Here is a 113798-nt window from a genome sequence, read left to right on the forward strand (position 1 = left end):
GGCATTTTAAGGATCAGGCGCCGATGGCCGTGGCGCCATAAAAAGAGGGGGCGGCAAAGCCAGCCCCGTTCCAGGTTGCAGATCGGGAGGTCGGGCGCGGGTCGATCAGTTGCAGCCGCAGCCGTGGCCGAGACCGCCGAGCAGTCCACCGACGATACCGTTCTTGCTGACGATCGCCTTCACCGGGGCGGCGATGCCGACCTTGTTGCCGCTGAGGACGCTGACATTGTTGAGCGCATTGATCTTGACGCCCGACACCGCCGTCGTCACCGGAACGACGATACCGCCGAGAAGAGAACCGCCCCGCCCGCCGGCCATGGCCGGGGAAACGGCGAAAGCTGCAACCGTAGCGAGAACAATCGCGTATTTCATCTTGCTTCTCCCTGTCTTCGCCTCCGGTGTGGAAGCGATAAAGCACGTATAAGTTGCAACAACCGGCGCGAACAACCTTATCCCGACATTAACCATACCCGGTAAACTTAATCGGCTCCTAGAAGTATATTTCCGTCGTAAATACGAATTCAGTATCATCACAGTGAAGATAAATTCTAATCCACATTCAACAACCCTTGTAAAATTTGTAAATCATTAACCAATATATTCCATGATCCCGGAAGCATTGGTGAGATCATGGCGATATCGGCGCGCATTATCATCCTGTCGACCCTGACCCTTCACGCCTCACTCGCCTTCGCGACAGAGAAAGCCGCCGAAGAGAACGAAAATTCGATCGCCATCATCGGGCTTCGCGGCGGCTTCGACAGCAACCCGGCGGGCATCCAGGGGGCGAATGGCACGCCCGTCGTCACAACCTATGCAACCTGGGATTATCTTCACGGCACGCTGCAGGACGGCTACGGGCTCAACTTGTCATTGGTCGAGACGCATTACGATCCGCGCGCGCTCGCCTCGGCCCGCGCCCATTCGCTGGCGCTCAAGCACGCCGTCAGCCTCGGCGATTCAACCGTGCTGCAATCCTCGGTAACAGTGAGCGGCGAGCAGAGCTGGTCGCGCCGGAAGAGCAACCTGGCCTGGCGCGAGCGCCTCGACCATGGCATCGGACCGTTCCGCCTCTTTGCCAGCGGCGAAGCGCGCATCACCGCACTGAACGAGCGCAATGTCTTCAATCTCGGCGATTTCCTGCCGCGCGACGAGAATTTCGGCACGCTGGGGCTGACGACAGGCGCGGCCTGGCGCTCGGGCGAGACCGAAATCGGCCTCTCCTTCAGCGCCTCGCGCGTCCATTACATCGAAGGCGTCGACTATCTCGGCTTCCGGCGCGACCATAACCGGCTGCAGCCGAACCTGTTCTTCTCGACGGTGCTGGGCGGCGCCACAATCGAGGGCTCGCTCTCGCCGTTCCGCGCCTATTTCCCGGAGAAGGAATTCGATGCGGTCGAGAGCCTGCTCTATACCGCGAAGCTGCGCCTGCCCTATCAGCGCTTCACGCTCGATCTCGGCTCGACCCGCACGGTGGAAGACACCACCCTGCCCTTCTCCGTCATCAACCTGACGACGGCGCATGAGGCGAAGCTGACGGCGCGGATCGACGACGACAACGCCGTCAGCCTCATCGCCCGGCGCAAGACCGACGATTATGTCGGCCTCGACGCCCGCTCGGACCAGAAGGGCATCGGCATCGACTACCAGCGCAGCTTAAGCAAGGGCTTCACGGCGACCGCCTCCGGCGCCTGGCGCAAGACCAAGGAGACCGGGCTCACGCCCGTGACCTCGTTCAGCGTCATGCTAGGCCTGCAGAAGCAGATCGATCTGAGCCGTATCGGCAAGCCGGACAAGAGCGGCGGGTAGCGGGACGATTTCTCTTCCGTTCAAGAGCATCGCTGGATCCGACAGCCAGTTCCGGCGTTGATTTCGAGCGCTTGCCAGCAACCTCAGCATCCGTTCATCGGAGGCCCGCTAGGAGAGCGACACGCCTCGCCCGGCCCGCTCGTCGGCGAGGAAACGGAAAGGAAGAACCATGCTGCGTCGCCAGCTCACGGTTTCGGCCCTCGCCTGCGCCGTCCTGCTCAGCGCAATACCGGCCCAGGCCCAGTACTATGGCGGCCCTTATCGCGGTGGGCCGTCCTATGACGACGACGATGACGACGATCGCCCGCCGCCGCGGCGCTATTACCGCCGCGACTACGGCTATGAGCGCCCCTCTTACCGGCCGCGCTACGGCAATATCTGCGTGACCGGCCGGGGCGATTGCCCGACGCCGCCTCTGCCCTATGGTTCGAGCTGCGGCTGCGACATCCCCGGCTTCGGCAGCAAGCGCGGCATCGTGCAGTAGCCGCCTTCAGTACCGGCGGGCGCCCTCCGTTCCCAGATAGCAGATGCCCTCGCCGGGATTGGCCTTGGGATTGGGGAAGATGATGAAGCCGTCGCGCGGCATCGTCACCACCGCGCCGTCGGCGCGGCGGGCGATCGGCGTGCCTTTGGCGACGCGGTCGCCGGTCTTCCAGCTCCCCTCGACGCGGTCGCCTTCGGCCTCGCAGATGACAAGGTCGTCCATGTGGACGACGACGCGCTTCTCCGGCGCCGGCGGGGCCTCGTCGGTCAGCCCGAGATGGGCGAGCACGTTGCGGATCGCCTTGTAGCCGACATCGACGGAAGCCGGGTCCTCGTGGCGGCCGCATTCCAGCGTCACGCCATAGCCGCCGGCGAAGCGCATGAACTCCGTCGTACCGAAGCCTTCGGTCACGGCAAGCCGCGGCAGGTTCAGCCGCTCGCGCGCCGCGATCAGCCGGACATAGATGTCGAGCCAGCCATGGATCATCAGGTCGACGCCGAGGCAGGCGGCGAAGGCGGCCTCGGCCGCCCCGTGACGGAAGGGTTCGAGCGTGCCGCGATTGTCGTCCGGCCCGAAGAAGACGAAGGGCACGCCCTCCCCGGTGAAGGAATGCACGTCGAGCAGCATGTCGTGCTGGCGCAGGATGGCCGAGAGGCGGTTGCCGAGCCGATCCTCGTTGTCGACGGGCTGCGGCCGTTCGCGCAGGTCGCGGTTGAGGTTGCGGTCGCCCTCGCGGGTGTTCTGCCTGTAGGCCTTGGGATTGGCGACGGGCAGGAAGGTGACCTCGCCGCGCTGGATCGAGACACGGCCGGCCCGGCAATCCTCGATCACGCGGGCGATGGCGTTCGGCCCACAGGTCTCGTTGCCGTGGACGGCGCCGAAGACGAGGAGCTTCGGCCCCGCCTTCAGCCCGTGGAAGCGGATGGTCTCGAGCGGCGGATCGATCAGGTCTGGCGTGGTCATAGTCTCTGCTGTCAGGCTTTGCGTAGCTGCGAATGCGGGTCGAGGATGTCGCGCAGACCGTCACCCAGCAGGTTGAGGCCGAGCACGGTCATGAAGATGGCGAGACCCGGGAAGATCGAGATCCAAGGTGCCGTGGTGATCTGGTCGCGCGCATCGGAGAGCATGCTGCCCCAGCTCGGGAAGGGCGGACGGATGCCGAGCCCCAGGAAGGAGAGCGCCGCCTCCGCCAGCACGGCGCCGCCCATGCCGAGCGTGCCGATGACAATGATCGGGCCGGCGATGTTCGGCAGGATCTGCAGCAGCATGATGCGCAGGTTGCTAGAACCGAAGGAGCGCGCCGCCTCGACATAGCCCTGCTGCTTGATCGAAAGCGTCGCGGCCCGCGACAGCCGGCATGTATAGGACCAGTTGGTCAAGCCAAGCGCGATCAGCAGGCTGGTCAGGCCCGGCTGAAGGATCGCCATGATGGCGAGTGCGAAGACAAGCGAGGGGATCGACAGCATGAGATTGGTCAGGCCGTTGACGAAATCGTCCCACCAGCCGCCGAAATACCCCGCCGACATGCCCAACGCTACACCGATCACGGTATTGATCAATTGCGAGACGATACCGACCGTCAGCGAGATGCGCGCGCCGTAGAGCACGCGACTGTAGATATCGCGGCCCTGCGCATCCGTACCGAACCAGAACTCGGCGCCGGGCGGGACCTCGGCATTCATCAGGTTGGCGTCCATGACGGGGTCGGTATGCGCCAGCCAGGGCGCCAGCGTCCCGCCGACGACGACGGCGGCGAAGAGCACGCCGCCGATCCATAGGTTAGCTCGGAATTTCATGCCCCGCCCCTAGGTATATTTGATGCGCGGATCGATCAGAGCGCAGAGCACGTCCACGATGATGTTCACGACAAGAAAGAAGAGCACGAGCAGCAGGATGCAGGCCTGGACGACGGGGATGTCGCGCAGCGACACACTGTCGACCAGGAGCGAGCCGATGCCCGGCCAGGCGAAAAGCTTCTCGATCACGACGGCGCCGCCCATGATCGAGCCGAACTGCAGGCCCAGCGTCGTCAGCACGATCACCATGGCGTTGCGCGCCACATGCCAGCGCATCACCCGAACTTCGCTGTTGCCCTTGGCGCGGGCGGTGCGGACGAAGTCGGCATTCATGACCTCAAGCACGGCGGCGCGCGTCGTGCGGGCCAGCAGCGCGAGCGGCGCCACGCCAAGTGCGACCGCCGGCAGCACGATGTAGCGCGGATTGCCGTCGCCATAACCGAAACTCGGGAACCAGCCGAGCACCAGCGCGAAAGCGTACATCAGCATCAGCCCGAGCCAGAACTGCGGCAAGGACAGACCGGACACGGCGATAAACATCGACTGCATGTCGAGCCAGCCGCCTGGCTTCAACGCCGCCAGGAAGCCGAGCGGAATGCCGAAGGCGATGGCGAAAGCCATCGCGGCAATGGCCAGCTGGAGACTGGGCCAGATGCGCTCCAGCAGTGAATTGATCACTGGCTGGCGGGTGCGGAACGAGGTGCCGAGATCAAACGTCGCAAGCTTCATCGCATAGTTCGCGAAGCGCACATGCACGGGATCATCGAGGCCGAACTGCTTGTTCATGCGCGCGACCTGCTCGGCATCGATGACCGAACGACCATCGGACATCTGGGTCGAGGCGAAATCGCCGGGAATGACGCTGAACATCACGAAGATGAGCCCAGCTACCGCAAGCAGAATCGGAATGGACTGCAGCAGGCGGCGGACGACATAGGGCAGCATGATAAACTCCTGATCGCCGCAGCAGGGCGGACTCAGGTCAAGGCTCGAAAGTCCCCGTCACCCCGGACAGACGGCATGGCCGCACCGATCCAGGATGACGGAGGTCGTCGAGCTGGCGAAAACCTCAGCGGAGGCGCTTACTTCGCTGCGGGCGAAGACGCGTCGACCCAGAGATCCTCGTAGCGCTGGAGCGCGAGCTCCGTCGCATTCGGCTGCAGGCCGTGCAGCCAGGGCTGATAGGCCAGAACCGCCTTGTTGTAGTTGAAGAACCAGACCGGAGCCTCGTCCTGCAGCATGGCATTGGCCTTCTTCAGCAGTTCAAGCTTCTTGCCGGCGTCCTTTTCGGCCGCAGCCTCGTCGAGCAGCTTGTCATAGGCCGCGTTCTTGAAGGTGGTGTAGTTGCAGGAGGAGCGCGGCGTCGAGGAGTGGAAGCACTTCAACGCGGTCAGCGCGTCGGGGCCGGAGGTATTCGACCAGATATAGGCCTGGAAGTCGCCCTTCGCGACGACGCCACCGAGCGCCGAGGTCTCGACCGGCTTGACCTTCACCTTGATGCCGACCTTGGCGAGCATCGGGATCGTCGCCTCGACGATCGGGATGCCCCAGCTCTCATTCGGCGTCGCGGTCCATTCGAACTCGAAACCGTCGGGATAGCCGGCTTCTACGAGGAGCTTCTTGGCCTTCTCGGGATCGAAGGCGTAGGGCTTGGCGCCCTTATCGAAGGCCGGGACCGAGCTCGGCAGCCAGCTTACAGCGCGATAGGCCTTGTCGCGGACGAGGCGCTTGATGATGAGTTCGCTGTCGATCGCATAGTTGATCGCCTGGCGCACCCGCTTGTCGGAGAAGGGCTTGAACTCCGGATTCATGCCCATGTTGCGGGTGAAGACCTCGGCGACCTCGAGGATGCCCTTGGAGAGGTTCGGGTCGGCCTTGTAGGCGACATACTGGGTCGAACCGAGGATCGAGACGTCGATCTCCTTGTTGCGGAAGGCGACGTCGCGCGCGGCCGCCTCGCCCATCGGCGAGATCACCAGCTTGTCGGCATAGGGCTTGCCGGCCTTGTAGTACTTTTCCCAGCGATCGAAGACCATGCGCGAGCCGGGAACGTGCTCGACGAACTTGAACGGCCCCAGCCCGATCGGCTTGTTGAAGAAGTCCGGCTCCTGAGCCTCCTTGGCCGGCAGGATCGCCGTGGGCGCACTGAAGAACAGGAAGCCGGGATCGACGGATTCGGTCATCGTCATCTCGATGGTGAAATCATCGATCTTCTTGAGGCCGGAGATCTCCTTGGCCTCGCCCTTGCGGACCTCGGCACCGCCCTTGATGCGCGAGACGTGGCGCGCGCCGGGATAGTTCTTGGAGCCGTCGACAAGGCGATGGAACGACCAGATCACATCGTCAGCCGTCATCTTGCGGCCATTGTGGAAGAAGGCGTCGTCGCGCAGTTTCAGCGTATGCGTCAGCCCATCTGCAGAGGTGGTGAAGCTCTTGACGAGCTCGGGTTCCGGCTTGCCGGCGTTCGAATCCCAGCGGAACAGCATGCCGTGCAGCGCGTAGCCGTAGATCTCGTCCTGGATCTGGTTCGAGACGTGGCTGTCATTGCTGACGAAGGACGCACCATAGGGCGCCGTGAAGCGGATCGTTCCGCCGCGGCGTGGCTCCTGCGCCTGTGCCGAGATGGTAAAGGCCGCCAGCGTCAGCGCGGTGGCAAAGGCAAATTTCTTCAACAACACGATCAATCCTCCCGTTTTTCCATCTGTTCCGGTTGATCCGGACTTGTTTGCTTTCAAGTCGAACCATAACGGCTTTGCCGAGCTTGTCTTCCCCTGCACGCTCAAATTCCCCGAACAGCACCGCGATTCACGATGTCGCGGAGCTGTTCGGAATTCCTGTTCGCATTTTCTTCACGCGAACCGGCCTTTTTCGCCCGAAGATGCTCTAGCTCAAGCGCCACGCTCGAAGACCACCTCGCCGCCGAGAATGGTGAGATCGCAGCGCGTATCCTTGAGGATATCGGCCGGAGCAGCGCTCAAGAGGTCGCGCGAGAACACCGCGACATCCGCCAGCAAGCCCGGCGCGAGCCGCCCCTTCACCTTCTCCTGCTTCTGCGAGAAGGCGCCGAACTCGGTATAGGCCTGCAGGGCCTCCTCGATCGAGACGCGCTGGGCTGCATCCATCACCGTGCCCTTCCAGGTCTCACGCGTCAGCATGGTGTGGAAATTCGGGAAGGGGTTGGGGTCGCAGACCGGCGCGTCGCTACCCGTCGCCGGCTTCAGGCCGAGGTCGAACCAAGTGCGGAACGGATAGCTCGGCATCGCCCGCTCGGGGCCGAGCACCTTCACATAGGCATCGCCGAAATCATGGATGAAGACCTGCTGCGGGCAGGGATAGATGCCGGCCTTGACCATGCGCTCGTGCTGGGCCGGGGTCGAGAAGCCGCAATGCTCGATGCGGTGGCGCCGGTCCGGATCGGGGAAGGCTGCGAGCGCCTTCTCATAGGCCGTGATCAGCTGCTCGATCGCGGCGTCGCCGATGGCATGGCAGACAAGCTGGTAGCCCTTCTTGTGGGCATCGAGCACCATGCGCTCGAGCTCGGCATCCTCCCACATCCAGACGCCGGTGGTCTTGTCATCGCCGAGATAGGGCTCGGTCATCCAGGCGGTGCGGCCGCCGGCCGAACCGTCAAGGAAGAGCTTGACGCCGCCGATCATCAGCATGTTGTCGCCGGTGCCGGAGATCAGGCCCGCATCATAGCATTGCGGCACGATCGAGCGGCCATCGTCGCCCAGCAAGGTGAGCCAAGTGCGGACCGGCAGGCGACCGGCGCGCTTGGCGCGATGATAGGCCGCGATCTCGCGGAAGCCGCCCTTCTGGCCGACGGCGGCATCCATACAGCTGGTGATGCCGAGCGAGAGCAGATACTGCCCGCCGCGCTCGATGCCGGCGATGATATCCTCTTCCGTCGCAGCGGGAATCGCGGCCTGGACCGGGGCGCGCGCGTTCTCGGCGAGCAGGCCGGTGAGGCGGCCGTTCTGCTGCTCGATCAGGCCGCCTTGCGGCGTCGGCGACTTTTCGTCGATGCCGCCGAGGCGCAACGCCTCCGAGTTGCAGATCGCGATATGGCCGCAGGCGCGCACCAGCATCACCGGATTGTTCGGCGCCGCGCGGTCGAGTTCCTCGCGATAGGGATGGCGGCCGGTATCGAGCTTGGTCTGGTCGTAGCCGCGCGAAAGAATCCATTCGCCGGGCTTCGACTGTGCGGCGCGGGCCGAAATAGCGCCCAGCAAGGCTTCCAGCGTCGGCGCGCTCTCCGGCTTGGAATCGACCCAGCCCATGGTCATGCCGAGCGAGACCAGATGCAGATGCGAGTCATTCAGGCCCGGCGTCGCCAGCCGGCCCTTCAGGTCGATGACACGGGTCTTCGGCCCGATCAGCGGCTTGATCTCGGCATCGCTGCCCGCAGCCAGCACCTTGTCGCGGAAGATTGCCAGCGCCTCGACGACGCCCTCCTCGCGCCCGCACCAGATCGGCCCGTTGCGCAATACGATATCGGCCTGAATCGCCATGGTGTTCTCCTCAAGTCCAGTCGTCGCGGCTCGTGAGAGCGGCGGTCAGATATCGTCGAGCGGGAAGATCGGGCGGCGGACCTTCTTGTAGGGCCGCTCCTTGAAGTTGCGGGTCGAGAGCGCGCCGGTATCGACCTCCAGCACCTCGCGCGCGATCGGCTCGAAGGCGGCGCGGAAATGCTGCATCGACTTGACGATCACCGTCGATTTCCGGGTCGGGTCGACGCCGAGCGAGGTGAACTGGGCGAGGTCGGTCGCCTGGCCGTTATGGGTGATGACGATGATCTCGACATCGTCGACGCGCAGCAGGGCCGAGAGGCCGTAATTGCGCCAGACGCCGCCGGCCATCGGGCCATGGCAGAGAAAATAGCCGTCGGTGATGGCGACGACATGGGCGTCGAGATCGAGCGGGCCGCCGCCCATGCTCGGATCGACCTTGCCGCCGAGCTTGATCCGGCCGCGCTTGCCGACGCCGATCGCCTGGGCGATCAGCACGGCCTCGGGGTCGTTGATCGCGTGGAAGCCGACATTCTTCAGCCCGGCATCGAGCACCGCGCGCAGCAGGTTGGTGGCATCGCCATAGGCGCCGGAGCCGGGATTGTCGGAATAGTCCGAGATCACCACCGGCTTGTAGTCGGGCTTTCCGGTATCGGCCTCGCCGGCCTTGGCACGGGCCATGGCCTCGGCCAGCGGCGTGAAATGGATCGAGGAGAAGCGGCGCTGCTCCCAGGCATAGTCCATCAGCTCCTCGGCGATGCCTTGAGCCTTGCCGCGATCATCGGCCGTGACCGCGATCGAAGGGCCAATATCGTGGACGTCGGCCGAGGAGAAGCCGGCCTGGACGCTGACGACGAGCGCGTCACCGGAGGCTTCGAGCTCATCGCCCCGGCGCAGCAATTCGAGGAACGGCGGCGAAGTCGTGCGGCCACCGTCGAGGGCGTAGAGGATCGGGCGGCGGGCGAGCGCGACCTTCGGCTTGATCTCGCCCTTGATCGCGCGCTGCAGCAGTTCGGCCGCCTGCCAGGTCCGCTCGTACTGATCGATATGCGGGTAGGTCCGGTAGGAGATCAGCGCGTTGGCATTGTCGGCCATGAGCTGCGTGACCGTTGCATGGAGGTCGAGCACGGCGACGACAGGCACGTCCGGGCCGATGCGCTTGCGCAGCCGGGCGAGCAATTCGCCTTCGCCGTCATCCGAGCTTTCGGTCGCCATCGCTCCATGGAGATGCAGCAGCACACCGTCGACACCCGGAGTAGCATCGACGATCTGGCCGGCGAAGAGATCGAAGGCGGCATCGGTGACCCGGCCGGACGGGTTGGCGCCGGTCACCAGCGGGTGCACGAGGCTCCAGCCGAACTTGTCGGCCGCTTCGAAGGCCGCGCCCATCGAGGTGCGCGTGCCACGGAAGGCGCCTGGGATCTCGTTGTCGCGGAAGGCGCCATGCGCCCTGAAGGTGGCCTCGTCCGTGAGCTGAACACTGAAGGTGTTCGTTTCATGCATGAACTCGGCGATCAAAACGCGCGGCACCATCATCTCCCCAAACATATCGTTCAATTTTTTTGACAGTCTTGGCGGGACACCTGCGTTCTGGCCACTGATTTTCGCGCATGCATCCCCAGAAACCTGCGCGCTTGTCGAATTGTGGTGAATATGCTCGACTGCGCGGAACCAATTGGACGATGACGCCGTTTTCGCAGCGGAACTCTGCGAGCGCCGCCCATGCCGGTTTCCCCGCACGCTAAACGCCCTGCCGCCGCAACACGACTGCGTCGCGTTTCGTCCGACGAACTCACGATCCGCCGCATCCGCCACGGCCGCTCCTTCGGCTATCGCGATGCGGAAGGCGCCAAGGTCACGGATGCTGACACGCTCGACCGCATCCGGGCTCTGGCCATCCCGCCGGCCTATGCGGATGTGCGCATCGCCGCCGATCCGCGCGCCCATCTGCAGGCAATCGGCCATGACGATGCCGGCCGCGTGCAGCATCGCTATCATCCGGATTGGGAGAAGGTGCGCGAGCGCCGCAAGCTCAAGCGGCTCGCGCGCCTGATCGAGGCCCTGCCGAAGCTGCGCGCCCGCATCGCCGCCGATTTGAAAGCGCGGACGCTGTCGCGCGACAAGGCGCTGGCCTGCGCCGCGACCATCATCGATCGCGGCCACCTGCGCGTCGGCAACGAAGCCTATGCGAAGGAGAATGGCAGCCACGGCACGTCGACATTGCTCAAGCGCCACGTCACGCTGACGAGCACGCGGGTCTCGCTGCGGTTCCGCGGCAAGAGCGGCAAGGAGATTTCCTGCGTGATAGACGATGCGCCGCTGGCTCGCGCGATCGGACGGATCATCACCCTCCCCGGCCGGCGCCTGCTGCAACACAAGAACGAAGACGGTTCCGTCGCACCGATCCACGCGGCCGAGATCAACGCCTATCTCAAGCGCGCCTGCGGCTTGCCCGTCAGCAGCAAGGACCTGCGCATGCTTGCCGCCAATACCGCTGCCGCGGAGTTGCTACTCGCCGGCGAGGCGGTGGCAAGCGAAGCCGGGCGCAAACGGCAGCTCGCCGACATCATGCGCTCGATCTCGGAGAAGCTGGTCAACACACCCGCCGTCGTCCGCAAGAGCTATGTCCACGCGATCGTCATCGAATCCTACGCCAGCGGGCGCTTGCAGAAGACCTATGCCAAGGCGCGCGCGAAGCCTGGCTGCTCGCGCATCGAGCGCGCGCTTGGGCTGCTGGCCGCCTGACAAAAAAGAGGGAGCGACCAGCGGAACCGGGAGGCCCAATTCGACGTTCCGTCGCCGCTGGATCGTCACGGCGGAGGCGGAGATGGACGAAGAGCGGATCACGCGGATCGCGCGGGCAATGTGTCGGGCGGCGCGGCTCGACCCCGACAAGCCGGCCGGCAATGCCGGCCCCTACACGATGTCGATGCGCGAGCCCGGTCCTGCAACGCCGCAGCCCGCCTGGATGCTCTTCCGCCGGGAGGCGGCGCTGTTCGCCTCGCGTCATCGCGATGCTGTCGTCCGGCTCTGAGACAATTTCGGAAGCGGCCATTCGCCTGCATGCGACGGTGGCCAAACGAGGCCCGGCACTCCCCAGGGAGGCCGGGCTTCTTATTGCGCTGCTCGACTACAGCGACTTGAAGCTTGGATAGTGGCTGCGATAGCTCTTTTCGAGGATCGCGACGCCGCCGCGCTCCTTCAAGACACGCGCGACGGACAAGCCGAGCTCGCGGGCCTGCTCCGGTGTCGCGCTTTCATCGGCGACGACGCGCTCCGTGCCCTCGATCGAGGTCACCTGCGCATGCAGCGTCAGGCGACCACCCTGCCAGGTCGCGCAGGCACCCACCGGCAGGCTGCAACCGGCCCCCAGCGCATGCATCATCTCGCGCTCGGCCTCAGTCTCGGCGCGGGCCTTCGGGCATTCGATCGCCTTCAGCACCTCGATCACCGCCGTATCCTCGGCACGAGCCTCGAGTCCCAACGCACCCTGCCCGACGGCATAGGGGAACAAGCTCGGCGCAAGCACTTCCGAAGAGGCGTCGTCCAAACCGAGCCGGCGCAGGCCGGCATGGGCAAGGATCACCGCGTCGAGCGCGTCCTCTCCGCCGATCTTGGCGAGGCGCGGGCCGACATTGCCGCGGATCGGGACGACGGTGACGTCCGGACGCAGGTTCAGGATCTGGGCGCGGCGGCGCAGCGAGCCCGTGCCGACGCGCGCCCCCTGGCGCAGCGAGGCCATGGTCGCGCCGCAGAGCGCATCGCGCGGGTCCTCGCGCGGAGGCACCGAGGCGAGGACGAGGCCTTCATGCAAGGTGGTCGGCAGGTCCTTCAGCGAATGAACGACGAAATCGACCTCGCGCTTCACCAGTTGCTGCTCATGCTCAATCGCGAAGACGCCGACCATGCCGAACTGATGGAACTCGGAGACGCGGTCGCGATCAGCGATGGTGGCGATCTGGCAGAGGGTGAACTCCGCCTGCGGGAACTTCTCCCGGATCAGGCCCATGACGTGGTTGGTCTGGGCCATCGCCAGCGGGCTGCGGCGCGTGCCGATCCTCAGATGCATGATATCAAAGCTTTCGGTCCTGTCCGGCCGGGCCGGTTGTTGCCGCGGTCTATATCAGGGGGGCGCCGGGCTGACGAGTGCGGTGCAAGCCCAAGCTGCGCTGGATCAATCGTGCGCGGATGCGCCGCCTTGCTGCCGCATCGTCGCCATCGCTTGCCTGAGCACCTCGAACACGCGCGGATCACGCGACTGGGCGACGTTGAAGCGCATGAAATGTCCGGCCGTCTGGGCGACGCTGAAGACATTGCCCGGCGCGAGAACCACCCCCTGCATCACGGCCAGGCGGGCCAGCTCGGCGGAATCGATGTCTTCGGGCAAACGGCACCAGAGATAGAAGCCGCCGCGCGGCATTAGCCAGGGGCGAATCCCAAGTGTTTCCAGCCGCGCCGCGACCTCGCGCCGCGCCTGGGCCAGGCGACGGTGCAATTCCTCCATATGCTTGCGATAGCTGCCGCCGGCGAGGACCCCCGCGAGCAGTTCCGTCGAAACCGGGCTGGGGCCGCCGAAATTGGTCGCGACCTGCAGGTCGACCAACCCCTCGATCCAATCGGCCCGCGCCGCGATATAGCCGCAGCGCACGGCCGCCGAGAGCGTCTTCGAGAAACTGCCGATGCGGATGACGCGCTCCAGCCCGTCGAGCGCCACCAGGCGCGCCGTGGGCTCGGGCTCGAAATCGGCGAAGATATCGTCCTCGACGATGATCATATCGTTGGCGGCAGCCGTGCTGAGCACGCGATAAGCGGCCTGCGGCGACAGGCCGGCGCCGGTCGGGTTGTGCAATCCGGAATTGGTCAGGTAGAGGCGCGGACGCTCGGCCGCGACCACAGCCTCGAACGCGGCGATGTCAGGTCCTGTCGACGTATAGGGCGCGCTCAGCACACGCACCTGATGCGCCCGCAGCAAAGCCTGGAAGTTGAAATAGCAGGGATCGTCGACGAGGACGGCATCGCCCGGCCGCAACAGGAAGCGGCAGATCAGGTCGAGCGCCTGCGTGCCCGAACCGGTCAGCATGAGCTGTTCGGGCGAGGCCGCGAGCCCGGCCTCGGTGAAGCGTCCAAGCAGGAGGCGGCGCAGGACGGAGGCGCCGCGCGTGCCGCCGTAATCGGTGAGGATCGCCCCCTCGGCGCGCGCCAGGGACCGGAAGCCACGACGCAAGGCCTCTTCCGGCATCCAGTCGGCCGGAAGCCAGCCGCAACCCGGCTTCAACGCGCCGGGTTCGGCATCGAGCGACTGGCGGGAGACCCAGAACGGATCGACGACCAGCTCCTGCGGCGAAGCCGCCTGCGTCAGCGCCAATGGCGGTAGGCCGCCGCCGGTGACATAGAAGCCGGAGCCTTGCCGCGCGCGGATCAGCCCCTCGGCAGCGAGTCGATCATAGGCCTCGACGACTGTGGAGGGCGAAACCTTCATCGTCGTCGCAAAGCCGCGGATCGAGGGCAAGCGGTCGCCCGGGGCGAGCGTCCGCGCCGCCAGACGGCCGCGAATCGCTGCCATCACCGCCTCCGTTCGCGTCGCTGCGGGCCCGGCCGTGGTGATTGTATGCTCATTCATAGCCATACAGTTTGCCATGAATGTATCGCTCTGTCGCTGGCTTCGTCGCGCCCTCACGCCTAGAGCACGGCTTCCCGCGAAAGGGCAGGACAGGTCACATGATGAAGGAATGGGGTGGCAAGGGCTGGGGCAGCGGGCTCATCGGCGTACTGATCTTCAGCGGCTCGCTGCCGGCGACGCGCGTCGCGGTGGCCGGCTTCTCGCCATTGTTCCTGACCGGCGCCCGGGCTGCCATCGCGGCCCTGCTCGGCGCGGCCTGCCTCATGCTGCTGCGCCAGCAATGGCCGCAGAAGGCGGATATCCGCCCGCTCGCGATCGTCGCGCTCGGTGTCGTGCTCGGCTTTCCGCTGCTGACGGCCCTCGCCCTGCAGCATATTCCCTCGGCACGCTCGATCGTCTTCATCGGCCTGTTGCCGCTCGCAACCGCACTGTTCGGCGTGCTGCGCGGTGGCGAGCGGCCGAAGCCGGTGTTCTGGCTGTTCTCAGGAATCGGCAGCGCCACCGTCGTCGGCTTCGCGCTGGCGAACAGCGACAGCGGCTCGTTGACGGGAGACCTGCTGATGGTCGCAGCCGTGCTGCTTTGCGGGCTCGGCTATGCCGAGGGCGCGAGCCTGTCGCGCCGGCTTGGCGGCTGGCAGGTGATTTCCTGGGCGCTCCTACTGTCGCTGCCGGCGATGGCCGCCGTCGCCCTGCTGTTCTGGCCCGCGACCTGGCAGGGCATCGGCACGCCAGCCTGGATCGGGCTTGCTTACGTCTCGATCTTCAGCATGCTCGTCGGCTTCGTGTTCTGGTACCGGGGGCTGGCGATCGGCGGCACGGCGACGGTCGGCCAGCTTCAGCTGCTCCAGCCCTTCTTCGGCCTGATGCTGGCAGGCTGGCTGCTCGGCGAGCCGATCGCCTGGACGATGATCGCGGCGACCGCCGTGGTCGTGCTCTGCGTCGCGGGAGCAAAGCGTTTCGCCTGAGCGGAAACTCTTGGATTCCGCGCGACCCAAGGCCATCTTATCGGCCAGGGAGGTTGCGTCATGGCGAGCGGATGGGCTCCGGACGGAGCGGTTCAGGACCAGATCGACGGCTCGATCACGGACGCGGTCCGGCTCGCGCGCTCGCGACTACCGAGCGGGCCGGGCGAGATCCATTGTCAGGAATGCGGCGAGGAGATCCCCGAAGCGCGGCGCCTCGCCATGCCAGGCGCCCGGCTCTGCGTCGCCTGCCAATCCGGGCAGGACCGTTCGGCGGCACAATCCGGCTACAACCGGCGCGGCAGCAAGGACAGCCAGCTGAAATGAGCCTTGCGCGCTGAAACGCGCTCGCACTGTGCCGACGGGTTTCGACGATCGGCAGCGATGGTCCTGACGCGCAGCGATGTCGGGGAAGGATCGTGGTGCCGCTTGAGGGATTCGAACCCCCGACCCCCTCATTACGAAAGTGCGGCTCTTATAATTCGGTAGCGGCTTTATCCTCTCTGGCGCACACCCATAAGATACCGAAATTTCTTGCCTTCTTAGGCTATCAACCCCATTATCGGCAACAATATATCCCGCCACAGCCCTGACCAACCGTGTCCTGAGCGTGTCCTGAAAATTGGAGCCGATGGTGGCCGACAAAATCCGTTTCACGCCCTCCCGCCTTGCGACCTTGCAGCCGCCGGCGGCCGGCGAACGCTCATGGACCGATACCGTCGTGCCACTCCTGTCCGTGCGCGCTCAGGCCGGCAGCCCGCCCAAGTTCTGCGTTCGCTATCGGTTCGGCGGCAGCGCCCCCCGGCGCATCGTTCTGGGCGACGTGCGTGCGCTCCGTTTGGATGACGCCCGCAAGCTGGCACAGGACATTGCGACCAAGCTCGCGGCCGGCATAGACCCTCGCGCCGAGGCCCAGACGAAGAGCGGGGAGAGTGGATCGTCGCTGACGCTGGCCGAGTTGATCGACCAGCACGAAGTCTTCCAGAAGGCCCGCAGCATCGTTTCCGCCGCAGAGGCAGCCCGGTCCCTGCGCCGGGAGCTGGCACCTCTCCTGCCCCGTGACCCCGCGACGCTGACGCGCCGGGATTTCGTGGCGCAAATGGCCCCGATGCTGGTCACGCGGCAGGGCTCATACAAGACGCTGCAAGCCCGTCTGCATGGCGTGCTCGGCTGGGCCTGCAATGAAGGCCATATCCCGGCGAACGTCATGGCCGGCTACCGCGCGCCGCGCCAGTCCAAGGCGCAGATCGTGGCCGAGGGCGGACGCCACGAAAAAGGGACCATGCTCGACATGGCCGAAATCGCGGCCGTCTGGAAAGCCTGCGACGACCGGGACGCGGTGACCGAGAATTTCGGCGCCTATGTGCGACTGCTGATCCTGACGGGCTGCCGGCGCAAGGAAATGGTCGAGGCCTGCTGGTCATGGCTGCGCCCGGCGCGCGAGGACATGCCGCCCCTGCTTATGATCCCCCCAGCGCAAACCAAGAATGGCCGGGAGCACGCCGTGGTGCTGCCGCCGCTGGCGCAGACTGTCATCGCCTCACTGCGCCGCCTGCCCGGAACGCCGCTGATGCTGCCGGGGCGTCATGTCATCGAACTGGGCCGGGGGAAGGGTGCGCCCTCCCCGGCCCCGCGCATGACCGGCTGGTCCAAGACATGGCCGCGCCTGCTCAAGGCGGCGAAGGCGCATGGCCTGACGCGCCATGTGACCCTGCACGATTTGCGCCGCACCTTCCGCTCGCATCTCGGCCGGCTCGGCGTCAGCACCGAAATCGCCGAACTGATGCTGAACCACACGCCCGCCAACGTGCTGGTCGCGACCTATGACAAGCACGCCTATCTCGACAAGCGGGCAGAGGCTGCCGCCCTCTGGTGTGATGCCGTGTCGGCAGCGCTCGACAAGCCGGCCCCAGCGGCGGGAGCCGGCGTGATCCAGCTCCGCCGGGGCGAAGGCAAGCGCCCCCGGCGGGCTCCGGCCAAGGCGGCGCAGGCATGAGCGAGGAACCAGCCCCGCGCCCCGACGACAGCGACCGGATGCGCTCCCTCTCTCTCACAGCGGACTCGCTCCCCGGTGACGCCGAAGCGGCATCCAGACGGATACCGAAGCAGCTTGCGGCAGTCCTCGCGCAGACGATTGCGGACGCGCTCGACGCCGCAGGCGCAGCCGCCATCCGCCAAGAGCCGAGCATTCCCGCCAATGCCAGCCTGAGCGACAGGCAGGTCGTCGACCAGCTATGGGCCGTCAACGACCCGGCCGAGCGCGCGCGTTGCGCCCGCTTGGCCACCATCGGCTATCTGCGCGCCCTCGCGCGTCTCGGCCTCATCTCTGGCCGGTTCTCGGACTATGCGGTGTTCGGGCTGGAAGCTCTGAATGCCGGCGGCGCTGAGGGTTTTGGCAAGCCCACGCCGCAGAGCAAGCGCACGCGCCGGGCTGCTCACAGGGATGACCAGCTCTCGCTCTATGTCGCCTCGGCTGTGGCCTATCTGCGCGCCCGGCATCGCGCCAGCATCAGCATGACAATCGGCTGGCTGCGAGGGGATGCTTCCTGCCCGCCAGGCACCGCATGGCAGCCGCGCACGACCGGCTTCCTCCCCGAAGCGCGGACGTGCTTCCGGCTGAACGACCGAGGCCGGCAGAACCCGACGCATCGCAACCGGATTGCAGAAGCAGCATGGGCGGGGAGAAGCGAACGGTTCGGCCGTGGCACAATGCCGGATGTCATCACGGGATTGCAGGCGCTGGCCGCATTTCTCGCGCAGTACCGTGTCAAATAGGGGCCTCTATTTGTCACGGACAGCAACGGCAAAACCCGCTCTGATCCTAGGCATCGCAAGGAGAGCGGAGCCGATCAATGCCTCAGGAAAGCACTACCGAGCATGTAACCGCACAGATTGCGGCCCTGCTTCAAGGCGCTGTGGCGGAGGCCGAGCGCAGCGGGCGCATGATGGCCGAACGCAAGGCCGAAGCCGAGCGCGAGGCGCAGGCCGCGAACACGGAAGCGCTGGCTGAGCTGACGCGTGGATGCACTCCCGCAGTGGTGAAGGCCGCTGGCGACAGCCTCCTGCTGTCCACGCACGATGCTGCCGCCTTCCTGCGCCAGGCCCCGCGCACGCTGACAAACTGGCGACAGCTCGGAATGGGGCCGCGCTATGTGAAGCAGGGGCCGCGCCGGGTCAGCTATCGGCTGGCCGACCTGAAAGCCTATGTGACCGAGCGCGTCACCGACCCCGCCGCGCAGCGGCTTCGTCGCCAATCCCCCGCCTGAAAAGAGAAGCCGCCGGCCCCTCGGAACGGGACCAGCGGCGTGACAGATATAGGCATGTGACTTGAGCCGCATTGTAGCGGCCCCGCCCCCGGCTGTCACGCTCTGCTCAGACCGCCCGAAGGCCTGCGGCATCCTTCAATCCAAAGGATGCCCGCCCATGAACGCAGATCACATCAAGGGTATTGCGACTCAGGTAGCCGCCCGTGCGGATTTGCTGATTCTGTTCAACGCTCCGCCTCCCGGATGCGTCACGATGCTCCTGTCGTGCGCGGCCACGGGGGACATACTCTGTTTCGGCAACTGGCGTGCCGAAAACCTCCGCAATGGCGCACGGGCGCTGGCGGCACGCCATCGTGCGCCGCTGCCGCCCGCACTGCCCCTGCCAAAGGCGATACGGCTGATGCAACGGGCAGCGGACCGCGCACGCGACACGGCGGGCAGGCTCGACGCGGCGGACCGGCTCGAAGCCCTGTTTCGCAAGGCGCTGGTAGCGAGCATGGCGAAAGACCCCAGCTTCATGCCGGAGCCCTCCACCGACGAAACCATGTGCGGGCTCCTCGCCTTCGCGCCATGGGATCGGTCGCCGATCTTCATGAGCAAGACGATGCGTCGGATGTCGCTGGCCGAAAGCGGCTGGCGCGTCTCGGATGAGACCGCCGCGCCCGCCACCCAGCACTAAGAGCCCCGGCCATGAACAAGACCGTCAAGCAGGCGCTGGTGCGCGCCTTGGGCAAGCGCGCGCTGGTCCAGACCACCAACATGCTGGCGCAGCTCGCCGCCAAGGGCTTCGGCGACGCGCTGACGCCGATCCAGCGGTTGAAGCGCAATCCCGGCTCCGACCCGGCGGCGTATGCCCTGCACGATGACCGGACTTGGCCTGGTGATCCGAAGAGCGGCAAGGGGCCGATCCTGCCGGGCTGGGCCACACATGTCGTCAACGCCGAGGACATCGCCCAATACGACCGGGACGGCAACGGCGCGGGCATCGTCTGCCGGGCGGACCCGGCGGACGGCAAGGCCGTCGTCGGGCTCGATTGCGACATACCGCATCGGGAAGGCAGCACATTGGTGCTGGGCGCCATGCGCGACGCGCTGCGGGCGCTGGGCCGTACGCACTATTTCCTCCGCCGTCGCGGCGGTGATCCGTGGCTATCCCCGGTGCTCATCAGCGACGGTGCGCCGGACTACGAACGGCGCTTCACCAAGGACGGCTATTCGCTAGAGCTGATCGGGGCCGGGCGTCAGTTCGTCGCGCTCGGACCGCATGCCTGCGGCGGCTGGCGCTATTGGTCGCGGTTCGACCTGATCGATGGAAAATGGGTTGAAACCCCGCTGGACGAAATGCCGGCACGCCATGAGCTACCGGACCTGACCAAGGCGCAGGCGGGACAGGTCTATATCGCCATGGCCCGCGCCTGCGGGGCCAAATACGCATCGACGGCTGCCGCGCGGAAGGACATCAAGATCGCGGGCTGGCACCGGGGTGCCCCTTCCCTCCATGCCGATGGCGGCGGAAGCGGCCAGATCGCCGCACACCCGTTGCCAGCCGCGCAACAGAAGACTCTCGCCGCACCCAGCCTGAATGCCGTGCGCCTGATCCTCGCGGCGCTGCCGAACCAAACGGACGCACGTGACCCGTGGATCGGAGAAATGATCGTCATCATCGGCGCGCTGCGCGGTGCTTCCGAGGCCGATGCCCGCGAACTCTCGCTCGACTGGTGCGGCAAGCTCTTCCGCAGCGACCCCGCCGAGGATGAACGGGTGTTCGAGGACCTCTGGTCGCAGCGCGAGCGCATCACGGTCGGATATCCCGACCTGCTGAACATGGTGAAGCCGGCGCTGGGCGGGCATCAGGGCTTACGCGCCCTCGGGCTGACGCAGGAGGAGACGCTGCTCCGCAACGTGTTCGGCACCGAGCCGGACAAACCTGTCGTGCGCTTCCGGGCCGGGACATTGAACGACACCATCGCCGAAATCTGCGACGCGCTGGTGGCGGTCGGAGCGCCGATCTACGCGCAAGGCGGGCGTTTGGTCAGCCCGCGTGCGGCGGGCAAGACCGGGGAAATCCAGCTTGTCGAGGTGACTGCGGACTGGATGCGCCTGCTGGTGGCCGAGCATGTCGTCATCGTCAAGAAGCGGGACAGGGAGGAAGAATGGCGGCCCGTGTCGCTGACGCTGGACACGGCTCGGCTCTTGCTAACGCCGGTCGCGCAGGATCGCTTCGCGCCGATCCGGGGCTTGCTGGAATGGCCGAGCCTGCGCCCTGACAGCTCGCTGCTGGGCAAGCCCGGCTATGACGCGCAGACGGGCTACTTCCTGACGCGCGCCGTGCCGGGTGTCACTGTGCCCGATGCACCCTCCCCGGCGGAGGCCTCGGCCGCGCTGGCGCTCGTGCGCGGGCTGCTGGCGGAGTTCCCGTTCACCAGCCCCGAGGGCGAGAGCGTCGCGCTTGCCGCGATGCTGCATCTCGCCGCGCGTCCGCTGATGAATGTCGTGCCGGCGACGGTACTGGTCTCGCCCTCGCCCCGCACGGGCAAGAGCTACCTGACGCGTCTCATCTGCGCCGTGGCGCTGGGCCGAGAAGTCGCCAGCATCGCCGCCCACAAAGACGCGGCCGAGAACGATAAGGCGCTGACGGGCCTGCTGCTGGCCGGAACGTCCATCGTCAATTTCGACAATGCCGATGGCCGGATGTCCTCGCCGCTCATGGCGCAGGCCATCGAAAATCCCGCTGTTTCCCTGCGGGCGCTGATGACCAGCAAGGTGGTGCACATCCAGAATACATGGACCGTCTTCATCAATGGCAACAATATAGCTGTGTCCGGCGACCTGCCGGCCCGCTGCCTGTATGTCGAGTTGGACGCGCAGCAAGAGCACCCGGAGCACCGCCTGTTCAAGGGCAACCCGCTTTCGGATGTTCTGGCCAATCAGGGCAAGTATCTGTCCGCGCTCCTAACCATAGTGCGCTGGGGGATGCACCCCGCCGCCGCCCGCCCGGCACTCACTCCGCTAGCGTCCTTCGGGCAGTGGTCGCGGCTAGCGCGCGAGCCGCTGGTCATGCTCGGCCTGCCCGATCCCTGCGCGACGCAGGCACACTTGCGCGCGAACAGCGATGATCTTGGCGGCGCGGATGCCGAGCTGTTCGCCATTTTTGCGGATGTGACGAAGGGCAAGGGGCACAGCTTCGCGGAGCTGAGGACCGTCTGCCTGATGGGAATGTCCATGGACCAGAGCGAAACGGTGCTCGCCAGCCTCGCGGACCCGAAGCGCCCCAGCGAGGTCGGCCGCAATGCGACAGCCTACTGGCTGCGCAAGAACAATGGCCGGATACGCGGCGGCATCCAACTCATCGGCAACACGCCTTCGAGCAAGAGCAAGCCCGCGCTATGGCGCTTCGCGCCGCCAGATGTCGTATAGATGCACCTCCCCCGGCGGTGGCGGAGGAGTCTTTCACCTCCCGCCGGAGGCGCGGAAGCCTCGAAAAGCTGTCGTACCTTGTAACATTGGGGCGATGCCAAAAAGCAATCGCCCCATGCGAAGACCCCGATGGCTACGGGGATTTCGCATTTTTGGGGAACTAGGGCGATGCAGAAACTTCCAGCTCTAGGCTTTTACACATGTGCATGTGCGTATTTGCGCCTCTCTCTTCAAAAAACTCCTTAGGGATAGAGAAGTATCGCCCCATTGCCCCAAGAATTGCCGAAGGCGCTGTAACTGTTGATGTTCGGCGTGGGGCGATACCTGGAAAACCATGCCCCTATCATGCCCCTATCACATCCTATCCCCCCAAGCCGCAGCAATGGATCGGGGGGTGCATCGATAGACAATGCTAGACCGAGCCCCCCCCGCTCTGGGCGCTCAGATTTTGCGCGCTTCGCGCGTTCGAAGCTGACTAACGAACTTGAGGAGACCTCGGCCCTATGGTGAGAAGCTTTTTGACGTTGCCTGTCCGAACAGCCGCCTTGGCCAATGGCTTCGGATCAGGGAACGACAAATCGAGGCGCAGCCGACGAAAATTAGCGAGCCCGCGCTTGGCGACGGCCGGCTAAGTCCACAACGCTTAGCTTTCCTTCGCATGCGCCGCATAGAAGCGGCTATTTCGCCCTCGAACGAAACAAGTGGGCTGAGCCAATCGAATTCAAACGCGTGCCAAGCTTGGCCGGCCTGGCCCGGATGACGATGAAAGTGGCCTTGCTTCAAACTCTGGCAAGGCCAGGTTGCAGACAGTTTGGCGCTGCGCAAGACAATCGTTTCGTGAAGAATTCACGGTCCTTCGCGCACCGAAGGAGCATCTCACGCGGCTGCAACCAGCTTTCGCGTTAAGGCCCTGGCGCCTTGCCCCTTCCCTGGGTGAGCCGCATGATCGCCCTTGAGACTCAGGTATTTACTCGGGACCGGCGTCGGCACAGGAGGCATTACCGGCGCGGAGTGGGCGCGGGGGATGGCCAGAGCGAGTGGTTCGCCAGCGGCCTGGCCCAGCAGTTGCTGGGCGATTTCGCGCGCCAGAACCTCAGCAAGCAACGAAGGCACGGCGTTGCCCAGCTGTCGCTGGGCGTCCGCTAAAGAGCCTGTGACATGGACGTTGTCGGGGAAGGTCTGCAGGCGCGCCATCTCGCGCATCGTCAGACGGCGGCTCTCCCAGTGGAACGGCCCAGTCGCGGGACCTGGCTGCGCCTGGATCGTCCAAGCTGGCTGATCGGGCGCGAGTTTGAGCAGGAACGACCAGTAGCGGCGACGCCAGCCAAACAGCGGCTCGCCACTGCCGCGATCGGTGTGCCACAGGTAATTCATGCCAGGCGGGATGGTCGGGAGCAGATCGGCCCATTTGCCCTTAGGGCGCGACTCGAGGCTGACAGTAGCGGGCAGGTCGTGCAGGGCGTCCCAGGCTGTACGATGAGCTGTCTCGCCCTGAGCCTTATCGTGGTGCGTTGGTGCAGGAAATTGAAAGTTGGCGCCATCACGCGCACCAATCACGAACACCCGGCGGCGTTGCTGCGGAACCCCATAGTCAGCGGCGTTCAGGACCCCGATCGCTGCGCGGTAGCGAACGCGGTGGGTCGTATTAAGCGCGCTGAGCCGCTCTTGGATCAGCTTCAGCCCTTCATCTTTACCTTTGAACCCGAGCCCTTCCACGTTCTCGAGCAGGAAAGCGCGGGGTTGAGCCTCGGCGAGCACTCTCATGTAACCTTCCAGCGTGCTGGCACGGGGGTCGCCAAGGCGCTTGGCATCACCTGTGGCCCAGAAACCGGACTTGGAAAATGGTTGGCAAGGTGGCCCGCCGATGAGGACGTCAGCCTGACCCGGCTTGAGACCGGCTACCTCGAGCAGTTCATCGGTCGGGACATCCGCCAAATCGCGCTCGATGATCGGCCAGTTGCGGTTGCTGCGCAGGGTCTCGCAGCAGCGCTTGTCGATCTCGAGCGCCACGGCAGTGCGAAAGCCTGCGGCCTCGAACCCATAGTCGAGGCCGCCGGCCCCGGTGAACAGGCTTATCGCTGTAAGCTTGCTCATATGGTCACGCCCCTCGCCGCATAGGCCCTACGGAAGATTTCTTGGGGCGCGCTTGCCCAGCCATCATCGACCCTAACATTGCTCGTGATTCGTCCCGTGCAAATCTTATGCGGCGGGAGGTCCGCGGGCAGCGAATAGCGGAAGTCCCAGCGCTCTGTCACGCCATGCAGGCAGGCAGCGACTATGTCGAAATCCCCTGACTGGTAGTAGCGCGAGCATGGGTCGCCTTTTGCTGCGCGTGTGCGCTGGAAGTCGATGCGGGCGTGCCCGGCCTTGTCCGGTGTGCGTCCGACATTCTTGCACTCGATGAGCAGCGGCGGCCCGCCGCGCCAGGAAACCCGAAGATCTGGCGCGCCCTCGATGTCCAGACGCTCAGCCTCGACGTCCGGAGTCGAAGCCAGCAGGCTGCGCAGATGTTCCTCGGCGACCCAGCCACGGACCGCCATCTTCAGACGTCGAGCTCCTGAGATTAGGTCAAGGATCTCATCAGGGGTGAGCTCAAACTGCTGGACGAGCGGGTGGGCTGCGGCTTCGCGAACGAGACCTACATCGGCGAGCTTTGGCGTAGCGGAAGTCGGAAGCGAAGCCATGTGGCGCGCCGCGATTTCATAGCGATCGCCCGGATTGGCACCACGCACGGCGCGCTCAAAGCGGACCAAGTCTAGAAAGTGTTCGCGCCGAGCCCCCACCAGGGTTTCGATCCGGTGGCTATGGCTCGTCGCGCGTCTCTTGGAGCGCTCCCAAGGATACCAGCCGCGCGCAAGGATGGCCTCGGCGTGCTCGTCCTTGAACTCCACCCTGATGAAGAACTTTGTGGGGCTGTGGAGAATCGTATCGGCAGCGACACAGAAGCCGTTCTCAGGGTCGATGCCGATCAGGAGGGTCGTGAACATCCCCATCGGATCCTGCCACAGTTCGTGCAGGTTATCGTGGAAGTAGCTGGCCTTGCTTCCGTACTTGATTTGGAACGTGCGCTCGTCCGGCGGTCGATTGGTCGTTAACGTCCGGGTCGCTAGAAAAGCGTAGGCGACGACGCCCATGCGCTCGCCGCTGGCAGTCTCGAAGGTGATCACGAACGGCATCTGATCGGGGGGCGAGCGGTGAAGCACTCGGCACCCTGCTTCGGCAAGCGCTCCCAGCATGAAATCCGCCAGCGGCTTTCGCTTGGTGGCACTCACGGAATAGGTACGAAGCCCAGGAATCATGCTGCGGATGCTCGCAATTTTGATTGGATTCGCCAACCCTTGCGGTGGATCCGACCGGGGCGGCTTCCGCTACGCTGACGAAGGCGCTTACCACTTCGTCGCGCCATCGCTGGTGTGAGTGCCAGGGACTGTTATTGTTGAGCTGCCCGCGGGGGGAGAATCAGCTGTCCAGATTGCGCTTCATTGACTTGTTTGCCGGCCTAGGCGGCTTTCATGTGGCATTGCAGCGCCTCGGGCATCGATGCGTGCTTGCCGCTGAGATCGACCCTGAACTCCGCGCTCTCTATAGCCGCAATTTCGCGGTGCCGACCGAAGGCGACGTGCGCGAACTCGATGCCGGGCAACTCCCGGAATTCGACGTACTGTGCGCCGGTTTTCCTTGCCAGCCATTCTCGAAGGCTGGGCCGCAGAAGGGACTGGCGTGCGAGAAGAATGGGGACCTTGCGCCTTTGATTGTGCGCTGGCTCCAGGCTCGTCGGCCAAGCTACTTCATCCTCGAAAATGTGCCGAACTTGCTCCGCCACGACGAGGGGCGCACATGGCGATGGCTGAACCGCGAACTGCGCCATGCAGGCTATGCGGTGGACGCCAAGGTGCTTTCCGCCCACGAACTTGGCGTACCGCAAGTGCGCGAGCGACTGTTCATTGTGGGCGCACGGGACGGACTGGGCCATTTCCGTTGGCCGGAGGGCAGCGGCAACGAGCCGGATTTGCGAGCGTTTCTTGACCGCGAGCCGGGAGAGGCTACGCGGATAAGCCCGAAGGTTTGCGAGGCCCTTGAAGTCTGGCAAGACTTCCTAAACGCTTATCCAAAGGACCGGCGCAAGCCTTGGTTCCCCGTTTGGACCGCTGAATTTGGCGCGACCTACCCGTTCACGATCACCGCGCCACTCGCCTTGCCGCTCAGTACGCTTCGAGATTACCGAGGCGCATTCGGCCAGAGCCTCGATCTAGACACTCTAGAAGGTGCGACCGAGCGATTGCCTACCTATGCCCGGTCAGCCAAGCCCTTCCCAGACTGGAAGATCCGGTTCCTGCAACTGAATCGCGATCTCTACGATCAGAACCGCAGTTGGATTGATCCTTGGCTGCCGCGGCTGCAGGCTTTTGACCACAGCTTTCAAAAATTCGAATGGAATTTCGATGGTCATCGCTCGGTGTGGGACACTGTTGTGCAATTGCGCGGGTCTGGAATTCGCGCCAAGTCGGCCGACAGCGCCCCAACCCTCGTGGCGGCGTCCTCCTCGCAGGTGCCGATCATCGCATGGGAGCGGCGCTATATGACCGTTCGTGAACGGGCGCGCCTGCAAGACCTAGGGGGTCTAAAGGAACTGCCACGCGGGAGCGGCGCCGCAACACGCGCCTTGGGCAATGCGGTAAACGCGCGGGTGGCGGAGCGGGTGGCGGAAAGCCTGCTTGGTTCAGCGCTTGTGACCCGAGCAATGGCGGGCGTTTCACGATGAATGTCATTAGCCGCGTGAACATTCGCCCGGGCGTAAGCATTCTTTCGGTCCTGCCGCACCTCAACTATAAGCCCTGGTACGCGCTCGCTGAATTTGTCGACAATGCGATTCAAAGCTACTTGGCCAATCGAAAAGCGCTTCGCACGCTGGAAGGCTCGAGGTTCCCGCTTTCGGTCGACATCGATATCGACACCGCAGCGCAGCGTATCACGATCCGGGATAACGCGGGCGGCATCGAGCCTCATGCATTCCCGCGGGCATTCCGGCCTGCTGAGGCACCGCCAGACGCCACGGGCCTCTCCGAATTCGGAATGGGCATGAAGAGCGCAGCTGCTTGGTTTGCGCCGAAGTGGATGGTGCGCACCTCTGCGCTTGGGGAGGCGGTTGAGCGTACCGTCCGCTTTGATATCGATCGCATCGTGCGCGACACGATCGAGGAGTTAGACGTCGAGGTTCGGGCGATGAATTCCGAACTGCACTACACCGAGATCGTTCTAGATCAGGTCCGCAAGATGCCGCAGACCAAGACGGTCACAAAGATCCGCGACCACCTTTCTAGCATTTACCGGTGCTTCACCCGCCGCGGCGACCTCGAATTGCGCCTGAACGGCGAACTGCTGCTTTATGAAGAGCCTGAGGTGCTCACAGCGCCCTATTGGAAGCACAAAGGCGACGCAGCCCGCGCTTGGCGCAAGGAGATCTGCATCGAACTGTCTGCTGGCCGACGGGCGGAGGGTTTCGTCGCCATTCGCGCCCGAGGTTCGACAGGCCGCGCCGGTCTGGCTCTGATGCGTCGCGACCGGCTGATTGAAGGCAGCGCCGACGAGACTTACCGACCTTCCGAGATATTCGGCGCAACCAATTCCTTTGCCTTTCAGCGCATCTTCGGTGAGATCAACCTGATCGGCTTCAAGGTGAGCCATACAAAGGATGGCATTCGCTGGGACGAAGCTGAGGACGAGTTCGTCGCCAAGCTTCGGGCGGAGCTCTCCGCGCCGGCCATGCCGATCCTCGACCAGGCTCACAATTGGCGCTCCACCGACAGCGCGCGCGCCAGCCGACCGGCGGCGGAGAAAGCGCTAGCACAGTTGCAAGTCGACGTTGCGCCAAAGGCGCTGAGTGCCGGAGTTGAGAAGGTGCAGGCTGCGGTTGCCGCCGCGCCGCAGACCGAGGCGCCGCAGAAAACGATGCGGGCGAAGGAAGCGGACGTCTCGCACCGTTTCTCGCTTGATGTCGGCGGGGCGCGCTGGGAAGTCGACCTTGCCCTGGACTACAAGGATCCGAGTTGCGACTGGATCCGTATCAGCGACCAGGCCACGCAGGCGGGCGGGGGCGTGCGTAAGCTCGGCGTGCGGCTCGCGATGCTGCATCCCTTTACCCAGCGCTACTTCAGCGGCTGTGACGAGGTCCAGATCCAGGGCCTCGCGCGCCTAGCCATCGCACTGGTGCTCTCCGAGACACTCGCCCGCGATGGCGGTGCAAGGATGGCAGGGTTGGTGCGCACATCCTTGAATGAGTTGCTCCGGCTGAGCCTCGCTGGGGAGGGGGTCTAAGCATGAACGACGCCGCGAAGATCACGATTGACCCCCCTGCGGCGCCAGGGCGCATCTGGCAGCCGGTGGTGGGCATTGAGGCCCGGTCGCTGATGGAGCGAAAGGGCTTTGAGGGTGAAGCGGCGGACAAAGTTCTGCATGAGAGCATCGAAATTATCGGCCGGTGCCTTTCTCCTTCAGCGCGGGGCGAGCATCGCACAGGGATTGTCATAGGCTATGTGCAGAGCGGGAAGACCCTCTCATTTACGGCCGTGACGGCGCTAGCGCGAGACAACGGATTCCGGCTGGTAATTGTCCTCGCCGGGACAAAGACGAACCTTCTCGATCAGAACGAGGACCGTCTCACGGGCGACCTCGGCATTCTTGAGGAGCGAGGAAAGTTCTGGCGCACGCTACTGAACCCGAAATCGCCGCGTGACGTCGAGAGCGTCCGCAGCGCGCTCAGTATGTGGGATCGCTATCCTGACCGAAAAGAGCGCTGCCGCACCCTGCTCGTTGTGGTCATGAAGAATGCCTCGCGGCTCGATGCCCTGCGCGAACTGCTAGTAGGCTGCGATCTCACCCGCACCTCAGCGATTATCATCGATGATGAGGGTGACCAGGCTGGGCTCAATACCAAGGCCCGCCAGAACGGCGAAAGCGCGACGTACGCGGCCATCCTGCGGCTGCGCCGGGCAATCCCCACCCACACCTATCTGCAATACACGGCAACACCGCAGGCGCCGCTCCTGATAAGCCGCATAGATATGCTGTCACCGGCGTTTCAGCGTCTCCTCGTCCCAGGCAATGGCTATGTAGGCGGCAGGGACCTCTTCGGTGAAGGCTCGCCGTACGTGTGCCTGATTCCGAGCGACGACATTCCGCCGGCGCACCAGCCGGAAGATGGCCCACCGAGCTCGCTGGAGCGGGCCATGCGACTCTTCTTCCTCGGCGTCGCCGCAGGCGTGTTGGATGGCCGTGAGGGAAACCGAACGATGATGGTGCATCCATCACATCTCACTAGCATGCACGACACCTATGCGGCCTGGGCCCGTAGCATCAAGCTAGGTTGGGAGCAGGTCCTCCGCGACGAGGGCTCACCAGACCAAGCGCAATTGCGCCGGGAGTTTGAGGGTGCGTATGCGGAGCTCTCGCGAACCGCCGAGTTGCCACCGTTCGACGAGTTGTGGGGCGAATTAGGCTACGCGCTCGAAGACACGATGGTGAAGGTTGTTAACGCCACCGGCGGAGCCATCCCGGTTTTCCCATGGACAGAGAGCTACGGCTTCATCCTCGTGGGCGGGGCCGGACTGGACCGTGGTTTCACGGTGGAGGGGCTAACCGTTACCTACATGCCCCGCGGCGCAGGCACAGGAACAGCGGACACGATCCAGCAGCGGGCGCGCTTCTTCGGATACAAGCGGGGCTACAAGGGCCTGCTCCGCATCTTCGTCGATAGCGCAGTCTCGGACGCCTTCACAGCCTATGTGGAGCACGAAGAGAGCGTACGCGGCGCGCTGCTTGCACATGGAGATCGACCACTGTCCGCGTGGCGGCGCCTATTCTTTCTGGATAGCAGCCTGCGCCCGACCCGCCGCTCAGTCATGGCCCTAGACACAATGCAGGGGCGCGCCAAGGAGTGGGTCTGGGCGCGCACTCCCGCGGACGATCCGGCCCACAATCGCAGTATCGTGGACAGCTATCTCCAGGAACTTGATAGTCTGATTGTCCCCGATCCGCGGGCGGACGTTGAAGGTTGGACGGGCGCGCAGCGCCACAAAGTGGCAGCCGGACTCATGCTCGAGGATGTCTACGCCGGCCTTCTGGTGCCGCTGTCGTTTGAGGAAGAGGACGACGTTTTCGACCATACCCTGATGCTGCTCCAAATCCGCGCGGCGCTAGATGCCGCCGATCCAAGGGATCCCCCCCTAGTTTGCGATCTCTATCTCATGAGCATGGGGGAGCGCCGGAGTCGTGCGGTGCTGGCCAGCGGCGCGATCGAGAACGTATTCCAGGGAGCCAACCCGCGAACTAACTATCCCGGTGATCGGGAGATTCAGGCCGGCGAGCGCTTCACGGTGCAAGTCCACCACGTGGACCTCCACAGCAAGGACGGCACTTCGGTCGCTAGCGATGCGCGCGTCGTGGCCGTGCGAGTGCCTGAAGACTTTCGCCGCGACGGCGTCTTCCAGCCAAATGTCTAGTGGAGGGCTCGCGGATCTGCTTGCTTTGCGGGCTCAACTCAACGGCGAACCGCCGGCGGATGACGCGTCGACGATCGTTGCGATCCGAGTACCGGGTCAGAACTGCTACCACCTTGGGCTAACGCACGCAGGGCAGCTTTGCGCGCTAGTTGAGACCAAGGGCCAGCGACCCGGCGTGGATGTGAGGTTGCGCAATCTCGAGGTCCGCCAGGGCGTTCGTTGCCGCATTCGCGTCCCCGGTGCGGCGGAGCACAACGTGACCGGCAGTTTAGTGACATGCTGTGCCGAGCAACCGGCCCTTCAGGATCTATTCGTTAGATTGTATGCTGAGGCCATCGACGAACTAGGTCCCGAACCTGCCACGAGCGACGTTGCCAATTGGCTGCAGCGGCTGGCGGATCTCCTAAGCCGCCTCGAGCAGGAAGGCCGTAAACGCCTTCAGGGGCTTTGGGCAGAGTTGCTGGTGATCCGAGAATTCGGTGCACCTGAACTACTTGTTCGCCGCTGGCGCGCCGACCCGCACGAGCGATTCGACTTCCTTGCCTCAGCCTTCGCCCTTGAGGTCAAGAGTTGCCAGGATTTCGAGCGCGTGCATGAATTTTCACTTGAGCAGTTGCGGCCGCCCGCGGGCCTTGAGAGTTGGGTCGTTTCTGCGGTCTTGAGACGCGATCCAATGGGCCTAAGTGTCCTTGATCTTCTCAAAGATATCGAAGGCAGATTGACCGACCCCGCCTTACGGCAGTTGCTTCGCGAACTCACGCTTACCACGGCGGGCTCAGCGCTTGATGAGGATGACCACCATCGCTTTGATGCCCAACTTGCCTGCGCAAACTTGCGGCTCTTGGATACGAGGGCGATTCCGTGCGTGTCTGGCGATCCACCAGCGGAGGTAATTCGCGTGAGCCTGCGCGTTCGTTGCGAAGCGGTTCCTCAGATCGGCTCCCCTCAAGCCGCACTCCTCCGGCTCGGCGCACCCTAGTCTCTAGGCGGGCGGTAGCAGTGCTTAGATCTGGTACTTGGTGATCATCGGATCACCGTAAACGTGCATTGCATGTCGCGAGTCGGCCTGCCCTCGTACCTTCTCGTTCGCTAACGCATTGGCATCTACGATCGACACGCCGCGGTTCCAGCAGTCGAGGAACGTCGGGAGCCAACGACCTGGCACATCTCCGCTCAGCGGCCAAGGCGAGCCGATCACCGCCGAGCAGCCGCGGTCCAGCAGCATTCTCGCTAGGCCAAGGCTGGCCTGCGCTCCGGGTTCCAGGTCGAGTCGGCCACCGCTGCAGACGAAGAGTATTGCCACCTTTGACCCGAGGAGACCTCGCGCGAGCCGGTCGCCGGAGATTGTTTTGCGGGCTTCGTCCGCAACGCCACGAAAGAAGCGGCCTTCGACGGCGGCCAGTCCGCCGTGCCCACCAACGATCGCGAGTTCTGCCCCCCGCAGTTGCGAGGGCATTTCGATGGCGTTGCTGGAAGCGATCTCTGCTTCCGCGAGGATTGGCTTCAGATCATCAGCCAGCCGCTGCAGAACGTCCTCCGGCCTCGCCGATTCGCTCGGCACCCAAGCGAAGGCTGGACCACAGGCCTGAGTCCGACGCTGTGCTGCCCCCCTCAGCCAATGCAAGGATGGAGCGACGGCTATCGCTCGGTCCTCCCCAGCGAACACTCCGTTCACAGGCAGGAGATTTGCAGGGACGTCGGCAAGTTGAGCGTCAGTCACGAGTACCACGCGTCGTGGCGGCAAGCTGGACACCCCCAAACCCCGGACAGAACTTTCGAACAGTTGCATCAGATGAAACGCGTCCGGCACCCGGCCATCCTGGTCTGGCCCCGAAAGAAAGGCATAATCGTAGGGGTAATCTCGGCGCCATTCATTGAGCCTTCGATGCGAGAACACATCGGTGGGTTCGAGAACCGGACCGCCGACAACGCCGTCGACCACCTCCACTCTTACCAAGCGACCTCCCTCATTAATTCCTAAGAGGCAGACGCTGAGGCCCGTTTTGGAAATGGCCTGGGCGGTAGCGAGCACTTCGCTCGGCGAGGCTGGCAGATCTGCCGGAAGCTCATCGCCTACGCTATCGCGGCCCAACAAGCCGTGGTCGGCCAACAACTCGATCGCAAAAGCAGCCCCGTTCACGGTGAGGGCTTTGCTCGCCAGATGGCGACGGGCAAGCTTAACCAACGGCGCCACGTCTTGCACGAAGTTCCTTCCGAAACGCGCGCCATGCAATTCCGCGGCTGACTGCTCGAGGTCGTAGATGGTGGGATCTCGGCTGAACCTGGACAGTCGCTGCGCGGCTCCGGTCGACATTTTCTTCAAGAGTTCTGCGGCGACGTCGTCTGCCTCGCATGAAACCGGCACGTCGAACGCGCGAGCGAAACGCAGCGCCTGCACCAAAATCGCTGCGATCGGCGACGGGTCGTCGCCGATACCGAGGACCGCGCGGCCAGCCGTCGTTACTCTTGCTATGAATGCTTCGAGCAAGGCTGGCTCTGCGGACGCGTCTGCAATCCTCGATGCCAATTCAATCTGCAAGCGCATAGTCTCGATCTGTGACGGGGCCTCCGGCAACAGATCAAAAACCGGCAACGCTACAGCCTTGTCGAGGAGTTGGTAGGCTAGCGCTGGGTCACGAAGGTCCCGAGCAAGCCGATGTGCAGCGAGAAGTTCATACCAGGCCTCCTCGGTGGTAATTGGAACCTCACAGCCAAGGGCCGCGCTTATCGCGATCGCAGCCTCATAGGGATCGCCGGTCATGCGGTGCACCTCCCCATACGCTATCCATGCAGCACGAGCTCTGCGAGAGTTGCCTTCCACCGTCTGCAGCACGGTCTCGATAAGGTCACGAGCCCTTTGGGCGTGGCCTGCTTTTGCAAGGGAGGTAGATGCGTGTTTGAGGGCTTCGATATCCATATTCTTGTCATCGCCCTCGAGATGCGGCGCGAACGCTGCAATTACGGCGACGTAGTTCAGCAGGGCCTCAATACCGCCCGGCTCGTTAAGATCGCGAGCTAATTCCTCAATCCCATCAATCAAATGCCGCAGAATCCCAGCGTGGAAGCAGGTCGGCACATCAGTTGCCGAGGCCCGAGAGCGGCCGATCACAAGTGCCTTCAGGCCTTTTAGCCATGCCTTTCCTGCGAGCGAGAAGGCCTTGAGATCTTCAGCGCTGACACCGGGCATATCAGGTCGAACAGCCGATGCGTCCGGGTCAGAGGCCGCGCGAAGAATGAAGATCTGACGTGCAGCAAAACGACCAAGAACCCCGCTTGCGTCGGTTGCAAGCAGATTCCCAAGCCTCGCACGCGTCGCAAAATCTTCCGGATATCGGCTCAGGCGAGCCAACGCTCTCTCCGTCACGGCGACGAGCGCTGCGATCAGATTGTTGACGTCTGCGGCACGATCGTTGAGCAGCGCTTCGCCCATCGCCGAGATCAGCCACGCAATCCGGCCTCCGGATTCCTCTGCCTTGTCCAGCTGCACGAGTAATAGTTCGACGGCAGGCAAGTGATGGTGGTGGCGCTGTGCATCAATAAAAACAGATCGCAGCACCGCCGCTGCGCGAACGGGCTCATTCGACAATTCATCGATGACAGCGTTGTAGCGCGGCCTGTGCGTTTCCAAGCACTTTGCAAGCCTAGCTTCGAAGACAGCTTCGTCCTCGCGGCCACCCGCCTCAAGGAGTTCAGTCGCCTGTCGATGGTCGCCCATCTTTCGGGCCTTTGCGACCTGATGTTCCAGAAGGACAGCCGAATGAGGCGCCGCGGTCGCGAGAAGCTCCACAGCAGTTGCAGCCGAGGATTCGAAGCCCAACCCGTCTGCTGCTACGAGGCAGGCTTCCAGCTCCTCAGGAGAACTTGCCGCGATGATGGCGTCGGCAACGAAGTCGGAAGAGACCTGGGAGCCTTGCGCCAATTCGGCAATGCGCGCGAACTGCAGAGACTGCTCCGAGGAGACTACGAGCTTTTGGTCGCGGATTTGCTTAAGCGTGGCTACTGCTTGCGGAAGGGTTACAGCAAGTAGGAACACCTTCGCCTTCAGCGCTAGCTTCGTGGCTTCACTGATCGGAAGGCCGTCTGCGTGAGCAAAGGCCTCCCCGTACCTACCTTCCTGCGCAAGCGCAGAGACCTCGTTCACTTGCGCTTGTAGCGCGTCCACAGACCACTCGATCAATTCAACAGCCGCCACGCCGCAATCCTCGACTGACATCAGTGTCTCGAGCGCGTGCGGCTCAGCCGGCTTGAACATGCCAGTGTCGACGACGATGTAGCCTTTGCTGACACGAGCGATCACACAAGCCCGTTCCGCGATTTGGACAACGGTTGCAACCCAATCCTTCTCGCCGGCGCAGACAAACCGGGCCGCGTCCGCCACAATAACCGCAGTATTTTCTTCCTCCGCGGCGGGCAGTTCGTTCGCGAGGTCGTCAACGCCCAGTGTCGGCAACCGCCGCACTTCGAGCCTCGCGCGTACCCAGCGCTCCACATCCTCCGGCTCCTCGTCCGGAAGTCGAGCAAGGATGTAGTTGGCGACGGCGGCTTGTAGGTCTGCTTCGTCCGTTCCATCTGGAGGAATCAGCGCCACGACCTTGCGATAGATCCTAGCCTCGCCATTAGAGGCGGAAAGCAAGAGGGCGCTGCAGGCCGCGAGGCGCTCCGTCTCTGTTGGCCCCATACACCAGATATCACCGCCTCCCGGAAAGGGTGGGTTCTCGGCGAATCGACTTTCGGGGGAGAACTCGGACGGCGCGCTCATTTGGCGAGCTTTATCAAAAAGCAACTGCTCCGATAGTCCGCACACGCCATATTGCCTCCCCTCGAGAAGGGCTGCATCAAAGCCAGCATCGACATGTGCAGGTGCGCACTAGGCAGCGGGCCGACGTATTCGCCTCGCCCCCTTCGGCGAGGGCAATAGCGCTGAGTAGGGAATCGATGCCGGCTTGCGGCCGAATCGGCTTATTGAGCCGAATTACTACAATTGCGCCACCCTAGGGCCGGTAACAGCATTGCCCTCACACGCTCCCGCTCGCCGGCATCGACGCTCAACGAACCTAGAAATTCCTGCACGAGCATCAAGCGCTCGACGTGGTGATGCGTCTTCGCCCAAGCTAGCACCAAGCGCGCCGACACGATGAGGCAATCGACCGGGCGATAGGGACGTATCGCCACGGCTGCCGAATGCACCGCGCGAGCTAGCGCTGTCGCTCCGTTCGCCGAAACCTCGCGCACCAGGTCTTCAGCCTCCGCCGCATAGGTTCGCTCATGCGGCGCGCTGTAGGCTCTTGGTCGGTTTTGGTCAGCCCTCGCCAATCTCTGCACCAACCATTCGAGACGGCCAGCGCGTGGCTTGCCTCGGCGCCGATGCGCGACGATGGCTGCCAGCTCTTCGCGATAGCGGCGAACGGCCACGACCGCGCCGCCATGCATCCGGCAGCAATTATGACCGCGCACCCGGATGGCTTTGCAGCGCTGCCCCGTGGCACGCGCAATCGCAACGCAGCGCAGTTCCGGAGGCATGTCCAAGAATGGGCTTTCCCGAAGAGCCCCGCCCTGCGGCAGATATCGCATTCTCCCCATGCGACTTTGTACCACGCCGCCAGGCCGTGGGTGCACCCTCCTCGCCCCACCCAGGACAAGCTCAGGACGCGAACGACGGGTGAGGCGCGGCGCAGGCAGCGCGGTGTCCGCCTCGGACCAACCGTAGTGCCGGCTGCCACGATGTCCAAAACTGGAAAAACGGCGCGTTTGATCCGCGCGCCTGCGCCCACGCGCCGACAGGCGACCGACCGTGTGCAGGGGGGTGGGCAGCGACTGAGAATCGAAGCTTCGTGATTCGCACTCAGCGCCACAGAGCCGGGCGCCGCCGGCTCTCGTGTCCTGAGTGTGTCCTGAACCTGATGGGGCAGAGGCTCAAAATTCAGCTAAGTTATGGTGCCGCTTGAGGGATTCGAACCCCCGACCCCCTCATTACGAATGAGGTGCTCTACCAGCTGAGCTAAAGCGGCAACGGGTGGCGCTGTACCAGCAGGCGCCGGGCTTGGCAAGCCGCAACCGCACCCGTTTCACAGGCTTCGCCGGTTTCAATCCTTGCGCAGCTTCTCCGTCTCCGGCTTCTCCTGGCCGAGCGCGACGATGCCGCGGCGGATGGCGCGGGTGCGGGTGAAGTGCTTGTGCAGGGTCTCGCCGTCGCCATAGCGAATGGCGCGGGTAAGCAGCGCCAGATCCTCGTTGAAGCGACCGAGCATCTCCAGCACCGCTTCCTTGTTGTGCAGGAAGACGTCGCGCCACATCGTCGGGTCCGACGCGGCGATGCGGGTGAAGTCGCGGAAGCCGCCGGCCGAGAACTTGATCACCTCGGACTGCGTCACCGCCTCAAGATCCTCGGCCGTGCCGACGATGTTGTAGGCGATCAAGTGCGGCAGGTGGCTGGTCACGGCGAGCACGAGATCATGGTGCTGCGCGCTCATCACCTCGACCAGCGCGCCCATCCCCTCCCAGAACTGGCGGGTTTTCGCGATCGCCGCCGCGTCCGTGCCCTCGGGCGGGGTCAGGATGCACCAGCGGTTGAGGAAGAGGCTCGGGAAGCCGGCATCGGGGCCGGAATTCTCCGTGCCCGCCACCGGATGAGCCGGAACGAAGGCGACGCCCTCCGGCAGATGCGGCGAGACGGCATCGACGACCGAGCCCTTGACCGAGCCGACATCGGAGACGATCGCGCCCTGCTTCAGCGAAGAAGCGATCTCAGCCGCGACCGGCCCGCAGGCGCCGACCGGCACGCAGAAGATAATGTGGTCGGCATCGCGGGCCGCTTCCGCTGCCGTATCGGTGACTGTATGGCCGAGGCCAAGCTCGCGCGCCCGCTGGCGGACGGCTTCGTCGCGGTCGGCCAGCACGATCGTGCCCGCGAGGTTCAATTCCTTCGCCGCCCGCGCGATCGAGGAGCCGATCAGCCCGATGCCGATGATGGCGAGGCGAGCGAAGACCGGTGTGGGCCGGCGCGGCGCGAAGCTTTCCGCCATTTCGGTCACGCCTTGAGGAAATCGGCGAGTGCGGCGACGACGAGGCGGTTCGCTTCCTCGCTGCCGATGGTCATGCGCAGGGCGTCCGGCAGGCCATAGCCGCCGACAGCGCGCAGGATGAGGCCGCGCTGGGTCAGGAAGGCATCGGCCTCCTTGGCGGTCTTGCCGGGTGTTTTAGTGAAATGCATCAGCACGAAATTGCCGACCGACGGGGTGACGGTCAGGCCGAGCTTCTCCAGCTCGGCCGTCGTCCAGGCGAGCCACTTCTCGTTATGTTCGAGCGCGGCGGCAACGTGCCCCTCGTCGGCGACGGCCGCGGCGCCGGCCTCGATCGCGGCACCATTGACGTTGAAGGGGCCGCGGATGCGTTCGAGCGCGTCGATGACATGGGCCGGCGCATAGATCCAGCCGATGCGCAGGTTGGCGAGGCCGTAGATCTTCGAGAAGGTCCGGGTCATCACGACATTCTCGCTCTCGGCGACGAGCTCGATGCCGGAGGCGTAGTCGTTGCGGCGGACGTACTCGGCATAGGCCGCGTCGAGCACGAGCAGGACATGCGGCGGCAGGCCGGCCTGCAGGCGCTTGACCTCGTCGAAGGGCAGATAGGTGCCGGTCGGATTGTTGGGATTGGCAAGGAAGACGATCTTGGTCTTCGGCGTCACCGCCGCCAGAATGCCGTCGACATCGGCCGTGTAGTTCTTCTCGGGCACGATGACCGGCTTGCCGCCCATGGCAAGGATGGCGATGCGGTAAACCAGGAAGCCGTACTGGCTGTAGATGCCCTCGTCGCCCGCGCCGAGATAGGCCTTGGTGACGAGTTCCAGCAGTTCATCCGAGCCGTTGCCGCAGATGATCCGCGCCGGGTCGAGGCCGTAGCGGCCGGCGATCGCCTGCTTGAGCTTGGTCGACGTGCCGTCCGGATAGAGTTCCAGCTTGGCGGCGAGGCCTTCGAAGGCGGCGATCGCCTTTGGGCTCGGGCCGAGCGGCGTTTCGTTCGAGGAGAGCTTGTGCAGCTTCACGCCGGCAGGCGCGGCGGATTTGCCGGGAACGTAAGCCTCGATATCGAGGACGCCGGGACGCGGGACGGGACGGGTCGCCATGACGATTGACCTTGCAGCAGGAAGCCAGCCCGTTCAGCGGGCGGATTTGACGGAGAAGCGGGCGGCGTGGCTGCCGATCTCGGCGAAGTCGCTGAGGCCGGCTGGCACGAGGGCCTGCCGGATCGCGGCCTGATCGACCTCGCCGGAGGCAGCGACGAGCAGCGACAGATGCGAACCGTCGGCAGCCGAGGCCGAGACCTCGGCCAGGTGCTCGGCGAGGCCATGGCGCAAGCTTTCCGACCAGCGCTCGACGCGGGCCGCATAGAGCACGATCTCGCGCACGGCGGCATCTGCCAGCGGCTTGGCGATGCAGTAGACCGGCGTTCCCGCGGGATGGTTCGGCCGCTCGACGAAAGGCAGCCGCGCGATGATCTTGGGCGCATCGGCCCCGATCAGGTCGCGCCACCAGATACCGGCGCTGGCGCCCTGGTCCATGCGGAAGATGCCGAGATCGCCGGCCGACTCGGCCACGGCGCGAATGACCGAGCGCGCATCCTCATGCGGGATGTAGGGAACGGTGAAGCCGAAATGGAAGCGTGCGGAATCGCGCATCGCCGCATCGCCACCGGAGATGTCGGCATGGACCGAGTAATTCGCCTGCACATAGGTGAAGGTCGCGATGATGATGCGCCAGACGCTCTCGACCGTGTCGAGCGGCAAGAGGCCCTTATGGCTGAGGGCAAGGCGCTTCATGATGTCGGCCTCGCGGCCGGGGCGGAAGGCGGAGCCGGAGGCCTGCGTCTTCTTGATCGAGATCAGCGTCTCGATGATCTGCGAGCGCTCCATCAGCAGCGCGTGCATCGCGCTGTCGATGCGGTCGATTTCACCGCGCAGATCGGCAAGGGAGGTCGGGGCGGCTTCGGTCATGGGCAACGCGCTTTCCGGCAAGGCCACGCTCCTTAGCGCTCCCGCAACGCCTTGGCAAAGCCGGCGGCGCAGTCCCGCGTTGACAGCGACGCGCCGACACGGCATCGCTAGAGTTCGATTTTCCGAACGCCTGGACCGGCAAGACAAATCCTACTGCCGAAGCGGACGACATGAGCGATCTCTCCCCTAGCCTGGCCGATCCGCAGAAGGAGGCGAACGAGCCCTCCAGCCCGGTCGCACGCTTCGGGCCCGATACGCCCTTGCTGATGGATTGCGGCGTCGTGCTCGACCACTGGCAGATCGCCTACCAGACCTACGGCACGCTGAACGCCGAGAAATCGAACGCGATCCTCGTATGCCATGCCTTGACCGGCGACCAATATGTCGCGAGCCGCAACCCGATCACCGGCAAGGGCGGCTGGTGGACGGCGATGATCGGGCCGGGCAAGCCTGTAGACACCGACCGCTTCTTCGTGATCTGCGCCAACGTGATCGGCGGCTGCACCGGCACGACCGGGCCTGCCTCGACCAACCCGGCGACCGGCAAGCCCTGGGGCTTGTCCTTCCCGGTCGTGACCATCCGCGACATGGTGCGAGCGCAGGCCGCACTCGTCGATTCACTGGGCATCGAGACGCTGTTCTGCGTCGCCGGCGGCTCGATGGGCGGCATGCAGGTTCTGCAATGGGCGGCGAGCTATCCGGCCCGCGTGTTCTCGGCGCTGCCGCTCGCGACCGGGGCCAAGCATTCGGCCCAGAACATCGCCTTCCACGAGGTCGGCCGGCAGGCGGTAATGGCCGATCCGGAATGGCGGCGGGGACGCTATCTCGAAGAGGGCACGCGACCGGCCAAGGGACTGTCCGTCGCGCGGATGGGCGCGCATATCACCTATCTCTCGGAGCAGGCGCTGCATCGCAAGTTCGGCCGCAAGCTACAGGATCGGGAGGCGCCGACCTTCTCCTTCGACGCGGATTTTCAGGTCGAGAGCTATCTGCGCCACCAGGGGCTGAGCTTCGTCGAGCGCTTCGACGCCAATTCCTATCTCTACGTGACGCGGGCGATGGATTATTTCGACCTCGCCGCCGACCATGACGGCGTGCTGGCGCGGGCCTTCGCAGGCACCAAGACGCGCTTCTGCGTGGCCTCCTTCACCTCGGACTGGCTGTTCCCAACGGCGGATTCGCGCGCGATCGTGCACGCGCTCAACGCGGCCGGCGCCTCGGTCTCCTTCGTCGAACTAGAGAGCGACAAGGGCCACGACGCCTTCCTGCTGGAAGAGCCCAATCTCTTCGCCACGACGCGCGGCTTCATCGGCGCGGCGGCCCGGGCACGCGGACTTTAAACGATGGCCTTCAGCGACAACCAGACCAATCGCATCGACCTGAGGCTCGTCGCCGAGATGGTTCAGCCCGGCACGCGCGTGCTCGATGTCGGCTGCGGCGACGGCGCCCTGCTCGCACTGCTGGCGGAAAGCCGGCAGGTCGATGCGCGCGGCATCGAACTGTCGCGCGAAGGCGTCGCCGGTTGCGTCGCGCGCGGGCTTTCGGTGATCCAGGGTGACGCCGATACCGATCTCGGCGACTATCCGGACGACTCGTTCGATTACGTCATCCTCTCCCAGACGATCCAGGCAACGCGCAATCCGCGGCTCGTGCTGGAGCAGATGCTGCGCATCGGCCGGCACGCCATCGTCTCCTTCCCGAATTTCGGGCATTGGCGGATGCGCTCGCAGGTATTCTTCCAGGGGCGGATGCCGGTGACGGATTCCCTGCCCTATGCCTGGTGGGATACGCCCAATATCCATTTCTGTACGATCCGGGATTTCGTCACGCTTTGCGACCAGATCGGCGCCCGCAAGGAGCGCGCGGTCGCGCTCGACGCAGCCGGCGGCCGGGTCGGTGTCAATGCGCCGTGGTGGTTCTGGAACCTGTTCGGCGCCCAGGCCGTGTTCCTGCTGAAGCGGGGGTGACGGGCGCAGCCCACGCCCGTCATGCTCGGGCTTGACCCGAGCATCTCTCGACGAGATCCCCGGGTCGCCGCTACGCGGCGCCCGAGGATGACGCGGCTTCGCCGCGTCAGTTCAGCGCGACGCCGGCCGGCCGCTTCTCCTTCACCGCAGGAACGGCGCCCAGCATCAGCGAACCCGGGCCGACGGTGATCGGCACGTCCTCGCCATCGACGATGTCGCCCGCGAGGATCGCCTCGGCCAGCGGGTCCTGCACCGACTTCTGGATCACGCGCTTGAGCGGGCGCGCGCCATAGGCCGGGTCGTAGCCCTTCTCCGCCAACCACTCCCGCGCCTCCTTCGAGAGCTCGAGCGTGATCTTGCGATCGGTCAAGAGCTTCGCGAGGCGAGCCATCTGGATGTCGACGATTGCGCCCATGTCCTGCCGCCGCAAGCGATGGAACAGGATGATGTCGTCGATCCGGTTCAGGAATTCCGGCCGGAAGGCGTGGCGAACCACGCCCATGACCTCATCGCGAACCGCATCGCTGTCCTGCCCCTCGGGCTGGTTCACCAGGAACTCCGAACCAAGGTTCGAGGTCATGATGATCAGCACGTTGCGGAAATCGACGGTGCGGCCCTGGCCATCGGTCAGGCGGCCGTCGTCGAGCACCTGCAACAGGACGTTGAACACGTCCGGATGCGCCTTCTCGACCTCGTCGAAGAGCACGACCTGATAGGGCCGGCGGCGCACGGCCTCCGTCAGCGCACCGCCCTCCTCATAGCCGACATAGCCGGGAGGCGCGCCGATCAACCGGGCGACCGAGTGCTTCTCCATGTACTCGGACATGTCGATGCGCACGAGCGCCGTGTCGTCGTCGAACAGGAACGAGGCCAGCGCCTTGGTCAGCTCGGTCTTGCCGACGCCGGTGGGGCCGAGGAACATGAAGGAGCCGATCGGGCGGTTCGGGTCTTGCAGGCCGGCGCGAGCGCGACGGACCGCGGTCGAAACCGCCTCCACCGCCTCCTTCTGCCCAACGACGCGAGCGCCGAGAACCTCCTCCATGCGGAGCAGCTTCTCCTTCTCGCCTTCGAGCATCCGGTCCACAGGCACGCCGGTCCAGCGCGAGACGACGGCAGCGACGTGATCAGGCGTCACCGCCTCCTCGACCATGCCGGCGCTCTCGCCCTTCTCCTCGATCTCGGCCAGCTTCTTCTCCAGCTGCGGGATCTCGCCATAGGCGAGCTCGCCGGCCCGCTGGTACTCGCCCTTGCGCTGCGCCTGGGCGAGCTCGTTGCGAGCGTTGTCGAGCTTGGTCTTGATCTCCGCGGCGTGGCCGAGCTTGTCCTTCTCGGCCTTCCACTTGGCCGTGATGGTGCCGGAGCGCGTCTCCAGATCGGCGAGTTCGGATTCTAGCCGCTTCAGCCGCTCCTTCGAGCCGGCATCGCTCTCCTTCTTGAGCGCCTCCTGCTCGATCTTGAGACGGACGATCTCGCGGTCGATCGAATCCAGCTCCTCGGGCTTGGAATCGACCTGCATGCGCAGCCGCGCCCCTGCCTCGTCGACGAGGTCGATCGCCTTGTCCGGCAGGAAGCGGTCGGTGATGTAGCGGTTCGACAGGGTCGCGGCCGAGACCAGCGCCGAATCCGTGATGCGGACGCGGTGGTGCTGCTCGTATTTCTCCTTCAGGCCGCGCAGGATCGAGATGGTATCCTCGACCGTCGGCTCCTCGACGAAGACCGGCTGGAAGCGCCGCGCCAAGGCCGCGTCTTTCTCGACATATTTGCGGTATTCGTCGAGCGTGGTCGCACCGACGCAGTGCAACTCGCCGCGCGCCAGGGCGGGCTTCAGCAGGTTGGACGCATCCATCGCGCCATCGGTCTTGCCGGCGCCAACCAGGGTATGCATCTCGTCGATGAACAGGATGACGCCGCCATCCGAGGACGAGACCTCGTTCAGCACGGCCTTCAGCCGCTCCTCGAACTCGCCGCGATATTTCGCGCCGGCGATGAGCGAGCCCATGTCGAGCGCGAGCAGCTCCTTGTCCTTCAGGCTCTCGGGCACATCGCCATTGACGATGCGCAGCGCGAGGCCCTCGGCGATCGCGGTCTTGCCGACGCCGGGCTCGCCGATCAGGACAGGATTGTTCTTGGTCCGGCGCGATAGCACCTGGATGGTACGACGGATCTCCTCGTCGCGGCCGATCACTGGGTCGAGCTTGCCCTCGCGCGCCGCGGCGGTGAGGTCGCGGGCATATTTCTTCAGCGCGTCATAGGCCTGCTCGGCCGAAGCGGAATCGGCAGTGCGACCCTTGCGTATCGCCTCGATCGCGGCATTCAGCGCCTGCGGCGTCACGCCGGCCTTCGACAGGGCCTTGCCGGCCTCGCTGTCCTTCTCGATCGCAAGCGCCAGCAGCAACCGCTCGACCGTGACGAACGAGTCGCCGGCCTTCTCCGCCGCCTTCTCGGCGGTGTCGAAGACGCGGGCGAGGCCCGGCGTCAGGTTGAGGCCGCCCGAGCCGCCCGAAACCTTCGGGAGCTTGGCCAAGGCCTGGTCGACAGACTGCAACGCGACGCGCGACTGGCCGCCAGCCCGGTCGATCAGACCGGCCGCCATGCCTTCATTGTCGTCGAGCAAAGCCTTCAGAAGATGCTCGGGGGTGAACTGCTGGTTCCCCTCCCGCAAGGCGATCGTCTGCGCCGCCTGGAGGAAACCCTTCGCCCGATCCGTATATTTCTCGATATTCATTCAGCTATCTCCGCCCGCAGGCCGCGCCCCGTAGCGACGCGAACCCGCTGCCTTTCATCAGGATGGGGCGCCGCAATGGGCCGCCCCTCGCCCTCCAAGATAGTGTGACTTTCGCGCAACGGAAGAGGTCCGGCCCAGAATTGACCTGACGCAAAGGGCAGGCGCAGATCGGGCATGGCCGGGACCAAGCGACAGCAGGCGATTCGACGGGCGTTAAGGGCGCTGGCGCCCGGCATTCCGCTCTCCGACGCCGAGGCCGTGGTCACGCTGGCGGAACGGCGCCACATGAAGGACCTGCCGCCCTCGACCGCGCTCTGGCTCGCGCTCGGCAGCCATGTCCGCCACGTCCATACCGATTACGAGCGGCTGCTGGGCGAAGGCTATGACCGCGACGCCGCCCGCTTCTTCGTCGCAGATAACACCGACGTTGTGTTGGCAGGCTGGGGCTGCCAGCGTTCGGTGAGTGACGGCGAAGATGAATGATGGGGCATTGGCTTTTCCGAAAACCGGTTCTCACTTTTCAGGCCGATGCCGAGGACTGATCGAAACAGATACAAGATTTGATCTGTCAGAGCCGGCGGACGAGGTTATGGTCCGCCCCATCTTGCCTTAGCCGGACCCGACCATGCGCATCGAGACACTCTACCGCTATCCCGTGAAGGGCCTCTCGCCGGAGAGGCTGAAGCGGGCGGCATTGCCGGCCGGCGGCTTCTTCCCCGGCGACCGGCTCTTCGCCATCGAGAACGGCCCCTCCGGCTTCGATGCGGCCGAGCCCGTGCACCAGCCCAAGATCAAGTACCTGATGCTGATGCGCAACGAGTCCCTGGCGCGCCTGAAGACCCGCTATGACGATGCCAGCGGCGATCTCGTGATCCATCAGGGCGGGCAGGAGGTGCTGCGCGCAGCGACGACAAACGACGAGGGCCATGCCGCGATTTCGCGATTCTTCTCCGGCTTCATGCCCGAGGAATTGCGCGGCGAGCCGAAGCTGCTGACAGCGCCCCCGACCTATCGCTTCATGGATTCGCGCTCCGGCTTCCTCTCGATCATCAACCTCGCCAGCGTCGCCGATCTCGAAGCGCGCCTGGGCCAGCCCGTCGATCCCTTGCGCTTCCGCGGCAACCTGATGGTCAGCGGTCTCGCGCCCTGGGCCGAGAACGACCTCGTCGACCGCGAGTTGACCGGGCCCGGCGGCCTGCGACTGCAGGTGATCAAGCGGATCGAACGCTGCGCCGCGACCAATGTCGACCCCGACACCGGTGCGCGCGACATGCAGATTCCCAAGGCGCTGATGAAGAACTACGGCCATGTCGATTGCGGCATCTATTGCCGCATCCTCGCGGACGGCGCCCTGGTCGAAGGCGACAGCCTGAGCGTAGCGGACGCGCCGGTCGAACTCGGCATCGCCTGATCCACGCAGATAAAGAAAAAGGGCCCGAAAGGGCCCTTTTCCATATCCAGTCGCTGATCCGGGAACGGCTTACTCGGCCGAGTTATCCGTCTCCGAGCCCAGCGCGTCCATGACCTCGCGGGGCGAGCGGCGACGACGCGTGCGCTTGGGCGCAGCTTCCTCGGCAGGCTCGGCCGCGACAGCCGGCTCGGCGGCAAGGGCCTCGACCGGCTCCGGCGCGGGGACGCGCACGGGGGTGGTCAGGAAGGACGGCAGCGCGGCGGCGACGTCATCGCCCGCATCGGCCTCGACCTCGCGCTCACGGCGCGGACGGCGCTCGCGCTGCGGGCGCTCGCTCCGCTCGGGGCGTTCAGCCCGCTCCGGACGCTCGAAACGACGCTGTTCGCCCTGAACCTGCTCGGGAGCCGCCTCGACGGCGCCACCTTCGCTGACCGGGATGTCGGAACGCGGCGCATCGGGGCGCGGGGCGTAGCCGCCGGGCGCGCCCTGGCCACCTTCGGCATTGCGGTCGAAGCGACGCTCGCCACGATCCTGACGATCGAAGCGGCGCTCGTTGTTATTGTTGTTGCGGTCGTTGTTGAAACGCTCGCGGCGGTTGTTGCGATCGAAGCGCTGGCCGCCCTGCTGCTGGCCATCTCCGCCTTCGCCCTCGGCGCGCTGGCCACCACCATGGCCGTTATAGCCATTAGGATTGCCATAGCCGTTGGCGCGCATGTCCGGCTGTGGGCCGGTGCCGGGCTGGAAGGCCTGGCCGTCCTCGTCGCCCTCTTCCTCGCCCTCGTCAGCATCCTCGACGAAGGCGCGATTCGGCGGGAAGGAATGGCCGAACTGCTGAGCCATCTGCTCCTGCGCCGCGAGCAGGATGCGATAGTAGTGCTCAGCGTACTGGAAATAGCTCTCGGCAGCGACGGTATCACCCGAAGACTGAGCGTCCCGCGCAAGCTGCAGATACTTCTCGGCGACATGCTGCGCCGTACCGCGAACCTTTACGTCCGGGCCGTTGGATTCGTAGCTACGCTGCAACGGATTGGGAGATTTGCGGTTGCCGTTATTGTTGCCGCCGCCGTTATTGTTGCGGCCGCGCATACGCCGGTTCTGACCTGGTCTCATTCGCGTCTGTCTCGCGCTTCTATGTTCAAAGCAACCGTGGCGCCGTCATGCGCGTTGCGAAGCACAGCGGGTTGCGACGCTGTGTCGGACGAAGGTGACCTGAAGGGGCGATACGCCGTTCCTGGTCTTCACGCGCTCTTTTCCAAAAAGGGGGTTTCAACCCCATGAGCCGATCGGCGCCACGCGCCTTCGGGGCTCCATCCGGCTTGTCAGCTGCATCGCCTCGGGAACACGCCCGCAAACGATGCCGAACTCAAGAGCAATCCTGTACGATCGGGAACTGCCCAGAGGCTCGGCTCTGACGCCACCAGCTTCGGCTGGATGCTGCATAGCTGCTTTTGGCTGCTTCTCCAAGCGAAATCGACCAAAAGCCTGTGCATTCTCAAGCGAGCGTGAAGATCAACGCCCGCTCATGCCCTCCGAGATCGTTGCGGCTGCCGCGGAATTCAAGCCCGCCGCCCCGCATCAGCGCGACGACATCCGGCCCCTGCCCCGCACCGATCTCGAAAACAATGACGCCCCCCGGCGCCAGCAGCGGCGGCAGGGCGGACGCGAAAAGGCGATAGGGTTCAAGCCCGTCGGCACCACCATCCAGCGCGAGCAAAGGATCATGCTCCCGCACCTCGACGGAGAGCGTCGCGATCTCGGTCGAGGGGATATAGGGCGGGTTCGAGACGATGAGATCGAAGCGGCCGGTCAGCCCATCGGTCCAGCTGCCCTGCCGGAAAGTCACCCGCCCATCGACGCTGTTGAGGGCAGCATTCGCCGCAGCAGTCCGGCAGGCCTCGTCCGACAGGTCGATGCCGACGCCCCGGGCCCGCGGCAACTCGGTGAGGAGTGCGATCAGCAGGCAACCGGTACCGGTGCCGAGATCGAGCAATTGCAGCTCTTCTTCACGGCGCCCGGCAAACTGGGCCAGAGCCGTCTCGACGATGGTTTCGCTGTCCGGGCGCGGCTCAAGCGTCGCAGGCGACAGGCGGAAGGGCAGCCCCCAGAATTCACGCTCGCCGAGAATGCGCCAGACCGGCTCGCCCGCGATGCGACGGGCCGCGAAATCGCCCAGCCGAGCAAGCGCTTCCGCCGTCAGGATGAGATCGGGGTCGGCATTTTCGACGCCCAGACTGCCTTCGACCAGCAAGCGCGCGTCGAGGCCGGGGCTGGCCGAGCCCGCGCGCATCAAGCTCTGCGCAAGAAGACGCCGCGCCTCCCTTACGGTCGGCACGGCGCCCTCCCCTCGTGCGTTTCCCGGAACGGCGACTAGTTGCCGTTCATCTTGAGATCCATGCAGGTCTTCATCTTCTTGTTGAGCGAAGCCTTGCTTTCGCGGCTGCCGCTCATCTCCATCCGGCAGGCCTTGCGCGCCTGCGCCTGGGTCATCGAGCCCTGCAGCGCGGCCGGCTGGCCGGCCGTGATCTTCTTGAAGGTGCGTTCCTGAGCCTGCGAGACGCCGCTCATCGCCAGCGCCATCAGACCGGTCACCGCTATCGTCGAGAACATCTTGATCATGAGAGGGTCCCCCCTTTGCTGGTTTCGATGTCTTATCAACGCGGGGCGGAGCTTTTTGTTTCATCGCGCCCGCCTCACGCCATACCCTCGGCCGCCAGCAGCTTCGCCTGATGCTCGGCGGTCAGCGCGTCGATGATCTCATCGAGGACGAGACCCTGCATCATCTCGTCGAGCTTGTAGAGCGTCAGGTTGATGCGGTGGTCGGTCACGCGCCCCTGCGGAAAGTTGTAGGTGCGGATGCGCTCCGAGCGATCGCCAGAACCGACCTGCGAACGCCGGTCCGCCGAGCGCTCGGCATCGATGCGCAGGCGCTCCATGTCGAAGAGCTTTGCGCGCAGCAATTCATACGCGCGCGCCTTGTTCTTGTGCTGCGAGCGCTCGTCCTGGACCAAGACGACGGTGTTGGTCGGGATATGGGTGAGGCGCACCGCCGATTCCGTCTTGTTGACGTGCTGTCCGCCGGCACCGCCCGAGCGCAGCGTGTCGGTGCGGATGTCGGCCTCGTTGAGGACAACATCGACATCGGTCGCCAGCGGCAGCGTCGCCACCGTCGCGGCGGAGGTGTGGATGCGCCCGCTCGCCTCGGTATCCGGCACGCGCTGGACGCGGTGGACGCCGGATTCGAACTTAAGTCGCGCATAGACGCCGCGGCCGTTGATCTCGGCGACAACCTCCTTGTAGCCCCCCATCGTCCCCTCGCTCTCGGAGAGGATATCGACGCTCCAACCTTTCTGGGCAGCGTGGCGCTGGTACATGCGCAACAGGTCACCGGCGAAGAGCGAGGCCTCGTCGCCGCCCGTGCCCGCCCTGATTTCCAGGATGACGCCGCGCTCGTCGGCAGCATCCTTCGGCAGCAGGGCGACGAGGATCTCGCGGGCACGCGCCTCGATCTCGGCGCGGGCGCTGTCGCGCTCCTCATAGGCGAGGTCGCGGAATTCGGCGTCGGTCGCGGGATCGGCGATCAGCGCCTCGGCTTCCTCCAGCGAAATCTGCGCCTGCCGCCAGGAGGCGATGGCCGCGACCACGGGATCGAGCTCCGCCAGCTCCTTGGCGAGCTCGACCGTGCGCGCCGCCTCGGTCGCATGGTTGATCTCGTCGGTCGCGGCGGCATGGCGCGCGACGATGACGTCGAGACGATCCTGAGGAAGATGGAGGGACATGCACGAACTCGTGAAACGAAAGGGAAAAGCGGCAGCAGGGACGCAAGCAGCGTCGCTAGACTGGGACCTTGAACTCGGTCGCGAACGCCGCGAGCTGCGAGCGCAGATTGGTGGCGCCCTCCGGCGAGGCCAGCATCCAGTCCATGCGCTCGCGCAGCTTTGCGGTATCGAGCGCGCGCAGCATCGCCTTGACCGGCCCGATCGAGGCCGCCGACATCGAGAAGCCGCGATAGCCCAGCCCAATCAGGGCCATCGTCTCCAGCGGCTTGCCGCCCATCTCGCCGCAGACCGTGACGGGGCAGCCGGTTTCAGCCGCTGCTTCGACGATGCGCCTGAGCGCCCTGAGGGCACCGACGCCAAGCGGATCGAAGCGGTCGGCGACGCGCTTGTTCTCGCGGTCGGCCGCGAAGAGGAACTGCATGAGGTCGTTGGTGCCGATCGACAGGAAATCGGCCTCGCGCGCGATCTCCGGCAGTTCGAAGAGGAGCGAGGGCACCTCGACCATGACGCCGACTCTGAGGTCACGCGGCGGCGTCACGCCCTGCTTCTCCAGCATGGCCTGCTCGCGGCGGATGATCATGCGGGCGCGGCGGAATTCCTCGGTGGTCGCGACCATCGGCAGCATGATCTTGAGATCGCGGCCGGCGCCGGCCCGCAGCATCGCGCGCACCTGCGCCCGCAGCAGCCGCGGCTTGTCGAGGCCGATGCGGATCGCGCGCCAGCCGAGCGCCGGATTCTCCTCCTCGACGCGTTCCATATAGGGCAGCACCTTGTCGCCACCGATATCGAGGGTGCGGAAGGTCACCGGCAGCTCCGCTGCGGCTTCCAGCACGGCGGCATAGAGCGCCTGCTGCTCGGCGGTGGTCGGCATGTGCTGCGCCACCATGAACTGCAATTCGGTGCGGAAGAGGCCGATGCCCGCGGCGGCCGTCGCCTCGATATTCGGCATGTCGACGATCAGGCCCGCATTGATCTGCAAGGTGATGTCGACCCCGTCGCGGGTGATCGCCGGCAGCTCCTTGAGCTTCTGGTACTGCTTCTGCTTGCGGGCGCGCAAACGCGCCTTGTCCTTGTAGGCGTTCTCGACATCGGGCTGCGGGCGGATCTGCACCTCGCCGGCCTGGCCGTCGACGATGATGGCGTCGCCGGCCTCGACCAGCGCCGTCGCGTTGACGACCTCGCCGACGGCGGGGATACCGAGCGCGCGGGCGACGATGGCGATGTGGCTGGTCGGGCCGCCCTCCTCCAGCACGAGCCCGCGCAGATGGGCTCGGTCATAGTCCAAGAGTGCCGCCGGCCCCATCGAGCGGGCGACGAGGATGGCGTTCTCCGGCAGGTTCTCGCGGGCGACGCCGTTGGCCTTGCCGACCAGCGTGCGCAGCAGGCGGTTGGCGAGATCGTCGAGATCGTGCAGGCGCTCGCGCAGATAGGGGTCGGTCTGGCGCAGCATCTTGGCGCGGGTATCGGACTGGACGCGCTCCACCGCCGCCTCGGCGGTGAGGCCGGTCATCACAACCTCGCGCATGCGGCGCAGCCAGCCCTGGTCATGGGCGAACATGCGGAAGGTCTCGAGCACGTCGCGATGCTCGCCGGTATGGGCGACGTCGCCGCGCTCGACCAGTTCGTCGATCGAGGCACGCATCTCGCCGATCGCGGCTTCGAGACGCCCGACCTCGGCCGCCGGATTCTCGGCGATGAGATTGGTGATCGCGACGCGCGGCTCGTGTAGCACGGCATGGCCGAGGCCGACGCCATCCGCCAGCGCCACGCCGATGCCATGGATCGGCCGGTCGAGGCCGATGGAGGCGCCCGGCGCCGCCAGCGACTTGAGGCCGCCGGCCGCGATCATCTCCGCCATCAGCATGGCAGTGGTCTGGAGGGTCTCGATTTCGTCTTCGGAATAGAGCCGCGTCGCCCGGTTCTGGATGACGAGCACGCCCATGACGGCGCCGCCGCGCAGGATCGGCACGCCGAGGAAGGAGCGATACACCTCTTCGCCCGTCTCCGGACGATAGGAGAAGGAGGGATGCGCCTGCGCGTCCGACAAGGCCAGCGGCTCGGCCTCGCTCGCGATCAGGCCGACGAGGCCCTCGCCCGCCCGCATGGTGGTGAGGTGGACCGCCTCGCGGTTGAGGCCTTCGGTGGCGTACAATTCAAGGGAGCCGTCCTCGCGCAGGACGTAGACGGAGCAGACCTCGGCGACGAGATTGCCGGCGATCAGCACGACGAGGCGATCCAGCCGCTCCTGCGGGCTGATCGATGCCGCCATGACCTCGCGGAGACGGCGCAACAGAACGCCCGGTCCTCCGAGAGCGCCTCGCATCGATCTCAGCCCTCCGCCCGCCTCCTCAGCCATCGACGATACGATGCCTGTCCGGACCCTGAGTCGCCCACTCCGGCCCTGCTGCCTTCTAGCGACGAAAGACCTTATTCGGCAAGGGCCGCGAACGGGGCAGGCAGCATCACCCCAAGATTTCGGTCGTTTCCCTGACCTAACTGCCAAGTCTCAAGGTTGGACAAGCGCGAGATGAGAGGCTCTCACAGCGCCTCGCTTCCCGCGCGATCCTGCCGACATCTTGCGTACACCGGCTTCGGAAGGCGCCGACGACGCGGCCGATGCCTCGCTCCGGCCGGCCCGCCGCGCCGCGGAACGCGGCTCCTTGCGATCTCCGCCGACGGCCAGCGTCTCGGCAGCTCCAGCTTCCCCTGCCAGGGCCGACAGATATTGACGCGTCCACCAGTCGATATCGGTGGCCGCGATGATGGCGTAGAGCCGCTCGAAGCGGCGGATGCGCTCCGTCTTCGGCATGGCGAGCGCCGTGCGGATCGCCTCCGCGACCTCATGGGAATCGAAGGGATTGACGATCAGCGCCTCGCCCATCTGCTGGGCGGCGCCGGCGAAGCGCGAGAGCACGAGCACGCCGGGATCGGCCGGATCCTGCGCAGCAATGTATTCCTTGGCGACGAGATTCATGCCGTCGCGCATCGGCGTGACCAGACCGACCTGGGCGCGACGGTAGAAGCCGGCCAGTGCCTTGCGTGAATAGGCCTTCTTGACGACGCGGATCGGCGTCCAGTCGAACTCGCCGAGCTGGGCATTGAGGCGCCCGGCGACCTCGTCTGACAGGCGGTCGAGCTCGGCATATTCCGGCACGTCGCTGCGCGAGGGCGGCGCGATCTGCAACAGGCTGACCCGGCCACGGTCCTCGGGGTGATTGCGCAGGAATTCGCCGAAGGCTTCGAGGCGCTGCACGATGCCCTTGGAATAGTCGAGCCTGTCCACACCGATCACGAGCTTGCGCTCGCCGAGCGATTCCTGCGTGGCCCGCAGCGGCGTCGCCGCCTTGCGCACGGAAGCGGCAGCCAGTTTCCGGAAGCCCTCGACATCGATGCCGATCGGGAAGGCCTGCACCGCGGTCTCGCGCGCGCCGAGTCTGACGCGCTTGCCGTCCGAACGGGCACCGCAGAGCGACACCAACCCGCCGATCAGGTTGCGGGCATCGACCTCCGTCTGCATGCCGACGAGATCATAGGCGGCCATGGTGCGGATCAAGGTCGCGCTGAAAGGCAAGGCGCCGATGACCTCGGCTGCCGGCCAGGGAATGTGATGGAAATAGCCGATCCGGTTGGTGACACCGCGCCGGCGCAGTTCCGCCGCCAGCGGGATCAGGTGGTAATCGTGGATCCAGATGAGATCGTCAGGCTTGATCAGACCGGCGAGCGCACGGGCGAAGCGGCGATTGACGCCGAGATAGCCCATGTAGTCGCTGCGCTGGAACTCGGTCAGGCCGAGCCGGTAATGCATCAGCGGCCAGAGCGCCCGGTTCGAGAAACCGAGATAATAGCTTTGGCGCTCGGCCTCGCTGAGATCGGTGACGGCATAGGTGACGTTGCCGTGCTCGACCTGCCGCAGCTGCGTCTGGGCGCTCTCGCTGACGCCGCCGCTCCAGCCGAACCAGAGGCCGCCGCGCTGCTCCAGCGCCTCGCGCAGGGCAACCGCCAGCCCTCCCGCCATCACCTTTTCATGGCGATCGGGAATCGTGACGCGGTTGGAAACGATGACAAGACGCATGGACGAGCATTCTCCGGCAGGGGCCGCCCGCATTTCGCCATCGGCGGCAGGAACAGAACGCTTCCGAAAGCGTAATGTTTCCGTGGTGCGGACGCGGTCACATGGCAGCGCTGTGGCAGCCGTGCGGTGAAATCGCGACCGCCATGGTAGGCTTTCGACAGATCGAGGCAACCCCTCGAACCCTATTTTCGACGTGGCGACCGCCGCGCGATAAGACAGAAAAGGATGTCCTTGGCTGCTTGGCCGCTCTTCTGCCGCCTTCCCTGCCCAGATACGGAATGATGACGACATTGATCGAACCCGACATCGCCGCAAGCCCTCACGAGATCGCTTCCGTTGATCGCGAAATCGCTCTGTTCCTCGATTTCGACGGAACACTGGTCGAGATCGCGCCCTCACCGGACGATGTTCGTCTCGACCGGCGTGTGGCGCCCGCGCTGACGGCGCTGCGGGCCCAGCTCGGCGGCGCGCTCGCGCTGGTCTCCGGCCGGCCGATCGGCTTCCTCGACGGCGTGCTGGCTCCGCACCGCTTCGACATCGCCGGGCTGCACGGTGCCCAAATCCGCGTCGACGACGAGATCCGTTCGCAGGCCGATACGCATGAAGGCATGCGTGCGGCCCTGCGCGACCTCGTTCGCTTCGCCAATAGCCATGTCGGCATCATCGTCGAGGACAAGCGCATTTCCGTCGCGCTGCACTGGCGCCTGGCGCCCGCACTGGAGGACGAGGCTCTCGCCCTGATGCGCGGCATCGCCGCGCGCATGGGGCCAGGCATGCGCCTGCAGGAGGGCAAATCCGTCGCGGAACTGGTTCCGGCCGGCGCAAGCAAGGGCAGCGCCATCGCGTGGCTGATGGCGACGCCGACCTATGCCGGGCGTCAGCCGGTCTTCATCGGCGACGACATCACCGACGAGGACGGATTCGAGGCCGTCAACGCGATGGGCGGGATTTCCGTCCGCATCGGCGCTGACCGCGAGAGCCACGCGACCTGCCGGCTCGCCTCGCCCACCGCACTTCGGCATATCCTTCTCGAAGCCGCCGAAAGCGGCCATCTTTCCGCTGCCAGCTTCAAGCAGGACTGACCGACCATGACCGTGACGACTTCGGCTGCGGGGCAGCACTCCGCCTCGCTCGACCTCGGCGTGATCGGCAATTGCTCGATCGCCGCCCTTATCGACCGCCGCGCCCGCATTGTCTGGGGCTGCTTCCCCCGTTTCGACCGCGACCCCGTCTTCTGCTCGCTGATCGACAACCAGGCCGAGGACGGCGATGCCGAACCCGAGAAGGGCTTCTTCGGCATCGAGCTCGTCGGCATGACGCGCTGCGAGCAGGGCTATCTCGACAACACCGCGATCCTGTCCTCGGTGCTCTCCGACGACCAGGGCAATGCGATCGAGATCCTCGATTTCGCGCCGCGCTTCGTGCGCTACGAGCGCTTCTTCCGGCCGCCGCAGCTCGTGCGCCGGGTCCGGCGCGTCTCCGGGCGGCCGCGCATCCGCGTGCTGGTCAAGCCTAGCCTCGGCATCGGCGAGGAGCCCGACGAGATCACGCGCGGCTCCAACCATGTCCGCTATGTCGGCGCCGACCAGACGATCCGGCTGACGACCAACGCGCCGCTCTCCTATGTCGTCGAAGGCACGCCGTTTGCCGTCGACCAGGCCTATTCCTTCTTCATCGGCTCGGACGAGGCGCTGCGCGCCGAGATCGAGACGACCTCGCGCGAGTTCCTCGACAAGACCACCGACTACTGGCGCGACTGGGTGCGCTCGCTGTCGATCCCCTTCGAGTACCAGAAGGAGGTGATCCGCGCCGCGATCACGCTGAAGCTCTGCTCCTTCGAGGAGACCGGCGCCATCGTCGCGGCGCTCACGACCTCGATTCCGGAGGCGCCCGGCACGCAGCGCAACTGGGACTACCGCTATTGCTGGCTGCGCGACGCCTATTTCGTCGTGCATGCACTGAACCGGCTCGGCACGACGCGGACGATGGAGGATTATCTCGGCTTCATCACCAATATCGTCGACACCTTTACCGAAAGCGGGGCCGAGCATCTGCCGCCGCTCTATCCGATCACGCGCGGCGGCACGCTGATCGAGTTCGAGGCCAGCTACCTGTCAGGCTATCGCGGGCACCAGCCGGTGCGCTTCGGCAACGGCGCGGCGACGCAGATCCAGAACGACGGCTATGGCGCAGTCGTGCTGGCGGCGACGCATTCCTTCTTCGACCGCCGCTTGATCCAGCCGGGCAAGGAGGCCTTGTTCGGACAGCTGGAACGCATGGGCGAGCTCGCCATCGCCTATTTCGACAAGCCCGATGCCGGCCCCTGGGAGCTGCGCGAGAAGGAGGCGGTCCATTCCTTCTCCAGCGTGATGTGCTGGGCGGCCTGCGACCGGCTCGCCCGCATCGCCGGCACGCTCGGGCGCGCCGACCGCAAGGAATACTGGAAGGGCGAAGCCAAGCGCCTGAAGAACACCATCGCCGAGCAGATCTGGAACGAGGGCAAGGGCCATTTCGTCTCGACCTTCGGCGGCGAGGACCTGGACGCAACGTTGCTGCTGCTGGCCGAACTTGGCTTCGTCAAGCCTGACGATGCCCGCTTCGTCGCCACCGTCGAGGCGATCGGCCGCGATCTCAAGCGCGGCGACCTGCTGCTGCGCTACGCCACGCAGGACGATTTCGGCTACATGCACACCGGCTTCCTGATCTGCGCCTTCTGGTATGTCGATGCGCTGAACGCGATCGGCCGCCGGGAGGAGGCGAAGGAGCTGTTCGAGCGCGTCCTGAAGCGGCGCAACAGCTTCGGCCTGCTCTCGGAGGATGCCGATCTCAAGACCGGCGAGCTCTGGGGCAATTTCCCGCAAACTTATTCGCATGTCGGCCTGATCAACTGCGCGATGCGGCTGAGCCGCGACTGGGAAGAGGCGTTCTGAGAAGCGGGCGCCTGCCCGCTTCCCTTCCCGCATCAGACGCTACGCGCGCCGCCGGCAGGCGGCTCAAGCGCCGCCCGGCATTTTCGGCCGGTTCTCGGCGAGCCAGGAATCGTGCAGCCATTTTTCCGTCTGGCGGCGCCCCTGCAGGTTGGCCCAGACGATGTCGCGCTCGAAGACCATGACCTGTCGATCGGCGCCGACGATGACCCAGAACCAGCGCCCATCGGCCAGATTGCGCATCTTCACCTTCATCCCGGTCAGCGTCGCCGGCTGGCCATCGAGCCGGACCGGTTCGTCATGCGGCGCGATGAAGCTGATCTGCAGGCGCGAGAGCAGGTCCGGCGCATGGCTCGACAGGAAGGCCATCGCGATGGTCCGGCTCTCCTCCTGCGACGGCAATTCGCCGGATCGCAGCGAGCCGTCCATCCGGGCGAAGCCCTTGAGCCGTCCTTCGCCAAGGACGAGGCTGACATGCTCTCCGCCGAGGCCGCCATTTCGGCCATCGGCCCTTTCATAGCGCACCAGTTCGGCCGCCTTGCCGTCCACGCGCACGGCCCGGGCCGACAGGCGCGCGAAGCCATCTGGAAACGGCAAACTTCGTTCAAACCCCGCATGGGTGGCCGAGGAGATGGTCATGGCTGTCCCCTGCTGCGAAAGGGCTGGCTGCAGAGCCGCGGGCGAAACAAGGACGAGAGCGGCGGCAACAAGACGTGAGGTCTTCATGAGCATTCTCCCGATCACGATTTGAGGGCGGAATGAGCCGACAGCCGCCGCGCCAGCGGAATGACGACATGCACCATGGCAAGGACCATGGGCGGCACGGCGAGCGCCGTGACGGCATAGGTCGGCCAATGCGCGGTGAGAGGCGCCAGAAGCATGAGCAGCAGGTTGAGGACGGTGTAGGCGCCCAGCATCGCCAGGAGCAGGAAACGCAACCGCGCGAGCACTGAGACGAAAGGTGATGGCAACGGCATCACGAGGATCCTTATAAGAACGATACGTTTCGTATCGAGACTTGATCTAAACGGGCCGTTTCGTTATGTCAAGGCCAGCCTGTGACACTGGAGACCGGACGCCCATGGACCCGCGCCCCAAACGCCGCGCCTCGATCGGCGCGCGTCGTAGCCCCGAGACCGAGGCAGCCGTGAAGGAAGCCGCCAGAGCTGTGCTGGCGGAGAAGGGTTATGCCGGCTTCTCGATCGAGGAGGTCGCGCGCCGTGCCGGCGCCGGCAAGCCGACGATCTATCGCTGGTGGCCGAACAAGGCCGACCTGTTCATCGCGATCTACGGAGCGAACAAGGATGCGGCCATCCCCGTGCCGGACGAGGGTTCGCTGCGCGCCGACCTGCTGCGCTATACGCGGGATCTCTGGCGCTTCTGGCGCGAGGATACGGCCGGGCGCGTCTTCAAGGGGCTGATCGCCGAAGCGCAGACCAGCGACAGCGCGCTCGCCGCGCTGCGCTTCAAGTTCATGCCGGAGCGGCTGGCAGCTCCGCGGGAGATGTTCGTGCGCGCCGCCGGGCGCGGCGAATTCGCGCCTGAGGAGATCGACGACCGGCTGGAATTCTGGGTTGCCTTCAACTGGCTGCACGCGCTGACCGACCGGCTGAGCGAGGACGAAGCCTCGCTCAGCCGCAAGATCGAGCTGCTTTGCCGCTAGCGACCGGTCATTCCACCCTGGCGGCGGCGCGCATCACGGCGAGCGCCAGCGTCTGCGCGGCGGGGACGATGCTCTCGACCTCGAGGAACTCGTCCGGGGTATGGGCCATGCCGCCGATCGGGCCGACGCTGCACAGCGTGGGCGTCCCCTGTGCGGCCGTGAAGCCTGAATCGGCGCAGCCGCCGGTGAACTCCGCGGTGACGCCGATGCCGAAGGCGGCGGCCGCCTCGCGATAGGTGTCGTAGAGCGCAGCCGAGTCCGAGGAGCGCTCCAGCGGCAGGAACTCGCCCTTGATCGAGAGCACCGCGCTCGTGCCGGCAACCTCGGGCGCCTCGATGATCGCCTTGATCTTGCCGACCATCTCGTCGCGCTGGGCGGCGGTGACATAGCGCAGGTCGATCTCACACCAGGCGCTGGGCGCGATGGTGTTGACCGTCTGGCCGCCGCCGATCAGGCCGACATTGACGGTGATGCCCTTCTCCAGATCGGTGAGACCCTGGAGCTTCGGAATCTTGTGACCGAGATCGACGATGGCCGAGGCGCCTTTCTCGTAATTCGCGCCGGAATGGGCCGGCTTGCCGGTGAACTCGGCGCGCATGAAGACGCCGCCCTTGCGGCCGCTGGTGACCGACTGCTTCTGGTCTTTCGCGAAATCGGTGCCGGCCGGCAGGCGGCTGGGCTCGGCATTGAAGACGCAGCGCGACTCGCGGGCTGCCGCCTCGATGACCGGGCGCGAGGACGGCGAGCCGATCTCCTCGTCGCTGGTCGTCAGCATCAGGAGCGGCGCAGCTAGGCCGCCGCATTCGGCGAAGGCGGCAGCCACGAACGCCGAGATCATCACGCCCGCCTTCATGTCGGCGACGCCCGGGCCATAGGCGCGCGTGCCCTTGATGGTGAAGGGCCGGCGCGTCGGCTCGCCCTGCGGGAACACGGTATCGCGATGGCCGAGCAGCATGACCGGGCGCTGGTCGTTGGCGGTCGGGTTGGGCAGGCGCGCCCGAACAGCGTCGCCGAAGCGGCTATCCGGCACGATCTCGACCTCGAGCCCGTTCGCCCGATGGAAGCGCGCGACGACATCGCCGGCCCGGTCGACGCCGGCCTTATCGTAGGAGCCGGAGTCTGTGTCGACCAGCTCGCGCAGCAGCGCGACCATGCCTTCCTTGCGGCTCGCCAGCCACTCGGTGACCTTCTTCTCCTCGGGGGTCAGGGCGCTCATCGCTTCACTCGCATTCGTTCCGGATGGGACAATGCGGGTGAGCTTATCGCCATTGCCGTGGGCGGCAATGGCAGGCGACAACGGCCTTGCCATTCATGCCGCGCATGACCCCGGCCCGGCGTCTATTTCGGCGCCGCCATCCGCCGGATCAGCGCGTCGCGGGCTGCGCGGGCGGCCTCGCGGGCAGCTTCATCGAGTTGACCCCGTGCCGGCTGCTCCAGTGCCTTGGCATAGTAGCCGAGCGCGAGCTGGTCCGAGGCGATCCCGGCATAGAGATCGCCAAGCCGCCTGTTGGCCTGAAGCGAGGCTTCCGGCCTTGCCGCAGCAGCCTCGAAGGCGCCGATCGCCCCCGGTACGTCACCCAGCTTGGCCTTCAACTCCGCACGCGCCAGCAGAAGGCGTGGGTCGCCCGCCTTCGCCCCTAGCGCTGTCTCGACATCGGCGAGAGCGGCCGCCGCATCACCCTGCCCGAGCCGGGCATCGCTTCGCAGCAGCAAGGCCTCGGTATCGGAGGGCGCGGTCGCGAGCCGGGCCGTCGCATCCTCCGCCGCATCGGAGAAGCGGCCGAGGCCGAGCCTCGCCTTTGCGCGCAGCAGCAGCAGGTCGGCTTCCGGCGCGGGCGCGGCGAGCGCGGCCGTGGCGAAGCGCTCGGCGGCGGCGGGATCGCCGGTCGCGAGATTGATCCGGGCGGCCAGCGCCTGCCAGCGCGGCTGGTCCGGCTCGATCCGCAGCGCCATCGCGATATCGGTCAGGGCTGCCGGATTGTCGGAGCGCAGGTTGAGCGCGGCGCGCTCGGCATAGGCTCGCGCCCGGTCCGGCGCCCGCTTGATCACCTCGGCGAAATCAGCGCGCGCGGCGTTGACCCGGTTCAACTGCACGCGGGCGATCCCGCGCCAGAGGAAGAGATCGGCGACATGGCCCGGCGTCAGACCGGAGGTCCTGGCCCGGAAGGGAATGGGCACGATATCGTCGATGACCTTGCTTAGGTCCGATTCCGCGTCGAGCGCATCGCCCAGCCGGGCGGCGGCGAGTCCGCGCACGGCCTGCGCCCCGGCGTTGAAGCGGTTGTCAGTGAGCGCCGCCGCGGCCAGCTCCCGCGCGTTCGCCACATCGCCACGGGCCAGCGCAACGCGCGCCCGCAAGGCCTGCTCGGCATAGGCGCCGGGCAAGCGGTTAGTCCGCCAGTTGTCGAGAACCGTGACGGCCTCGTCGAGCGCGCCGGTTTCGATGAGCGCGACGACGAGATCATCCTCGCCCTGCAGCCCTGCAGGCACGTCCGTCGGCAGGCGCGCCTTCTCGCGCAGGTCCTCCAGCGCCTGAATGGGCTTGCCGGCCATCAGGAAGGCGCTTGCGCGGTCGGCGCGATAGAACTGTGCCTTCGGATCGCTTGCGACGAGTTCGGTGAGGTCGGCAACCGCCGCCTCGTAGTTCCCCCTGCCCTGGGAGACAGAAGCGCGCGCCAGCATGGCCTGCGCCCAGATGCTCTTGTCCGCCCCCGAACGCCGGACGGCGCTGTCGGCATCGGCCCAGGCCCGGTCGAAAGGCGTCAGGTCCTTGCCGTAGCGGTAATCCGACAGATGGGCGTAGGCGCGAGCGAGGGTCGCGGGGAGATAATCGGGCGCAGCTGCGACGGCCAAATCGAAATCGCCGATCTGACTGTCAAAGGGCCGGGCCTTGGCGCGCTCGATCAACCGGTCGGCCTTGGCCTGCGGCGTGGCGGCCGTTTCGACGAGACGGTCGCAGCTCTGCATGCGCAAGGGATCGTCGCGGGTGGCGCAGCGCTTCTTCAACTCGGCCGCGTCGAGATCGGCGACGACGATGGGCTTCGGCTTGTCGAATTCGGCGACGCGGGCCGCATGGCGCTCCCGCGAGGCGATGTCATAGGCCATTTTCGCATCGGTCCGCGCTGCGGAGCGGGCGAGGATGGCGCGTGCGCCAGCCGGATTGCCCGAAGCGAGCAGGATGTCCGCCTTCAATTCATGAGCGTCGAACAGGCCGGGATCGAGCTCGATCGCCTTGTCCGCATCCGCCGTGGCAGCGGCCATGTCCTTCATCGCGAGCTTGACGGCGCCGCGCGTCGCGTAAGCGCGGCCGGAGCGGGGCTCGGCCTCGGCAACCACCTCGGCATCGGCAAGCGCTTCCGGCCATTCGCGGCGCGCCAGCCGGGCGCGGGCGCGGATTTCGATCAAGTCGACCTGCTTCGGAAAGGCCGCGATCCCCTCGGTCGCCTCCCTTGCGGCGGCCTCGAAGGTGCCGAGATAGTACAGGCTGCGGGCGCGGGTGATGAAGGTATCCGAGTTGCGGAAGCCGCCTTCGCGCGCCTTGTCGACATGCGCCACCGCGTCGGTGTAGCGGCCGGTGGCATAGGCGAGCAGGCCGAGGAGATAGTCGCTGCGCGGATGCTGCTTCTGCCAGAACAGGCCCTTGCGCAAATCCTCGCCCGCGCCGGCGAAATCATATTGCAGCAGCCTGAGATAGCCGCGATTGGCATGGTTGTCCGGGTCGAAGGGATCGTTCTCGATCGCGGCGGTGAAATCCGCCATCGCGCCCTCGCGATTGCCGAGCTTGAAGCGGACGCGGCCACGGTCGCGGTAGAGCGCCGCAAAGTTTGGCGCGAGGACCAGCGCCTCCGAGTAATCCTTCTCGGCCTCGGCCGGGCGGCCGAGCGCGAGCTGGGTATGGCCGCGCGCAACATGGGCCATCGCCTTGACCTTGCGATCGACCCTCCCCTTCAGGATGGCGTTGCAGGCGGCGAGCCCCTTCTCGGTGCGGTCATCCTTGCAGAGCGCGACGGTCCCGGCTTTCTGGGCCAGAACGGGCTTCGGGCCGAGCAGGCAGAGCAGCGGCAGCGCCAGGACCAGGACCAGGAACGCCCTCCGCCAGAGCAAGCAGGCCATGCCAACCTCCCAGACACCATCCCGCACGGAAACTGACGCTAGGAAAGACTAGCATGCGGTGGCTGCCGGCGTCATGCAGCCAGCGCAGCCGAACCTCGACAGGCAACTGCTGGAGCGTCCCGCTCAATCCGCCCATTCGGGATCGGTGGTGAAGGCGATGGTCAGCCAGCGGTCCGGAGTGTCGTCGCCGATCGCCTCGCCGACCTCGTCGCGGATCTGGTCCCATTCCTCGAGCTTCCGCGCGGGGCTGCCCTTGGGCACGATGAAATAGAGTTCGATCTGCCGGCCCCGGCCGACGCGGGCGACATAGGAGCGGTAGGAAGCGAAGCCGTGGCGGCGGACCATCTCTTCGGCGACCGTATCGACATGGCCCTTCAGGTCGGCGGGGGTCACCAGCAGGATTTCGCCCAATGACTGCTTGATCGTCCCGATCGGGATGGGAATGACGACGATGCAGACCAGCGCGAGGGCGACCGGGTCGACATAGGGCAGCATCCAGGCGAGTTTCGTTCCCTGGATCGCGTAGCCGAAAACGAAGGCGACGAGCAGGGCGCCGCTGAGGCTGCCCGACATCACCCAGGACTTGGCATCCAGCGCCACGAAAGCCGAATTGAGCGTCCGGTTGGCCCGCCGGCCATAGATCGCCATGGCGAAGGCGAGCAGCATCGTCACGATCGCATAGATGATCGCGTAGTCGAAGGACAGCATCCGGCCGCCCGCCATGATGCTGCCGATGGCGTTGATCAGCGCGTAGATCGCGGCACCGGTCAGGAGGATGCCGTTGAGGCCCAGCACCATCGGCTCCAGGTGCCAGAAGCCCATGGTGAAATGTTTCACCAGCTTGCTGCCGGCGGCCTCGTTCGCGGTCGAGGACACGATGAGGTTCGCCACCAGCAGCGCGACGACCGTCATGGTCGCATCGGTCAGTGCGTAGATGCCGTCGAAGACGATCGCGAAGGAGCCGGAGAGCAGGCCGAAGACGATGCCCACGGCCGCCAGCACGAAGGTCACGACGATCGAAAGGCGCAGGACGCTTTGCTCGGTCTTCATCACGCCTCTCGCGTTCTACCCGGATGCGAGCCTATCTGCCCTGCTGCGGACGCGCCAATCCCGGCGGCAACAGCGCCGACCTGCCTTTTCAGGCGATGCCGGCAGACCAGGCGAGCACATAGACGAGCGTCCCGATCGCCATCGGCGCGAGCGGATTGACCTTGGAACGATAGGTCACGAGCGCGGTCGCCGCCGTGATCGCATAGCCGGCGAGGCCGGCATCGGCAGCGAGCGTCGCGACCACGCCGCTCGCCAGCATCAGGCCCAGCGCGATCGGCACCAGCGCCAGCGTGACGATCCGGACCACGCGGCTGCCGCCGAAGCGCTGCAGGCCGCGGCTGGAAGCGAGCGCCAGCAGGCAGGAGGGCAGGAGGAGCGCCGTCGTCGCGACCAGCAGACCGGCCGTACCGGCAACATGCCAGCCGATGATACTGCCGAGCATGATGTTGGGGCCGGGCGCCGTCTGGGCGATGGCGAAGAGGCGGGCGAAGGTCGGCGCATCCATCCAGCCAAGGATGTCGACGACCTGACGGTGGATTTCCGGCACGACCGCATTGGCGCCGCCGATCGCCATCAGCGAGATCGTGCCGAAGGTGACGATCAGCTGGAAGAAGACGCCACGCTCCATCAGATCCGCCGCGCTCCCAGTGTCGCCGCGACGAGGCCCAGCGGCACGAGCACCAGCAGGGTCGGCAACATCGGCAAACGGAGCAGGCCAACCGCAATGAAGGCAGCTGCGGCCATCAGCCAGGCCCAGCGCGCGAGGCCGGCCTTCGTCAAGAGCCGCAAGGCGGTGCCGAGAATGAGCCCGGCGGCGCTGGCGGCGGCGCCGGTCAGAGCGACCTGCGCGAGCGGATGGCCGGAGACCGCGTCATAGGCATTCGCGAGCGCGACGAGGCAGAGCAGCGGCATCGCCATCAGCGCGAAGACGCAGGTCAGCGCACCGATTCCGCCGCGGAAGCGATCGCCCAGCATCACCGCCGCGTTGACCGTGTTGGCGCCGGGCAGCGCCTGGCAGATGCCGATCAATTCGGCATAGCCGCGATCGTCGAGCCAGTTGCGCTCGGAAACGATGATATGGCGCGCGATCGGCCCGACGCCGCCGAAGCCCATCAGGCCGATCTTGAGGAAGCCCGTGAACAGGTCCGGCAGGCTCGGCCGGGGCGCTTCCGATGCGGTCTCCAGGCTCGACATCCCGGCTTGCTAGCGCCGCGATTCCATCGCCATGCGCACAGCGAAGCCCGCGAGCACCGTGCCCATCAGCCAGCGCTGGACCAGCGACCAGAACGGCCGCGTCCGCAGGAACAGCGCGATGCTGCCGGCCGCCGTCGCGATCAGGGCATTGACGCTGCCGCTGATCGCGATCTGGACGAAGCCGAGCACGACCGATTGGGAGAGCACGTTGCCGGCGGCCGGATCGATGAATTGCGGCAGGAGCGCGAGATAGAACATCGCGATCTTCGGATTGAGCAGGCTGGTCAGGAAGCCCATGGCGAAGAGCTTGCGCGGCCCGTCATGCGGGAGATCACGGACATGGAAGGGCGAGCTGCCGCCCGGCCGCACAGCCTGCCAGGCGAGCCAGAGCAGATAGGCCGCGCCACCAAGCCTGAGCACGTCATAGGCATAGGGCACGGCGAAGAGCAGCGCCGTGATGCCGAACGCCGCGCAGAACATGTAGACGAAGAAACCGAGGATGACGCCGCCGAGCGAGATCAGCCCGGCGCCCCTGCCCTGCGCGATCGAGCGCGAGATCAGGTAGATCATGTTGGGGCCGGGCGTCAGCACCATGCCGAGCGCGATCAGCGAGAAGGTGATGAGGGTCGTCGTCTCGGGCATGTGAAGCGCTCCGGCGGAACTCAGCGCTTGGACCATGGATCGCGATAGTCGGCAATCGGCTGTGTCATGGGAGCGGCCATGCAAACCGTCGATGCGTGACCCTGCTTCTCCCAAACGGAACCCGCAGCTTCGCTGAAGGTTGTCGCCTGTAAGCGGATTGGGGGGAAGACATGACGCTGTTCAGCCGCGTTCTCTACACGGTCATCGCCTTTGCGTTGCTGGGCGCCTCGATCGTCCTGATCGGCGTCGCGGTCTGGCGGACGTCGCAGGGGTTCTGGACCGGCGACGGTGCGCTCGACACGATGCTCGACGGGATCGGCCTCGTCATCATCGCGGTGGCGGTCGCCGATGTCGGCAAGTTCCTGTTCGAGGAGGAGGTCATCGCCGATCGCGAAATGCGCCACCCGGCCGAGGCGCGGGGATCGCTGACCAAGTTCATGTCGATCATGATCGTGGCGCTCTCGTTGGAATCGCTGGTGCTGATCGCCAAGACCTCGCGCGAGACGATGGGGGACATCATCTATCCCGGCCTGCTGATGCTGCTCGCCGTGCTGGCCCTGATCGGGCTCGGCCTGTTCCAGAAGCTCAGCCAGAACGCCACGGCAGCCGTGCCGCCGGATCGGGACGAGGACGACGGCAATCCTGCGAACGTTGAACCAAGGCTCAAACCGCGCAGACCCAAACGCATGTCATCCCGGCTGGAGCGAGGCGAAGAGCCGGGATCCATGCCTGAGCCTACCCGTTAGAAGCTCAGGCATGGATCCCGGGCCTCCCTATGGTCGCCCGGGATGATCGCCTTGAATTGCGAGTGCCCTCACCGCAGCTCGTCGACCAGGAGCAGATCGGTATCATCCGGCTTCGCCCCCGCCGCCGTGAGCATGGCGTGGATCTGGCCGCGATGGTGGGTCTGGTGGTTGAAGAAATGCGCGAGCACGAAGGCGCGCGGCTTGCCCATCTCGCGGCCGGCGGCGCCGGAATACCAGATCAGCGTACCGCGCAGCCAATCGGCCGTGACACTCTCGGCCCAGTCGAGCAGGAACTGGTCGCGTTGCCGCCGGCGCGCACAGAACTGCACCCAGCCCTCGAAATAGACCGCCGAATCGCGGCCGCCCACCGAGGGCTTCTCGGTGCCGATGAGGCGGCTCAGCCAGGTCTCGTCGGCCCAGAGGATGTGGTTGAAGGTGCCGTGGATCGACTTGAAGAAGGCGCCGCGATCGAGCTTGCGGGCCTCGTCGGTCAAGCCATCCGCAGCCGCCATCAGGCTGCGGTTCTGCCAGGCGTTGTAGCGGGCCATGGTCTGGACGAAAGCGGGATCGACCATGGCGGCCTCCTCTCAGGCAGTCGGTTTACCGCATTTTCTTCACGCGAACCGGTATCCACTTCGCTCGAAAATGCTCCTGGTCAGATGACGTTGGCCTCCTTGAGCGGCCGGTTCGCAACGATGCGCTCGTGGCCGAGATCGGCAAGGTCGAGCGAGCGATAGCGGCCATGCGCGATATGCTCGGCGAGCCCGCGCCCGACCGCCGGCGCCTGCTGGAGGCCATGGCCGGAGAAGCCGTTTGCGAGATAGAGATTGGGCAGGCCGACCGCCGGACCGATGATCGCGTTATGGTCGAGCCCGCACATGTCGTAAGGACCCGCCCAGGCGCGGCCGGGCCTGATCTGCTCGAAAGCCGGGATGCGGGTGGCGAGCGAAGGCCAGACCACCTCCTCGAAGAAGCCCCAGTCGACATCCTCCGCTGCAGGATCGGTCTCGATCCATTCGGCATCCTGCTCCGGCGTCAAGGGCGAGCAGCTGCCGATGAAGAGCTGGCCTTCCGCCGAGCGCTTGCCCTCTTGCCGGCACCAGGCGCCGGTCGTGTCGATCAGGAGCGGGCAGCCATCGACATCGCCCTTGCAGGTGAAGGAGAAGACATAGCGCTTCATCGACTTCACGGGGATGGAAACGCCCGCCGTCGCGGCGAGCTTCGCACCATGGGTGCCGCTGGCGTTGACCACGGCGCCGCAAGCGATGCGGCTGCCATCGGCGAGCTCGACTCCGGTGACGCGCCCGCCTTCGGTGACGTAAGCTGCTATCTCGCCCTGCCGATACTCGACGCCGAGGCTACGCGCCTTCTTGCGAAAGGCCTGAAGCAGCGCCCAGCCGTCGAACCAGCCCTCGCCGCTCACGCCGAAGGTGCCACAAGCGAGATCCTCGGTGTTGAGCCAGGGGAAGCGCTGCTTCAGCGTCGCGGGATCGTAGAGGGCGATATCGGCGCCCTCAGCAGCTTGCAGCTTCTGGTTGGCTTCGAGGATCGGCGCGCCGGGCTCGCTCGCGAGATAGAGATAGCCGCCCTCATGCAGGTCGATCGCCGGAACCTCGCCGTCGACTGAGAGATGTGTCCCGATATTGCGCAGGAAATCGATGCCGAAAAGCGAGATGCGGATGTTCACCGCACTCGAAAACTGCTGGCGGATCGAGGCGGCCGAGAGCGCGGAGGCCGACAAGCGATAGGTCGGGTCCTTCTCGACCACCACGACCTTGCCGGTGAAGCCGGGATCGGCGGCGAGATGATAGGCGACGGAGGAGCCGATCGCGGCGCCCCCGCAGATCACGACATCGGCGCTTTCGGAGACGGGCGGCATGGCAGGCCTCGCGCAGCCGGCTTGGATGGGAAAAGCCGGGTTGGTGAATTTCGCGCATGAATGAACGAGCGCGAGGCGCTTGTCGAGAGGCGCCTTAACTCGCTGGCGCGCATTCCCCGAGCAGCCAGTCGCGGAAGGCGATCACGGTCGGCAGATTGGCCTTCTCTTCGGGATAGACCAGATAGTAGCCATCCTTGCCGGTCACGGGCCGGTCGATCGGGATGACCAGCGCGCCCGAGCGCAACTCCTCCTCGACCAGGAAGCGCGGCACGATGGCGAGCCCGAGCCCCGCGACCGCCGCCTGCGCAATCATGGCGAACTGCTCGAAACGCGGCCCCATCAAGGCCCGCTCCGGCGCCAACCCCTGCTGCTCCAGCCAGTTCGCCCAGGCGCGCGGCCGGGTCGATTGCTGCAGCAGCGGCGCCCGCAGCATGTCGGCCGCCTCGGTGATGCCGACGCGCGCCAGCAGCGAGGGCGCTGCGACCGGAACGACCTCCTCGCCCATCAGGCGATGGAGCCGCGCACCCGGCCAGTTCTCCGCACCGAAATGCACGGCGGCATCGACCTGCTCGCGGGCGAAGTCGAAGGGCACCAGCCGGGTGGTGAAATTGATGGTGATGCCGGGATGAGCCTCGGTGAAGCGCGGCAGGCGCGGGATCAGCCAGCGCGTACCGAAGGTCGGCAGTGTAGCCAGATTGAGCACGCCGGCCGCACCGCGAAAGGCGATGGCGGAAACCGTCGCAGCCGCGAGCCGGGACAGGCCGTCGCGGATGTCGTTGGCGTAGGCTGCGCCGGCGGCCGTCAGGCTGACGCGCTTCTTGACGCGCTCGAACAGGCTGACGCCGAGCACCTTCTCGAGATGCGCGACCTGCCGGCTGACCGCTCCCTGCGTCAGGTTCAATTCCTCCGCCGCACGCGTGAAACTGCCATGCCGGGCCGCCGCCTCGAAGGCGGCGAGCGCGGACAGCGAGGGCACCGAGAGGCGGCCGGGAACGAGCGCGTCATCCATGAGAAATACTCACCAAGTGGTGAGAACATATCGGTTGCCCAAGCAACGGGAAAGAGGGCATTCTGCCGGCCTCAAGCGCGGCGACCTTAAGGTTCCCGCGCCTTTATGTCATGCGCCTTGGGGCATGTGCTCTTGGGCTCCCGCTCGCGACCGCTGGAAGACAAAGATGGCCACATCCCTGCCGAAAGACACGCTCGCCCTGCTCAAGCGCCTCGGCGTCGCCGACTCGGCCTATGCCGATGCCGGCCTGACGGCGGGCTCGCCGATCACCGGCGAGACCGTCGTGACGCTGCGCGAGACGTCGCCGGCCGAGGCCGAGGCCGCGATCGGCCGGGCCCAGTCCGCCTATCTCGCCTGGCGCAAGGTGCCGGCGCCGCGCCGCGGCGAGTTCGTCCGTCTGCTCGGCGAGGAGCTGCGCGCCGCCAAGGCCGATCTCGGCCTGCTGGTGACGCTCGAAGCCGGCAAGGTGACCTCCGAGGGCCTCGGCGAGGTCCAGGAGATGATCGACATCTGCGACTTCGCCGTCGGCCTGTCGCGCCAGCTCTACGGCCTGACCATCGCCACGGAGCGTCCGAACCATCGCATGATGGAGACCTGGCACCCGATTGGCGTCGTGGGCGTGATCTCGGCCTTCAATTTCCCGGTCGCGGTCTGGTGCTGGAACGCGGCGCTCGCCTTCGTCTGCGGTGACAGCGTCGTCTGGAAGCCTTCCGAGAAAACCCCGCTGACCGCGCTCGCCGTGCAGGCCATCGTCGAGAAGACGATGAAGCGCTTTGGTTCGGAAGCTCCGATCGGCCTCTCCGAGGTCCTCGTCGGCGGCCGCGAGCTCGGCGACATCCTGGTTTCGGACCACCGCGTCCCGGTCGTCTCGGCCACCGGCTCGACCCGCATGGGCAAGGAAGTCGGCCAGAAGCTCGCCGCGCGCTTCGCCCGCGCCATCCTCGAACTCGGCGGCAACAACGCCGCGATCGTCGCCCCCTCGGCCGACCTTGACATCGCGCTGCGCGGCATCGCCTTCGCGGCGATGGGCACCGCCGGCCAGCGTTGCACCACGCTGCGCCGCCTGATCGTGCATGAAAGCGTCTATGACGCGCTCGTGCCGAAGCTCGCCAAGGTCTACGGCTCGGTGAAGATCGGCGATCCGCGCGAGGCCGGCGTGCTGGTCGGCCCGCTGGTCGACGAGGCCGCCTATCAGGGCATGCAGAAGGCGCTCTCCGAGGCCAAGGCTGAAGGTGGCAAGGTCCATGGCGGCGAGAAGGTCGATGTCGGTTCCGGCGGTTTCTATGTCCGCCCGGCCCTGGTCGAGATGCCCAAGCAGTGCGGCCCGGTCGAGCGCGAGACCTTCGCCCCGATCCTCTACGTGATGAAGTACAAGTCCATCGACGAGGCGATCGCGATCCAGAACGCCGTCGGCGCGGGCCTGTCCTCCTCGATCTTCACGCTCAACATGCGCGAGGCCGAGCTCTTCGTCTCCGACGAGGGCTCCGATTGCGGCATCGCCAACGTCAATATCGGCCCCTCGGGCGCCGAGATCGGCGGCGCGTTCGGCGGCGAGAAGGAGACGGGCGGCGGCCGCGAGGCCGGCTCGGACGCCTGGAAGGCCTATATGCGCCGCGCCACCAACACGCTGAACTACGGCACCACGCTGCCGCTGGCGCAGGGCGTCAGCTTCGACGTGGATGCGTGATCGCTAATACCCGTCATTCTCGGGCGTAGCGAAGCGCAGACCCGAGAATCTCATGACCATTAGCTGGTTTCCGAGATGGTCGGGTCAAGCCCGACCATGACGCAAACGATACGGGAGAGACAGAAAATGGCCGGCAGCCACAAGCTCGCGAAGTTCACCTGGGACGATGCCTACCTGCTCGACGAGCAGCTGAACGAGGACGAGCGGCTGATCCGCGACACGGCCCGCGCCTATGCGCAGGAGAAGCTCGCTCCCCGCATCCATGACGCCTATCTCGACGAGAAGACCGACCGCTCGATCTTCAACGAAATGGGCGAGCTCGGCCTGCTCGGCGTCACCGTCCCCGAGGAATACGGCTGCGCCGGCGCCAATTACGTCTCCTATGGGCTCGTCGCCCGCGAGGTCGAGCGCATCGACTCGGGCTATCGCTCGATGATGTCGGTGCAGTCCTCGCTGGTGATGTTCCCGATCTATGCCTATGGCAGCGAGGAGCAGCGCAAGAAGTACCTGCCCAAGCTCGGCTCGGGCGAATGGGTCGGCTGCTTCGGCCTGACCGAGCCGGATGCCGGCTCCGATCCCGGCGGCATGAAGACCCGCGCCGAGAAGGTCGCCGACGGCTACAGGCTGACCGGCTCCAAGATGTGGATTTCGAACTCGCCGATCGCCGACGTCTTCGTCGTCTGGGCGAAGTCGGCCGCGCATGACAACCAGATCCGCGGCTTCGTGCTCGAGAAGGGCATGAAGGGCCTGTCCGCGCCGAAGATCGGCGGCAAGCTCTCGCTTCGCGCCTCGATCACCGGCGAGGTCGTCATGGACGGCGTCATCGTGCCGGAAGAGAACCTGCTGCCGAACGTCTCGGGCCTCTCCGGCCCGTTCGGCTGCCTCAACCGCGCCCGCTACGGCATCTCCTGGGGCGTGATGGGCGCCGCCGAGGATTGCTTCCACCGCGCCCGCCAGTACGGGCTCGACCGCAAGCAGTTCAACAAGCCGCTCGCCCAGACGCAGCTCTACCAGAAGAAGCTGGCGGACATGCTGACCGAGATCACGCTCGGCCTGCAGGGTTCTCTGCGCGTCGGCCGCCTGCTCGACGAGGGCAAGATGGCCCCGGAGATGATCTCGCTGGTCAAGCGCAACAATTGCGGCAAGGCGCTCGACATCGCACGCCAGGCCCGCGACATGCACGGCGGCAACGGCATCCAGATCGAGTATCATGTGATGCGCCATGCGGCGAACCTCGAGACGGTGAACACCTATGAGGGCACGCATGACGTCCACGCGCTGATCCTCGGCCGGGCGATCACCGGCCTGCAGGCGTTCTTCTGAAACCCACCCGTCATCCCGGCCGCAGCGAAGCGGAGCGCCGGGATCCATCGTAGAGCGCAACGCCCTTCGATGGATCCCGGGACAAGCCCGGGATGACGGCGTTCAGGCTATCTTCATGTCCCTCCCTACGCCCTCCGCTTCCCCCCTCGCCGGCCTGCGCGTCCTCGAACTGGCGCGCATCCTCGCAGGTCCCTGGATCGGCCAGCTCCTGGCCGATCTCGGCGCCGATGTCGTCAAGGTCGAGGCGCCGGAAGGCGACGACACCCGCAAATGGGGCCCGCCCTTCGTCGAGGGCACTGGCGAAGAGCACCTCTCCGCTGCCTATTTCCATGCCGCCAATCGCGGCAAGCGTTCGATCACCGCCGATTTCCGCACGGCCGAGGGACAGGCGCTGGTCCGGCGTCTCGCCGCGCATGCCGATGTCGTGATCGAGAACTTCAAGGTCGGCGGCCTCTCGAAATACGGGCTCGACGCCGCCTCGCTGCGCAAGGACTTCCCGCGCCTCGTCTATTGCTCGGTCACCGGCTTCGGGCAGGACGGCCCCTATGCGCCGCGCGCCGGCTACGACTTCCTCGTGCAGGGCATGGGCGGAGCGATGTCGATCACCGGCGAGCCGGCAGGTGCGCCGATGAAGGCGGGCTACGCCGTCGCCGACATCTATACCGGGCTCTATGCCACGGTCGGCATCCTCTCGGCCTTGCGCCAGCGCGATGCCACCGGCGAGGGCTCGACGCTCGATCTCGCCCTGCTCGATTCGCAGGTCGCCGTGCTCGGCAACCAGGCGATGAACTATCTCGTCGGCGGCAATCCGCCGCCGCGGCTCGGCAACGCCCATCCGAATATCGTGCCCTATGACGTGTTCCCGGTTGCGGACGGCCATATTATCATCGCGACCGGCAATGACGGGCAGTGGCGCAAGCTCTGCGAGGTGCTGGGCGAGCCGGCTTTGGCGGACCATCCCGACTATCTCGACAACAAGTCGCGGGTGAAGAACCGCGTGGCGCTGACGGAGAAGCTGCACCTGCTCTGCCAGCGCTATGCCAAGCTCGATCTGCTGGCCGCGCTGGAGAAGGTCGGCGTGCCCGCCGGCCCGATCAACGATATCGGCGAGGTCTTCGCCGATCCGCAGATCGTCGCGCGCGGCGTCAGAGTCGACCTGCCGAGTGAAGCCGCGAAGGCGGGCCATATTCCGACCGTCGCCTCGCCCATCGTCATGAACGGCGTGCGGCAGGTGGCAGGACGTCCGAGCCCACGACTCGGCGAACATGCCGACGACATCTTGAACGACCCGGCCTGGGGAGGGCCGCAGCATGGCTAATCGCACTGGCGGGCAGATCCTCGTCGACCAGCTTCTGATCCACGGCGCCACCGACGCCTTCTGCGTGCCGGGCGAGAGCTATCTCGCCGTGCTCGACGCGCTGCACGACGCCTCGATGAAGGTCACCATCTGCCGGGCCGAGGGCGGCGCCTGCATGATGGCGGAAGCCGCCGGCAAGCTCACCGGCAAGCCCGGCATCTGCTTCGTGACGCGCGGCCCCGGTGCCACCAATGCCTCGCCCGGTATCCATATCGCCGACCAGGACTCGACCCCGCTGATCCTCTTCGTCGGCCAGATCGACCAGAGCATGCGCGAGCGCGAGGCCTTCCAGGAACTCGACTACCGCGCCGTCTTCGGCACGATGACCAAGTGGGCGACCGAGATCGACGATGCCGCACGCATCCCGGAGATCATCAGCCGCGCCTTCCATGTCGCGACCTCGGGCCGTCCCGGCCCGGTCGTGATCGCGCTGCCCGAAAACATGCTGACCGACCTTGCTGACGTTGCCGACGCCGAGCCCTATCAGGTCACCGAGCAGCATCCGGCTCCGGCGCAGATGGCCGATCTCGCCAAGCGCTTCGCTGCCGCCAAGTCGCCGATCGCGATCCTCGGCGGCTCGCGCTGGAGCCCGGAGGCGATCGCCAATTTCCAGGCTTTCGCCGAGCGTTTCGACCTGCCGGTCGCGGTCTCGTTCCGCCGGCAGATGCTGTTCCCGGCCGACCATCCGAACTTCGCCGGCGATCTCGGCATCGGCCCGAACCCGAAGCTGCTCGCCCGCATCAAGGAGAGCGACCTCGTCCTGCTGGTCGGCGGGCGCCTCTCGGAGATGCCGAGCCAGTCCTACACGCTGTTCGGCATCCCGAATCCCGGCCGGCCGCTGGTGCATGTCCATGCCGATCCGGAAGAGCTCGGCCGGGTCTATCGCCCGACGCTGGCGATCAATGCCTCGCCGGCCGGCTTCTGCGCCGCGCTCAAGACGATCGAGCCGCCGAATGCCCCCGCCTGGAAGGGCGCCAGCGCCGCCGCGCATGAAGCCTATATCGCCTGGAGCGAGCAGCCGGCGCCCGTGCCCGGCGAATTCCATCCTGGCGAGATGGTGCGCTGGCTGCGCAGCCAGCTCCCCGACGACGCCATCCTGTGCAATGGCGCGGGCAATTACGCGACCTGGGTGCACCGCTTCCATCGCTTCAACAAGTTCGCGACGCAGCTCGCCCCGACCTGCGGCTCGATGGGCTATGGCGTGCCGGCCGCAATCGGCGCCAAGCGGATTTTCCCGGAGCGCACCGTGATCGCATTCGCCGGCGACGGCTGCTTCCTGATGAACGGCCAGGATTTCGCGACGGCCGTGCAATACGACCTGCCGGTGATCGTCGTCGTCGTCGATAACGGCATGTACGGCACGATCCGCATGCATCAGGAGCGCGATTATCCCGGCCGCGTCTCGGCGACGACGCTGAAGAACCCTGATTTCGCAGCCTATGCCAAGGCCTTCGGAGGCCATGGCGAGCGGGTCGAGAAGACCGCGGAATTCGCCCCGGCTTTCGAGCGCGCGGTGAAGAGCGGCAAGCCCGCGATCATCCACTGCCTGCTCGACCCCGAGGCGATCACGCCTGCCAAGTCGCTTTCGACGATCCGGGCCGAGGCTTTCGCGGCCCAAAGCAAAAAGTAAACATCCCGGACGAGAATCTTAACCTCGTCCGTGAACCTGAACCGAACCTTTCGCGACCATTGAGCGTTGAGCTGGTGGTAGCGGAGGGCAAGGCGATGGCACGCAACGGGATGGCGCGGTTTGGACTCGCGGCGGCGCTCCTCATGGCCGCCGCACCCGCGGCGGAAGCCGCCGGACTGTTCGACGATCTCGCCCGCGCGCTGTTCGGCGGCGGGCCTCGCCTGCGGGCCTCCCCCATCTACGAATATTATGACGACGAGCCGCGCGTGCGGGCGCCACGCGCCCGTGCTCCGGAGGTTTCCGTGAAACCCAAGCCGCCCGTCGTCCAGCTCGATCCCCAGGCCGACAAGCACTGGTATCTCAAGGACCCGACGCTGCGGCGCGGCGACATCGTCGTGACCGCGGGCGGCGTGCTCGTCTATCAGGGCCGTGATGCCGACGCCTCGCGCCCGGCCGATTTCGTCGCGCTCGGCGGCAACGATGCCAAGGGCTGGAAGCAGCAATTGCAGTCGGCAGCAGCCGGCGGGCGCGCCCGCTTCAACGACCTCAGCACACCGGCCAAACCGGCCGTGACAGCTGAGGCCGCCGAGTAGACAGACGGGCTCAGCGCGGCTTCACGCCGTCGAATGTGGAGCGGATCGCGCGCGCCAGCGCGATCGCGGCCCAGCCCTGGAAGATCAGCTCGATCGCGAAGAAGGTGCCGAGCACCCAGAGGCTGGAGCCCGGCCATTGCGCCAGGATCATGCCACCGAGCAGCAGCGAGAGCGCGCCCGATAGTGCGAGCCATCGCCAGGCCGGCAGTTCCCGGTTCTGGAAGGCGACGACGAGGCGCAGCACGCCGGTCGCGACCAGGGCCGCACCGGCCAGCAGCGTCAGCGATGCCGTGGCAAGGAGCGGATTGGCGAAGGTCATCAGGCCCACCGCGATGTAAAGCGCGCCGATGAGGATGTGCAGCAGGCGGCTCTTCCAGCCCTGATGCCGGAAGGCGTCTATCAGCACGACGACGCCGCCGACGAGGATCATCGCCCCGAACCAGATCGCGCTGGCGAGGCTGAGCAGCGCGACAGCCCCAAGGCCGACCACGCCGAGGATGATCAGCGCGATGCCCGCCGCCATCAACCAGCCGGAATTGCGCCGCAGCGGCACTAGATGCGTGGCGAGCGAGGAGCCGGTGCGAGGGGAGGATTCCGCAGGCGTGGTCATGGCCGACTCCGGTTGGGCGGGGCCGCAACAGCCAAGGCGGCCTCGTCAGGATAGGCATCCATCAGAGGCGCACGCGCGCGCTCCGTCAATGATCTGCCGCAAGGCGGCAGATCGGATCACGCGCCCGTGCGCCGAAAATCGGCTCAGCCGAGCTTCTCGGTGACGAGCTTGCGCAGGCCGCGCAGGTCCTTGACGAAGCCGCGGATGCCTTCGGCCAGCTTCTCGGTGCCCATCGCATCTTCGTTCATGGCGAAGCGGAAGGCCTTCTCGTCATAGCCCAGCTTCTTGCTGAAGCCCGAGGCCACCTGCGGCGAGGAGGCGGGCGACAGGCGGCGCGGCAGGTCGCCGGTCGCGGCGGCGAGCTCGTCGAGCAGGCCAGGCCCGATGGTCAGGCGATCGCAGCCCGCCAGCGCCTCGATCTCGCCGGTGTTGCGGAAGGAGGCCCCCATCACGACCGTCTTGATGCCGAAGGTCTTGTAATAGGCGTAGATGCTCTTGACCGAAACCACGCCGGGATCGGTCTCCGCGGTGTAGGGGCCGCCGCCGGCCTTGACATGCCAGTCGAGAATGCGGCCAACGAAGGGCGAGATCAGGAAGGCATTGGCCTCGGCGGCCGCTACCGCCTGCGACAAGGCGAAGAGCAGGGTCAGGTTGCAGTCGATGCCCTCGCCCTGCAGCACCTTGGCAGCCTGCAGGCCCTCCCAGGTCGAGGCGATCTTGATGAGGATGCGATCCTTTTCGACGCCGCGCTCCTTGTAGGCGGCGATGACGGCGCGCGCCTTCTCGATGGTCGCGGCCGTGTCGAAGGAGAGATCGGCGTCGACCTCGGTCGAGACCCGGCCAGGCACGATCTTGGTCAGCTCCGCGCCGAAGCTCACGGCGAGGCGGTCGCAGACCGCGTGGACCGCCTTATCGCCGCTGCCCTGCTTCTTGCCCCAGCCGATCGCCTCGTCGACGATATGGGCATAGGCCGGCGTCTCCACTGCCTTGAGGATCAGGGTCGGGTTGGTGGTGCAGTCGACGGGCTTCAGGCGACGCACGGCCTCGATGTCGCCGGTGTCGGCGACGACGGTGGTCATCTGGCGGAGCTGGTCGAGCTTGGAGGCGGTCATCGGTCTTCCTCGGCAATTCTTCTTGTCGTAACGCATTCACTGTGACGGCTGTTCGCGGCGATGGCGAGGGCAATGAAGCAATCCGGCCATGCGGCGGAATCACCCGCGCGTCATGCCCGGGCCTGACTCGGGCATCTCTGGAAGGAAGGGCGCTTTTCCCCGCCTGAGATTCTCGGGTCGAAGCTGCGCTTCGCCCGAGAATGACGGCAAGACACCAGCTTCAGCTCTTCACCGCGCCCGAGGTCAGGCCACCGACCATGTTCTTGCGGAACAGGTAATAGATCACCGCCGGCGGGATGGCATAGAGCAAGCCCGCCGCCATCAGCAGGTTCCAGGGCGCATCGTCGGCCGAGAGAAAGAGACCGAGGCCCACCGCGAGCGGAACCGCCTTCTCCGAGGAGAGCAGCAGGAAGGCGTAGAGATACTCGTTCCAGGCGAGCAGCAGCGCATAGATGCCGATCACCACCATCGAGGGCTTCATCAGCGGCAGATAGACCAGTCGGAAGAGCTGGATCGAGGTCGCGCCATCCATCACCGCGGCCTCGTCGAGCTCCTTGGGCAGTTTGTCGGAGGCCTGCTTCAGCACCCAGATCGCATAGGGCGAAGCCAGCGCGACCATCGCGAGGATCAGCGAGGCCTGCGTGTTGAGCAGCCCGTAGGAGCCCATCGCCTTGTACATGGGGATGGCGAGGAACGCGGCCGGGATCAGGTAGGTCGCGAGCGCGAGGTTCATCATCGTGCGCCCGCCCCTGACCTTGAGGCGCGCGATGGCGAAGGCCGCGAAGGTGGCGACGAAGAGCGTGATCAGCCCGGTCGCGACCGCGATGAAGAAGCTGTTGAACATCTGCCGCCAGAAATTATGCAGGTAATAGTGCTGCTGGGCGAAGACGATCTGGAAGTTCTGCAGCGTCGGCTTGTCCGGCCAGAGCTTGCCGGCCAGCATCGATTCCTGGTTGGAGATCGAGAGCACGAAGAGGTGGTAGATCGGCAGCAGCGTCCAGACGAGGACGGGGATCGCGACCAGCAGCAGCTTGCCTTCGTCGAGGAACTTCTTCATGCGTCCGGCCCCTTCGACAGGCGCTTCACCATCACGAAGACCATCGGCAGGATCAGCGGCATGGCGACGATGATCGAGGCGATGCCGAGATCGAGATTGTTGTTGCGCATGTAGCGGATGCCGAGCGTCGCCAGCACGTGGTTGAGATCGCCCGGCCCGCCGCCGGTGAGCAGGTAGACGCTGTTGAAGTCGCCCAGCGTCCAGATCATCGAGAGCATGGTCGAGGTGACGTAGAGCGTCGCCAGCGAAGGCCAGGTGATGAAGCGGAACTGCTGCCAGCGATTGGCGCCGTCGACGCTTGCGGCCTCATAGAGGTCCTGCGCAATGGCGAGCCGGCCGGTGATCAGGATCAGCGTCCAGAACGGCAGCGACTTCCAGATGTGGACGAAGATCGAGGACATGAAGGCGAGCGTCGGATCGGTGAGCCAGCCCGGCCCCTCCATGATGCCGAACCACTGGAAGAGCTGCTGGTTCAGCATGCCGTTCTCGGGGTTCAGCATCACCCGGAAGGACAGGATGGTCGGAATCGAGGGCACCGCCCAGGGCAGGATGAACAGCACCAGGACGATGCGGATCCAGGGCCGCTGCTGCACGAAGAAGCCCGACAGCATGAGCGCGATCAGGAATTTCAGGTTCACCGCCACGAACAGGAAGATGATCGTGTTGACGACGGTGCGGATGAAGATCGGGTCGGCGAAGAGCGCCCGGTAGGAATTCCAGTTCAGGCCGAGCCAGAGGCCATAGGCCACCGGATAGACCACCATGACGGCGAAGACGAGCACATAGGGCGCCAGCATGATCGCCCCCCACATCGCGCGGTCGCGCGTGAACCCCGATGCGTCATCGCGCGGCGCCGCTAGCGGCGCGGTCATGGCGGCTGTGCTCATGGACTCTCCGTGACTTCATCACCCTGTGAAAGATACGCCGCGGCAATCCTTGCCGCGGCGGGTTCTCGATGCAAGCGGAACGAGCGCCGGGCTCTACTGTCCTAGCATCGGCTTGGCCCGAAAAGTGGGAGCCACTTTTCGGGCCGACGCTCAGCCGGCGATCTGCTTGATGCGGGCGATCATCTCGTCCACGGCCTGCTCGGCCGGGATCTTGTCCTGGACGACGCGGTTCACGGCCTTGGCCCAGACGTTCTCGGCGTTCACGGTCGTGAAGTTGTAGTTGTAGACGAACTGGAACGGCACCGTGCCGTCCTTGTACTGCTTGTAGACGACCGCGCGATGCGGGTCCTTGCCGTCGGACCAGAACGGCGCGTCGATCGCCTTCAGCGTCGTCGGCACCCAGCGGCCGGCCGAGCCCTCGACGAAGGGACGCAGGTTCTCGTCCTTCATGAAGAAGGCCATGAACTCCTTGGCGCGCTTCTTGTTCTTGGCTTCGGCAAAGATCACCGCGGTCTTGACGGCGGCGAGGTTGGTCATCTTGCTGCCGTCCGCCTTGAGCGGGAACTCGGCGGTGCGGATGTTGTCCTCGTAGTTCTTCTTGGCCGTCGCCCGCTGCTCGGCGGTCAGCGCCTGGTTGTTCATGTCGTCCATGTGCTTGCCGGCGATCGAGATCGTGGCGTTGTGCGTGGCGACGGTGGTGCGGTTGTGGAAGGCGACGTTGTTGTCGGGGTCCAGCCAGTTCACCGAGGACGGCGGCGTGCAGCCGCGCTGGAAGACGTTGGCGTAGGACTTCACCGCCTCGACCATCGCCTTCTTGTTCTCGGGCTGGTCGAGCACGATCTTGCCGTTCTCGTCGACGACCTTGGCGTTATAGGCGTTGGCGAAGGTCAGGAACGAATAGAAGGTGTCGGATGCTGCGATGCCCATCGGGTGGCCGATGCCGTAGACGCGCTTGCCCTTGGCGCGCATCGCGCCCTGGACTTTGTCGCACCAGAAGTCCCAATAGCCGTCCCAGGTCTTCGGGATGTCGGCTTCCTTGAAGCCCGCCTCCTCCAGCATGTCCTTCCAGTAGGTGATGTGCATCATCTGCTGCTCGACCGGGAAGGCATAGTATGACTTCTTGCCGGCCTTGCCGTTCATCAGGAAGGTGGTCGAGAGCGCCATCGGCTGGAACTCGCCCTTCAGCGGCTCGATCACGTCCGAGACGTCCTCGAGCTTGCCGTCATAGGCCCATTTGCCGGTGGTGCGGAAATCATAGGTGGTGCAGAAGCCGACATCCGGCGGCGTGCCGGCATCGACGGCACCGACCGACTTGGTGACGCAGTCCTCGGTCGCGTAGAGCGAGAGCTCGACCTTGACGCCCGTCGCCTTCTGGAACTTGTCGACGACGGCGAGCAGCGCGTCGTCCTCGCCCTTGTAGAAGCCCTTGGTGAACCAGGCCGTCAGCGTCTCCTGCGCCATGGCGGCGCCGGACCAGCCCGCGACCACCGCCGCGACAGCCGTTCCCATGGCAAAATGCCGTACAAGCTTCATCCGATATCCTCCCGTTTAAACCGTTTTAAAGCGACCTTATGGTCGTCTTGCCGCGACCCTAATCGAAAAGCCCTGCACGAAACAAGCCGGCGCGCTCGCCGAAAATAGTATTTCTAATTCCAGGCTGCACAACCGTTCCACTGGAGAAACATTCGGCCATTTCATGGAACTGTCATGTGGCAGGTCTACCGGCAGCGCCATCTCGCAATAGCGATCAAGAGATGGAGTTCCGACATGCAGCGCAAGGCCCTGAGCGCCTTCATTCTCGCGGCGGGCCTGGCGGCCGCGCCGCAGGTCCTCGCCACTGAGGGCAAGCTGGTGCTCTATACCAGCCAGCCCAATACCGACGCCCAGCAGACCATCGACGCCTTCAAGGCGAAGTATCCCAAAGTCGATGTCTCCTTCGTGCGCGACGGCACGCCGCGCGTCATGGCGAAACTGAAGGCCGAGTTCGAGGCCGGTGCCCCGCAGGCCGACGTGCTGCTCATCGCCGATGCCGTGACGATGGAAGGCCTCAAGAAAGACGGCCGCCTGCTCGCCCATGACAAGGCCAATGTCGCGGCCTATCCGGCCGGCATCCACGACCCGCAGAAGATGTGGTTCGCGACCAAGCTGATCACCACCGGCATCGTCTACAACACCAAGGCCACGATGAAGCCCGCGAGCTGGACCGACCTCGTCAAGCCGGAGGCGAAGAACCAGCTGGCCATGCCGAGCCCGCTGAACTCGGGCGCCGCCCTGATCCATACGATCACGCTGACCAGCAATCTCAAGGACGGTTGGGGCTTCTACGAGAAGCTCAAGGAGAACGGCACGCTGGCCGCCGGCGCCAATGGCGACATCCTGCGCCAGGTCGCCACCGGCGAGAAGCTCTACGGCATGATCGTCGACTTCATGCCGATCCGCGAGAAGGCCAAGGGCGCGCCGGTCGAGTTCGTCTTCCCGAGCGAGGGCGTCTCCGCCGTCAGCGAGCCGGTCGCGATCCTGAAGAGCAGCAAGAACCCGGAAGCCGCCAAGGCCTTCATCAACTTCCTGCTCTCGAAGGAGGGCCAGGAGCTCGCGCTGAAGCAGGGCTATGTCGCGGCGCATCCGGACGTCGCCCTGCCGGCCGGCTATCCCGCCCGCAGCGCGATCAAGCTGATGGCCTTCGACGCCGCCAAGGCGCTCGCCGACGAGACCGCCGCCCGCAAGCGCTTCGGTTCGATCTTCGAGTGATGCCGGATTTGCTGTCGCAGCGGCCGGCGCCATGACGCTGGCCCTTGCCCGAAACAGCCGGCGGGAGCCCGCGATCGCGGCCCCGCCGGTTTCGCGTCTGCGCCTGCCGGAAGGCTGGGGCCTGCCGGCGCTCGTCGTCGCGGTCGCGCTGCTGCTCGGCGGCCTGCCCTTCTTCCGGCTGGTGCTGGCTGCCTTCGCGCCCGGCTGGCAGTTCGCGCCGGGCGAGGCCTTCGCGGAGATGACGAGCCGCGCGGCCGTCACCGCGACCTGGCACACGCTGGAGACGGCCTCGCTCTCGGCGCTCGGCGCACTCCTCGTCGGTGGCATCGTCGCGCTGGCGCTCGGCGTCACCGATGTCAGGGGCAAGCGCCCGCTCGCCTTCGCCTTCGTGTTCTCGATGATGATCGCGCCGCAGGTGGCGGCGCTCGCCTTCCTCAGCCTGCTCGCACCGAACTCGCCAATCCTGTCGCTGATCGGCCTCGCGCCGCCGCCCGGCACGCCGAACCCGCTGCTCGGGCGCGGCGGCATCATCCTCGTCATGGCGCTGCATCATGCGCCGCTCGTCGCGATCACGCTCTGGACCGGGCTGCGCAGCATTCCGCAGTCGCTGGTCGAAGCCGCGCAGATGGAAGGCGCCGCGCCCGCGACCATCACCACCCGGATCGTCATCCCGGTGCTGCGGCCCCAGATCATCGCCGCCGGGCTCATCGCCTTCGTCGCGGGCGTCGGCAATTTCGGCATCCCTGCCCTGCTCGGCCTGCCCGTGAACTACCTGACGCTGCCGACCCTGATCTACCGCCGGCTGTCGAGCTTCGGTCCCTCGAGCCTCGGGGAGACGGCGGCTCTCGCCGTGCTCGTCGGCATGGTCGCGGCACTCGGCATCGTCGCGGCCGCGCTCGCCGCCCGCAATCAGCGCGGCAAGGTCGAGATCGAGCGACCGCTCGAGCCGTATTGGCTGCTCGGCCCGGCCCGCCCCTTCGTCGCCGCCGGCCTCTGGCTATTGCTCACGCTGAAACTCGGCCTGCCGCTGCTCGCCCTGTTGAGTGAAGCGCTGACGCCGGCACTCGGCGTTCAACTCTCCTGGCAGACGCTGACCGTCGACAAGTTCACGGAAGTTCTGTTCCGGCAGGCCGTGACCATGCGCGCCTTCCGCAATTCGCTGCTCTTCGCGGGCAGCGCCGCGCTGATCCTCGCCATCCTCGCGATCGTCTTCGCCTATGCGCTGGAGCGGCGGCTCGGCAAGCTCCGGCGCGGCGTCGAATTGATGATCGAACTGCCCTATTCCCTGCCCGGCATAGTGCTCGCCATCGCCTGCATCCTGATCTTCCTGAAGCCGCTGCCGCTGATCGGCGTCAGCATCTACGGCACGCCCTTCATCATCCTCTTCGCCTATCTCGCCCGCTTCCTGCCGCTGGCGCTGAAGGCGCCGGTCGCGGCGATGGCGCAGATCGAGGCGCATCACGAGGATGCAGCGAAGCTCGACGGTGCCGGCCTCACGCAGATGCTGCGCTTCATCGTCGCCCCGATCCTGGCGCCGGCAGCCGCCGTCTCGGCGCTGATGGTCTTCCTCGTCGCCTTCAACGAACTCACCGTCTCGGCGCTGCTCTGGTCCTCGGGCACCGAGACGCTCGGCGTCGTGCTGTTCAGTCTGAAGGAAGCGGGTCTCGCCGGCGAGGCGGCAGCGGTCGCGATCAGCGCCTGCGCGGTCATCCTCGTGGTTATGCTGGTGCTCGACCTGATCGGCCGCAACCGGCAGCACAATATCCTGCCATGGCGGATTTGACGGGTCTCATAAGGCCTGACGGGCAGATGTGACGGAAAATTAAACTTGCGAGCGCCCTAGATGGAGCATGGGTGCCCATCAGACATTGCAGGCCAGGCCGGAGCCCGTACCGGACGATCGACAGATCCTCGTCATCGAGGACTCGCGGACATTCTCGCTCGCGCTGCGGCAGATGCTCCAGGCCGAGACCGGATTGCCGGTCACGACCTGCGCCTCGCTCAAGGAGGTCAGCGACCTGATCGTCGCCGCGCCCGGCGCCTATGCGATCGCGGTCGTCGACCTCAACCTGCCAGACGCGCCGCGCGGCGAGGCGCTCGACTGGACCGTGACGCACGGCATCCCCTCGGTCGTCTTCACCGCCACTTTCGACCTCGCGACGCGCGGCCGGAACATGGAGCGGGAGGTCATCGACTACGTCCTGAAGGACAATGAATTCGCCCTTCCCAACCTCGTCGGCACGGTCAAGCGGGCGCTGAACAACCGCAATACCCGCATCCTCGTCGTCGACGATACCCGTACCACCCGTAAGGTGCTCGCGCGGATGCTGTCGATCCAGCAATATGCCGTGGTCGAGGCCGGCTCCGGGCAGGAAGCGCTGACGATCCTGGGAAGCAATCCCGATATCCAGCTCGTCGTCAGCGACTACTACATGCCGGACATGGACGGGTTCGAGCTGGCGCGGCGCATCCGCCGCCATCATCCGGACGTGCGTGTCCTCGGCATCTCCTCCTCCACCGACCGGCAGACCTCGGCGGGCTTCCTCAAGGCCGGCGCACATGACTTCGTCTCTCGCCCCTTCGTGCTGGAGGAGCTGCAATGCCGCATCGCCTCCAATGTCGAGGTTCTCGACCAGCTCCGGCAGTTGCAGGATCTCGCCGCGCGCGACTTCCTTACCGGCCTGTTCAATCGCAGGCATTTCTTCGCCCGCGGCCGGCAGCTTGTCAGCGAAGCCCGCGAGATGGGCCTGCCGATCTCGGTCGCCATTCTCGACATCGATCATTTCAAGCGGCTCAACGACCGCCACGGCCATGACGGCGGCGACAAGGCGCTGACGGCCGTCGCGCGGACGCTCGGCACCATGGCCGAGCGCGGCTTCAATCTGCTCGCCCGCATCGGCGGCGAGGAGTTCGCCATCATCTTCCCGGGCGCCGATCTCACCGAGGCCGAGCGCCTGTGCGGCGACATCCGCGCAGCCATTGCCGGCTCGCCCCTCGTCATCAACGGGGAAACCCTGCCGCTTACGGTCTCGATCGGCGTCGCCGCGCTCACGCCCGATGCCATGCTCGAGACCTGTCTCGGCCAGGCGGACGAGGCGCTCTACGTCGCCAAGCAGGATGGGCGCGACAGGGTCCGCACCGCCGCCTGAGGCGCGGCAAACCGCCTCGCGACGAAGCGACTTGCCGACCGGCCATTCTTCTCAGGCGACGTAGCGGGGCGCCGGCTTGCGAGTCTGCGATGCCGCGATGATGGCGCCGCGAGCCTGCTCGAAGCCGACCCAGAGCCCTTCATCGGCCACCGACGGCCAGGTGATGGTCTCGCCTCGGTCGAGCCCGGCCAGCGCCGCATCGACGAGCTCATCCACGACCATCACCTTCTCGGGGTCGAAGCTTTCCAGCGGCACGCCCGCCAGTTCCCAGATGTCGGTCGCCGTCGCCGGCGGATGCACGCTCTGGACCGTCACGCCCGTCCCCTCGACTTCCGCCTGCAGGCCGCGCGAGAAGGCCAACACGAACGCCTTGGTCGCGCTGTAGACCGCGCTATGCGGCAGCGTGTGGAGGCTGAGGATCGAGGCGATGTTGACGATCGTGCCACGGTTGCGGGCGACGAGGCCCGGCAAGACCGCATGAGTCAGCCGGGTCAGCGCCGTGACGTTCAGCGCGATCTGCGCGATCGAATCCGCGACCGAGGCCTTCGCGATCGGCGCAAAACGGGCGATGCCGGCATTGTTGACGAACAGCTCGATATCGTCCCGCGCGACGAGATTCTGCTCGACCCGTGCGAGATCGGCCTCGTCCGCGAGATCGGCGACCAGAAGCTCAACCTTGCGGGCATGGGCCGAGACGATGCGGTCAGCGACCTCCTGCAGCCGGTCGCGCCGGCGCGCGATCAGCAGCAGATCATAGCCGCGGGCGGCGAGGCGATCAGCGTAGACAGCGCCGATGCCGGCGGAAGCGCCGGTGATGACGGCGAGCTTGCGGTGGGAAAGCGTGCTCATGATGCAAACCTCGTTGATTGAGCACTCAACTTTTTTTGTTGAGTGCTCAATCAAATGGGGCGCGCTACCCCTCTTTCAATAGTGCGGGGCTCAACTATTTTAGGATCATGGATCAGATCCCGGCCACTGAGGCGGATGATTGCGCCACTCCCAGCGTCCTTCCGGAAGCAGCCCTCGCGCTCGCCTGCACCAATACCGCCCTGCGCCGCGCGACGCGGCGGCTCGGCCAACTTTATGACGATGCCATCTCGCCGCTCGGCCTCAAGGCGACCCAGTTCGGGCTGCTCGTCGCCATCAACGGGCTCAGCGAACAGGACAAGGGGCCGACGCTCAACGAGATCGCAACACACCAGCTTGTCCAGATCTCGGCGCTGACCCATGCGTTGCGCCCGCTGGTTCGGGATGGTCTCGTCGCGCTTCAGCCCGACCTGGAAGACCGGCGCAGCAAGCGGGCGACCCTCACCCCTGCCGGCCGGAGCCTCATGCAGCAGGCCATCTCACGCTGGGCCGATGCCAATGGCCGGATCGAGACGACGCTTGGCCCGACGGTTGCGGGAAACCTGCGAGCGTTGGCCGATCTGATATCGTCCGAGCGCTTCCTTGCCGCCTATCACGGCGGGCTACCGCTCAAGCCATAAGGCTTCGCCCCCGCGCTACTCGGCCGCGATGCGCGGCTCCGACCTGTGCTCGCCCATCAGCAGGGCGCGTGAGGCCTTGACCTCGCGGACGACGAAATCGACGATGGCGCGCACCCGCGCCACGTCCTTCAGGTCGGCATGGACCAGCAGCCAGAATGAGCGCGTGATCGAGACCGTCTCGGGCAGGACGGGCACGAGCCGCTTCTCCCCTTCCGCCATGAAATGATGGATCACGCCGATGCCGGCGCCCGCCGTCACGGCATTCATCTGGGCGATGACGCTCGAGCTCTGGACATGGGCGCGCAGGCCCTTGGCGACCTCGTCGAGATAGTCGAGCTCAGGCGAGAAGATGAGATCGTCGATATAGCCGATGATGCGGTGCTCGAAGAGATCCTCCGGCTTGGTCACCGGCGGCATCGAGGCCAGGTATTCCGGCGAGGCGTAGAGGCCGAGGCGATAGTCCGAAAGCTTGCGTGCGACGACCTTGCCTTCCTTGGGCGGAGCGAGCGTGATCGCGACATCGGCCTCGCGCTTCGACAGCGAGAGCAGGCGCGGCATGGCGATGAGCTGGATCTCCAGCCCCGGATAGGACTTGGCGAACAGCGCCAGCCGCGGCGCCAGGAAGGAGGTGCCGAAGCCGTCGGGCGCGCCGATCCTGACCGTGCCGGACAGCGCCATGTCGGCGCCGCCGATATCGCTCTGGATCGCCAGCGCCTCGGTCTCCATACTCTCGGCCTTGGCGAGCAGGCGCTCGCCATGGGCGGTCAACGTGTAGCCTTGAGGGCGGCGTTCGAAGAGCTTGGCCTTGAGCGCCTCCTCCAGCGAGGTGATGCGGCGCGAGACGGTGGCATGGTCGGCGCCAAGCCGGCGCGCAGCAGCCGTAAGCCTCCCCGAGCGTGCCACGGCCAGAAAGAAGCGGAGGTCGTCCCAGTCGAAGCGCTCCAAGGCTCTCTCCCATATTTGTGTTTACGCACGACCAGCGTTTCACACTCGCTATAGCCGTGCGCAAACGAGAATGGTAGGGGAGATAGCAAGATCAACACACCACCAATTCGTAGGGAGGACGCGATGCGTCAGGTTGGGCATTTCATCGGCGGCAAGCATGTCGCGGGGACTTCAGGCCGCACGGCCGACATCTACCAGCCGATGGACGGCACGATCATCGGCAAGGTCGCCCTCGCCTCGGCCGCCGAGCTCGACGCCGCCGTGCAGAACGCCGCCGAGGCGCAGCCGAAATGGGCCGCGACCAATCCGCAGCGCCGCGCCCGCGTGCTGATGAAGTTCCTCGACCTGATCGCGCAGAACAATGACGAGCTCGCCGAGCTGCTCGCCCGCGAGCACGGCAAGACCATTCCCGACGCCAAGGGCGACATCCAGCGCGGCGTCGAGGTGATCGAGTATTCGCTCGGCGTGCCCGGCCTGATGAAGGGCGAGTACACCGACGGCGCCGGCCCCGGCATCGACATCTACTCGATGCGCCAGCCGCTCGGCGTCTGCGCCGGCATCACGCCGTTCAACTTCCCGGCTATGATCCCGCTCTGGAAGCTCGGCCCCGCGATCGCCTGCGGCAATGCCTTCATCCTGAAGCCGTCCGAGCGCGACCCGGGCGTGCCGATGCGCTTCGCCGAACTCTTCATCGAGGCGGGCGGCCCTCCCGGCATCCTCAACGTCGTTAACGGCGACAAGGAATCGGTCGACGCGATCCTCGACAATCCCGAGATCAAGGCGGTCGGCTTCGTCGGCTCGACCCCGATCGCGGAATACATCTACAGCCGCGGCTGTGCCAACGGTAAGCGCGTGCAGTGCTTCGGCGGCGCCAAGAACCACATGATCATCATGCCCGACGCCGACATGGACCAGACGGTCGACGCCCTGATCGGCGCCGGCTTCGGCTCCGCCGGCGAGCGCTGCATGGCGATCTCGGTCGCCGTCCCGGTCGGCAAGGGCACCGCCGACGAGCTGGTGAAGCGCCTGATCCCGCGCGTCGAGAGCCTGAAGATCGGCCCCTCGACCGACGTCAACGCCGATTACGGCCCGGTCGTGACCAAGGCGGCGATGGAGAAGATCAAGTCCTATGTCGATGTCGGCGTCCAGGAAGGCGCCAAGCTGCTGGTCGACGGCCGCGATTTCAAGATGCAGGGCTACGAGAACGGCTTCTATGTTGGCGGCTGCCTGTTCGACAACGTCACCAAGGACATGCGCATCTACAAGGAAGAGATCTTCGGGCCGGTGCTCTCGGTGCTGCGCGCCGACACCTATGAAGAGGCGCTGAAGCTCACCAACGACCACGAATACGGCAACGGCACGGCGATCTTCACCCGCGACGGCGATGCGGCGCGCGACTTCGCCTCGAAGGTTCAGGTCGGCATGGTCGGCATCAACCTGCCGATCCCGGTTCCGCTGGCCTATTACACCTTCGGCGGCTGGAAGCGCTCCTCCTTCGGCGACCTCAACCAGCACGGGCCGGACTCGATCCGCTTCTACACCAAGACCAAGACGGTGACGGCGCGCTGGCCGAGCGGTATCAAGGACGGTGCGAGCTTCGTCATCCCGACGATGAACTGAGGCGCCACCGACGGAGGAGCCCATGGAGCGACCACTGCGGATCATCGCATCGTCGCTCCTGCTTCTCTGCGGACCGCTGCAGGCCCGGTCGGAAAGCCCCGCGCCCGACGCCGCTCCTTCGGCCGAGGAGTTGCTCTGCGACGCGGCCGCCAACGGCACCCTCACCCTGCACGAAACGCAACTGACCCGTTGCCGCCAGCTCTGGCGCCAGCGGGTCGATGCGGCGAGGGCCCGAAGCCAGGACTATCTCGAACGGATGATCGAGGAAGGCCGGTTGCGACGGGAGTTCGAGGCGAGCCTGCCATCGCCCCCTCCCCCGCCCGTGACGGTCGATACGTTCCTCCGCGGCGATCTCGCCTATGGCGACGTAGTGGTGACCGACAAGGGACCGCGCGTCTTCATAGGCAAGCCCGGGGAAGCCGCGACGGCCGAGGATTTCGTTGCCCTCGACTCGGCCCGGTCGCCGCATCGTGGCCGCGCCAAGGCCTATGGCGGGGCTTACCCGCAGCCGTAATCTCAGGCCGCGACGCCGCGGCCCGCCGCCCCCATCCAGCAGGAGCGCAAGCCTTGAGCCCGTTTTCCCTGACCGAGGACCAGATCGCCATCCGCGACATGGCGCAGGACTTCGCCGCCGAGACACTGGCACCCCATGCCGCACGCTGGGACGAGGAGAAGCATTTCCCGATCGAGGAGATGCGCGCCGCCGCGGCGCTCGGCATGGGCGGCATCTATATCCGCGACGATGTCGGCGGCTCCGGCCTGACGCGGCTCGACGCCGCGCTGATCTTCGAGGCGCTCTCGACCGGCTGCCCGACGGTCGCGGCCTATATCTCGATCCACAACATGTGCGCCTGGATGATCGACCGCTACGGTTCGGACGAGCAGCGGCAGCGTTTCCTGCCTAGGCTCTGCACGATGGAGCATCTGGCGAGCTACTGTCTGACCGAACCCGGCGCCGGCTCGGACGCTGCAGCTCTGAAGACCAAGGCCGTGCTGGACGGCAACCACTATGTCCTCGACGGGCAGAAGCAGTTCATCTCGGGCGCCGGCGTCTCGGACGTCTATGTCGTGATGGCGCGCACCGGCGAGGCCGGCCCCGGAGGCATCTCGACCATCGTCGTCGAGAAGGACACGCCCGGCCTCTCCTTCGGCGTCAACGAGAAGAAAATGGGCTGGAACGCCCAGCCGACGCGGGCCGTGATCTTCGAGAACTGCCGCGTGCCGGTGGCCAACCGTCTCGGCCCGGAAGGCATCGGCTTCAAGATCGCCATGGCAGGCCTCGATGGCGGGCGGCTCAATATCGGTGCCTGCTCGCTCGGCGGCGCCCAGGGCGCGCTCGACCGCTCTCTCGCCTATGCCAGGGAGCGCAAGGCCTTCGGCTCGGCGATCGCTGATTTCCAGGCGCTGCAGTTCAAGCTCGCCGACATGGCGACCGAGCTGGAAGCGGCCCGCAGCCTGCTCTGGCGCGCGGCTGCTGCCCTCGACGCCAAGACGCCGGACGCGACCAAGCTCTGCGCCATGGCCAAGCGCATCGCCACCGATACAGGCTTCGAGGTCGCCAACCACGCCCTGCAGATCCATGGCGGCTACGGCTATCTCGCCGATTACGGCATCGAGAAGATCGTTCGGGACCTGCGCGTCCACCAGATCCTTGAGGGGACCAACGAGGTGATGCGCATGATCGTCGCGCGCGGGCTGGTTGGTCGATCGAAGGGGAATTGACCGCCAAAGGCGGTCATCCCGGACGCCGAAAGGCGATCCGGGATCGCATGACGAATAGGCACCTTTTTCTGACGACGATCCCGGATCGCCTGCGGCGTCCGGGATGACACCAAGACAACATCGGGAGAAGCGCAGCATGACCAACATCGCCTTCATCGGCCTCGGCAATATGGGCGGCCCGATGGCCGGGAATCTCGTCAAGGCCGGGCACAGCGTCAAAGCCTTCGATCTCGCGCAGGCCTCGAAGGATGCCGCGGCCGAGATGGGCGTCGGCATCGCGGGCTCGGCCAAGGAGGCGGTGGCCGAGGCGGAGGTCGTCGTGACGATGCTGCCGGCCGGCAAGCATGTGCTCGCCGTCTGGGGCGACATCCTGCCGGCGGTGAAGCCCGGCACGCTGCTGATCGATTCCTCGACCATCGATGTCGAGAGCGCCCGCAAGGCCCATGCGCTGGCGACCGAGCGCGGCTGCCTCTCGCTCGATGCCCCGGTCTCGGGCGGCACCGGCGGCGCCAAGGGCGCGACGCTGACCTTCATGGTCGGCGGCAGCGAGGATGCCTTCGCCAAGGGCGAGCCGATCCTCGCCAAGATGGGCCGCAAGATCGTGCATTGCGGCGGCGCCGGCAACGGCCAGGCGGCCAAGATCTGCAACAACATGATCCTGGGCATCTCGATGATCGGCGTCTCCGAGGCCTTCGTGCTCGGCGAGAAGCTCGGCCTGTCGCATCAGGCGCTGTTCGACGTCGCCTCGACCTCGTCCGGCCAGTGCTGGTCCCTGACCACCTATTGCCCGGTGCCCGGCCCGGTGCCGACCTCGCCGGCCAATAACGAGTACAAGCCGGGCTTCGCCTCGGCGCTGATGCTGAAGGATCTGAAGCTGGCGCAGGAAGCGGCGCAGGCGGCAGGCGCCTCGACCCCGCTCGGCGCGGCCGCCGCGCAGCTCTTCGGCCTGCACAATGCCTGGGGCGAAGGCGGCACGGATTTCTCCGGCATCATCCACCTCCTGCGCGGACGCGGGGAGGCGTGAGACGCGCTTGCGCGGCGAGGCGGAGCGGGTCTAGACCCGTATCATGAACGACGCCCTGCCTCGCCGCGAACGCTCCTCCCTCACAGGCTTCGCGATCAACCGGCTCGACCGGCGCGAAGACCTGCGCAACCAGCCCAATGCGGTGACGGCCTTGCGCCACCGCTCGGACACGCGGATCGCGGTCGTCGCCGGCGAGACGCCGATCCTGAAGCGCCTCGACGGCGATGCTTTCTCGGTCTGGTTCAGCCATGGCGAGGCCGAAATCCTCGGCCCGGCCACTGAGGAAATCTTCATGGGGCTGGCCGAGGACGGCACGCCCCGCTTCGGACGCCTGCTCGACAAGGCGCTGGCCGAGCCGCTGAAGGAGCGGGCCGAGCTGTTCGTCACGGACCTGCGCTCGGTCGCGCTGAAGCGCATCGTGCCGGAGGACGAGGTCGGCCCCCTCGGTGAGGCCAAGGCCGTGCTCGACTGGCACGCCCGCCACCGCTTCTGTGCGCAATGCGGCGGACAGACGGTCGCCGGCGCCTCGGGTTGGCGGCGCGAATGCACATCCTGCGGCGCGATGCATTTCCCGCGCACCGACCCGGTCGTGATCATGCTGGTGACGCGCGGCGATGCCTGCCTGCTGGCGCGTCAGGCCCGGTTCGCGCCGGGCATGTATTCCTGCATCGCCGGCTTCGTCGAACCGGGCGAGACGCTGGAGGACGCGGTCAGGCGCGAGAGCTGGGAAGAGGCGGGCCTCAGGGTCGGTGCCGTGCGCTACCTCGCCTCGCAGCCCTGGCCCTTCCCCTCCTCGATCATGATGGGCTGCATCGCCGAGGCGCTGGGCGACGAGATCACGCTCGACTTGACCGAGCTGGAAGAAGGCCGCTGGTTCCCGCGCGAAGAGGTGCTGCAGATGCTGGAGGGCAAGCATCCCGACGGCCTCGCCTGCCCGCAGCATATCGCCATCGCCAACACGCTGGTGCGAGCCTGGGCGCTCGAAGGCGAGCGCATCTAGTCCGCCCATCCTGGAGAGCCGGACATGTCCTCTGAGCTGCGTGACGTCGAGGAGCGCATCCGGTCGAGCTTCGCCAGGCAGGGCCTGATGACGACGCTGGGGGCCAGCCTCGGCAGCGTCGCGCCGGGCTTTGTCGAGATCGTCCTGATACCGGGCCCGGCCGTCTCGCAGCAGCACGGCTTCGTCCATGCCGGCGCCGTCAGCGCCATCGCCGATTCGGCCGCAGGCTATGCCGGCTTGAGCCTGATGCCGCCCGGACGCGGCGTGTTGACGACGGAGTTCAAGATAAATCTCGTCGCGCCAGCCATGGGCGAGCGCATCATCGCGCGCGGCGAGGTCGTGAAGAGCGGCCGGACGCTGACCCTCGCCCAAGCCAAGGTGTTCGCTCAGACCGGCGGACAAGAGAAACTCGTCGCGCTGCTGACCGCGACGCTGATGGCCATCGAGGGGCAGGAAGGCGTCAGCGACTGACGCCTTCCCCGATAGGCCGCCAAGCGCGCGTTACTCGCCGGCTTCCTCGATCGTCGAGCGGAAATCATTGGCGGGGTAGACGCCCATGATCTTCATCTCCTTGGAGAAATAGGAGAGTTCGTCGAGCGCGCGCCGGAGCGCCGGGTCGTCGGGGTGCCCCTCGACATCGGCATAGAACATCGTCGCCGAGAAATGGCCATCGACCATGTAGCTTTCCAGCTTGGTCATGTTGATGCCGTTGGTCGCGAAGCCGCCCATCGCCTTGTAGAGCGCGGCCGGGATGTTGCGGACGCGGAACATCAGCGTCGTCACGGTCTTGCCCACGCCCTGCCGGGCATATTCCGGGTATTTGGAGAGCACGACGAAACGCGTGGTGTTGTGCTTCTCGTCCTCGATATCCTCCATCAGGATGTCGAGGCCATAGACCTCCGCCGCGATGCGCGGGGCGATGGCCGCGCGCGTCATGTCATTGGCCTCGGCGACTTGACGGGCGGAGCCGGCGGTGTCGGCGGCGACCTCGGCCTTGAGGCCGAGCTTGCGGATGATCTTCCGGCACTGGCCGAGCGCATGGATGTGGCTCTGCACGGTCTGGATCGTCGCCAGCGTCGCGCCCTTCGCCGCCATCAGGTGGAAGCGGATCGGCAGGAAATGCTCGCCGATGATGTGCAGGCCCGAGCGCGGCAGCAGATGATGGATATCGGCGACGCGGCCGGCGATCGAGTTATCGATCGGGATCATGCCGTAGCGGGCCTTGCCGTCGCTGACGGCAGAGAGCGCGTCCTCGAAGGTGGCGCAGGGCAGAAGCTCGCAGTCCGGAAACACCTGGAGGGCTGCCTGCGAAGAGAACGCTCCGGGCTCACCCTGATAAGACACGACGAAGGACATGGGACGACTTCAGGCTCCTCGGCTTCTTGTTATGACGCGGTTTGGCCGATCCGGCTTCAGCGCGCTTTCAGGATCGCGCGGGCGCGATCGAGATCGGGGGGCGTATCGACGCCACGCGGCACGTGGTCGATGACCATGACGTCGATGCGCATGCCGTCTTCCAGCGCGCGCAATTGCTCCAGCTTCTCGCGCAGCTCCAGCGGCGATTGCGGCAGGCTGACGAAACGGTCGAGCGCGGCGCGGCGATAAGCGTAGAGGCCGACATGGTGATAGAGCGGTCCCTCGCCATAAGGTGCAGTCGCCCGCGTGAAATAGAGCGCGCGCATATGGCCCGGCGCGATCTCGCTGCCGATGAGCTTCACGACGCTCGGCGCCGTCTTTTCCTCCTCGTCATCGATCACGCCGGCCAGCGTCGCGATATCCACAGCCGGATCGGCGAGCGGCTTCACCGCCGCGGCGATGGCTGAGGGCGCCAGCGTCGGGAAATCGCCCTGCACATTGACGATGATGTCGTAATGACGCTGCGGATCGAGGATGTCGGCTGCCTCCTTGATCCGGTCCGAGCCGGTCTGGTGATCCGCGCTGGTCATCACCGCCTTGCCGCCGGCCGCCTCGATCGCGGCGGCGATGTCCGGCGCATCGGTCGCCACCGCGACGTCCCCGGCCCCGGATTCGACGGCACGGCGCCAGACATGGACGATCATCGGCTCGCCATGGATATCGGCAAGCGGCTTGCCGGGCAGGCGCGTCGCCTGCATGCGGGCCGGGATCAGGATCAGCGGATGGGCCATTTTCTGAAGCGTGCTCGGCTGGGCTACCGCCGGTGAAAACCGGTGGCGGCAAAAAGTCTCAAAGAGTGCGTGCTTATACGAGTTGCAATGAAGCGCGCAAAGCGGTTAAGCAACGGCGGAAGCTGGAGCCTTTCAAGACTCCGGCCAAGCGCTATCTCGTCTCCCGCGCCTCGGCCGCGGAAGGCTCCCAGGGTTCGGACACGATGAACATCGAAGCCAACAAGATTGCCGGCGCGGTTCTTTCCACGCTGCTCGTCGTGATGGGCCTCAACATGACGGCCGGCATCGTTTTCGCGCCGCGCAAGCCTGCCGTGTCGGGCTTCGAGCTGCCGAGCGAGGAGCCTGCTGCAGCAGGCGGAGCGGCCGCCGCCGTGGCGGAAGAGCCGATCGCGGTGCGCCTCGCCAAGGCCGACATCGCCAAGGGCGAGAAGGCCACCGCCGCCTGCAAGGCCTGCCACACCTTCGACAAGGGCGGCGCCAACAAGGTCGGCCCGCATCTCTTCGGCGTCTTCGGCCGCAACGAGGGCTCGGTCGCCGGCTTCGGCTATTCGGCCGCGATGAAGGGCCGCACCGAGAAGACCTGGGACGCCGACGCGCTCGACCATTTCCTGAAGAACCCGAAGGCTTACGTGCCCGGCACGATCATGGCCTTCGCCGGCATCGCCAAGCCCGAGACCCGCGCCGATGTCGTCGCCTATCTGAACTCGCTGGCGGATTCGCCGGTGCCGCTGCCGAAGCCCTGAGACGGCACGACCAACGGCTCATCAGCGATCACGAAGCCGGGCTTTGCCCGGCTTTTTCATTTCCGTGCCTTGCTCCCACCCCGCGCCTGCCCGCACAATCCGCCTCCTGCCAGCCATTGCCGTAACCTTGCGCGCAGGCGACACAGGACAACGGCGAATCAGACGGAGACGCGAAACGATGGCGATGCGCATCACACGCCGCAGATTGCTGGAGGCCACGGGTGCCGCAACCGTCGCGGGTGCCTTGCCCCAGCTTCCTCAAGCGGCGCTGGCGCAGGACGTCGAATCGCACGGGCTCTCGACCTTCGGCGAACTCGCGCTGCCCGCGGATTTCCCGCATTTCGCCTATGTGAATCCCAAGGCGCCCAAGGGCGGCTCGCTGACGATCCAGATCAAGCGGGCCGGCGGCAACCAGAGCTTCGACACCTTCAACACGCTGAACACCTTCGTCCTCCAGGGCGACGGCGCGGCCGGCATGGATGCCTGCTTCGACAGCCTGATGACCGGCTCGGGCGACGAACCGGGCTCGCTCTACGGCTTGCTGGCCAAGAGCGTCGCCGTCTCCGCCGACAAGCTGACCTATCGCTTCCGCCTGCGGCCCGAAGCGAAGTTCCATGATGGCTCGCGGGTGACGGCGCGCGACGCCGCCTTCTCGATGAACATTCTGAAGGCGAAGGGGCACCCCTCCTACCGGCTCCTGCTCAACGAGCTTGTCTCGTCGGAAGCCGAGGGCGACGACATCCTCGTGGTGAAGCTCTCGCCGAAGCGCGGGCGCGACCTGCATCTGGTCGTCGCCGGCCTGCCGGTCTTCTCCGAGAAATACTGGTCGACGCGGGATTTCGCGGCGTCGACACTGGAGCCGCCGCTCGGTTCCGGCGCCTACAAGGTCGGGCGCTTCGAGCAGGGGCGCTTCATCGAGTTCGAGCGCGTGCCGGACTACTGGGCGAAAGACTTAGCCGTGAATATCGGCACCAATAATTTCGACCGCGTGCGCTGGGAATATTTCCGCGACCGGCAGGTCGCGTTCGAGGCCTTCAAGGGCGGCGCCATCACCTTCCAGGAAGAGTTCACCTCGCGCATCTGGGCGACGGGCTATGATTTCCCGGCCGTGCACGAGGGCAAGGTCAAGAAGGAAACCCTGCCGAAGACCGAGCCGGTCGGCTCGCAGGGCTGGGTCTACAACACGAGGCGCGAGAAGTTCGCCGATCCGCGCATCCGCGAAGCGCTCGGGCTCGCCTTCGATTTCGAGTGGACGCGCAAGAACATCATGTTCGGCTTCTTCGAGCGGATGACCTCCTATTTCGAGAACTCGGATTCCAAGGCCGTCGGCAAGCCCTCCGCCGAAGAACTCAAGCTGCTCGAACCCTGGCGCGGCAAGGTGCCGGACGAGGTCTTCGGCGAACCCTTCCTGCCGCCGGTCTCGGACGGCTCGGGCAGCGACCGCAACCTCCTGCGCAAGGCCGATGAGATGCTGCGCGCCGCCGGCTGCAAGCGCGACGGCAATGTGCTGAAGCTGCCGAACGGGCAGCCCTTCGAGATCGAGTTCCTCGATTCCAATCCGGCCCTGCAGCCGCATACGCAGCCCTTCCAGGCCAATCTCAAGCGGCTCGGCATCAACGCCACCTCCCGCCTCGTCGACCCCGCGCAGTACCAGCGCCGCCTCGACGAGTTCGATTTCGACATCATCAGCCGGGCGCTCTCGGGCGGCGCGATCCCGAGCGACACGATGCGCATCGTCTATGGCTCGGAAGCGGCGAAGACCAAGGGCTCGCGCAATGTCGGCGGCATCAGCCACCCCGCCATCGACGCGATGATCGAGGCGATCGGCCAGGCCAAGACCTATGCCGACTGCATCGTCGCCGCGAAATGCCTCGACCGCCTGCTGCGCGCCGGGCGCTACTGGATCCCGATGTGGTGGAACGACGAGGAATGGCTGGCCTATTGGGACATGTACGACCGGCCGGCGACCAAGCCGAAATTCGCCTCCGGCGCACCCGCGACCTGGTGGTTCGACGCCGAGAAGGCCAAGCGGATCGGAAAGGCGTGAGCGGGGCATGCTGAGCTATATCGCCCGGCGCCTCGCGCTGATGGTGCCGACCCTGTTCGGCATCCTGCTGGTCTCCTTCGTCATCGTGCAGTTCGCGCCGGGCGGGCCGGTCGAGCGCGTGATCTCGCAGCTCCAGAACCCGAACAGCGGCGGCGCGGCCGACCGCGTCGGCGGCGGCCAGATGGGCGATGCCGGGGCGCAGAGCGACGGATCGGCCTATCGTGGTGCCCAAGGTCTCGACCCCGCCTTCATCAAGGAGCTGGAAAAGCAGTTCGGCTTCGACAAGCCGGCGCATGAGCGCTTCCTGAAGATGCTCGGCGACTATGCCCGCTTCGATTTCGGCCGCTCCTATTTCCGTGATGCTCCGGTGCTGCAGCTGATCAAGGAGAAGCTGCCGGTCTCGATCACGCTCGGCCTGTGGATGACGCTGATCTCCTATGCGATCTCGATCCCGCTCGGCATCCGCAAGGCGGTGAAGGAGGGCTCGCGCTTCGACACCTGGACGAGCGCGGTCGTCATCGTCGGCTACGCCATCCCGAGCTTCCTGTTCGCGATCCTGCTGATCGTGCTCTTCGCCGGCGGCTCGTTCTGGCAGATCTTCCCCTTAAGAGGCCTGACCTCCGACAACTGGGCCGAGCTCAGCCTGTTCGGCAAGGCCAAGGACTATCTCTGGCACATCACCCTGCCGGTTCTGGCGATGGCGCTCGGCGCCTTCGCGACCTCGACGCTCTTGACCAAGAACTCCTTCCTCGACGAAATCCGGAAGCAGTACGTGCTGACCGCGCGGATGAAGGGCCTGAGCGAGAGCGGCGTGCTCTACGGCCATGTCTTCCGCAACGCGATGCTGATCGTCATCGCCGGCTTCCCCGGCGCCTTCGTGCATGCGCTCTTCGCGGGCTCGCTGCTGATCGAGACGATCTTCTCGCTCGACGGGCTCGGGCTCCTGTCCTTCGAGGCGATCGTCAACCGCGACTATCCCGTGGTTTTCGCCAATCTCTACATCTTCTCGCTGATCGGCCTCGTCGTGCACCTCGTCACCGACCTGACTTATAGCTGGGTCGATCCGCGCATCGATTTCGAGAGCCGGGAGGCGTGAGCATGGACACGCTGATCGACGCCCCGCCGCCCGCCCTGCGCAGCGACGTGCCCCTCGCGCCGGCCGAGGCCAAGCAGGGCTGGCTCAAGCTCTCGCCGATTAACCGGCGCCGGCTCAACAACTTCAAGGCCAACAAGCGCGGCTGGTGGTCGCTCTGGCTCTTCCTCGCCCTGTTCGTGCTGACGCTCTTCGCCGAGTTCATCGCCAACGACCGGCCGCTCGTCGTGCGCTACAAGGACGAGTGGCTGTTCCCGGTCGCGGTGAACTACCCGGAAGAGAAATTCGGCGGCTTCCTCGCCACGACCGATTACCGCGATCCCGTCATCGCCAAGGAGATCGCGGCCAACGGCTTCGCGATCTGGCCGCCGATCCGCTACAGCTATCGCACGCATAATCTCGACTTGCCGGTGCCGGCCCCTGCCCCGCCGACCTGGCTGCTCAAGGACGAGCAGTGCAAGACGATCGCCGAACGCACAGGCGGATCGACCTGCCGCGACCTCGAATGGAACTTGCTCGGCACCGATGACCAGGGCCGCGACGTGGTCGCGCGGTTGATCTACGGCTTCCGCATCTCCGTGCTGTTCGGGCTGATCCTCTGCGCCTTCTCCTCGGTAATCGGCATCACGGCCGGCGCCATCCAGGGCTATTTCGGCGGCTGGACCGACCTGATCTTCCAGCGCCTGATCGAGATCTGGACCTCCATTCCCGCGCTCTACCTCTTGATCATCGTGGCGGCCATCATCACGCCCGGCTTCTTCGTGCTGCTCGGCATCCTCCTGCTGTTCTCCTGGGTGGCGCTGGTCGGCGTCGTCCGCGCCGAGTTCCTGCGGGCCCGCAATTTCGAGTATGTCCGGGCGGCTCGCGCACTCGGCCTCTCCAACCGCACGATCATGATCCGCCACTTGCTCCCGAACGCGATGGTGGCGACGCTGACCTTCCTCCCCTTCATCCTGAACGGCTCGATCACCACGCTGACCTCGCTCGACTTCCTCGGCTTCGGCCTGCCGCCGGGCTCGCCCTCGCTCGGCGAATTGCTGGCTCAGGGCAAGTCGAACCTGCAGGCGCCCTGGCTCGGCCTCTCCGGCTTCATCGTGATCGCGCTGATGCTGTCGCTGCTGATCTTCATCGGCGAAGCGGTGCGCGACGCCTTCGACCCGCGGAAGACCTTCGCATGAGCGCGCCGCTGCTTTCCGTCGAAGACCTCTCCGTCGCCTTCCGCCAGGGCGGGCGGGAGACGCTCGCGGTCGACCATGTCTCCTTCTCGATCGCCAAGGGCGAGACCCTGGCGCTGGTCGGCGAGTCCGGTTCGGGCAAATCGGTCTCGGCGCTCTCGATCCTCAAGCTCCTGAACTATCCGGCAGCCCATCACCCTTCGGGCAAGGTCCTATTCAACGGGCAGGACCTGATCGCGGCCGACGAGGACGCGATGCGCAAGGTGCGCGGCAACGACATCACCATGGTGTTCCAGGAGCCGATGACCTCGCTCAACCCGCTCCATACGATCGAGCGGCAGATCGGCGAGATCCTCGAACTGCACAAGGGCCTGCGCGGCGAGAAGGCGCGCGCCCGCACGCTGGAGCTGCTCGACCTCGTCGGCATCCGCGACGCCGCGAGCCGGCTCGACGCCTATCCGCACCAGTTGTCCGGCGGACAGCGTCAGCGCGTGATGATCGCGATGGCGCTCGCCAACGAGCCCGAACTGCTCGTCGCCGACGAGCCGACCACCGCGCTCGACGTCACCGTGCAGGCGCAGATCCTGAAGCTGCTCAAGGAGCTGCAGGGCCGGCTCGGCATGGCCATGCTGTTCATCACCCATGACCTCGGCATCGTCCGGCGCATCGCCGACCGGGTCTGCGTGATGCTGAAGGGCAAAATCGTCGAGCACGGCCCCGTGGCCGAGATCTTCGCCAACCCGCAGCACGACTATACCAAGCGCCTGCTCGCCGCCGAGCCGAAGGGGCGCCCTGCCCCCGTCCCGGCGGATGCCGCGACGCTGCTGGAGGCCGGGCCGGTCAAGGTCTGGTTCCCGATCAAGTCCGGCCTGATGCGCCGCGTCAGCGGCCATGTGAAGGCGGTGGACGGCATCTCGGTCAAGGTGCGCGAGGGCGAGACGCTTGGCGTCGTCGGCGAGTCCGGCTCGGGCAAGACCACGCTCGGCCTCGCCATCCTCAGGCTGATCGCATCAGAAGGGCCGATCGTCTTCCTTGGCGACCGGATAGACGGGCTTTCCAGCAAGCAGGTCCGGCCGAAGCGGAAGGATTTGCAGGTCGTCTTCCAGGACCCCTATGGCTCGCTCTCGCCGCGCATGTCGGTGGCCGAGATCGTGGCCGAGGGCCTCGCCATCCAGCAGCCTGATCTCAGCTACCAGCGCCAGCGCGAGATCGTGGCGCAGGCGCTCGCCGATGTCGGCCTCGACCCGGCGGCGATGGACCGCTATCCGCACGAATTCTCGGGCGGCCAGCGCCAGCGCATCGCGATCGCGCGGGCCATGGCGCTCAACCCGAAATTCGTCGTGCTGGACGAGCCGACCTCGGCGCTCGACATGTCCGTGCAGGCGCAGATCGTCGAGTTGCTGCGCGGCCTGCAGGCAAAGCGCAAGCTCGGCTATCTCTTCATCAGCCATGACCTCAAGGTCGTCCGGGCGCTGTCGCATCGGGTGGTGGTGATGCAGAACGGCAAGGTGGTGGAGGAAGGCCCGGCCGAGGCGATCTTCGCATCGCCGCGCGAGGCTTACACTCAGGCGCTGCTGGCAGCGGCACTCAATCTCGATACCGCCAGCTCCGCCGCAGTGAGGGATTGAGCATGACGCGCGCGCTCCTGATCGTGCTGGATTCGGTCGGCTGCGGCGGCGCGGCCGATGCAGCCGCCTATGGCGATGCCGGCTCCGATACGCTCGGCCATATCGCGGAAGCCTGTGCCGATGGGCGCGGCGACCGCGAGGGCCTGCGCAGCGGGCCGCTCAAGCTGCCCAATCTCGTCCGCCTCGGCCTCGCCCATGCCTGCGAGGCCTCGACCGGCCGGCCACTCGCCGGCGTCACGAAGCCGGCCAGGCCAGAAGGGCGCTGGGGCTATGGCGTCGAGATCAGCCAGGGCAAGGACACGCCATCCGGCCATTGGGAAATCGCCGGCTGCCCAGTGCCGTTCGAGTGGGGCTACTTCACCGCTCTCGAGAACTCCTTCCCGCCCGAGCTCGTCGCGGGCATCGTCAAGGAAGGCGCCCTCCCCGGCATCCTCGGCAACAAGCACGCCTCGGGCACCGCGATCATCGACGAGTTCGGGCCGGAGCATATCCGGACGGGCAAGCCGATCTGCTACACCTCGGTCGATTCCGTGCTGCAGATCGCGGCGCATGAGCAGCATTTCGGGCTCGATCGGCTCTATGCCCTCTGCAAGACGGTGCGCGGCCTCGTAGATCCCCTGCGCATCGGCCGCGTCATCGCGCGCCCCTTCGTGGGTTCGCCGGAGGAGGGCTTCACCCGCACCGGCAACCGCAAGGACTTCGCCATTCCGCCGCCAGGCGAGACGATCCTCGACCGGCTGGCGGCGCAGGGACGTACGGTCGTCACCGTCGGCAAGATCGGCGACATCTTCGCCCATCGCGCCACCGGCACCGAGATCAAGCCGTTCGGCAATGCGGCGATGCTCGATGCCGCGCTGGAGGCCTGGGACGGCCTGCCGGATGGCGGGTTCTGCTTCGTCAATCTCGTGGATTTCGACACGGAGTTCGGCCACCGGCGCGACATTCCCGGCTATGCCGCGGCGCTGGAAGCCTTCGACCGTCGCCTGCCACATATCGAAGCGGCGCTGAGGCCGGGCGATATCGCCGTGGTCACGGCCGACCATGGCAACGATCCGAGCTGGCCCGGCACCGACCATACCCGCGAGCATGTGCCGATCATCGCCGTTGGCCCCGGCATCGGCGCCAAGCCGCTCGAGCGCCGCGGCAGCTTCGCCGATATCGCCGCCAGCCTCGGCAGCTTCCTCGGCATCGGGCCGGTCGGTCCCGGCCATTCCTGGTAAAGATCAGGCCGCAGCAACCCTGCCGCAGAAGTTGGCGACGTCCTGACGGATGTCCTGCGCCTGCTGGGCAAGCGCGCTGGCGGCGCTCTGCAATTGCTGGGCAGCACCGTGGGTCTGGCGGGTCATGACCTCGAAGCCGCCGGCGACATCGGCGCTGCGCTGCGCTCCTTCGAAGGACAAACGGACCTGATGGGCGATCTCGGCGGTGGCGCGGCTCTGCTCGTCGACGGAGAGCGCGATCGCATTGGCGACACTCTCGACATCGCCGATCGCCTCGACGATGTCGCGGATCGCCTTGAGCGAACGCTGCGAGGCCTGCTGCATCGTGCCGATCTGGTGCGAGACCTCGTCCGTCGCCTTGGCGGTCTGGGCCGAGAGCGTCTTGACCTCGCTGGCGACGACCGCGAAGCCGCGCCCCATCTCGCCGGCGCGGGCCGCCTCGATCGTGGCATTGAGCGCGAGCATGCTGGTCTGGGCGGCAATGCCGCGGATGATCTCGACAACCGCGCCGACATTTTCGCTGCTCTGGGCGAGATGCTCGATCTCGGCGCTGGCGTGCCGGGCAAGGTCCGCGGCCACCTTCGAACCATCGGCCGACTGCCCGGCATTGCGACCGATCTCGCCGATGGAGGCGACGAGCTCCGTGCTCGCGGCCGAAAGATGATCGATGCTGTCCATCGTGCCGGCTGCGGAATCGGAGACCATCGCGGTCTGGCGCCGGACATGGTCGGAGGTTTCGGTCAGGGCTCCGGCCTCCGTGTTCATCGCGGCAGCGGAGTGATCGAGCACGGCCATCGCCTGCTCCATCTGCGACCGGAAGCCGGCGACGACATCGCGCAGCATCTCGGCACGCCGGCCGAGCTCTTCGGCGAGGTTGCGCTCCTTCTCACCGGCGATGCGTTCGCGCTCAGCGACTTCCTGCGCCCGCGCCAGATTTTGCTCGTTCACGGCGAACATGCGCTGCAGCACCACGGCGAAGACGGCGAGGAACGCCGTCTCGATGATGACGATCACGGCATGGAGCAACACGCGCAGCAGGCTGCCGCCCTGATAGAACACGGCTGCCGGCAGGGCATATTGCAGCACGAGATGGTGCACGGCCGTCAGCGCGGCGCCCATCAGGATCGGCCGCCAGTCGCAGAAGCCGGCGAGCAGCGCCAGAACCGCGAAATAGTACATGTGGATGTCAGGCTGCCAGGGATGGCCGGCAAAGCTGAACACCAGGATCGAGACCTGCCCGATCAGCATGGCGGCAATGACGAGCTGCGTCACGATGGCGGGACCGGCCAGGCGATAGCTCGCCATGGCCACGAGGACGACCAGCGCCGCCATCGCGACCGGGATCACCCCGGATGCGCCATTCACCCAGAAGCCGAGGGCGAGCAGCGGCACATGCAGCAGCCCAAGGACGAGCAGGGCCTGCGTCACCCTGTGGCGTACGGCTGACAGGGTCCAGATCATGACGAGGCTTCCGTTTGGCCGGAACTATCGAGACACCCGGCAAGGCCCGCGAGGACAAGGGAGAACCACGCGCCTTGCGGCAACGCCGGGGCCTGCCCGCTCAGCGTCGGCGCCACGACGACGATCGCAGTGAAGCGGCCGCTGCGCAGGACGCGGTGACCGGCGGCGAAGCTTTGCGCGATCGCCTCCGCGCCGTTGGTCCAAGGTGGGAAGACGATGGCGACAGGGACGGTCCCGTCCGTCGCACGCGGCAGGCTCGCAAACGCCCCGAGGCTGACCAGCAAGCAGACCAGCCCGACGAGGAATCCGCCGGCAGGTGACAACCGCTCCGCGCGAGCCGCACCGGGTTCCGCAGGAGATATCGATGGCATTGGCTGGGAATCACTCGGGGCTGCTGCGGCGTATCTGCGAAGCAATCCCAGCCGTGTAAAATTTTACTTAAGCCGTTCACCCGGGCTGAACCGCGATTGCTCCTCCCAGGCGGCATTTACCTTTCATCAAGAGGCGAGATTTACAACCTTTAGTTGTATCTACTTATCGAGGAACGGCCATGCTGCCTGCCCTGTCCCGCTTCTCCCGAAACCAGCGCGCGACCACCGCCATCGAGTTCGCCTTCGTCGCGCCGATCCTGCTGCTGCTGCTCGTCGGCATCATGGGATACGGCTATGTCTTCGGCATCTACCACAGCATCCAGCAGATCGCGGCCGAGGCGGCGCGCTCGTCCGTATCAGGCCTGGACGACACCGAACGTTCCAGGATCGCCCGCGACTTCATCACGGCCCATGCCGGCTCCTATGCCTTCATCGACCCGACAAAGCTGAGAGTCCGGACCGGCCAGACCGGCCCACAGATGCAGAGCTTCGAGGTCGCGGTCGCCTACGACATGAGCGGCTCGGTCTATGACAGCCTCAGCCGAATGGTTTCTCTTCCTCAACCCATGATTGAGCGCCGGGCCATCGTCCAGCGTGGCGGATACTGAACGCATTTTCGTGGCTCGAAGCCAGGGGGGCATCCATGCTCAGGCTCAAGAACTTCGCCCGCAATCAGAAGGGCGGCGCCGCCATCCTCTTCGCGGTCTCCGCGACGGTGATGATCGGCTTCGGTGCGATGGCCGTCGATGTCGGCAATTTCTTCTACGAGAAGCGCAAGCTGCAGACCGCCAACGACCTCGCCGCCCTCGCCGCCGCCAGCGACCTGCCGCGTGCGCAGGCCGCCGCCCAGTCCAGCGCGACCCAGAACGGCTTCCCCGGGAGCGCGATCCAGGTACTGCAGACCGGCGTGTACACGCCGGACCCCAAGCAGGCGCCGGATGCACGCTTCGTCCCGAGCTCGGCCACAACGGCGAACGCCGTCAGGATCGACATGCGGACGACCGCGCCGCTGCTGCTCGGCCGGGTCCTGGCATCGTCATCCACGACGACCCCCATGCCGGGCTCCCCGCCGCGTCCCGGGGAAAGCACGACCGTCGCGAGCCTCAGCAACGGCGATGTGCCGATCGGTTCCAGCGCGATCGCGTTCCAGGACGCGCAGGCCTCGTTCGCCGTCGGCTCGCGCTTGCTCAAGCTCGATGGCGGGCTGCTCAACAGCCTTCTCGGCGGCTTGCTCGGCGGCGGCGTGTCGCTGTCGGTCATGGACTATGATGCGCTGATCAAGGCGCGAGTCGACCTGTTCGACTTCTCGAAGCGCCTCGCGACCCGCCTCAATCTCACGGCAGCGACCTATGACGACGTCCTGAAGGCCGATGCCAAGCTCGGCGACGTGCTGGCCGCCGTGGTCGATGCTTCTCGCGACCACGACACCCGCAACGGCACCGCAACGGCGGCGCTCGGCCGACTCGCTGCGGCATCGGCGAGCGGCCTGCCGGTCAAGCTGTCCTCCCTGATCTCCTTCGGCCCCGCCGGCGACAAGCCTCTCTCCGGGCCGAAGCCGCTGGCGGCCTCACTCTCGGCGCTCGACATCGTCTCGGCCGTTGCGCAGATCGCCAATGGCAGGCGCCAGATCGATGTCGGGCTCAACCTCAACTTGCCCGGCGTCGCCGCCGTCTCGCTCAAGCTCGGCATCGGCGAGCGGCCGGTCGGCACCAGCCTGATGCGGGTCGGCCGCGCCGGAGCGAGCGTCCATACGGCGCAGACTCGCCTCCTGCTGACCGTCGATCTCGTCGGTTCGGGAGCCGCCTCTCTGGTCCGGCTGCCGCTCTATCTTGAGCTCGCCTCGGCAACCGCCCGCCTGACCGGCATCCAGTGCAACCCGGGCGCCGTCTCGACCTCGCGGGTCACGCTCGGCGTGACGCCGGCCCTGGTCGACGCCTGGATCGGGCAGGTCTCGATGGCGGAGTTCAACAATTTCAGCACGGCGCCGAACCCGCCCGCCGCGACGCTTCTCAACGTCGCCGGGCTCGCCAAGGTCTCGGGCCGTGCGCATGTGACGATGACCAATCTCTCGGAGGCCGCGGTCAGCTTCAGCTATCCGGAGATCCAGCGCGGCGACAAGAAGACCACCTCGACCCAGAATTTCGTCGCGACCCTACTGGGACGGCTCGTAGGCGACCTGGAGCTACGGGTGGAGGCCCTGGGGCTCGGCCTCGGCCTGCCCGGCCTGGACGGGCTCGTCAGCGGCGTGATCGCCAATGCGGCGACGCCGCTCGACCAGATCCTGAACGGCGTACTCGGCACGCTCGGCATCGGGCTCGGCCAGGCCGACAGCTGGGTCACCGGCGTGCGCTGTGGCGGGGCGGTGCTGGTGCGGTGAATTTCGTCAGCTCTGGAGACGCTGCTTGATCCGCTTGATCAGGCCGTCCCGGACATCGCGATAGGCGTCGAGCTTCTGCTCGCGCGACCCCTGGAACACGGTGGGGTCGACAGTCGGCCAGTACTCGACCTCGGCGGCATGGGTCCGCGTCAGGTCCAGCGCCTTGTGATGGGCCTCGGGCGAGAGCGTGATGATCAGGTCGAAATTGAGCCCTTCCCACTCCTCCAGCTCCTCGATCGATTTCGGCTTGTGCTTGCTCAGATCGATGCCGATCTCGTCGAGGATCGCGTGCACGAAGCCGTCCGGCTCACCTTTGCGAGCGCCGGCCGACTGGACATAGATCGACTTGCCGAAGAAATGCTTGGCCAGAGCCTCGGCCATGGGCGAGCGCACGGCGTTCATCGCGCACATGAACAGCACGCTCTGCACCTTGCGCGGGGCCTCCAAGCGCGTCAGCCCTTCCAGTGCAGGGCGTAGATCAGCGTGAAGAGGCGGCGTGCCGTGTCGAAATCGACCTCGACCTTGTTCGCCAGCCGCTCGGCCAGGATGCCGGCAGCCTCGTCATGCAGGCCGCGACGGCCCATGTCGATCGCCTCGATCTGCGTCGGCGTCGAGGTCCGGATCGCCGCGTAATAGCTGTCGCAGACCAGCTCGTAGTCCTTGATGATGCGCCGGAACGGGCTGAGCGACAGGTGATGCGTCACCACCGGCGCGCCATCGGCCTGCTTGATCTCGAAGACGAGACGCCGCTCGACCATCGCGAGATGCGCGAGATAAGGGCCGCCATCATGCTCGGGAACGACGAAGCTGTTGCGCTCGATCAGGTCATAGATGGCGACGGCGCGCTCATGCTCCTGATCGGGCGTGCCGCGGCCGAGGGAATTCTCGTCGAGGGTCAGGCCGACCAGACGCTGGTTGGTGGCAGTCGAGACGTCGGACATCGCTCCTCCGGCCATGGCACCGCCTGTCGGACGGAGCCGAAATCACTAAGCTTTAGAGCATTGCTCTTGCGAAAAACCGGTTCCCACTTTTTCGCGCAATGCTCTAGCGATTCAGTCTGATCGTCACGGATCGGCCGTGCGCCTGCAAGCCCTCTGCCTCAGCCAATTGCGTGGCGGCGGAAGCAAGCGCGCGCAGGCCCTCGGGGCCGCATTTCAGGAGCGAGGTCCGCTTCATGAAATCGCCGACGCCGAGGCCGGAGGAGAAGCGGGCCGAGCGGGCCGTCGGCAGGACATGGTTGGGGCCGCCGACATAGTCGCCGATCGCCTCCGGGGTATGGCCGCCGAGGAAGATCGCACCGGCATTGCGGATGAGACCAGCGAGCCGGTCCGGATCGGCCGTCATGATCTCCAGATGCTCGGGCGCGAGCCGGTCGACCAGCGGCACGGCGGCTTCGAGATCGGCGACGAGCAGGATCGCTCCGAAGTCCTGCCAGCTCCTGCCGGCGATCTCGGCGCGCGGCAGCGTCGCGAGCTGCGCCGCGACCGCCTTCTCGACCTCGGCCGCCAATGCGGCATCATCGGTCATCAGGATCGACTGGGCGGAGACGTCATGCTCGGCCTGCGCCAGGAGGTCGGCCGCGATCCAGTCGGGATTGGCGCTGCGGTCGGCGATGACCAGCACTTCGGAGGGGCCGGCAATCATGTCGATGCCGACCTGGCCGAAGACGCGGCGCTTGGCTGCCGCGACATAGGCATTGCCGGGGCCGACGATCTTGGCCACGGGGGCGATCGAAGCCGTGCCATAAGCCAAGGCCGCGACGGCCTGCGCGCCGCCGATGCGGTAGACCTCATGGACGCCGGCGAGACGAGCAGCTGCAAGGACGAGCGGATTGGTTTCGCCACGCGGCGTCGGCGCGACCATGACGATGCGCGGCACGCCGGCGACCTTGGCCGGGATCGCGTTCATCAGCACCGAGGACGGGTAGCTCGCGGTGCCGCCGGGCACATACAGCCCGACGGCCTCGATCGCGGACCAGCGCCAGCCGGTGCCGACGCCAACCGCGTCCTCGACCCAGGAATCGGCCGGCTTCTGGCGACGGTGATAAGTCTCGATGCGCTCGCGCGCGGTCTCCAGCGCAGCCAGCAGTTCCGGCGAGCAGGCGGCGACGGCCGCGTCGATCTCGGCTTCGCTGACACGCAGAGTCTCAGGCGTCAGGTCGAGCGCATCGAAGCGGGAGGTGTAATCGATCAGCGCCGCGTCGCCCTTCTCGCGGACATCGGCGATGATGTCGGCGGCGATGCGATCGACCTCCTCGGAGACCTCGCGCTTGGCGGAGAGCAAAGCCGCGAAGCCCTCGGCGAAGCGGGCATCCCTGTCGTCGAGCCTGATCGGCATCGCTTGGGTCCTTGGATATCGTCGAGAATGGGCTGGAGGCTCAGGCGCCGTCGGGATGGCCGGGCGTCGCCACGGCTTCCCAGACCGGGCCGAGATCCTTCATCTGGGCCTCGATGCACTCGACCGAGAGGCGGATCGCCGCCCCTTCCGAGAAATGCAGGGTCACCTCGCCGGCCGGGTCCTCGCCGAGGTCGAAGGTGACGGCGAGCAGGTTCAGGACCTTGTCGGGATCGTTCTTGTCGAGCTTGGCGCTGCGCACGGACTGGACGCGGTCGAAATGCAGCGCGGTCAGGCGGCGACGGCGCTGGCCGCGCTGGGCACCTTCCCAGTCGAAGCGACGCAACGCGAGCGCGAAGCGCTGCTCGCGCGGCAGGTAGATGAGGTCGGCAGCCTTCAGCACCGCATCCTGGAGATGGGCTGAGACAATCGCGAGATCATCGGCATCGAGTGCGATGAGCTTGAGCGGGTCGGCGGCATCGTCTGACATGGTTTTGTTCTGACGAGCCGCCCCAAGAAAATCAACAGTCGAGAATCAACTGCTGATGCGTTCCACCAGAGCGCCGCAGCGGCTGAGCTTCGCTTCCAGCGCCTCGAAGCCGCGATCGAGATGGTAGACGCGGTTGATCGTGGTGTCGCCTTCGGCGGCGAGTCCACCGATGACCAGCGAGACCGAGGCCCGCAGGTCGGTCGCCATCACCGGCGCGCCGGTCAACTTCTCGACGCCTTCGACATGCGCGACATCGCCGTCCAGCCGGATCTTCGCGCCGAGCCGGGCGAGCTCCTGCACATGCATGAAGCGGTTCTCGAAGATGGTCTCGCGGATGCGCGACGTGCCCTTCGCCCGGGTCATCAGCGCCATGAACTGAGCCTGGAGATCGGTCGGGAAGCCGGGGAAGGGATCGGTGTCGATATCGACCGCGGTCAGGCCGTGGCCATTGCGGCGCACGCGGATGCCCTCATTGGTCGAGTCGATATCGACGCCGGCTTTGGTGAGCACGTCGAGCGCCGACTGCAGCAGTTCCGGCCGCGCGCCTTCCAGCATCACGTCACCGCCGGTCATCGCCACGGCCATCGCGTAGGTACCGGCCTCGATACGGTCGGGCAGCACGGCGTGATGCGCGCCGCCGAGGCGGGCCACGCCCGTCACCACGATGCGTGGGGTGCCCGCGCCCTCGATCTTGGCGCCCATCTTGATCAGGCAGGCGGCGAGGTCGGTGACCTCCGGTTCGCAGGCCGCGTTCTCGATCACGGTCGTGCCCTGGGCGAGCACGGCGGCCATCAGCGCGGTATGGGTGCCGCCGACCGTCACCTTCGGGAAGACGATCTCGGCGCCCTTGAGGCCCTTGGGCGCCCGCGCCAATGCATAGCCGTTCTCGATCACGATCTCGGCGCCGAGCTTCTCCAGCGCCATCAGCAGCAGATCGACCGGGCGCGTGCCGATGGCGCAGCCGCCCGGTAGCGAGACCTTGGCCTCGCCCATGCGGGCCAGGATCGGCGCGATCACCCAGAAGCTCGCCCGCATGGTCGAGACCAGTTCATAGGGCGCGCAGGTATCGACGATCTGGCGCGCGGTCAGCGCGATGGTCTGGCCGGTCTCGGCCGACTGGCCGATGCGCTTGCCGGCGACGGTGCGATCGACGCCCTGGTTCGACAGGATGCGCGAGAGCGCGGTCACGTCCGAGAGCCGCGGCACATTGGTCAGCGTCAGCGTCTCGTCCGTCAGCAGGCTCGCGATCATCAACGGCAAGGCGGCGTTCTTCGCGCCTGAAATCGGAATAGCGCCATTGAGGCGCTGGCCGCCGGTGATGCGGATCTTGTCCATCGTCGGGTCCTGCTCGGCCGACCGGGCACAAGGCCGGCGGCGCATGGGAGAATAGGAAGTTCAGGTCCGGGAGGTATCGGCCTGAGAGGGTGGCTCCGGCTCACGCGCTTGCGCCTCGTCCGAGCGGCGAGCGCGAGCCTGGGCCTTGCGGCGCTTCAGGTTCTCGCGGAGCGCGGCGGCAAGGCGCGCCTGCTTCTCGTCCTCGGCTGTCTGGCGGGTCACGGCGTCAGCTCGGTCTGGGGTGTTTGAACGCGGGAACGCGGCGAATTCGCGGCGGTATCGTTAGACCCTGAGACGCGGCCGGACAAGCGCCGACGCTGACTGACGCCCCCTGCCCCATAGCGGGCCAGCATCGTGCCGGATGAAGCCAGTTTCGACCTCCGCTTTTCGCACCGGGCACAATCATTCTCCAGCAGCCGGCCAGGCGATCCATTTGCTTCGCGCTCCCGGCCCTTCACGAAATTTTCGTTCCAGCGACGGCGGCGCGGCCCTTGCTCTGCCTCGGTCCGTGGCGGTTCCGAAGGCTCCACCTGACGCTTGGTAAAGCAAAAATCCTTAATGCTATTAACCATTTCGGGGAGATTTCGTTTACACTTCGTTAAGAACGTTTACGCTGCCCGACATCAAGGAATTTGTGGGGTAGCGTCATGTTGCAGTCCTTGAAGTTGGGAACAGGAAGCCTCGCGCCGACCCTGTTGGAGAGCTGCGAAGTCATCGATGCGATCCGCTACAAGGCAGGGTTCCTGCCCGAGGTGGAGATCGCCTATGAGCCTGAGATCAAGACGCTCTGGGTCACGATCCGGCCGGAGCTGAAGCCCGTCTTCACGCTCCAGCTGCTCGACAGCCTCGTGAAGATCCAGAGCGCGATCGTCACGCTATGGGGGGCTCCGGACCAGTATCACCGCGCTCCGGTGCGCTTCCTCGCCTTCCGCGGCGCGGGGCCGTTCTTCACGCTCGGCGGCGATCTCGATTTCTATCTGGACTGCCTGGCCAAGAACGATCGCGCGTCGCTGGCGGAATATGCCCGGCTCTCGGCGGAAGGCGCGATCTGGAATTCCGGCGGCCTCAACGGCCTCGTGGTCACGCTCTCGACGATCCATGCCAAGGCGATCGGCGGCGGCATCGACGCGCCGCGCTCATGCAACGTGATGATCGCCGAGGAACAGGCCTCGTTCGTCTACCCCGAGATCAAGTTCAACCATTTCCCGATCACGGCGGTGGCGATCCTGTCGCGGCGCATGGGCCAGCGCGCGGCCGAGCAGATGCTGCTTTCCGGCGAGGAGATGAGCGCGCAGGAATTCATGGCGGCCGGCGGCCTCGAAGCGGTGGTCCCGACCGGCACGGGCGAGGACTGGATCCGCAAGTACTGCGCCGACTCCCTGCCGATCCACGCGGCCAAGACCGCCCTGTTCTCGGCCTTCAACCGCCGCTCCGGCGACCTGCGCGAAGAGCTCGGCCATCTCGGCCAGATCTGGACAGACTGCATGCTGCGCCTCAGCCCAAGCGCGATCTCGAAGCTGCAGCGTATCGCCCAGACGCAGGACCGGATGCTGGCCCGCGTCTATCAACGCCACCTCGCACCGGTCTGAACACAGCAGAAAATCCGGCCCAAAGGTGCCTGCAGTATTCCGGAGGCCGTTGTCCTCCGGAAAACCAAACGAAGCATTTACCTCTGCTCTCGTACAAACCTCGCATGATGCGCGACGTGCGGAATCCGCACATCGCACCGCGCGGGGCGGCAAAGGCAGGAGTAGATGGCAGGCGCTCTCAAGCGACTGATGGCGGCTGGTGAGCACGAGCAGGGCGAGAACATCGACCTGACCGGCTATACGCTGCTGGTCAGTTCGCTGTTTTCCTCGCCGGCCTCGATCATTCCTGGCGGCATCGCCGGCATCCTGACGCCTTTCCTGTGCTGGATATCCACCGGCATGGACATCTTCATGAGCCTCACCATCCTGGTGACGCTCATCGTTGTCCTGCGTATCGTGACGGTGATCGCCTACCGGCGGCGCAACCACGCCAATGACACCTATGCGCAGACCCGCCGCTGGGATCGCGACTACTTTCTCGGCGCCACGATGTTCAGCGCCGTGCTCGGCTACAGCTGCTATGTCGCGCTGGTCCAGACCGACGACCCGGCCGCGCATATCACCTCGGTCGCCTCGACCATCGCACTGGCCTCGGGCTATGTCGCGCGCAATGCCGGCCGGCCGAAATTCGTGGCGGTTCAGCTCCTGACCTTCTGCATCCCGATGGCGATCGGGCTGATCGGCGCGCATAACCCATATTATCGCTATATCGGCTATTTCGCCTTCCTCTACGTGGCAGCCAATATCGCGATCACCAATTCGCTGCACCGGAACCTGCTGGCCCTGAGCGACGCCAACAAGCAGTCCAAGGCGCTGGCTTCAGCCCTTCATTCGCAGAACCTGACGCTCGATGCCGCGCTCAACACCATGATCGACGGGCTGGCGATGTTCGACCGCAGCCTCAAGCTCGCGGTCAGCAATGCGCCTCACAGCACGCTCTACGGCCTGCCCGAGACGCTCGCCCTGCCGGGCACGCCCTTGACGGCGATCGCACGCTTCCTGGTCGAACGCCAGGTGATCAGCCAGGAGCAATTGCGCGACATCCGCACGGCACTGACCGAGGTGCAGACGACCCAGCAGGCCACCAGCCGCGAAGTGGTCACCCGGGGCGGGCTCGTGCTGGTCGTGACGCTGGCGCCTGCGGCCGAAGGGGGCATCCTGATGCTCACGGAGGACGCCACCGAGCGCAAGGCGACGGAGGCGCGCATCGAGCAGATGGCGCGCTTCGACGAACTGACAGGGCTCGCGAACCGTTTCGAGTACACCACGCAGATCAACGAGACCTTCGCCAAGCTGGAGCGCACGGGCGATGGC

At 66.0% G+C, this 113798-nt stretch carries 99 protein-coding genes and 1 tRNA gene (1 of these 100 running past the window's edge); 48 read left to right on the forward strand and 52 right to left on the reverse strand.

Annotated features, from left to right (window positions below; translation table 11 throughout):
• Positions 1 to 105: 105 nt before the first annotated feature.
• A complete protein-coding gene (locus AC3WMA_RS05565) occupies positions 106 to 372 on the reverse strand; it encodes a hypothetical protein (protein ID WP_492284376.1) in 267 nt (88 codons plus the stop codon).
• Between the two features lie 258 nt (positions 373 to 630).
• On the opposite strand from AC3WMA_RS05565, the gene AC3WMA_RS05570 reads away from it, so the two are divergent.
• A complete protein-coding gene (locus AC3WMA_RS05570; protein WP_492284377.1) occupies positions 631 to 1809 on the forward strand; it encodes a hypothetical protein in 1179 nt (392 codons plus the stop codon).
• A 169-nt stretch (positions 1810 to 1978) separates the two neighbouring features.
• Positions 1979 to 2293 carry a hypothetical protein gene (locus tag AC3WMA_RS05575; RefSeq protein WP_492284378.1) on the forward strand — a complete coding sequence of 105 codons (315 nt, stop codon included), beginning with the start codon at positions 1979 to 1981 and terminating at the stop codon, positions 2291 to 2293.
• Between the two features lie 6 nt (positions 2294 to 2299).
• On the opposite strand, the gene AC3WMA_RS05580 is transcribed toward AC3WMA_RS05575, so the two are convergent.
• The 6 genes from AC3WMA_RS05580 to AC3WMA_RS05605 all read right to left on the reverse strand — a co-directional run bounded on the left by AC3WMA_RS05580 (position 2300) and on the right by AC3WMA_RS05605 (position 10127).
• Positions 2300 to 3256 carry a succinylglutamate desuccinylase/aspartoacylase family protein gene (locus AC3WMA_RS05580; RefSeq protein ID WP_492284379.1) on the reverse strand — a complete coding sequence of 319 codons (957 nt, stop codon included), beginning with the start codon at positions 3254 to 3256 and terminating at the stop codon, positions 2300 to 2302.
• An 11-nt stretch (positions 3257 to 3267) separates the two neighbouring features.
• A complete protein-coding gene (locus tag AC3WMA_RS05585; protein ID WP_492284380.1) occupies positions 3268 to 4089 on the reverse strand; it encodes an ABC transporter permease in 822 nt (273 codons plus the stop codon).
• A gap of 9 nt (positions 4090 to 4098) precedes the next feature.
• Positions 4099 to 5034, reverse strand: coding sequence for an ABC transporter permease (locus AC3WMA_RS05590; RefSeq protein WP_492284381.1), 936 nt, complete (start codon positions 5032 to 5034; stop codon positions 4099 to 4101).
• A 137-nt stretch (positions 5035 to 5171) separates the two neighbouring features.
• Positions 5172 to 6761, reverse strand: a complete 1590-nt coding sequence (locus AC3WMA_RS05595; RefSeq protein ID WP_492284754.1) for an ABC transporter substrate-binding protein — start codon at positions 6759 to 6761, stop codon at positions 5172 to 5174.
• 216 nt (positions 6762 to 6977) lie between these two features.
• Entirely contained in the window at positions 6978 to 8600 is a 1623-nt protein-coding gene (locus AC3WMA_RS05600; protein ID WP_492284382.1) for an amidohydrolase, read from the reverse strand.
• A 45-nt stretch (positions 8601 to 8645) separates the two neighbouring features.
• Positions 8646 to 10127 (reverse strand): M81 family metallopeptidase, encoded by a 1482-nt coding sequence (locus AC3WMA_RS05605; protein WP_492284383.1) that lies wholly within the window; start codon positions 10125 to 10127, stop codon positions 8646 to 8648.
• A gap of 192 nt (positions 10128 to 10319) precedes the next feature.
• On the opposite strand from AC3WMA_RS05605, the gene AC3WMA_RS05610 reads away from it, so the two are divergent.
• On the forward strand, positions 10320 to 11342 hold the full coding sequence (locus tag AC3WMA_RS05610) for a DNA topoisomerase IB (protein WP_492284384.1): 1023 nt from the start codon (positions 10320 to 10322) through the stop codon (positions 11340 to 11342).
• 82 nt (positions 11343 to 11424) lie between these two features.
• The gene (locus AC3WMA_RS05615) at positions 11425 to 11631 is read left to right on the forward strand and encodes a hypothetical protein (RefSeq protein WP_492284385.1); all 207 of its coding nucleotides are present in this window, start codon (positions 11425 to 11427) and stop codon (positions 11629 to 11631) included.
• Between the two features lie 96 nt (positions 11632 to 11727).
• On the opposite strand, the gene hemC is transcribed toward AC3WMA_RS05615, so the two are convergent.
• Positions 11728 to 12666, reverse strand: a complete 939-nt coding sequence (hemC, locus tag AC3WMA_RS05620) for a hydroxymethylbilane synthase (protein ID WP_492284386.1) — start codon at positions 12664 to 12666, stop codon at positions 11728 to 11730.
• Between the two features lie 105 nt (positions 12667 to 12771).
• The gene (locus AC3WMA_RS05625; protein WP_492284387.1) at positions 12772 to 14160 is read right to left on the reverse strand and encodes an aminotransferase-like domain-containing protein; all 1389 of its coding nucleotides are present in this window, start codon (positions 14158 to 14160) and stop codon (positions 12772 to 12774) included.
• A 155-nt stretch (positions 14161 to 14315) separates the two neighbouring features.
• Here AC3WMA_RS05625 and AC3WMA_RS05630 point away from each other — a divergent pair, with 155 nt between their 5' ends.
• The 7 genes from AC3WMA_RS05630 to AC3WMA_RS05660 all read left to right on the forward strand — a co-directional run bounded on the left by AC3WMA_RS05630 (position 14316) and on the right by AC3WMA_RS05660 (position 21862).
• Entirely contained in the window at positions 14316 to 15182 is an 867-nt protein-coding gene (locus AC3WMA_RS05630) for a DMT family transporter (RefSeq protein ID WP_492284388.1), read from the forward strand.
• Positions 15183 to 15242: 60 nt separating this feature from the next.
• Positions 15243 to 15506, forward strand: a complete 264-nt coding sequence (locus tag AC3WMA_RS05635; RefSeq protein ID WP_492284389.1) for a DksA/TraR family C4-type zinc finger protein — start codon at positions 15243 to 15245, stop codon at positions 15504 to 15506.
• A gap of 307 nt (positions 15507 to 15813) precedes the next feature.
• Positions 15814 to 17175, forward strand: coding sequence for a tyrosine-type recombinase/integrase (locus tag AC3WMA_RS05640; protein WP_492284390.1), 1362 nt, complete (start codon positions 15814 to 15816; stop codon positions 17173 to 17175).
• Positions 17172 to 17954: a hypothetical protein gene (locus tag AC3WMA_RS05645; protein ID WP_492284391.1), complete on the forward strand. Its 783-nt coding sequence runs from the start codon at positions 17172 to 17174 to the stop codon at positions 17952 to 17954. The genes AC3WMA_RS05640 and AC3WMA_RS05645 overlap by 4 nt, the downstream gene beginning before the upstream one ends.
• A gap of 77 nt (positions 17955 to 18031) precedes the next feature.
• Complete coding sequence (locus AC3WMA_RS05650) at positions 18032 to 18445, forward strand: helix-turn-helix transcriptional regulator (protein WP_492284392.1); 414 nt, start codon at positions 18032 to 18034, stop codon at positions 18443 to 18445.
• A 157-nt stretch (positions 18446 to 18602) separates the two neighbouring features.
• Positions 18603 to 19124 (forward strand): hypothetical protein, encoded by a 522-nt coding sequence (locus AC3WMA_RS05655; protein WP_492284393.1) that lies wholly within the window; start codon positions 18603 to 18605, stop codon positions 19122 to 19124.
• 38 nt (positions 19125 to 19162) lie between these two features.
• A complete protein-coding gene (locus tag AC3WMA_RS05660; protein ID WP_492284394.1) occupies positions 19163 to 21862 on the forward strand; it encodes a bifunctional DNA primase/polymerase in 2700 nt (899 codons plus the stop codon).
• 876 nt (positions 21863 to 22738) lie between these two features.
• Here the strand turns inward: AC3WMA_RS05660 and AC3WMA_RS05665 are convergent.
• Both AC3WMA_RS05665 and AC3WMA_RS05670 read right to left on the reverse strand, forming a co-directional pair.
• Positions 22739 to 23956, reverse strand: a complete 1218-nt coding sequence (locus tag AC3WMA_RS05665; protein WP_492284395.1) for a DNA cytosine methyltransferase — start codon at positions 23954 to 23956, stop codon at positions 22739 to 22741.
• Positions 23953 to 25197 carry a hypothetical protein gene (locus AC3WMA_RS05670; RefSeq protein WP_492284396.1) on the reverse strand — a complete coding sequence of 415 codons (1245 nt, stop codon included), beginning with the start codon at positions 25195 to 25197 and terminating at the stop codon, positions 23953 to 23955. The genes AC3WMA_RS05665 and AC3WMA_RS05670 overlap by 4 nt, the downstream gene beginning before the upstream one ends.
• 137 nt (positions 25198 to 25334) lie before the next feature.
• Here AC3WMA_RS05670 and AC3WMA_RS05675 point away from each other — a divergent pair, with 137 nt between their 5' ends.
• The 4 genes from AC3WMA_RS05675 to AC3WMA_RS05690 are packed head-to-tail and all read left to right on the forward strand — an operon-like array spanning position 25335 to position 31339.
• Entirely contained in the window at positions 25335 to 26624 is a 1290-nt protein-coding gene (locus AC3WMA_RS05675) for a DNA cytosine methyltransferase (protein ID WP_492284397.1), read from the forward strand.
• Positions 26621 to 28177: an ATP-binding protein gene (locus AC3WMA_RS05680; protein WP_492284398.1), complete on the forward strand. Its 1557-nt coding sequence runs from the start codon at positions 26621 to 26623 to the stop codon at positions 28175 to 28177. Before AC3WMA_RS05675 ends, AC3WMA_RS05680 begins: the two co-directional genes overlap by 4 nt.
• A gap of 2 nt (positions 28178 to 28179) precedes the next feature.
• Positions 28180 to 30360, forward strand: coding sequence for a Z1 domain-containing protein (locus AC3WMA_RS05685; protein ID WP_492284399.1), 2181 nt, complete (start codon positions 28180 to 28182; stop codon positions 30358 to 30360).
• Positions 30353 to 31339 carry a PD-(D/E)XK motif protein gene (locus tag AC3WMA_RS05690; protein WP_110488329.1) on the forward strand — a complete coding sequence of 329 codons (987 nt, stop codon included), beginning with the start codon at positions 30353 to 30355 and terminating at the stop codon, positions 31337 to 31339. The genes AC3WMA_RS05685 and AC3WMA_RS05690 overlap by 8 nt, the downstream gene beginning before the upstream one ends.
• Before the next feature lie 24 nt (positions 31340 to 31363).
• Here the strand turns inward: AC3WMA_RS05690 and AC3WMA_RS05695 are convergent, their stop codons facing one another.
• The 6 genes from AC3WMA_RS05695 to AC3WMA_RS05720 form a co-directional block, all read right to left on the reverse strand.
• A complete protein-coding gene (locus AC3WMA_RS05695; protein WP_492284400.1) occupies positions 31364 to 35119 on the reverse strand; it encodes a CHAT domain-containing protein in 3756 nt (1251 codons plus the stop codon).
• A 200-nt stretch (positions 35120 to 35319) separates the two neighbouring features.
• The gene (locus tag AC3WMA_RS05700) at positions 35320 to 35886 is read right to left on the reverse strand and encodes a hypothetical protein (RefSeq protein WP_492284401.1); all 567 of its coding nucleotides are present in this window, start codon (positions 35884 to 35886) and stop codon (positions 35320 to 35322) included.
• 406 nt (positions 35887 to 36292) lie between these two features.
• A tRNA-Thr gene (locus AC3WMA_RS05705) sits at positions 36293 to 36368 on the reverse strand.
• A gap of 75 nt (positions 36369 to 36443) precedes the next feature.
• Positions 36444 to 37382: a prephenate/arogenate dehydrogenase family protein gene (locus AC3WMA_RS05710; protein ID WP_492284402.1), complete on the reverse strand. Its 939-nt coding sequence runs from the start codon at positions 37380 to 37382 to the stop codon at positions 36444 to 36446.
• A 5-nt stretch (positions 37383 to 37387) separates the two neighbouring features.
• Complete coding sequence (hisC, locus tag AC3WMA_RS05715) at positions 37388 to 38488, reverse strand: histidinol-phosphate transaminase (RefSeq protein ID WP_492284755.1); 1101 nt, start codon at positions 38486 to 38488, stop codon at positions 37388 to 37390.
• A gap of 27 nt (positions 38489 to 38515) precedes the next feature.
• Complete coding sequence (locus AC3WMA_RS05720) at positions 38516 to 39349, reverse strand: chorismate mutase (protein WP_492284403.1); 834 nt, start codon at positions 39347 to 39349, stop codon at positions 38516 to 38518.
• 170 nt (positions 39350 to 39519) lie between these two features.
• Here AC3WMA_RS05720 and metX point away from each other — a divergent pair, with 170 nt between their 5' ends.
• Both metX and metW read left to right on the forward strand, forming a co-directional pair.
• Complete coding sequence (gene metX, locus AC3WMA_RS05725; protein WP_492284404.1) at positions 39520 to 40689, forward strand: homoserine O-acetyltransferase MetX; 1170 nt, start codon at positions 39520 to 39522, stop codon at positions 40687 to 40689.
• Between the two features lie 3 nt (positions 40690 to 40692).
• Positions 40693 to 41316, forward strand: coding sequence for a methionine biosynthesis protein MetW (metW, locus tag AC3WMA_RS05730; RefSeq protein WP_492284405.1), 624 nt, complete (start codon positions 40693 to 40695; stop codon positions 41314 to 41316).
• Between the two features lie 106 nt (positions 41317 to 41422).
• Here metW and clpB read toward each other — a convergent pair whose 3' ends face one another.
• Positions 41423 to 44041, reverse strand: a complete 2619-nt coding sequence (clpB, locus tag AC3WMA_RS05735; RefSeq protein WP_492284406.1) for an ATP-dependent chaperone ClpB — start codon at positions 44039 to 44041, stop codon at positions 41423 to 41425.
• A gap of 174 nt (positions 44042 to 44215) precedes the next feature.
• Here clpB and AC3WMA_RS05740 point away from each other — a divergent pair, with 174 nt between their 5' ends.
• The gene (locus tag AC3WMA_RS05740; protein WP_492284407.1) at positions 44216 to 44524 is read left to right on the forward strand and encodes a DUF2293 domain-containing protein; all 309 of its coding nucleotides are present in this window, start codon (positions 44216 to 44218) and stop codon (positions 44522 to 44524) included.
• A gap of 142 nt (positions 44525 to 44666) precedes the next feature.
• Positions 44667 to 45452 carry an MOSC domain-containing protein gene (locus AC3WMA_RS05745; protein WP_492284408.1) on the forward strand — a complete coding sequence of 262 codons (786 nt, stop codon included), beginning with the start codon at positions 44667 to 44669 and terminating at the stop codon, positions 45450 to 45452.
• Positions 45453 to 45521: 69 nt separating this feature from the next.
• Here the strand turns inward: AC3WMA_RS05745 and AC3WMA_RS05750 are convergent, their stop codons facing one another.
• The 6 genes from AC3WMA_RS05750 to AC3WMA_RS05775 form a co-directional block, all read right to left on the reverse strand.
• Positions 45522 to 46538 carry a DUF4167 domain-containing protein gene (locus AC3WMA_RS05750; RefSeq protein ID WP_492284409.1) on the reverse strand — a complete coding sequence of 339 codons (1017 nt, stop codon included), beginning with the start codon at positions 46536 to 46538 and terminating at the stop codon, positions 45522 to 45524.
• Positions 46539 to 46944: 406 nt separating this feature from the next.
• The gene (gene prmC / locus AC3WMA_RS05755; RefSeq protein ID WP_492284410.1) at positions 46945 to 47784 is read right to left on the reverse strand and encodes a peptide chain release factor N(5)-glutamine methyltransferase; all 840 of its coding nucleotides are present in this window, start codon (positions 47782 to 47784) and stop codon (positions 46945 to 46947) included.
• Positions 47785 to 47819: 35 nt separating this feature from the next.
• The gene (locus AC3WMA_RS05760; protein WP_257733939.1) at positions 47820 to 48068 is read right to left on the reverse strand and encodes a hypothetical protein; all 249 of its coding nucleotides are present in this window, start codon (positions 48066 to 48068) and stop codon (positions 47820 to 47822) included.
• A gap of 74 nt (positions 48069 to 48142) precedes the next feature.
• Positions 48143 to 49228, reverse strand: a complete 1086-nt coding sequence (prfA, locus tag AC3WMA_RS05765) for a peptide chain release factor 1 (RefSeq protein WP_492284411.1) — start codon at positions 49226 to 49228, stop codon at positions 48143 to 48145.
• A gap of 55 nt (positions 49229 to 49283) precedes the next feature.
• Entirely contained in the window at positions 49284 to 51551 is a 2268-nt protein-coding gene (ptsP, locus tag AC3WMA_RS05770) for a phosphoenolpyruvate--protein phosphotransferase (protein ID WP_492284412.1), read from the reverse strand.
• 183 nt (positions 51552 to 51734) lie between these two features.
• Entirely contained in the window at positions 51735 to 53300 is a 1566-nt protein-coding gene (locus tag AC3WMA_RS05775; protein ID WP_492284413.1) for an alpha,alpha-trehalose-phosphate synthase (UDP-forming), read from the reverse strand.
• 101 nt (positions 53301 to 53401) lie between these two features.
• On the opposite strand from AC3WMA_RS05775, the gene otsB reads away from it, so the two are divergent.
• Both otsB and AC3WMA_RS05785 read left to right on the forward strand, forming a co-directional pair.
• Complete coding sequence (gene otsB, locus AC3WMA_RS05780) at positions 53402 to 54382, forward strand: trehalose-phosphatase (RefSeq protein ID WP_492284414.1); 981 nt, start codon at positions 53402 to 53404, stop codon at positions 54380 to 54382.
• Between the two features lie 6 nt (positions 54383 to 54388).
• Positions 54389 to 56230 carry a glycoside hydrolase family 15 protein gene (locus AC3WMA_RS05785; RefSeq protein WP_492284415.1) on the forward strand — a complete coding sequence of 614 codons (1842 nt, stop codon included), beginning with the start codon at positions 54389 to 54391 and terminating at the stop codon, positions 56228 to 56230.
• Positions 56231 to 56293: 63 nt separating this feature from the next.
• On the opposite strand, the gene AC3WMA_RS05790 is transcribed toward AC3WMA_RS05785, so the two are convergent.
• Both AC3WMA_RS05790 and AC3WMA_RS05795 read right to left on the reverse strand, forming a co-directional pair.
• Complete coding sequence (locus AC3WMA_RS05790) at positions 56294 to 56866, reverse strand: hypothetical protein (protein ID WP_492284416.1); 573 nt, start codon at positions 56864 to 56866, stop codon at positions 56294 to 56296.
• Positions 56867 to 56967: 101 nt separating this feature from the next.
• Positions 56968 to 57204 carry a hypothetical protein gene (locus tag AC3WMA_RS05795; RefSeq protein WP_492284417.1) on the reverse strand — a complete coding sequence of 79 codons (237 nt, stop codon included), beginning with the start codon at positions 57202 to 57204 and terminating at the stop codon, positions 56968 to 56970.
• 104 nt (positions 57205 to 57308) lie between these two features.
• Between AC3WMA_RS05795 and AC3WMA_RS05800 the strand changes: the two genes are divergently transcribed.
• Entirely contained in the window at positions 57309 to 57890 is a 582-nt protein-coding gene (locus AC3WMA_RS05800; protein WP_492284418.1) for a TetR/AcrR family transcriptional regulator, read from the forward strand.
• Between the two features lie 7 nt (positions 57891 to 57897).
• Here the strand turns inward: AC3WMA_RS05800 and AC3WMA_RS05805 are convergent, their stop codons facing one another.
• The 6 genes from AC3WMA_RS05805 to AC3WMA_RS05830 all read right to left on the reverse strand — a co-directional run bounded on the left by AC3WMA_RS05805 (position 57898) and on the right by AC3WMA_RS05830 (position 64889).
• A complete protein-coding gene (locus tag AC3WMA_RS05805) occupies positions 57898 to 59106 on the reverse strand; it encodes a M20 family metallopeptidase (RefSeq protein ID WP_492284419.1) in 1209 nt (402 codons plus the stop codon).
• 122 nt (positions 59107 to 59228) lie between these two features.
• Complete coding sequence (locus tag AC3WMA_RS05810; RefSeq protein ID WP_492284420.1) at positions 59229 to 62003, reverse strand: tetratricopeptide repeat protein; 2775 nt, start codon at positions 62001 to 62003, stop codon at positions 59229 to 59231.
• A gap of 123 nt (positions 62004 to 62126) precedes the next feature.
• Positions 62127 to 63053, reverse strand: a complete 927-nt coding sequence (locus AC3WMA_RS05815; RefSeq protein WP_492284421.1) for a cation diffusion facilitator family transporter — start codon at positions 63051 to 63053, stop codon at positions 62127 to 62129.
• Between the two features lie 88 nt (positions 63054 to 63141).
• Complete coding sequence (locus tag AC3WMA_RS05820) at positions 63142 to 63681, reverse strand: chromate transporter (RefSeq protein ID WP_492284422.1); 540 nt, start codon at positions 63679 to 63681, stop codon at positions 63142 to 63144.
• A complete protein-coding gene (locus tag AC3WMA_RS05825) occupies positions 63681 to 64247 on the reverse strand; it encodes a chromate transporter (protein WP_492284423.1) in 567 nt (188 codons plus the stop codon). Before AC3WMA_RS05825 ends, AC3WMA_RS05820 begins: the two co-directional genes overlap by 1 nt.
• 9 nt (positions 64248 to 64256) lie before the next feature.
• Complete coding sequence (locus tag AC3WMA_RS05830; protein WP_492284424.1) at positions 64257 to 64889, reverse strand: LysE family translocator; 633 nt, start codon at positions 64887 to 64889, stop codon at positions 64257 to 64259.
• A gap of 170 nt (positions 64890 to 65059) precedes the next feature.
• Between AC3WMA_RS05830 and AC3WMA_RS05835 the strand changes: the two genes are divergently transcribed.
• The gene (locus tag AC3WMA_RS05835) at positions 65060 to 65635 is read left to right on the forward strand and encodes a GNAT family acetyltransferase (RefSeq protein ID WP_492284425.1); all 576 of its coding nucleotides are present in this window, start codon (positions 65060 to 65062) and stop codon (positions 65633 to 65635) included.
• A 68-nt stretch (positions 65636 to 65703) separates the two neighbouring features.
• On the opposite strand, the gene AC3WMA_RS05840 is transcribed toward AC3WMA_RS05835, so the two are convergent.
• From AC3WMA_RS05840 to AC3WMA_RS05850, 3 genes are all read right to left on the reverse strand, one after another.
• Entirely contained in the window at positions 65704 to 66210 is a 507-nt protein-coding gene (locus AC3WMA_RS05840; protein ID WP_492284426.1) for a DinB family protein, read from the reverse strand.
• 80 nt (positions 66211 to 66290) lie between these two features.
• A complete protein-coding gene (locus AC3WMA_RS05845; RefSeq protein ID WP_492284427.1) occupies positions 66291 to 67514 on the reverse strand; it encodes an NAD(P)/FAD-dependent oxidoreductase in 1224 nt (407 codons plus the stop codon).
• A gap of 94 nt (positions 67515 to 67608) precedes the next feature.
• Positions 67609 to 68523, reverse strand: coding sequence for a LysR family transcriptional regulator (locus AC3WMA_RS05850; RefSeq protein WP_492284428.1), 915 nt, complete (start codon positions 68521 to 68523; stop codon positions 67609 to 67611).
• Between the two features lie 166 nt (positions 68524 to 68689).
• Between AC3WMA_RS05850 and amaB the strand changes: the two genes are divergently transcribed.
• The 5 genes from amaB to AC3WMA_RS05875 all read left to right on the forward strand — a co-directional run bounded on the left by amaB (position 68690) and on the right by AC3WMA_RS05875 (position 75113).
• On the forward strand, positions 68690 to 70210 hold the full coding sequence (amaB, locus tag AC3WMA_RS05855) for an L-piperidine-6-carboxylate dehydrogenase (protein WP_492284429.1): 1521 nt from the start codon (positions 68690 to 68692) through the stop codon (positions 70208 to 70210).
• A 126-nt stretch (positions 70211 to 70336) separates the two neighbouring features.
• Positions 70337 to 71533 carry an acyl-CoA dehydrogenase gene (locus tag AC3WMA_RS05860; protein ID WP_492284430.1) on the forward strand — a complete coding sequence of 399 codons (1197 nt, stop codon included), beginning with the start codon at positions 70337 to 70339 and terminating at the stop codon, positions 71531 to 71533.
• A 115-nt stretch (positions 71534 to 71648) separates the two neighbouring features.
• Positions 71649 to 72851, forward strand: a complete 1203-nt coding sequence (locus AC3WMA_RS05865; RefSeq protein ID WP_492284431.1) for a CaiB/BaiF CoA transferase family protein — start codon at positions 71649 to 71651, stop codon at positions 72849 to 72851.
• On the forward strand, positions 72844 to 74520 hold the full coding sequence (locus AC3WMA_RS05870) for a thiamine pyrophosphate-binding protein (RefSeq protein ID WP_492284432.1): 1677 nt from the start codon (positions 72844 to 72846) through the stop codon (positions 74518 to 74520). The genes AC3WMA_RS05865 and AC3WMA_RS05870 overlap by 8 nt, the downstream gene beginning before the upstream one ends.
• Before the next feature lie 95 nt (positions 74521 to 74615).
• Positions 74616 to 75113 carry a hypothetical protein gene (locus tag AC3WMA_RS05875; protein ID WP_492284433.1) on the forward strand — a complete coding sequence of 166 codons (498 nt, stop codon included), beginning with the start codon at positions 74616 to 74618 and terminating at the stop codon, positions 75111 to 75113.
• A gap of 10 nt (positions 75114 to 75123) precedes the next feature.
• Here the strand turns inward: AC3WMA_RS05875 and AC3WMA_RS05880 are convergent, their stop codons facing one another.
• The 5 genes from AC3WMA_RS05880 to AC3WMA_RS05900 all read right to left on the reverse strand — a co-directional run bounded on the left by AC3WMA_RS05880 (position 75124) and on the right by AC3WMA_RS05900 (position 80312).
• On the reverse strand, positions 75124 to 75723 hold the full coding sequence (locus AC3WMA_RS05880) for an HdeD family acid-resistance protein (protein ID WP_492284434.1): 600 nt from the start codon (positions 75721 to 75723) through the stop codon (positions 75124 to 75126).
• 143 nt (positions 75724 to 75866) lie between these two features.
• Positions 75867 to 76835: a transaldolase gene (gene tal, locus AC3WMA_RS05885; RefSeq protein ID WP_492284435.1), complete on the reverse strand. Its 969-nt coding sequence runs from the start codon at positions 76833 to 76835 to the stop codon at positions 75867 to 75869.
• Positions 76836 to 77055: 220 nt separating this feature from the next.
• The gene (locus AC3WMA_RS05890) at positions 77056 to 77892 is read right to left on the reverse strand and encodes a carbohydrate ABC transporter permease (RefSeq protein WP_492284436.1); all 837 of its coding nucleotides are present in this window, start codon (positions 77890 to 77892) and stop codon (positions 77056 to 77058) included.
• A complete protein-coding gene (locus tag AC3WMA_RS05895; RefSeq protein ID WP_492284756.1) occupies positions 77889 to 78764 on the reverse strand; it encodes a carbohydrate ABC transporter permease in 876 nt (291 codons plus the stop codon). The genes AC3WMA_RS05890 and AC3WMA_RS05895 overlap by 4 nt, the downstream gene beginning before the upstream one ends.
• 165 nt (positions 78765 to 78929) lie before the next feature.
• On the reverse strand, positions 78930 to 80312 hold the full coding sequence (locus tag AC3WMA_RS05900; RefSeq protein ID WP_492284437.1) for an ABC transporter substrate-binding protein: 1383 nt from the start codon (positions 80310 to 80312) through the stop codon (positions 78930 to 78932).
• A gap of 234 nt (positions 80313 to 80546) precedes the next feature.
• Here AC3WMA_RS05900 and AC3WMA_RS05905 point away from each other — a divergent pair, with 234 nt between their 5' ends.
• The 3 genes from AC3WMA_RS05905 (at position 80547) to AC3WMA_RS05915 (ending at position 84676) form a co-directional block, all read left to right on the forward strand.
• On the forward strand, positions 80547 to 81527 hold the full coding sequence (locus tag AC3WMA_RS05905) for an ABC transporter substrate-binding protein (RefSeq protein WP_492284438.1): 981 nt from the start codon (positions 80547 to 80549) through the stop codon (positions 81525 to 81527).
• Between the two features lie 31 nt (positions 81528 to 81558).
• Positions 81559 to 83310, forward strand: a complete 1752-nt coding sequence (locus AC3WMA_RS05910; RefSeq protein ID WP_492284439.1) for an ABC transporter permease — start codon at positions 81559 to 81561, stop codon at positions 83308 to 83310.
• Between the two features lie 67 nt (positions 83311 to 83377).
• Positions 83378 to 84676 carry a GGDEF domain-containing response regulator gene (locus AC3WMA_RS05915; RefSeq protein WP_492284440.1) on the forward strand — a complete coding sequence of 433 codons (1299 nt, stop codon included), beginning with the start codon at positions 83378 to 83380 and terminating at the stop codon, positions 84674 to 84676.
• Between the two features lie 51 nt (positions 84677 to 84727).
• Here AC3WMA_RS05915 and AC3WMA_RS05920 read toward each other — a convergent pair whose 3' ends face one another.
• Complete coding sequence (locus AC3WMA_RS05920; RefSeq protein ID WP_492284441.1) at positions 84728 to 85525, reverse strand: SDR family NAD(P)-dependent oxidoreductase; 798 nt, start codon at positions 85523 to 85525, stop codon at positions 84728 to 84730.
• A gap of 107 nt (positions 85526 to 85632) precedes the next feature.
• Between AC3WMA_RS05920 and AC3WMA_RS05925 the strand changes: the two genes are divergently transcribed.
• A complete protein-coding gene (locus AC3WMA_RS05925) occupies positions 85633 to 86163 on the forward strand; it encodes a MarR family winged helix-turn-helix transcriptional regulator (protein WP_492284442.1) in 531 nt (176 codons plus the stop codon).
• Positions 86164 to 86178: 15 nt separating this feature from the next.
• Here AC3WMA_RS05925 and AC3WMA_RS05930 read toward each other — a convergent pair whose 3' ends face one another.
• The gene (locus AC3WMA_RS05930) at positions 86179 to 87108 is read right to left on the reverse strand and encodes a LysR family transcriptional regulator (protein ID WP_492284443.1); all 930 of its coding nucleotides are present in this window, start codon (positions 87106 to 87108) and stop codon (positions 86179 to 86181) included.
• Between the two features lie 123 nt (positions 87109 to 87231).
• Here AC3WMA_RS05930 and AC3WMA_RS05935 point away from each other — a divergent pair, with 123 nt between their 5' ends.
• From AC3WMA_RS05935 to AC3WMA_RS05960, 6 genes are all read left to right on the forward strand, one after another.
• Positions 87232 to 88728 (forward strand): CoA-acylating methylmalonate-semialdehyde dehydrogenase, encoded by a 1497-nt coding sequence (locus AC3WMA_RS05935; RefSeq protein WP_492284444.1) that lies wholly within the window; start codon positions 87232 to 87234, stop codon positions 88726 to 88728.
• A gap of 22 nt (positions 88729 to 88750) precedes the next feature.
• Complete coding sequence (locus tag AC3WMA_RS05940) at positions 88751 to 89242, forward strand: hypothetical protein (protein WP_492284445.1); 492 nt, start codon at positions 88751 to 88753, stop codon at positions 89240 to 89242.
• Between the two features lie 53 nt (positions 89243 to 89295).
• A complete protein-coding gene (locus AC3WMA_RS05945; RefSeq protein ID WP_492284446.1) occupies positions 89296 to 90450 on the forward strand; it encodes an isobutyryl-CoA dehydrogenase in 1155 nt (384 codons plus the stop codon).
• A 136-nt stretch (positions 90451 to 90586) separates the two neighbouring features.
• Positions 90587 to 91474 carry a 3-hydroxyisobutyrate dehydrogenase gene (gene mmsB, locus AC3WMA_RS05950; RefSeq protein WP_492284447.1) on the forward strand — a complete coding sequence of 296 codons (888 nt, stop codon included), beginning with the start codon at positions 90587 to 90589 and terminating at the stop codon, positions 91472 to 91474.
• A gap of 43 nt (positions 91475 to 91517) precedes the next feature.
• Positions 91518 to 92474 (forward strand): NAD(+) diphosphatase, encoded by a 957-nt coding sequence (gene nudC / locus AC3WMA_RS05955; protein ID WP_492284448.1) that lies wholly within the window; start codon positions 91518 to 91520, stop codon positions 92472 to 92474.
• 24 nt (positions 92475 to 92498) lie between these two features.
• On the forward strand, positions 92499 to 92945 hold the full coding sequence (locus AC3WMA_RS05960; RefSeq protein WP_492284449.1) for a PaaI family thioesterase: 447 nt from the start codon (positions 92499 to 92501) through the stop codon (positions 92943 to 92945).
• Positions 92946 to 92975: 30 nt separating this feature from the next.
• On the opposite strand, the gene AC3WMA_RS05965 is transcribed toward AC3WMA_RS05960, so the two are convergent.
• On the reverse strand, positions 92976 to 93830 hold the full coding sequence (locus tag AC3WMA_RS05965; protein WP_492284450.1) for a prephenate dehydratase: 855 nt from the start codon (positions 93828 to 93830) through the stop codon (positions 92976 to 92978).
• Positions 93831 to 93886: 56 nt separating this feature from the next.
• Positions 93887 to 94621: a 3-deoxy-manno-octulosonate cytidylyltransferase gene (locus AC3WMA_RS05970; protein ID WP_492284451.1), complete on the reverse strand. Its 735-nt coding sequence runs from the start codon at positions 94619 to 94621 to the stop codon at positions 93887 to 93889.
• A 203-nt stretch (positions 94622 to 94824) separates the two neighbouring features.
• On the opposite strand from AC3WMA_RS05970, the gene AC3WMA_RS05975 reads away from it, so the two are divergent.
• From AC3WMA_RS05975 to AC3WMA_RS06000, 6 genes are all read left to right on the forward strand, one after another.
• Positions 94825 to 95364 (forward strand): c-type cytochrome, encoded by a 540-nt coding sequence (locus tag AC3WMA_RS05975; protein WP_492284452.1) that lies wholly within the window; start codon positions 94825 to 94827, stop codon positions 95362 to 95364.
• Between the two features lie 178 nt (positions 95365 to 95542).
• Positions 95543 to 97411 carry an extracellular solute-binding protein gene (locus AC3WMA_RS05980; RefSeq protein WP_492284453.1) on the forward strand — a complete coding sequence of 623 codons (1869 nt, stop codon included), beginning with the start codon at positions 95543 to 95545 and terminating at the stop codon, positions 97409 to 97411.
• A gap of 7 nt (positions 97412 to 97418) precedes the next feature.
• Complete coding sequence (locus AC3WMA_RS05985) at positions 97419 to 98507, forward strand: microcin C ABC transporter permease YejB (RefSeq protein WP_492284454.1); 1089 nt, start codon at positions 97419 to 97421, stop codon at positions 98505 to 98507.
• Between the two features lie 2 nt (positions 98508 to 98509).
• The gene (locus AC3WMA_RS05990) at positions 98510 to 99682 is read left to right on the forward strand and encodes an ABC transporter permease (RefSeq protein ID WP_492284455.1); all 1173 of its coding nucleotides are present in this window, start codon (positions 98510 to 98512) and stop codon (positions 99680 to 99682) included.
• Complete coding sequence (locus tag AC3WMA_RS05995) at positions 99679 to 101307, forward strand: ABC transporter ATP-binding protein (protein WP_492284456.1); 1629 nt, start codon at positions 99679 to 99681, stop codon at positions 101305 to 101307. The genes AC3WMA_RS05990 and AC3WMA_RS05995 overlap by 4 nt, the downstream gene beginning before the upstream one ends.
• A gap of 2 nt (positions 101308 to 101309) precedes the next feature.
• A complete protein-coding gene (locus AC3WMA_RS06000) occupies positions 101310 to 102527 on the forward strand; it encodes a phosphopentomutase (RefSeq protein WP_492284457.1) in 1218 nt (405 codons plus the stop codon).
• A gap of 3 nt (positions 102528 to 102530) precedes the next feature.
• Here AC3WMA_RS06000 and AC3WMA_RS06005 read toward each other — a convergent pair whose 3' ends face one another.
• Positions 102531 to 103988, reverse strand: a complete 1458-nt coding sequence (locus AC3WMA_RS06005) for a methyl-accepting chemotaxis protein (protein WP_492284458.1) — start codon at positions 103986 to 103988, stop codon at positions 102531 to 102533.
• Positions 103985 to 104272: a hypothetical protein gene (locus tag AC3WMA_RS06010; protein WP_492284459.1), complete on the reverse strand. Its 288-nt coding sequence runs from the start codon at positions 104270 to 104272 to the stop codon at positions 103985 to 103987. Before AC3WMA_RS06010 ends, AC3WMA_RS06005 begins: the two co-directional genes overlap by 4 nt.
• A 266-nt stretch (positions 104273 to 104538) precedes the next feature.
• Between AC3WMA_RS06010 and AC3WMA_RS06015 the strand changes: the two genes are divergently transcribed.
• Positions 104539 to 104967, forward strand: a complete 429-nt coding sequence (locus AC3WMA_RS06015; protein ID WP_492284460.1) for a TadE/TadG family type IV pilus assembly protein — start codon at positions 104539 to 104541, stop codon at positions 104965 to 104967.
• 35 nt (positions 104968 to 105002) lie between these two features.
• On the forward strand, positions 105003 to 106736 hold the full coding sequence (locus AC3WMA_RS06020) for a pilus assembly protein TadG-related protein (protein WP_492284461.1): 1734 nt from the start codon (positions 105003 to 105005) through the stop codon (positions 106734 to 106736).
• A 6-nt stretch (positions 106737 to 106742) separates the two neighbouring features.
• Here the strand turns inward: AC3WMA_RS06020 and AC3WMA_RS06025 are convergent, their stop codons facing one another.
• The 6 genes from AC3WMA_RS06025 to AC3WMA_RS06050 all read right to left on the reverse strand — a co-directional run bounded on the left by AC3WMA_RS06025 (position 106743) and on the right by AC3WMA_RS06050 (position 111117).
• The gene (locus AC3WMA_RS06025; protein WP_257733984.1) at positions 106743 to 107147 is read right to left on the reverse strand and encodes an arsenate-mycothiol transferase ArsC; all 405 of its coding nucleotides are present in this window, start codon (positions 107145 to 107147) and stop codon (positions 106743 to 106745) included.
• Between the two features lie 41 nt (positions 107148 to 107188).
• The gene (locus AC3WMA_RS06030) at positions 107189 to 107677 is read right to left on the reverse strand and encodes a UPF0262 family protein (protein ID WP_492284462.1); all 489 of its coding nucleotides are present in this window, start codon (positions 107675 to 107677) and stop codon (positions 107189 to 107191) included.
• A 103-nt stretch (positions 107678 to 107780) separates the two neighbouring features.
• Complete coding sequence (gene hisD, locus AC3WMA_RS06035) at positions 107781 to 109073, reverse strand: histidinol dehydrogenase (protein WP_492284463.1); 1293 nt, start codon at positions 109071 to 109073, stop codon at positions 107781 to 107783.
• Between the two features lie 40 nt (positions 109074 to 109113).
• Positions 109114 to 109560: a DUF2948 family protein gene (locus AC3WMA_RS06040; RefSeq protein WP_492284464.1), complete on the reverse strand. Its 447-nt coding sequence runs from the start codon at positions 109558 to 109560 to the stop codon at positions 109114 to 109116.
• 45 nt (positions 109561 to 109605) lie between these two features.
• Positions 109606 to 110895, reverse strand: a complete 1290-nt coding sequence (gene murA / locus AC3WMA_RS06045; RefSeq protein WP_492284465.1) for a UDP-N-acetylglucosamine 1-carboxyvinyltransferase — start codon at positions 110893 to 110895, stop codon at positions 109606 to 109608.
• Between the two features lie 60 nt (positions 110896 to 110955).
• Positions 110956 to 111117, reverse strand: coding sequence for a hypothetical protein (locus AC3WMA_RS06050; RefSeq protein WP_197064444.1), 162 nt, complete (start codon positions 111115 to 111117; stop codon positions 110956 to 110958).
• Positions 111118 to 111542: 425 nt separating this feature from the next.
• Between AC3WMA_RS06050 and AC3WMA_RS06055 the strand changes: the two genes are divergently transcribed.
• Both AC3WMA_RS06055 and AC3WMA_RS06060 read left to right on the forward strand, forming a co-directional pair.
• Positions 111543 to 112484 carry an enoyl-CoA hydratase-related protein gene (locus tag AC3WMA_RS06055; RefSeq protein ID WP_492284466.1) on the forward strand — a complete coding sequence of 314 codons (942 nt, stop codon included), beginning with the start codon at positions 111543 to 111545 and terminating at the stop codon, positions 112482 to 112484.
• Positions 112485 to 112649: 165 nt separating this feature from the next.
• Positions 112650 to 113798: the beginning of a putative bifunctional diguanylate cyclase/phosphodiesterase gene (locus AC3WMA_RS06060; RefSeq protein ID WP_492284467.1), read on the forward strand. Its footprint extends 1188 nt past the window's final position; the window shows 1149 of its 2337 coding nt (coding positions 1-1149); it begins with the start codon at positions 112650 to 112652; its stop codon lies off the right edge, out of view.

It is taken from the genome of Allobosea sp. FW305-C-101, from assembly GCF_058783685.1.

What these genes read in the sequence shown, in the direction of transcription:
- AC3WMA_RS05565 (WP_492284376.1), bottom strand. Translation starts at nt 372, where the DNA reads ATGAAATACGCGATTGTTCTCGCTACGGTTGCAGCTTTCGCCGTTTCC.
- AC3WMA_RS05570 (WP_492284377.1), top strand. Translation starts at nt 631, where the DNA reads ATGGCGATATCGGCGCGCATTATCATCCTGTCGACCCTGACCCTTCAC.
- AC3WMA_RS05575 (WP_492284378.1), top strand. Translation starts at nt 1,979, where the DNA reads ATGCTGCGTCGCCAGCTCACGGTTTCGGCCCTCGCCTGCGCCGTCCTG.
- AC3WMA_RS05580 (WP_492284379.1), bottom strand. Translation starts at nt 3,256, where the DNA reads ATGACCACGCCAGACCTGATCGATCCGCCGCTCGAGACCATCCGCTTC.
- AC3WMA_RS05585 (WP_492284380.1), bottom strand. Translation starts at nt 4,089, where the DNA reads ATGAAATTCCGAGCTAACCTATGGATCGGCGGCGTGCTCTTCGCCGCC.
- AC3WMA_RS05590 (WP_492284381.1), bottom strand. Translation starts at nt 5,034, where the DNA reads ATGCTGCCCTATGTCGTCCGCCGCCTGCTGCAGTCCATTCCGATTCTG.
- AC3WMA_RS05600 (WP_492284382.1), bottom strand. Translation starts at nt 8,600, where the DNA reads ATGGCGATTCAGGCCGATATCGTATTGCGCAACGGGCCGATCTGGTGC.
- AC3WMA_RS05610 (WP_492284384.1), top strand. Translation starts at nt 10,320, where the DNA reads ATGCCGGTTTCCCCGCACGCTAAACGCCCTGCCGCCGCAACACGACTG.
- AC3WMA_RS05615 (WP_492284385.1), top strand. Translation starts at nt 11,425, where the DNA reads ATGGACGAAGAGCGGATCACGCGGATCGCGCGGGCAATGTGTCGGGCG.
- hemC (WP_492284386.1), bottom strand. Translation starts at nt 12,666, where the DNA reads ATGCATCTGAGGATCGGCACGCGCCGCAGCCCGCTGGCGATGGCCCAG.
- AC3WMA_RS05625 (WP_492284387.1), bottom strand. Translation starts at nt 14,160, where the DNA reads ATGGCAGCGATTCGCGGCCGTCTGGCGGCGCGGACGCTCGCCCCGGGC.
- AC3WMA_RS05630 (WP_492284388.1), top strand. Translation starts at nt 14,316, where the DNA reads ATGATGAAGGAATGGGGTGGCAAGGGCTGGGGCAGCGGGCTCATCGGC.
- AC3WMA_RS05635 (WP_492284389.1), top strand. Translation starts at nt 15,243, where the DNA reads ATGGCGAGCGGATGGGCTCCGGACGGAGCGGTTCAGGACCAGATCGAC.
- AC3WMA_RS05645 (WP_492284391.1), top strand. Translation starts at nt 17,172, where the DNA reads ATGAGCGAGGAACCAGCCCCGCGCCCCGACGACAGCGACCGGATGCGC.
- AC3WMA_RS05650 (WP_492284392.1), top strand. Translation starts at nt 18,032, where the DNA reads ATGCCTCAGGAAAGCACTACCGAGCATGTAACCGCACAGATTGCGGCC.
- AC3WMA_RS05655 (WP_492284393.1), top strand. Translation starts at nt 18,603, where the DNA reads ATGAACGCAGATCACATCAAGGGTATTGCGACTCAGGTAGCCGCCCGT.
- AC3WMA_RS05665 (WP_492284395.1), bottom strand. Translation starts at nt 23,956, where the DNA reads ATGAGCAAGCTTACAGCGATAAGCCTGTTCACCGGGGCCGGCGGCCTC.
- AC3WMA_RS05680 (WP_492284398.1), top strand. Translation starts at nt 26,621, where the DNA reads ATGAATGTCATTAGCCGCGTGAACATTCGCCCGGGCGTAAGCATTCTT.
- AC3WMA_RS05685 (WP_492284399.1), top strand. Translation starts at nt 28,180, where the DNA reads ATGAACGACGCCGCGAAGATCACGATTGACCCCCCTGCGGCGCCAGGG.
- AC3WMA_RS05690 (WP_110488329.1), top strand. Translation starts at nt 30,353, where the DNA reads ATGTCTAGTGGAGGGCTCGCGGATCTGCTTGCTTTGCGGGCTCAACTC.
- AC3WMA_RS05695 (WP_492284400.1), bottom strand. Translation starts at nt 35,119, where the DNA reads ATGAGCGCGCCGTCCGAGTTCTCCCCCGAAAGTCGATTCGCCGAGAAC.
- AC3WMA_RS05710 (WP_492284402.1), bottom strand. Translation starts at nt 37,382, where the DNA reads ATGGCGGAAAGCTTCGCGCCGCGCCGGCCCACACCGGTCTTCGCTCGC.
- AC3WMA_RS05720 (WP_492284403.1), bottom strand. Translation starts at nt 39,349, where the DNA reads ATGACCGAAGCCGCCCCGACCTCCCTTGCCGATCTGCGCGGTGAAATC.
- metX (WP_492284404.1), top strand. Translation starts at nt 39,520, where the DNA reads ATGAGCGATCTCTCCCCTAGCCTGGCCGATCCGCAGAAGGAGGCGAAC.
- metW (WP_492284405.1), top strand. Translation starts at nt 40,693, where the DNA reads ATGGCCTTCAGCGACAACCAGACCAATCGCATCGACCTGAGGCTCGTC.
- clpB (WP_492284406.1), bottom strand. Translation starts at nt 44,041, where the DNA reads ATGAATATCGAGAAATATACGGATCGGGCGAAGGGTTTCCTCCAGGCG.
- AC3WMA_RS05740 (WP_492284407.1), top strand. Translation starts at nt 44,216, where the DNA reads ATGGCCGGGACCAAGCGACAGCAGGCGATTCGACGGGCGTTAAGGGCG.
- AC3WMA_RS05745 (WP_492284408.1), top strand. Translation starts at nt 44,667, where the DNA reads ATGCGCATCGAGACACTCTACCGCTATCCCGTGAAGGGCCTCTCGCCG.
- AC3WMA_RS05750 (WP_492284409.1), bottom strand. Translation starts at nt 46,538, where the DNA reads ATGCGCGGCCGCAACAATAACGGCGGCGGCAACAATAACGGCAACCGC.
- AC3WMA_RS05760 (WP_257733939.1), bottom strand. Translation starts at nt 48,068, where the DNA reads ATGATCAAGATGTTCTCGACGATAGCGGTGACCGGTCTGATGGCGCTG.
- prfA (WP_492284411.1), bottom strand. Translation starts at nt 49,228, where the DNA reads ATGTCCCTCCATCTTCCTCAGGATCGTCTCGACGTCATCGTCGCGCGC.
- ptsP (WP_492284412.1), bottom strand. Translation starts at nt 51,551, where the DNA reads ATGCGAGGCGCTCTCGGAGGACCGGGCGTTCTGTTGCGCCGTCTCCGC.
- AC3WMA_RS05775 (WP_492284413.1), bottom strand. Translation starts at nt 53,300, where the DNA reads ATGCGTCTTGTCATCGTTTCCAACCGCGTCACGATTCCCGATCGCCAT.
- otsB (WP_492284414.1), top strand. Translation starts at nt 53,402, where the DNA reads ATGGCAGCGCTGTGGCAGCCGTGCGGTGAAATCGCGACCGCCATGGTA.
- AC3WMA_RS05785 (WP_492284415.1), top strand. Translation starts at nt 54,389, where the DNA reads ATGACCGTGACGACTTCGGCTGCGGGGCAGCACTCCGCCTCGCTCGAC.
- AC3WMA_RS05790 (WP_492284416.1), bottom strand. Translation starts at nt 56,866, where the DNA reads ATGACCATCTCCTCGGCCACCCATGCGGGGTTTGAACGAAGTTTGCCG.
- AC3WMA_RS05795 (WP_492284417.1), bottom strand. Translation starts at nt 57,204, where the DNA reads ATGCCGTTGCCATCACCTTTCGTCTCAGTGCTCGCGCGGTTGCGTTTC.
- AC3WMA_RS05800 (WP_492284418.1), top strand. Translation starts at nt 57,309, where the DNA reads ATGGACCCGCGCCCCAAACGCCGCGCCTCGATCGGCGCGCGTCGTAGC.
- AC3WMA_RS05805 (WP_492284419.1), bottom strand. Translation starts at nt 59,106, where the DNA reads ATGAGCGCCCTGACCCCCGAGGAGAAGAAGGTCACCGAGTGGCTGGCG.
- AC3WMA_RS05810 (WP_492284420.1), bottom strand. Translation starts at nt 62,003, where the DNA reads ATGGCCTGCTTGCTCTGGCGGAGGGCGTTCCTGGTCCTGGTCCTGGCG.
- AC3WMA_RS05815 (WP_492284421.1), bottom strand. Translation starts at nt 63,053, where the DNA reads ATGAAGACCGAGCAAAGCGTCCTGCGCCTTTCGATCGTCGTGACCTTC.
- AC3WMA_RS05820 (WP_492284422.1), bottom strand. Translation starts at nt 63,681, where the DNA reads ATGGAGCGTGGCGTCTTCTTCCAGCTGATCGTCACCTTCGGCACGATC.
- AC3WMA_RS05825 (WP_492284423.1), bottom strand. Translation starts at nt 64,247, where the DNA reads ATGTCGAGCCTGGAGACCGCATCGGAAGCGCCCCGGCCGAGCCTGCCG.
- AC3WMA_RS05830 (WP_492284424.1), bottom strand. Translation starts at nt 64,889, where the DNA reads ATGCCCGAGACGACGACCCTCATCACCTTCTCGCTGATCGCGCTCGGC.
- AC3WMA_RS05835 (WP_492284425.1), top strand. Translation starts at nt 65,060, where the DNA reads ATGACGCTGTTCAGCCGCGTTCTCTACACGGTCATCGCCTTTGCGTTG.
- AC3WMA_RS05840 (WP_492284426.1), bottom strand. Translation starts at nt 66,210, where the DNA reads ATGGTCGATCCCGCTTTCGTCCAGACCATGGCCCGCTACAACGCCTGG.
- AC3WMA_RS05845 (WP_492284427.1), bottom strand. Translation starts at nt 67,514, where the DNA reads ATGCCGCCCGTCTCCGAAAGCGCCGATGTCGTGATCTGCGGGGGCGCC.
- AC3WMA_RS05850 (WP_492284428.1), bottom strand. Translation starts at nt 68,523, where the DNA reads ATGGATGACGCGCTCGTTCCCGGCCGCCTCTCGGTGCCCTCGCTGTCC.
- amaB (WP_492284429.1), top strand. Translation starts at nt 68,690, where the DNA reads ATGGCCACATCCCTGCCGAAAGACACGCTCGCCCTGCTCAAGCGCCTC.
- AC3WMA_RS05860 (WP_492284430.1), top strand. Translation starts at nt 70,337, where the DNA reads ATGGCCGGCAGCCACAAGCTCGCGAAGTTCACCTGGGACGATGCCTAC.
- AC3WMA_RS05865 (WP_492284431.1), top strand. Translation starts at nt 71,649, where the DNA reads ATGTCCCTCCCTACGCCCTCCGCTTCCCCCCTCGCCGGCCTGCGCGTC.
- AC3WMA_RS05870 (WP_492284432.1), top strand. Translation starts at nt 72,844, where the DNA reads ATGGCTAATCGCACTGGCGGGCAGATCCTCGTCGACCAGCTTCTGATC.
- AC3WMA_RS05875 (WP_492284433.1), top strand. Translation starts at nt 74,616, where the DNA reads ATGGCACGCAACGGGATGGCGCGGTTTGGACTCGCGGCGGCGCTCCTC.
- AC3WMA_RS05880 (WP_492284434.1), bottom strand. Translation starts at nt 75,723, where the DNA reads ATGACCACGCCTGCGGAATCCTCCCCTCGCACCGGCTCCTCGCTCGCC.
- tal (WP_492284435.1), bottom strand. Translation starts at nt 76,835, where the DNA reads ATGACCGCCTCCAAGCTCGACCAGCTCCGCCAGATGACCACCGTCGTC.
- AC3WMA_RS05890 (WP_492284436.1), bottom strand. Translation starts at nt 77,892, where the DNA reads ATGAAGAAGTTCCTCGACGAAGGCAAGCTGCTGCTGGTCGCGATCCCC.
- AC3WMA_RS05895 (WP_492284756.1), bottom strand. Translation starts at nt 78,764, where the DNA reads ATGACCGCGCCGCTAGCGGCGCCGCGCGATGACGCATCGGGGTTCACG.
- AC3WMA_RS05900 (WP_492284437.1), bottom strand. Translation starts at nt 80,312, where the DNA reads ATGAAGCTTGTACGGCATTTTGCCATGGGAACGGCTGTCGCGGCGGTG.
- AC3WMA_RS05905 (WP_492284438.1), top strand. Translation starts at nt 80,547, where the DNA reads ATGCAGCGCAAGGCCCTGAGCGCCTTCATTCTCGCGGCGGGCCTGGCG.
- AC3WMA_RS05910 (WP_492284439.1), top strand. Translation starts at nt 81,559, where the DNA reads ATGACGCTGGCCCTTGCCCGAAACAGCCGGCGGGAGCCCGCGATCGCG.
- AC3WMA_RS05915 (WP_492284440.1), top strand. Translation starts at nt 83,378, where the DNA reads ATGGGTGCCCATCAGACATTGCAGGCCAGGCCGGAGCCCGTACCGGAC.
- AC3WMA_RS05920 (WP_492284441.1), bottom strand. Translation starts at nt 85,525, where the DNA reads ATGAGCACGCTTTCCCACCGCAAGCTCGCCGTCATCACCGGCGCTTCC.
- AC3WMA_RS05925 (WP_492284442.1), top strand. Translation starts at nt 85,633, where the DNA reads ATGGATCAGATCCCGGCCACTGAGGCGGATGATTGCGCCACTCCCAGC.
- AC3WMA_RS05935 (WP_492284444.1), top strand. Translation starts at nt 87,232, where the DNA reads ATGCGTCAGGTTGGGCATTTCATCGGCGGCAAGCATGTCGCGGGGACT.
- AC3WMA_RS05940 (WP_492284445.1), top strand. Translation starts at nt 88,751, where the DNA reads ATGGAGCGACCACTGCGGATCATCGCATCGTCGCTCCTGCTTCTCTGC.
- mmsB (WP_492284447.1), top strand. Translation starts at nt 90,587, where the DNA reads ATGACCAACATCGCCTTCATCGGCCTCGGCAATATGGGCGGCCCGATG.
- nudC (WP_492284448.1), top strand. Translation starts at nt 91,518, where the DNA reads ATGAACGACGCCCTGCCTCGCCGCGAACGCTCCTCCCTCACAGGCTTC.
- AC3WMA_RS05960 (WP_492284449.1), top strand. Translation starts at nt 92,499, where the DNA reads ATGTCCTCTGAGCTGCGTGACGTCGAGGAGCGCATCCGGTCGAGCTTC.
- AC3WMA_RS05965 (WP_492284450.1), bottom strand. Translation starts at nt 93,830, where the DNA reads ATGTCCTTCGTCGTGTCTTATCAGGGTGAGCCCGGAGCGTTCTCTTCG.
- AC3WMA_RS05970 (WP_492284451.1), bottom strand. Translation starts at nt 94,621, where the DNA reads ATGGCCCATCCGCTGATCCTGATCCCGGCCCGCATGCAGGCGACGCGC.
- AC3WMA_RS05975 (WP_492284452.1), top strand. Translation starts at nt 94,825, where the DNA reads ATGAACATCGAAGCCAACAAGATTGCCGGCGCGGTTCTTTCCACGCTG.
- AC3WMA_RS05980 (WP_492284453.1), top strand. Translation starts at nt 95,543, where the DNA reads ATGGCGATGCGCATCACACGCCGCAGATTGCTGGAGGCCACGGGTGCC.
- AC3WMA_RS05985 (WP_492284454.1), top strand. Translation starts at nt 97,419, where the DNA reads ATGCTGAGCTATATCGCCCGGCGCCTCGCGCTGATGGTGCCGACCCTG.
- AC3WMA_RS05990 (WP_492284455.1), top strand. Translation starts at nt 98,510, where the DNA reads ATGGACACGCTGATCGACGCCCCGCCGCCCGCCCTGCGCAGCGACGTG.
- AC3WMA_RS05995 (WP_492284456.1), top strand. Translation starts at nt 99,679, where the DNA reads ATGAGCGCGCCGCTGCTTTCCGTCGAAGACCTCTCCGTCGCCTTCCGC.
- AC3WMA_RS06000 (WP_492284457.1), top strand. Translation starts at nt 101,310, where the DNA reads ATGACGCGCGCGCTCCTGATCGTGCTGGATTCGGTCGGCTGCGGCGGC.
- AC3WMA_RS06005 (WP_492284458.1), bottom strand. Translation starts at nt 103,988, where the DNA reads ATGATCTGGACCCTGTCAGCCGTACGCCACAGGGTGACGCAGGCCCTG.
- AC3WMA_RS06015 (WP_492284460.1), top strand. Translation starts at nt 104,539, where the DNA reads ATGCTGCCTGCCCTGTCCCGCTTCTCCCGAAACCAGCGCGCGACCACC.
- AC3WMA_RS06020 (WP_492284461.1), top strand. Translation starts at nt 105,003, where the DNA reads ATGCTCAGGCTCAAGAACTTCGCCCGCAATCAGAAGGGCGGCGCCGCC.
- AC3WMA_RS06025 (WP_257733984.1), bottom strand. Translation starts at nt 107,147, where the DNA reads ATGTGCGCGATGAACGCCGTGCGCTCGCCCATGGCCGAGGCTCTGGCC.
- AC3WMA_RS06030 (WP_492284462.1), bottom strand. Translation starts at nt 107,677, where the DNA reads ATGTCCGACGTCTCGACTGCCACCAACCAGCGTCTGGTCGGCCTGACC.
- hisD (WP_492284463.1), bottom strand. Translation starts at nt 109,073, where the DNA reads ATGCCGATCAGGCTCGACGACAGGGATGCCCGCTTCGCCGAGGGCTTC.
- AC3WMA_RS06040 (WP_492284464.1), bottom strand. Translation starts at nt 109,560, where the DNA reads ATGTCAGACGATGCCGCCGACCCGCTCAAGCTCATCGCACTCGATGCC.
- murA (WP_492284465.1), bottom strand. Translation starts at nt 110,895, where the DNA reads ATGGACAAGATCCGCATCACCGGCGGCCAGCGCCTCAATGGCGCTATT.
- AC3WMA_RS06055 (WP_492284466.1), top strand. Translation starts at nt 111,543, where the DNA reads ATGTTGCAGTCCTTGAAGTTGGGAACAGGAAGCCTCGCGCCGACCCTG.